Raw genomic sequence first — 115,343 nt, 5'->3', positions numbered from 1 at the left:
TTGTATAACGCAGCACTTCTTCACCATTTACATAATGTACTATTAAAGAATCTTTTAAAACCAAAGCTTCAACACGTACCCATTGGTCTCCGCGGTATGTTTTAGATGTAGATTTTGCACAATGTTCTTGTATTATCTCATCATTAAACACATACTGTGTACCAGGTGTGCAAATATTAGCAGTAGGGCGGTCATTTTTTCCGTTGCCTCCTAAAAGTTGTACTTCTATAGAGTTAGGAAAATCTTGCTCTACCGTCATTGTATTAGGAGACTGTCCGTGAATCATAATACCACTATTTCTAGTAGCCCAACCTTCACCACCTTTGGCTTGCTCTCCTACAAACCTGTACTCTACACCAATTAAGTATGCGCTGTAAGGCTTTTTGTAAAATAGGTGTCCGTATTGCTGATTAAAATCTCCGTAGTTGTTATAACGCACTTGTATGTTGCCATCTTTTACGCTAAAAGTATTGGCGTAATTATCATTTAACGGATGGTTTCTTATTTTTACTTGCCAACCTTTAAGGTCTTTACCATTAAAAAGTTGTTTCCATTTTGGTTTGTTATTGTTGCAGCTCATTATAAAAAGTGAGCATATAAGAATAACAATTACATTATAGGTTTTGGTTTTCATATTTTTGGTAGATTATTTAGGATCTGCTAAAATATAAATTTAAGGGAGAGTTGTAATGTATATGATGTTAAATCTGTAGAAAAAACTTACAGCTTTGTTTGTTTTTAAATTAGCACGTTTAAATTTTACATTGCAGAAATGTAATTGTAAAATAAAAAAAATACTTACCAGTTTATGTTTTTATCAATAAAAGCAATAAGACTTTTGGCCATTTCTTTTTGCTCATTTATACTTGGGTGTCCAGGAGTGTTTTTATAGGGCATAAAATGTGTGTAAACATTTTTATCTGCTATTTTAGCTGCTGCTTTGCTAATAAAATTCATCCATTTAGAGTTTTCTTTTGTGGCATCCATAGCTCCAAGAGCGCATATAATTTTAGCTTTAGGGTATTCTTTTCTTAAGCTAGTAATAAAGTTTTGATAAGCAGTAATAAAAAAGTCATCTTCTGGTTTTTTGTTCCCAAACCGGTGTTTAAACTCTTCATTTTTTGGCATATTCACTATCCAAGAATCATTCTGAAATAAATGTACAACTACTACATCTGGTTGGTATAAAGAAAAGTCCCATACACTGTTTTCGTTATTGGGGTCTAGTCTATTGTAAAGCTCTGGCATTATTATAGGAAACCAACTTACTGTAACTCCAATTCCGCTTTTACAAATAGCTCTGTATTCTGCATTAAAATGTCTGGCAGTTAGGGCAGCATAACTTAGGTAATTGTTTGTGTATGTACTATCTGGTCTGTCTTTTCCGGTAAAATCTTCTACAGCATAACCAGCAGTAATGGAGTTTCCGTAAAATTCAATTTTTCTAGCTTTAGGGGAGTCTTTTGGTAATATTTTACCTTGCTTATTCAGTTTAAAACCAAAAAAGCTTGTTTTTCCTTTATCCCATTCTGTTCTTTTGAATAGCTCTACAGTATGCTTTCCTTTTTTTAAATTGCTGGCAAGCGTATAATAGCGTTTTGTAGTATCTAATCGTAATAATTTAGCGCTGTCATTATCAACAAGAACATTATAATAGTTTTCTCCTTTTTCATCTTGTAATAATGCTTGTATGCTAGTGCCTTCAAAATTTAATTTTATAGATGTACCAGACCAGTGTAAGTCTGTGCTATCTGTAGTGTTACTATTTACTCTTCCCCAATATGTAATGTCTTTATTTGTATTGGTTATTATGGTTTTTGTAGTGCTTTTACAAGAAGTAAGCACTACAATTGATAAGATGAGAACGTAAAAAGAAAATTTCATTTTATATAAAATAATACATTGTTGGTTTAGTGTTAATAAGTAGTTTTAAGGGCTCTTTCAATTTCTGTTATAACTACAGTAATATCTTTTTTATTGGTACGCCAATTTACAAAAGAAGCCCTAACCCCTTTAGTGTTTCTATATACTGTTGGTGTCATATACACTTTACCTTCTTTGTTTAGTTCGGTTATAAAAAGAGGTATTTTATCTTGTTTATTTTTATCCTTTAAAGAAAAACAAACATTGTTTAAACGTGTAGGGGTTAGTAGTATTAGCTCGTTATTTTGAGTAATATACTCATCTAACATTTGTGCCATTTTAACTGAGTTTTCTACAATATCTTTGTAACCATCTATACCATAGGCAACAAGAGAAAACCAAGCAGGTAAAGCTCTTAGTCTTCTAGAGTTTTCTGGTAAAAAGTTTAGATAATTAAAGTTTTCTAAAGGGTCTCCTAAATATGGAGCATTAGAATTTTGAAATGTTTGAAGCTGTAGTAAGTTGTGCTTTTCTTTAATAAAAAAAACGGCACTATCATATGGTACATTCAGCCATTTGTGGCAATCTATAGTTATGCTATCTGCATTTTCCCAGCCTTTAACTAAATGTTTGTATTTTGGAGAGCATCCTGCAAACGCACCAAACGCACCATCTATATGCCACCAAAAATTATATTTTTTATGTAATGTGTTTATAGCTTCAAAATTATCAAAATCTGCAGAGTTTACGGTTCCTGCACTAGAGATAAGTATAAATGGTTGGTTGTCTAAAGCTTTAATTTTTTGCTCTAAATCATTAATATCTATAGACTCTCTGTTGCCTTCTTCAACTTTTATTTTACTAACGTTAGTACTGCCTATACCAAGCATAGATAAAGATTTTATAGCAGAAGAATGAGGTACAGCAGATAGTATATTTATTGGTATAGAAATACCATTTTTTGCAAAATCTTTTCCTTTTTGTTTCCCAAACCATTGCCTGGCTACTGCCAAGCAAGTAAAATTAGACATTGTAGCACCAGAAACAAACCCGCCTAAAAAGTTATGTGGTAAAGCAAACAAATCTAACAATAACTTTATAGTTTCTTGTTCTATTTGCACAGATACATCTCCTTGGGCAGAGGTTGTTTGCGGATTTTGATCATAAATAGTTGTGAGCCAATCACCAATAACAGCAGCAGGTGTAGACCCGCCAACTACGTAGCCCAAATATCTAGGGCCAGAAGAAGCAACAATAGTGTCTTTAAATTTTTTATTAAATAACTTAAGTGTATTTAATCCTCCAATACCCTCTTTATTTAAGCCTTCATAAATAGTATTTAACACAGGTAAAGTAGTTTTTTCTGTATCAATATTTTTAAAATATGTAGTGCCTTGTTTAGCTACTTTTTGTAATAATTGGTCAAAATTATTAAAATCTTCTTCAAGCAGTTTATTCATAATTTAATAAAGCTTTATGGTGTAAAATAGGATGCCTAATTGGTTTACAAGTTAAATAAACAAAGTAACCTAAATGTTATTTTTACTGTTTTTTAAAAGTTAACCTATGCTATTTTAGTTTTAATATGAGTTATTTTTTTGCAATAGAATCTCATATTTAATATACAAAAGGCAGAAGAGTTTACGCGTAGTTTAGTTATTTCCATTTTGGTATACTCTATTAGAAAAATGGCACAGTAGAAAGCAAATTAGTATTGCAATTTTGCAATATGAAAAAAATAACAAACTTAGGAATATTTACACTGTTATTGGTAAGTAGCTTAACAATAATGGTAGGTACAGTTATTGCGCCATCTTTAACAGGAATTGTAGAAAATTTAAATTTTAGTTTTTCTCCAGGTTGGTTAATTACACTACCATCTTTGGGAGTAGTAGTATTTGCACCAATAGTGGGTAAACTTTTACATAAAACAGGTTCTTATACTATGTTGTGTTTGGGGTTGGTGCCATATGCACTTTTAGGAGTTGCTGGGGCGTATATTACAAACGACTATATTTTAATGCTAGACCGGTTTTTATTAGGAGCAGCTACAGTTGCAGTGCAAGTGTCAGTAACTTCTTTTATTGCAGATTTTTTTACGGGTGAAAAAAGAATGAAACTTATTGCTTGGCAAGGTATGTCTATAGAATTAGGTGGTGTAATTTTTCTTTCTATTGGTGGTATACTTGGGCAGTGGCATTGGCAGTATCCGTTTTTTATATATTTATTAGCAATTGTGTGTTGGTTGTTGGTTATAAAAACATTGTTTAAAACAATTAAAAGTGATGAAGTTGTGGTTAAACAAGAGAAAAAAGAAAGTAAGCTAGCTATAAAAACTATTTTTTATGCTTCATTACTGTCTATGGTATTGTTCTTTGTTAGTTTTGTAACCTTACCCATTTATTTGCCAAAATCTATTGGTTTTACAGAGTCTTACACTGGTTATTTTATGGCATTTATATCTGTAATTGCTATTATTACAGCAAGTCAAATGCCTAGGGCAGTTAAAAAAATAGGAGATGGTAAAGTGGTAGCTTTGGGCTTTTTATTTTTTATGCTAGGGTATGTTACACTAGCTTTTTTTAATAGTATACCTCTATTGATTTTAAGTGCTGTATTTATTGGCACAGGTTTTGGCTTTACAATACCACTTTTAAACCATATGATGATAGAGGTTAGTGCGCCTAAAAATTTGGGAAAAAACTTAGGCTTGTATTCAATGGGAGTTTTTGGCGGCCAATTTTTATCAACTTTTATAGAATATATATCTACAAATTATGCTATTGTGTATACTGTAGCTGCTTTATTAGCTCTGGTTATAGGTATTGTACTTTATTATGCATTTAAAAAAATAGAAGAGCATAACCAATAAATATAGTATGCCTATATTTAAATTAAATTTTAAATATAGATGCCTGTAGCCAATTTAAAACATAAAATAAAGATAGAGAAAAGCTTAACTAAAAAGACAACTATGCTTTCTGGTAATTCTTTTGGAATTTATTTTTGCTTAACTGCGGATTATAATGCTGTTGTATATTTTAAACCTTTAAACGATTTTTTTCCGGATACAGCGTTTGAAGTTAAAAAAGGAATTTTATTAAATTTTGAAAGAGATTTAATTGAAGAAGATGATATAGAGTATGCCTTAGATGTAATGACGCTCTTTAATAAACAACCTCAATTAGTTTTAAAAACCCCTAAGCAAGTTGCAAAGGTGAAAAACGCTATTAATTTAGTGGTAGAAGAGTACAACACAGCAGCATCATACATAATGATGAAAACACTTTTAAAGGTGTTATTACTAAGTTTAATACGTATTGGTAATGAAAATTTTATAGCACAAGACCTTAAGCAAAAAAGAGTGTTTGATTTTTTAGAGTTGATGGAAACCTCTTTTTTAAAAGAAACTAAAGCTAATTATTATGCAAAAGAGTTGGGTATAACTGAAAAAAGATTAAATCAGATTTTAACTGAAAAATTAAACTTAACAGCAAAACAAATTATACAGCAGCGCCAAATTACAGAAGCAAAAAGGCAACTTGTTAAAAGTGAAATTACAATTAAAGAACTTGCGTTTGAGTTGGGATTTGAGTCTTTAAGTAGTTTTTCTAGATTTTTTAAAAAGCATACAGGGGTTAGTCCTTCTAAATTTTCTATAGATTTTAAATAGCTAATTATTATAAGCCATATTGTAATTTTTGTTTGGTTTTAAGTATATAAACGTTCTGTTTGTGTTAATGTAAAAATCAAACCTCCTTAGAAAATCAGTGCCTAAAATACTCATACTTTGCCTAGCAATTGCGCCTTTAAAAAAGCCAATAGGTACATTTTTAAATGTAGTTTTACCAACTTTAAATTTAGGTAAAATTGCCTTTTGTGTTTTTAGCACATTACCATAAGAATCTTTAAGCGTTTTAGTATCAGTTATTTTTAAAAGCGAATCTAATTTATTAGTTTTAGCAAAATTGTCATCAAATAATAGGAAACCAGTGTAGCCAGAATGAATTAAAAATGAATTCTCATATTTTTTTGATGCTATACTACTTACACCGCCTAAAAACATAAAGCCGTCTTTAGAGTATAAAGGTACTTTTGTATAGCCTTTTATTTTTGTAGGTATTGTTTTGTATACCGTAATTTTATGGTTTGTAAAGCTAATATGTAGGGCTTTGCCTTTAAATAAACTAGGTCCAAATTTGCCATCTGTTCCTGGGCCTGAGTTTTTATTTTCCCAAATAGGTAAATTACTCCAATTAAAACCTCCTATTTGTAACGTGTTACTGTTGCTATGTCTAGATGTGCTTTTTCCGCCCCAACTTTCTACAGTTTCTTCTGTGTTCCATAGTACACTAGTAGCTTTGGTAGTGCTTTTTTCAATTAAAGTGATAGATTCTGCAGCTGTGTGTAGCATTAGGCTAACAGTATCTTTTTTATTTAAAATGGCCTCTACGGCAATGTTATTTTTAGGAGTAAAAGTAAACGGAAAGCTACCTAATAAATTTGCATTGTTTTTGGTTTGAGATATGCCACCAAAAGTAACTAGTGTAAAACATAAATAAGTAAACAACTTTTTAAACATAGTTATTATTGGTTTAAGAGTACGTAGTGCAGTAAAGCTAATTTACATAAAGTTGGAGTAGGTGCGGTGTTAGTGTTGTTAATTTTTACTTACGTTCTAAATCTGTAATAAGCAAAGGGTTGTTTTGTTTTAGTTTGTCTAGTAGTTCTTTAGTTTTTGAGGTACTAGGATTTTGTTTTAGTTCCTCATATTCTGTGTTGGTTAAGCCAACCATTTGTAAAAACTGAACCTCACCGTGTGGAGTGTTTAATATACCTAATTCTTTGTCTATAACAAAGGCCAGAGCAGTAATATCTGTATTGTAATTACTTCTTATTGGTCCGTTTGCAGGTATAAGATGGTATTCCTCAAACCATTTTTCTTTGCTAAAAACGTACTTTCCTAAATTCTGAATTAAATTACACGCCCAATTAACATTATCTTCATCACTATATTTTTTTAGTCTAAAAGTAAGTTCAAAACCAAGTTTGCTATATTCTTCTCCTACAGATTCTTCATTGTAATACAGCTCAGAAAATCCATAAGAAATGTAATGCAAGTGGGGTTCTTGCAAGTTACTGTTGTACACGCTAATGCCATCTATAGGCTCTGTGCCACCCAATGCATAAGGTAATTGTGGGGCATAATGCTGCGGATTTTGCTCTGGGTATATTTTTTCTACCACAGTATCTATACAGTCCCAACCAACAGCATCTTCTTCTGTATATTTCTTTTTGTATTCTTCTAGGGTCATAGGGTTATTTATGGAGTATTAAGTAAAGTAGTTACTTTTCTAGGTTTTAGTTTTTTTAATCACCTCTAAAGCCAATTCTTGTGTTTCTTCAGCTATTTCTGCCTTAGTAGGTTGTGTAGCAATTCGTTTAAATTCAGCCAGTAATTTTGGATCTATTGGTGCTGTGGCATTTGTGCCAAAAACTAACACAAGCCAGTATTTCCAAACTTCATCTTGGCCCCTTAAAATGGCAATAATATCATCTGTAATATGTTTTGCTATAGACTGTAAATATAGCGCTATTGGACCTGCAACGGGCCAGTTTAAATCTTGTAACCAAGTTAATAACTCTGGCACTATTGGTTTTACTTGCTCATAACTATAGTTTTTTAAGTCTGCTATAGCTTCTAGGTCTCCTTTGTGTTTTGGTAGTTGTGGTTGCAATGGTTATTTTTCTTTTTTAAACCCTTTATTGGTTAGTTTCCATTGGGTATGTGTTTGTTCTTTTCCGTAAAAACCAGTTTCCTCATCTTCTGGGTAACTAAAATAAGACAATATTTTTTTTTGTTCATCGTATTTTATTTTAATGTCTTGCCCACGGTTTGCTTCTGTAAAAATAGAGGTTTCTCCTATAAAAGCAGTGTCGCTTTTTTGCAATTCACCATCTTCTATTTTGTATACTTTGGCTGTACTGTAATGTTTGCCACCACAACAGGTTCCCCAGCCTAATAACAAGTAGTGCGGTTTGTTATTAATTTTTATATGGTGTACACCAAGTATAAAAACATCTTGATCTCCATCATCTTTATCTTTTAAATTTATATATTTAATAGATCCACTACTGTTTTTGTATTGTGCATAAATTACAGAGCTGTGGCAACATCCGGAGTCTCTTTGGCTCCAGGTATATGTTTTTACTACACTATCTAGACTGTATTGTATGCTTATATGTTTAGATAAACTATCATATGGGTTAGCAAAACTAGTAGTATCTTTTAAGTGTTCTACAAAACGTTGCTTTACAAAAGGAAACATACTGTTTGCCATATCAAAATCTACGGCTTGGTAGGCTTTAAATGTGGTTGCAAGTAGCTCGTCAGAATAATTATAATCTTCTTGAGCTAATGTACTATTGCATATTACAAATGCAAAAAATAGAATTTTAAGTCGTTTTGTTATTTTCATACAATATATTGTTAGGTGTAATCTTTGTAAGGGATGGCTAATTTTTTAAACTGTTTTACAATATTTTTTTCTCTTTTTTGACTTATAAAATCTATGGTAACTTTAAATTTTTTATGATACACGGTGTGTATAGTTATAAATGTTCTTTTGTTTCTGCCACCGCCCACTGTTTCTTTAGTTGTGTGGGTTATATCATTTGTAGGTATTATTTTTTTTACAAACGGATTTATTAAGTTTTTTATAATGATGTAATTTTTAGAACTTTCTATATAACCCATTTGTGTTGTAAAAAGTAACAAAAAAAGAAATGTACCTGTACTAAATATAAAATATCCTGGATCTAGGTAGTTGGTAATAAACAGGTCTAGCAATAATATAATAGAGGAAGTTAGTGCTATTAATATAATTATTTTTACTAGTGTAATATAAAATGGTATTGATGTGGTTTTGTTAGTAATAGCAATAGTACTATTAGTAACAGGTTTACTTATTTTTATCTGTTTATTGCCAAAGGTGTTGTCTAAGTGTAAACGTAGTTTCCAAAAGTTAGTGTAGTAAGCCTCTTTTAGGTATATTTTTTTATTGTTTTTTAGGTGTATGGTAAGTCCTTTTTCATAAATGGTAAAAAACATGAATTTAGAAGGTACAGAACTATGTAACTCAATACTCTTTACTTCATTATAAGTATATGTTTTAAATATGCCAATTTTAATGTTTTTAGAGTCTACTCTATAAAAAATGAGGCTCTTTACAATCATATAAATACCATAGAGCACAAAAGCCATAAAGGCTATTAAAAACAGTATAATCTCTTCTTTGCTAATTATAAGTACATAAAGAAAAAACAATATGACAATAAAAAAAAATAGCAAGAATAGGTACAGAAAATTAAATCTGCTGGTTATGGTTGTATTTTTTATGTTATTACGCATCATTTTTGTACTTCAATTAAAAAGTACAAATTAAAGTATATATAGGGTGTTGTAATGCGTTAATGTTTATTTGTAGTAATTAGGTGTATTACCGTTACTAAATAATTTATTTTTTAGCTTCTTTACGGTAAGCATTAAAAATAAGTACAGCCATAAATGCCCAAATTAACCTATATACCCATATGTTTATATCCTTGCCAAAAAATAGCACAGTTTCTGCGTCTCTCATAAAACTGTATACAACATTTACAAGGGCAAGTGCTACACCAATAATTAATATTGTTTTTCTCATAGCTGTTAAAACTAGTGTTTTATTTCTTTTTTTTAAGTTCTGTATTAATTTTCTTTTCCAATTTCTTAATCTCGGCAAAAGGTAAATTTAGAGCTAAAAAATAATTTCCGTTTCTAATTTTACTATTTACGTAAAAGCCATTAATAATTTTGTTATCTATAAACAAGCCTATGCTTTTACGCTCTTCAAAAGCTATGTCTGTAGCAATTTGCATTTTAATATCTCCGTTAGGTGTAAAGGTTAGGTTTAAACCAAACTGTTTTTCTCCAGTATTTCCAAATGTAGCACCTATACCAACAGTAGAACACTTTTTAATTGCTGTAATAGGAATTAATGTTTTTGTGTTAACGTATTGTGTTTTATTAAAACTTGGAACAAAAACTTTTACGCCAACAGAATCATTTAAAATATAAAAGCCCGATTTTAAATGGCTTGTTGTGTCTGTTTCTTGTGACTGCTGACAAATGCCAGTTGCACTCACAAGAAATAAAAGAAAGAGTAGGGCGTAGGTTTTTATAGTCACAATATATTTTTATAAGCCTTCTAGACCTGTTGTGGTAGCATCAAAAAACAATAATCCTGCAATAAGGAAAACGTAAAAAATAATCCAGATTAAAGAAATAACTACACCGGCAATGGCAAGTCCGCGTGGACGATTAAAAAGTCCAATTATAGATAATATAAGTCCTAAAATCCATATTAAGTGTCCCACAATAGGAATACAATATAATAGGTATGCAAGTATAGAGATTATAAAGCCGGCTATACCAATTGGATTGGAGTTGCTATTATTATTTTGGTTAATAATAATAGGTTGCGCTTGATGAGTTTCTTGTTGTTGCTGGTTTTGGTTGTCTTCTTGGTTGTGTGGTGTAATGTCACTCATAAAAATTGGCTATATTTTATGGCAATATAAAAATAAGTAGGTAAAATAGTACCTTATTTTATAAGTTATGCGAATTAAAATTTTTAGAGTAAATTAAAATAGGTGAAAACCAAAAAGGTATAAAAAGCAAAAACCCTTGAAAATCGTGAGATTAACAAGGGCTTTGTACTCGAGATGGGACTTGAACCCATACGGACTAATGTCCATTGGATTTTAAGTCCAACGTGTCTACCAATTCCACCACTCGAGCAAATTAGCTGTTATTACTAACAGGCAATTGGTATAATTTTTTCTGAGCGAAAAAAGGGATTCGAACCCTCGACCTCCACCTTGGCAAGGTGATGCTCTACCCCTGAGCTACTTTCGCAATTTTTATGAGCGTACATCTTTATCAGATGCGGGTGCAAATTTAAGACATTTTTCTAAACCACAAAGCTATTTTGAAAAAAAATATTGATATTTTTTATCTAATTTTAAATTTCATTTTCAAATAACATAAAATGAGCGTTTTACACTTCATCTTTTTTTTTGTGCAGAAAGCAATCTTTTTATCTCATTTAACTTCATTAGTGCTTCAACCGGTGTTAGCGTGTTAATATCTAAGTCTATTATTTCTTCTTTTAACTCTAAGAGCAGAGGGTCATCCATATTAAAAAAGCTTAGTTGCATTTCATTTTGTGCATCTGTTAGCTTTGTTGTGAGCTCTTCACTAGAGTGAGATTTTTCTAATTTTTTAAGTATTTTATTTGCTTTAGAAATTACTTGCTGTGGCATACCAGCCATTTTTGCTACGTGTATACCAAAACTATGTTCACTACCACCAGGAGTAAGTTTGCGTAAAAACAAGACATTGTCTTTTAATTCTTTTACAGATACGTTGTAATTTTTTATTCTGCTAAACGTAGCTGTCATTTCATTTAACTCATGGTAGTGTGTGGCAAACAATGTTTTTGCTTGTGTTGGGTGTTGGTGTAGGTATTCTGATATTGCCCAGGCAATAGAAATACCATCATATGTACTTGTACCACGGCCAATTTCATCTAACAATACCAAACTACGTTCAGACAAGTTGTTAAGGATAGATGCAGTCTCGTTCATCTCTACCATAAACGTAGATTCTCCCATAGAGATATTGTCACTGGCGCCAACTCTGGTAAATATTTTGTCTACGTAACCAATTTTAGCAGCTTCTGCTGGTACAAAACTTCCCATTTGCGCTAATAATACAATTAAGGCTGTTTGGCGTAATATGGCAGACTTACCACTCATATTTGGCCCTGTAATCATTATTATTTGTTGTTCTTCTCTATTTAAAGTAACATCATTGGCAATATAAGTTTCGCCAACTGGTAATTGTTTTTCTATAACAGGGTGTCTACCATTTACAATTTCTAAGTCTGTAGAGTTGTTTATTACAGGAGCGGTGTATTTATTGTCTGTAGCCAATTGTGTAAAACCACAAAGGCAATCTAGTTGCGCAATTAACTGTGCATTGTGTTGTACAGGTGCAATGTACTCTTGCATCCAAACAACAAGTTTAGAAAATAGCTCTTGCTCTAAAACTTGTATACGTTCTTCTGCGCCTAATATTTTACTCTCGTATTCTTTTAATTCTTCAGTAATGTAGCGTTCTGCATTTACTAAGGTTTGCTTGCGTATCCATTCTTCTGGTACTTTGTCTTTGTGGGTATTACGTACTTCTATATAATAACCAAATACATTATTGCTAGCTATTTTTAAAGAGGTGATACCGGTACGCTCGGTTTCTCTTTCTAGCATCTTATTTAAATAATCTTTACCAGAAAATGCCAATCCGCGTAGCTCATCTAACTCTGCTGAATATCCATTAGCAATAGTTTCACCTTTAAGCATATTAACAGGTGCATCTTCACTAATCATTTCTTTAATTTTAGCGCGTAGCATATCACAACCGTGTAACTGGTCGCCTATAAGTTTTACAGCGTCATTTTTGCTGCTACTAGTAAGTTGCTTAACTGGTAGTATTGCTTCTAAAGAATTTTTTAGTTGTACTACTTCTTTGGGTGATATTTTAGCCGTTGCTACCTTAGAAATTAAACGCTCTAAGTCTCCCATTTGCTTTATAGACTGTTGTAGTTTATGCAAAATGGTATCATTGGCTTGTAGGTACTCTATAACTTGATGCCTTCTTTTTATCTTTTCTACATTTTTTAGAGGCAACGCCAACCAGCGTTTTAGCATACGCCCACCCATAGGTGATATGGTTTTGTCTATAACATCTAAAAGGGTAACAGCATTTGGGTTGTAGGAGTGATATAGCTCTAGGTTTTTAATAGTAAACCTATCCATCCAAATGTATTCTTCCTCGGCAATACGTTGTAACGTATTTATGTGCTGTAGTTTGTGGTGTTGCGTTTCAGATAAATAATGTAAAACAGCACCAGATGCCATAATACCTTGCTCTAAATGTGCCACGCCAAAACCTTTTAAAGTTGCAGTGTTAAAATGCTTGGTTAGTGTTTCTTGTGCATAATCTTCCTGAAAAATCCAATCTTCTATAAAAAAGGTATGAAACTCGGTACCAAAAGCTTTTAAAAAATCCTTTTTATGTGTTTTAGAAACTAAGACCTCATTTGGTGCAAAGTTTTGTAACAGTTTATCAATTTGTTCTTCTGTACCTTCTGATGTTAAAAATTCTCCTGTAGAAATATCTAAAAATGCTACACCTATTTTTTTTCTTCCAAAATGTACTGCACATAAAAAGTTGTTGGTTTTGGCAGATAAAATATCATCATTTAAAGCCACCCCAGGAGTTACCAATTCTGTAACGCCTCTTTTTACAATTTTTTTAGTTTGTTTAGGATCTTCTAACTGGTCACAAATGGCAACACGTTGGCCAGCTTTTACCAATTTAGGCAAATAGGTGTTTAAGGAGTGATGCGGAAAACCAGCCAATTCTGTTTTTTCGCCACCATTGTTACGGTGTGTACAAATAATACCTAATATTTTTGATGCTTTAACGGCATCATCACCAAAGGTTTCATAAAAATCTCCAACACGAAAAAGCAACATAGCATCTGGATACTTTGTTTTTATAGCGTTGTATTGCTGCATTAAAGGTGTTACCTTTTTCTTTTTTGGTGTACTTGTTTTAGGCAAATTGAAAAATCTTATTGATTAACTTAAAAATTACAAAACGAATTTAAGTTTTTCTCTTTGGTTACAAAACCTTTGTTGATATTTGTGGATAAGTTTACTAGATATAAATAGAATGAGAAAGTTAAAAAATAACGAATTAGAGCGATTAAATATTGAAGAGTTTAAACAAGCAGAAAAAACGCCTATTGTTATTGTTTTAGATAATATTAGAAGTTTAAACAACATTGGTTCTGTTTTTAGAACAGCTGATGCTTTTTTAATTGAAAAAATATACTTGTGCGGTATTACTGCTAAACCGCCACATAAAGACATACAAAAAACAGCATTAGGTGCTACAGATAGTGTAGCTTGGGAGTATGTAAATGAAACTTTGCCTTTAATAGAGCAGTTAAAAAGCAATAGCTATGAAACACTTGCTGTAGAACAAGCAGAAAATGCTACTTTTTTAAATGATTTTAAAATAACTCAAAACCAAAAGTATGCACTAATTTTTGGTAATGAGGTTAAGGGCGTGGCACAAGATGTAGTTACAGCTAGTGATGTGGTTTTAGAAATTCCGCAATACGGTACAAAACACTCTTTAAATATTTCTGTAAGTGCAGGTGTTGTGGTTTGGGATTTGTGGTCTAAACTACAAGACAAATAAAACATTTTTTAGTTTTAAGGTATAAAAAAAGACCCAACTAAGTTGGGTCCATTATGTAGTTTGAGTTAGTTAGTTCCTCTGTTAAGAGATATGCAATTAAAGAAAACGTTTTGAATATTGCAAATAAATTGTGAAATAACTGTTAATTTAATACTCGGCTTTTTTTAAAGATTACGTAAAATGTAACCTTGTATTTCGTGTAAAATGTGCTCGTAATCAGCGTCATTAGCTACAAAGTCAAGGTCGCTAACATCTATAATAAAGGTATTTTGCTGCGGATAACTTTTTATGAAATCTAAATAACCTTTGTTAATTTTTTCTAGATAATCTGTCTGTATATCCTGTTCATATTCACGACCACGTTTTTTAATGTTGGCAATTAAGCGCTCTGTGTTTTGGTATAAGTATACAAAAACATCGGGCTTTTTTACATCTTTATACATTAAATCAAACAACTTACGGTATAGCTTAAATTCGTCTTGGTGTAAGGTTACTTTTGCAAATATGAGCGATTTAAAAATGTCATAATCACTAACCATAAAAGACCTAAATAAGTCTAGCTGAGATGTATCGTCTGAATATTGCTGGTAACGGTCTGCTAAAAAAGACATTTCTAACGGAAAAGCATACCTTGTTTGGTCTTCATAAAACTTGGGTAAAAATGGGTTATCTGCAAAGCGCTCTACAATTAATTTAGCATTGTAATCTTCAGAAATTTTATTAGCTAATGTTGTTTTACCAGCGCCAATGTTACCTTCTATGGCTAAAAACTGTGCTTTTGCTAGTAAACTTTCTCTGTTAGGGTATAATCTTCTTTCTGTGCGCTCTATAGCTCCTTTATCTTTACATTCCTGAAAAAGGTTTCTAGAATCTTTGTTTAATATTGGGTGGTAAAATTGCGGACCAATATCTGCAAGTGGGCGTAGTACAAAACTTCTAAATTGCAAGTTTGGGTGTGGTACCACTAATTTATCTGTGTTAATTACCTCTTTGCCGTAGTATATAATGTCTATATCTATGGTTCTGGCTTGGTATCCGGCTTCATCTGTACGTTGCCTACCTAGGTCATTTTCTATCTTTAAAATAATATCTAAAAGCTCAAACGCATCTTTAGTTGTTTTTATAGACACGCAGGCGTTTAAAAAGTCCGCAGACTCAAAACCCCATGATTGGCATTTGTATACTTTAGATATGCCTACTATTTCACCAGCTTTTTCCTTTAATAGAAAAATGGAATCTTGTAGGTTAACTATCTTATCACCTAAATTACTACCTATAGATAGGTATGCAGTTGTAACGTTCTTCTTCATTTAAAAACAAAGTAAATAAAATAGTTTTTAAGGCGCTATCTTAAAATTAAATATCTTTTTTGTAAAGGTATTAAAAGCTTAACTTAAGTATCTTTACAAATTAGTTGTAAATTAGAAAAGCAGATACTTTTTATGAATAAAACAGATAAAAAATTAGCCTTTAAAATATATTTATACTTAGGAGCACTTTTTATAACTTCCTTAGTGGTTTCTAATCTTATTTTTCAAAAATTTTTTATTTGGCAACCTTTTGGTGATGTTACTATTTTTGGAGCAACCTTGTTTGAGATTTCTGTGGGAGTACTTCCTTATCCGGTTACTTTTTTGTTAACCGATTTAATTTCTGAAATCTACGGTAAAAAAAGTGCCAACCAAATTGTTGTTGCTGGTATTTTTGCCTCGTTTTTTTCATTATTAATTGTGTATTTAGCATCTGCCTCAGAAGCTACTAGTTGGTCTCCTGTTAGCAATACTATGTTTAAGGATGTTTTTGGTAATACAATTTTGGCAGTTACAGCATCTATGTTGGCGTATTTATTTGCGCAATTTATAGATATACAGGTGTATCATTTCTGGAAAAAAATAACAAAAGGAAAGCATTTGTGGTTGCGTAACAATTTTTCTACTTTTTTCTCTCAGTTTGTAGATACCTGTACTGTTTTGCTGCTTTTGTGTTCTTTTGGAGAAATTAGTTGGGATAAATTTACAGGTTTGTTAATTAGCGGGTTTATTTTTAAGATAATTATAGCATTTGTAGACACCCCTTTCTTGTATTTATTCGTATATATAATGAGAAAAAGATTTAATTTAAAAATAAACCAAGAATTAACATTGGAGTCATAATAAAACAAGCTTAAAGTTGTTTTAATTGTAAGATTTATATCACAGCTTTAAAAAGGATAATGTATTTGCTTGGTTCAGCTAAATTTTAAAAAAGAAAAAATAGTTCTGTATGAAAAAGAAAATATTAAAAATTATAGGTGTTGTAGTATTGTTAATAGTAGTTTTATTAATTGCTGCACCTTTCTTTTTACAAGGCAAAATAGAAAAAATTATAAAGGATAAAGTAAACAATAATATAGAAGCTACATTAGACTTTGCTAGTGCAGACTTAAGTTTGTTTTCTAGTTTTCCTAATGCAAAGGTTACCATTAATGAGTTGGTGTTAACTAATAATGCACCTTTTAAAGGAGATACGCTTTTTGCATCTAAAGAAATTGCTTTAGATATGGCAATAACAGAACTTTTTAAAGATTCTTCTGAGGCTATTGGTATAAAAAGTTTAGCGGTAGATGGTGCTGCTTTAAATATTATTGTAAATAAAGATAGCATTGCTAATTATGATATTGCAAAAAAAGATACAGCAGAGCCTGTAGTTTCAGAAACAGAAGAAGAGGGTAGTAGCTTTACTTTGGCAATGGAGTCTTATAAAATTACCAACTCTAAAATTGTATATGTAGACCAAACTTCTGGTATGGCTTTAGCTTTAACAGATTTGCAGCACTCCGGTACAGGAGATTTATCCTTGGAGAAGTCTGAGTTAGATACCAAAACAAATGCATTGGTGTCTTTTGGTATGGGCGGAACAAATTACTTAAACAGAAATAAAGTTGGTTTAGATGCATTAATAGGAATAGATTTAAAAGAAAGTAAATTTTCTTTTTTAAAAAATGAGGCACTAGTAAACCAGTTGCCTTTGGTTTTTGATGGTTTTGTTAAAATTAATGAAGATAACCAAGAGGTAAATATTAATTTTAAAACGCTATCTAGTGAGTTTAAAAACTTTTTGGCATTAGTGCCAGAAGAGTATACTAAAAGTATTGAAAACGTAAAAACTACCGGGAAATTTACCGTTGAAGGTAAGTTAGATGGTATTGTAGACGAAACACATATTCCTAAATTTTCTGTAAAGCTAAATTCTGATAATGCGTCATTTAAATATCCAGACTTACCAAAGGCTGTAACTAATATATTTATAAATGCAGCTATAGATAATACAACTGGTTTGGTAGAAGACACTTCTGTTGATATTAAAAAATTAGCTTTTGCAATAGATCAAGATAGGTTTAACCTTAATTCTCAGATTACAGATTTAATGGGTAATACTAAGGTAAAAGCGCATTTAGATGGTAATATGAACTTGGCTAACATATCACAAGCTTACCCTGTGCCTGCAGATTTAAATTTAAAAGGAATACTTAAAGCAGATGTTTCTACAGCTTTTGATATGGCTTCTATAGAAAAGGAACAATATCAAAACACAACTACAAGTGGTACTTTAGACTTAAAAGATTTTGAGTACAACTCTAACGAACTTAAAAACCCGGTAGAGATTACAACTACATCTTTAACTTTTAACCCAGAAACTGTTTCTTTAAATGATTTTCAGGGGAAAACAGGTAAGACCGATTTTTCAGCCAAGGGTACAATTACAAACTTATTAGGTTTTATGTTTAAGGATGAAAAGGTAAAAGGAGATTTTGCTTTAAATTCTAATACATTTGCTTTAAATGATTTTATGGTTGATGAGGTTGAGGAAACAGAAAAATCAACTGAAAAAACAGAAGAGAAGCAAACTGTAGCTGATGAAAAATTAAAAATACCATCGTTTTTAGATGCTACAATTACTGCCAATGCAAATACAGTTTTGTATGATAATTTAACACTTAAAGATGTAAAAGGTACATTAAGAGTAAAAGATGAAACTGCCACGTTATCTAATATGACTACGTCTTTATTTGGCGGAAAAATGGCATTTAATGGAGAGGTTTCTACCAAAAATGATGCAGCAACTTTTGCGATGAATTTAGGAATGAATCAGTTTAACATAAGTCAGGCTCTAAAAGGTTTAGAAATGTTAGAGGTTTTAGCTCCTGTTGCAAAAATTATTAGAGGTAATTTAAATTCAGACATTTCTATAGCTGGTAATTTAAAAGATGATTTTACTCCAGATTTAGCTACAATTTCTGGTAAGGTGTTGGCAGAGTTAATGCAGACAGAGTTAGGCGGTAAACAAGAAAAATTTGTAACTGCTTTAAGTGATAAATTAAGCTTTTTAAAACCTGAAAAATTAAACTTAAACGGACTAAAAACGGCTTTGACTTTTGATAATGGAAAGGTGGCAGTAAAGCCATTTAAGCTTAATTACGGAGATATTGTAATGAATGTTGCAGGTAGTCATACATTTGATAGTAAATTGGCATACAACGCAACTGTAGAGGTGCCTGCTAAATATTTAGGTAGTGATGTAACCAAGTTAATTGCAAAAATTGATGATAAAAAATTAGAAGACTTAACTATACCGGTTACAGCTAATATTGGTGGTGATTTTACAAGTCCTGAGGTGAAAACAGACTTAACTAGTGGTGTTAAAAACTTAACAAGTCAGTTAATAGAAATAGAAAAACAAAAATTAATTGCCAAAGGAAAAGATAAAGCAACTAGTGTTATTAGTGATTTGTTAAACAAAAATAAATCTAAAACAGACTCTTTAACTCAAGATGATGCTAAAACGTCGGTAGTAAAAGATGTTGTAGGTGGTTTATTAGGTAAAAAAGATACTACTGCAGTAAAAAAGGATACAGCAACTAGTACCAAACAAGAAACCCAAAAAGAAGCTGTAAAAGAAATTTTAGGCGGCTTGTTTGGTAAAAAGAAAAAGGAAACAGAAAAGGATACTACTAAGCAATAGTTAAGCTTACGTAGTAACCTTCGTTACTTCTAATATTAAAAACGGTATTGTCTTCAAAAATTAGGTACTGGCCTTTAATGCCTTTTAATGTGCCTTTGTATACAGGTGTTTTATCCAGATTAAGACTTTTTACTTTTTCTGGATATTGCATTACCGGAAATTCTAGATGAGTTTCCTGGTTGTCCTCTATAAAATACTGTGTAGCTTCTTTTGGTATATATTGTTTTAATTTGTTACGCCATTCAATTAAATTTTCGTCATCTACAGTATTGGTAAGCATTTTACGCCAATTGGTTTTGTCTGCAACGTGTTCTTTTAGTGCAACTTCGGTTATGCCTGCTAAATAACGGTTTGGTACTTCTACAATTTCTATAGCTTCATGAGCTCCTTGGTCTATCCACCTTGTTGGTACTTGGGCTTTACGTGTAACACCTACTTTTACATTGCTAGAGTTTGCTAAATAAACAATATGCGGTTGTAGTTGAACTTTTTTTTCATAAGCTAAATCACGATCTTCTTGGTCTAAATGAGCTTTGCTTAACTCGGGTCTCATAATCCAATCTCCAGCCGTTGGGATCTCAAAAAAGCACGATTTGCAAAAGCCTTGTCTGTATATGGGCTTGTCTAACTTACAGTTAAGACATTGGTGTTTTATAAAAGAAATTTCTACAGATTTGTTTAAAATCTGATTTACATTTAAAAAGTCATTCTCAAAAACTAAATAATATTGTATAGGGTTTCCGTTCTCGGTTTGCATTTTTTGTAAAACACCTTGGTACTGCATAAAATGTATTTGAATATTAAAGTTGTATAGGCTATTTTTATCAAAATAACCACTGAAATTTTTCAGGATAAAGATACCTAAAAATGTCAATACCTTTTGTTAATTCTATTGCTTCTTGGTTGCTTAAAAAGCGGTATCATCAAATAGAACTCTTTTTAAAATACCCAGCTGAAGTTCAGGAAGAAGTAATGTTTAAACTGCTTAGTATTGCTAAAGATACCGAAGTTGGTAGGCAATATAATTTTGCTTCTATTACCAATTACAAAGAATTTGCAGAGCGTTTGCCAATAGTTTCTTATGAAGAAGTAGAGCCTTTTATAGAGCGAACTAGAAAAGGAGAACAAAATATTTTTTGGCCTACAAGTATAAAATGGTTTGCTAAAAGTAGTGGTACTACCAATGCTAAAAGTAAGTTTATACCTGTAAGTTCAGAGGCTTTGGAAGATTGTCATTACAAGTCTGGTAAAGATTTGTTGTGTTTATACCTTAATAATAATGAAAACTCCCAATTATTTACAGGAAAAAGTTTGCGCTTGGGTGGTAGTAAAGAGTTGTATGAAGATAACGGTAGTTTTTTTGGAGATTTATCTGCTATTTTAATTGATAATATGCCTTTTTGGGCAGAGTTGAGTAGTACGCCAAGTAACAAGGTGTCTTTAATGAGTGAGTGGGAGACTAAGTTAAATGCAATTATTAATGAAAGTAAGTTAGAAAACGTTACCAGTTTGGCTGGTGTGCCTTCTTGGATGTTGGTGTTGTTAAATAATATGTTAGAGCAAACAGGTAAAAATCATTTGTTTGAGATTTGGGAAAACCTAGAAGTGTATTTTCATGGAGGAGTAAGTTTTAGTCCGTATAAAGACCAGTATAAAGCACTGTTGCCTCGTAAGCAATTTAATTACTACGAAATATACAATGCATCTGAAGGCTTTTTTGCAATACAAGACAGAAACAATGCGGATGATTTATTGCTTATGCTTGACTATGGCATTTTTTATGAATTTATACCAATGGATTCTTATGGCTTAGAAGACCAGAAAGTGGTAGCGTTGTGGGATGTTGAGTTGCATAAAAACTATGCAATTATAATTACAACTAATGCTGGTTTATGGCGTTACAAAATAGGAGATACGGTAAGGTTTACTTCTGTTAGTCCGTATAGAATTAAAATTACTGGTCGTACCAAGCACCATATAAATGTTTTTGGAGAGGAGTTAATTATAGAAAATGCTGAAGAATCTCTAAAAAAGGTGTGTAAAAAAACAGGAGCACAGATAAAAGATTATACAGTTGCTCCAATATTTATGGTAGGTAAAGAAAAAGGAGCTCACGAGTGGATTATAGAATTTAGAAAGGAGCCTAAAGATGTTAATCATTTTACAGAATTGTTAGATAATGCTTTAAAATCTTTAAATTCTGATTATGAAGCCAAGCGTTATAATAATATTACGCTAACAATGCCTAAAGTACACAGTGCCAGACAGAATCTTTTTTATGACTGGTTAAAAGATAGAAACAAATTAGGAGGACAACATAAAATACCTAGATTGTCTAATAAAAGGGTCTATATCGATGAATTGCTTCTAATGAACAAATAAATTGGCTTATTTACGGGTTAATTATCATATTGCAATATATAAACCTAACCAGTATATAAAACTATAAATTATGAATTCAGAAAGACTAGTTGTTTTGTCAGATATGTGGGGTCCAAAAAAAGGAATGTGGATAACATCTTACCTGGCATACTTGCAACAGTATTATGATATTGAGTATTATGATATTCAGCAATTGGCAAATGTAAATTTGCTAAAACAAACAGAGAAAAATATACACAGCGCTTTTGTAGAAGGAGGTATTGATACAGCTGTATCTCATTTGTTAAAAAAAGAAACTAAACCAGCTCACTACCTTGCTTTTAGTATGGGGGGTTCTATTGCTTGGAAGGCAAACTTAAAAGGTTTGCCTATGAAATCTTTATATGCAGTGTCTGCAACAAGAATACGCAAAGAAGTGGAGCGTGTAGATGTAGATGTAAAAATGCTTTTTGGTAGTAAAGATTTGTACAGGCCTTCTGCAAAATGGTCTGAAACTATTGGAGTAGATTTAGAAGTTGTAGATAATTATGGTCATGAAATGTACTCTGACTCAGAAATTATTAAAAAAGTAAGCTTAGATCTTTTAAAAAAAGTAATGGTAAAACCAGAACAAGTTAAGAAAGAGGCTAAGGTTAAAGTATTAGCAAAAAAAATATCCTAAAGCATACTTTAGGATATTTATAATATAGTTTTTAAAAGCCGTTTTGTTATGAAACGGCTTTTAGTTTTTTTACTGTCTCGTAAGATAGTTTTTGCTCTGCGTACTCTTGTGTTACTTTAAACTCTTTGTCTTGGCTACTTGGTAGCTCAAACATAGCATCTGTAAAAATTGCTTCACATAAAGAACGTAAACCTCTTGCTCCTAATTTGTACTCTATAGCTTTAGAAACAACAAAATCTAAGGCTTTGTCTGTTATAGAGAACTTAATGTCGTCCATAGCAAAAAGCTTTTCATATTGCTTTATAATAGCGTTTTTAGGTTCTGTAAGTATTGCGCGTAACGTTTTCTCGTCTAACGGGTTCATATGCGTTAAAACTGGTAAACGGCCAATAATTTCAGGAATTAAACCAAACTCTTTTAAGTCTTTTGGAATAATGTATTGTAAAATGTTAGTGTTGTCTACATTGTCATCTAATTTAGATGCGCTGTAACCTACTGCTTGCATATTTAAACGCTTTGTTATAATACGTTCTATACCGTCAAAAGCACCACCAGCAATAAATAATATGTTTTCTGTGTTAACTTCAATAAATTTTTGATCAGGGTGTTTACGTCCTCCTTTAGGCGGAACATTAACAACAGTACCTTCTAAAAGTTTTAATAAACCTTGTTGTACGCCTTCGCCAGATACATCTCTAGTAATAGAAGGGTTATCGCTTTTACGAGCAATTTTATCAATCTCATCTATAAAAACAATACCACGTTCTGCTTTTTCTAAATTGTAATCTGCAGCTTGTAAAAGACGTGTAAGTAAACTTTCTACATCTTCACCAACATAACCGGCTTCTGTTAATACGGTAGCATCTACAATAGCTAAAGGTACATTAAGCATTTTGGCAATTGTTTTGGCCATTAATGTTTTACCAGTACCAGTTTGCCCAGCCATTACAATGTTACTTTTTTGTATTTCTACATCGTCATCTGCACTAGAAGGCTGTAATAATCTTTTGTAGTGGTTGTATACTGCTACAGACATTACTTTTTTTGTACGTTCTTGTCCTATAATAAAAGTATCTAAAAACGCTTTTATTTCCATAGGTTTTTTTAGAACCAATTCTGCAGATAAACTGTCTGTTTTAGACTGTTTAGTATCTTCTATAACAATACCATATGCTTGCTCTATGCAACGGTCACAAATATGTGCACCTTCACCTGCAATTAATATGTTTGTTTCTGCTTTGGTTCTTTTACAAAAAGAACATTCTAAATTTTCCTTTGCCATAAGTCTACTTCTTCTCTTTTAGAGTAAGGTGTTTATTAGTCGGTTTTAGTTCTTTTCCCTTACTAATATTTCGTCTATCATACCGTATTTCTTGGCTTCATCAGCCTTCATCCAGTAATCTCTATCACTGTCATTGCTAACCTTGTCAAAAGTTTGGCCAGAGTGCGTTGCTATAATATTGTACAACTCATCTTTTAACTTTAGTATTTCTCTTGCTGTAATTTCTATATCGCTAGCTTGCCCTTGTGCGCCACCTAATGGTTGGTGAATCATAACACGAGAGTGAGTTAAACCACTACGTTTTCCTTTTTCACCTGCGCAAAGTAAAACGGCACCCATAGATGCTGCCATACCAGTACAAATTGTTGCAACGTCTGGTTTAATAAATTGCATAGTGTCATAAATACCTAATCCAGCGTAAACACTACCTCCTGGAGAGTTAATGTATATTTGTATGTCTTTAGATGCATCTGCACTTTCTAAAAACAATAATTGTGCTTGTACTATGTTAGCAACTTGGTCATTAATACCGGTTCCTAAAAATATAATTCTATCCATCATTAATCTAGAGAAAACATCCATTGCAATAGCATTTAGTTGTCTTTCTTCAATAATGTTAGGCGTCATATTGCTTGGGTACATTGTACTTAATATTTTATCATAGTACATGCTGTTTATCCCTTGGTCCTTTATGGCGTAGTTCTTAAATTCTTTTCCGTAGTCCATATGTAGTATTTGGTATTTTTAAATAAAAAAGGTGCCGAAAATTTATACTTTCGGCACCGTAAATATACTTATTTTTTTTAGTGACGACCTATAGTGTAATTTGCTTTTAAAGCTATTTGCTATAGTTTGATACTAAATTTAACGGAATTTTTTGTTTTACCATATATGTGCTAGTGTTTTTTTAACAATGCACAGGGTAAAATTTATTCTTTTCCGTAAACTTCTTTAATAAAATCGTCATAAGAAAGCTCCTTAACTTTAAGGTTTGCTTTTTCTTTGTAAAGCGTTAATAATTTTTGACTCATTAACTGCTCAGACAATCTTTTAACTTCATCTTGGTTAGACATAATTCTTCCGGCTATATTGTCTAATTCTTCTTCAGCAGGATTTAATTGTCCGTATTGTGCCATTTGAGATTTAATAAAGCCTTTAGCAAATTCTTTAAGCTCATCAAACTCAACTTGAAGATTGTTTTCTTGTATTATTTTACCTTCAATTAATTGGTAACGTAAACCTTTTTCAGATTTTTCAAATTCAGCAGCAGCTTCTTCTTCTGTTAATGGCTTTTCACCTGTCATTTGAATCCATTTTTTTAAGAATTCAGTAGGTAAATCAAACTTTACATTTTCAATAAAGTTTTCAGTAATGTCATTTAACAATTTTTGATCTGCTTGTTGCTCAAATTGCTTTTCTGTATCTTCTTTTATTTTTTCTCTAAGTTCTTTTTCAGAAGTAATTTTTTCTTCTCCAAATAACTTGTCAAACAACTCTTGGTTCATTTCTGCAGGCTCACGTTCGTTAATTTCTTCAATTGTAAACGTAACCTCTGTATTTAAATCAGCAGTTTTATCAGCAGCTAAACCTAAAGCACTAGAAAGTTGGTAATCTTCTTTAAAAAGGCCTTTAGTTTTTAATGTAACAACATCACCAACTTTTTTGCCAACTAAAGCATCTAAAGCTTTTTTAGCTTTAACATTACTTAGTTCTATAGTTGTTTTATTGTTAATTTCTTCTTCTTCGTTAGCAAAAACTCCAGTTACTTCATCTTTTTTAGATACTTCAGTTTTAGAGATAAGTTTTCCGTATTGCTTACCAATACGTTCTACTTGCTCATCTATCATTTTTTTATCTGCAACTATTTTATATTGAGTAATTGCTTTTTTGGTCTTAATTGGAGCTTCAAATTCTGGAGCTAAACCTAATTCAAATTCAAAATCTAGATTTTCTGCATCCCAGTTAAAATCATCTTGTTGCTTAGGTAATGGGTTACCAAGAACATCTAACTTTTCTTCAGTTAAGTATTTGTTTAGGTTGTCTTGTATAAGTTTGTTTACTTCGTCTACTAAAACAGCCTTACCGTATTGTTTTTTAATAAGGCCCATTGGTACATGTCCTTTTCTAAAACCTGGTATGTTTGCTTGCTTTCTATAATCATTAAGAATTGCTTGTACCTTATCTTGGTAATCCTCTTTAGTGATAGCAACTTTCACAACTGCATTTAATGCATCAATCTGCTCTTTTGTAATATTCATTTCTTGAATCTGATTTTACTTAAATAAAATGGGCTGCAAAAATAGTACTTTTTAATTACGTCTACAACTTTTTAAATTGTTGTAATACAAAAGACTATGTTATTTTTCTTTATCGGTTTTTAAGATAGAAAATAATATGGATTGTAATAATGATAATAATAAGCTAAATACAATAGCCCATAGCCAACTATCTACCGTAAATCCTGACACAAAATAGCCTGCTAATTTTATAATACATGCGTTTATAACTAGTAAAAATAAACCTAGTGTTACAATTGTTACTGGTAAAGTTAATATTACAAGTAATGGTTTAATAAAAAAGTTTAGTAGACTTAATACCACTGCAACAATTATTGCGGTAGTGTAGCTGTCTACACCAATGCCTGGTAAAACTTTAGATAGTACAACAACAGCAATGGCGCTTAATAGTATGCGTAGTATAGTTTTCATAGCTTATAATTTTTTAAATTAACTTTTTATAAAGGTAAGCGATTTTTCTAAGAATTCTTTAGGGTTTTCTGCGTGTAACCAATGCCCGGCATTGGTTATAGTTTGTATGTCTGCATTTGGAAAATGTGTTTTTATAACATCTGTATCTAACGGAGATATATACTCAGATTTATCGCCTCTTAAAAACAATGTTGGTTTGTTGTATGTGGCAGAAGCATCTATGTTTTCTCCAATTTGTTCCATACGTTCTGCTAAAACGTCTAAGTTAAACCTAAAGCCTAATTTTCCTTTTTCTACCCAATATAAATTTTTTAATAAAAATTGACGTACACCTGCATTAGATATGTGTTTAGCTAACTCATTACTAGCTTCTGTTCTAGAGCTAGTGGTGTTAAGATCTAATGCTTTTAAACCATTAATTATTTCATGATGGTGTGGTGGGTAAAACTTTGGTGCTATGTCTGCAATTAGTAATTTGTTAACCAATTCTGGATAGCTACAGGCCAATTGCATAGCTGTTTTACCACCCATAGAATGGCCAAGAACAATACAGTTTTGTAAATTATGCTCTGTAATGTATTGTTTAATGTCGTTTGCAAGAATGTCATAATTAAACTCGGTAGAGTGAAAACTTTTACCGTGGTTGCGCTGGTCTATTAAATGTACTTGTAAGCCTTCCTCTGCATATTTATTGCCTAGGGTTTTCCAATTGTTAGACATTCCTAAAAATCCGTGTAAAATTAGCAAAGGTTGTCCTTCTCCAAGTATTTTAGAATGTAGTGTTGGCATTATTTTAGTTTGTTTAAGTACATATTTACAACATTTTCTAGCCCAAGGTAAAGCGATTCGCTAATTAATGCGTGGCCAATAGAAACTTCTAATAAATGCGGTACTTTTTCTTTAAAAAACGCAATGTTGTCTAAACTTAAATCATGACCAGCATTTATGCCTAAGTTTAATTTGTGAGCTAAAATTGCAGCATCTGTAAATGGTTGTACGCCATTTTTATTGCCTTCAGCGTAAGCATCAGCATAGCTTTCTGTGTATAGCTCAATACGGTCTGTGCCTGTTTCAGCAGCACCTTCAACCATTTTTAAATCTGCATTTACAAAAATAGATGTTCTAATATTATGGGCTTTAAAAGTTGCAATAACATCTTTTAAAAAATCTTTATGCTTTATTGTGTCCCAGCCAGCGTTACTTGTAATAGCATCTACAGCGTCTGGCACCAAAGTTACTTGTGTAGGTTGTGTTTCTAACACTAAATCTACAAACTTTTTAATAGGGTTGCCTTCTATATTAAATTCTGTGGTAACAATCTTTTTTAAATCTCGCGCATCTTGGTATCTAATATGCCTTTCATCTGGTCTTGGATGTATAGTTATGCCTTCTGCTCCAAAAGACTCTATATCTGTTGCTACTTTACATAAATTAGGTACATTGCCTCCTCTAGAGTTTCTTAAAGTGGCAATTTTATTTACGTTTACGCTTAATTTTGTCATTTTTATTTTATTTAGCTAGTGCAAAAATACAAATAAGGAATAGCTTTTGTTATTACTTTGTTAAGGTTTTTTATTTTTATTAAATGCCTTGGTATTTATAACCTTGGTCGAAAAAATTATTATTAATTTGCAGTAATATTTTAAGCTATGCAGATACAGTCTAACATATTAACAACAATTCCTACATTCTCTATAAATGACAGTATGGAAGAGGTAATTCGTTTTTTTAAAACAACTACTTTTTCACATGTTGCAGTTGTAGATGATAATAGATTGATAGGTATGATTGCCGAAAATGATTTTAAATCTTTTGAAAAAGGCAAAAAAATTGAAGATTACAAATATCAATTAGAAAATTTTACAGTAAACTCAGATACATCATGGTTAGATGTTTTAGAAGTTTTTTCTAAAAATGATGCTAATATTTTACCTGTTTTAGATAAAAACGAAGCCTTTGTTGGTTATTATGATTTAACAGATATTGTAGCTTTGTTTATTGGAACACCTTTTTTTACAGAACCAGGTGGTATTTTGGTTGTAGCAAAAGGAATGTCTGATTATTCTTTTAGCGAAGTAGCGCAAATTGTAGAAAGTAACAATGCAAAATTGTACGGTGCTTTTATTACTGAAATAGAAAATGATGTTGTGCAAATTACATTAAAAATTACTTCTGCCAATTTAAATGAAATTACACAATCTTTTAGGCGTTACAACTATAGTATTTTATTTGGTAATGATGATGATCTTTTTCTGCAAGATTTAAAAGAGCGTTCTAATTATTTAGACAAATACCTAAACGTATAAGTGTATGAAAGTTGCCATTTACGGACAAACTTATAATGATGATACTGTAGATTATGTATGTGAACTTTTAAGCGAGTTAAAACTACATAATGCCAATATTAGTTTTGAAAAAGATTTTTACAATTTTGTAACAGCCTCAAAAGAAATTGAAGATTTTTCAATTTTTACAGAAAATAGTGGTTTAGACGCTTCTTTTGATATGTTTGTGAGTTTTGGAGGAGACGGTACAATATTGCGTGCCATTACCTTTGTAAAAGATTTAGGCATACCAATTGTAGGAGTAAACACAGGGCGACTAGGGTTTTTGTCAACCTTTAAAAAAGAAGATGTAAAAAAAGTAGTGCAAGAGTTTGTTGCTAAAGATTATACTATTGTAGACAGGAGTTTGGTGGCGGTAACATCTAATGTAAATATACCAGAATTTAATGCTATTAATTTTGCTCTTAATGAGGTTACTGTAAGTAGAAAAGATACCACATCTATGATTACTGTAGAGACCTCTTTAAATAACGAGTATTTAAACTCGTACTGGGCAGATGGTTTAATAGTTTCTACACCAACCGGTTCTACAGGATACTCTTTAAGTTGTGGAGGCCCTGTAATTACACCTACTGCAAAATCTTTAGTAATAACACCTATAGCACCTCATAATTTAAATGCAAGACCACTGGTTATTTCAGATAATACTGTGGTGAAATTAAAAGTGTCTGGCAGAGAAAAAAACCATTTACTTTCTTTAGATTCTAGAATAGTAACATTAGAGAACGGAACAGAGATTACTGTAAAAAAAGCAGACTTTACTGTTAAGTTAATTGAGTACACATCAGAAAGCTTTTTAAAAACCCTACGCAATAAACTTTTGTGGGGAGAAGATAAGCGTAATTAATTGTCTGTTAAACAATAAATGTGCTATAAAACTGTTATTCAATGAAGAGAACAGAGGTGTAATAATTAGGATTCTACTAAAATCTAATATTATTATATTTGCAAACTTTTAGGATTTATGAGAATATTTATTGCTATTCTATTATTTTTTATTTTAGGCAACGCCAGCGCGCAAACTTATGAAGTTGGTGTGCTAACAGGTGGTTTAAATAATATTGGCGACGTTGGTAGAACCAATTATATAAGTCCAAGCGGATTTGCTTACGGTGGTATTTTTAAATGGAATAAAAGTAAACGTTATGCTTGGCGTGCTAGTATACTTCATGGTAAGTTTGTTGCAGATGATTTAAAGTCCGACTTAGCTTACAGACAAAAAAGACAATTAAAAATGGAGAACACTATTACAGAGTTCTCTGCAGGTTTAGAAGTTAATTTTGTAGAGTACAATTTACATAAATTAGGTCCGGCTTTTACTCCTTATTTATACACAGGTGTTACCTATTTTAGGTATGATTATAATTACTTTGAAGTTGGTTTTCTGCAAGATTTAGATCAGCGTGAAGGAGATTTTGCTATTCCAATGACAGTTGGTTTAAAGTATAGATTAAATCAATTTTTTATCTTAGGCGCCGAAATAGGTGCTAGATACACGTTTACAGACAATTTAGACGCTAGTAATCCAGAAAAAGCAAACGTTGCAACCCTTATAGATCCTAAATTTGGAAATATTTTTAGTGATGATTGGTATGTTTTTTCAGGTTTTACACTAACTTACACCTTTGGTAGAAAACCGTGCTCAGATTGTTTTGAGTAAATTATACTTATGGATACTATAGAAGATTTAAATAAAGAAAATATACCAGATCATTTAGCCATTATTATGGATGGTAATGGCAGATGGGCAAAGCAAAAAGGTAAACTACGTATTTTTGGCCATGAAAATGGAGTGAAAACTGTACGTAAAGTGGTAGAAAATTGTGCTAAATTGGGCGTGGGCTACTTAACATTGTATACTTTTTCTACAGAAAATTGGAATAGACCTAAGTTAGAAGTAGATACGCTTATGCGTATTTTGGTGTCTTCATTAAAGAAAGAAGTTAAAACTCTTAACAAAAATAACATAAAACTTAATGCAATAGGCAACTTAAGTTTATTGCCAGCAAAAGCAGGTGAAGAGCTAAAGAATGTTATGTCAAAAACCTCGGCAAACACTGGTATGACACTAACATTGGCACTAAGCTATGGTTCTAGGGATGAGATTAGAACAGCTGTTCAGGAAATTAGTATCAAAGTTAAAAATAATATAATTTCTCCCGAAAATATTGATGAAATCATTATTAATAACCATCTTTACACGCAAAATTTACCAGACGTAGATTTACTTATAAGAACTAGCGGTGAACACCGTATAAGTAATTTTTTACTTTGGCAAATAGCGTATGCAGAGCTGTACTTTACAGATGTTCTTTGGCCAGACTTTAAAGAACATCATTTAGTAGACGCAATTAAAAATTATCAGAACAGAGAACGAAGATTTGGAAAAACTAGCGAACAACTCAACTAACACAACCAAAAGAACCATTACTTTTGGTTCTATTATTACCATCCTTTTTCTTTTTACTAACCTTATTGCTTATGGGCAAGAAACATCTTATGAAGATGGTAAAAAGTATATTTTAGGTGGCTTAGAAATTACAGGCGTAAAAAGCTATAATGAGCAAACTGTAATAACGTTTACCGGTCTTAGGGTTGGACAACCAATTACACTTCCAGGAGAAGAAATTAGTGCTGTAATTAATAAGCTATGGGCTTTAGAGCTTTTTAGTGATATTAATTTTTATATCACAGACATTAAAGGAGAAGAAGTTTTTTTAGAACTTAATATAGTAGAGCGTCCTACGCTTACAGATGTTACTGTTTACGGAGTTAAAAAACGTAAAGTAGCAGATATAATAAATGACACAGACCTTAAGAAAGGCAAGAAAATAACACAAAGTCTTATTAATAACACAGAGAATTACTTAAAAAATAAGTACAAAAAACAAGGGTACTTAAACACTAAAGTAAACATTGCTACTGCTGTAGATACATCAGAAACCAATGCTCAAAAAATGGTTATTAATATTAAAAAAGGTGAAAAAGTAAAAATTAGTGACATTACTTTTGATGGTAATGAAGAAATGTCTGCAAAAAAATTACGTAAAGCACTTAAAAAGACCAAGAAAAAGAAATTTTATCGTTTTTGGAAAAAATCTAAATACATAGAGGAAGACTATAAAAATGATTTAACAACATTAATAGAAAAGTATGCAGAAAGTGGTTACAGAGATGCAAGAGTAATTTCTGATACTATTACTAATGTTAACGAAAATAATATTAAAATTAATATTAAGGTAGAAGAAGGTAATAAGTACTACTTTGGAGATATAGATTTTGTTGGTAACACCGTTTATCCAGATGCTATTTTAAGTAGAGCTTTAGGTATTAAAAAAGGAGATACTTATAATGGTGTTTTACTTAAGGAGAGAATTTCTGATAATACAAAACCAGATCCAAATGACCTAAGTAGCCTGTATCAAAACAATGGATATATGTTTTCTACAATTAACCCAGTAGAGGTTTCTGCAGAAAATGATACTATTAATTTTGAAATAAGAATTATAGAAGGGAAAGAAACGTTTTTAGATCATGTAACAGTTACAGGAAACGATAAAACTAATGACCACGTAATTTTTAGAGAATTAAGAACAAGACCTGGTCAAAAATATAACAAAGCAGATATAATTAGAAGTATTAGAGAGTTAGGGGCTCTTGGTTATTTTGATGCAGAAAGTATTAAGCCAGATGTTCTTAACCCTAACCCAGATGCTGGTACTGTAGATATTAACTATAGTGTTTTAGAAGCTGGCTCTAGTCAAATAGAATTACAAGGTGGCTACGGTGGCGGTGGTTTTATTGGTACGTTAGGGTTGTCATTTAGTAACTTTTCATTAAAAAATATTTTTAATAAAGATGCTTATGTTCCTGTGCCAATGGGAGACGGACAAACATTTTCTATAAGATTGCAAGCAAGTAGAACTTACAGAGTATATAGTTTTAATTTCTCTGAACCTTGGTTGGGAGGTAAAAAACCTGTACAATTTAATATGTCTTTATCTAGAACCCAACAATTTGCTTATGACTACCAGGAAAATGAAGTAGATAAAAAGAGACAGTTTTCAATATCTAGTATTTCTGTAGGTTTAGCAAAAAGATTAAAGTGGCCAGATGACTTTTTTGTTGCATCGCACTCTTTAGCATATCAATTGTATGACTTTAAAGATTACAATATAGGTTTGTTTAATTTTGGTAACGGTTCTGCAAATGCATTTTCTTACACATTTGGTTTGTCTAGAGAATCTTTAGCAGGTGGTAAAATATTTCCACGTGGTGGATCTAGTTTCCAGTTTAAATTTAAAGCAACACCACCTTATTCATTATTTTCAGATAAAGATTACAAAGGGTTAAAAGAGGAAAGTGATGAGTTGCAAGAGGCGCGTACTACAAGAAATTTAACAGCTTATGAGCAAACTCGTTTAGAAGAAATTGAGGAAGACAGATTTAAGTGGTTAGAATTTTATAAAGCTAGTTTTAAAGGAGATTGGTATACAACTTTAACAGGAGATTTAGTTTTACGTTCTAATGCAGAGTTTGGTTTCTTGGGTAATTATAATAATGATATAGGTAATGTTCCTTTTGAGCGTTATTTTGTTGGAGGTGATGGTTTAGGTAACTTTACTTTAGACGGAAGAGAAACAATACAATTAAGAGGATATGAAAACCAATCTTTAACGCCGGTAATTGAAAGTACTAACGAACAAGAAGGTGGTGTGGTTTACAATAAATTCTCTATGGAACTTAGATATCCTATAACATTAAAGCCTTCTGCATCTATTTATGCATTAGGATTTTTAGAAGGAGGTAACTCTTTCAGCAATTTTACTGAATTTAATCCGTTTGAAATAAAACGATCGGCCGGAGTAGGGTTGCGCATATTTATGCCAGCTTTTGGTCTATTGGGAATTGACTTTGGTTATGGGTTTGACAAGGATAACTTGCCAACCTCTACTGAACCAAGTGGATGGCAAACACACTTCATCATTGGTCAGCAGTTTTAATTACAAAGAATATTTCTAATTTACCATATGTTAATAAGCTTGTTTTTAGGTAATTAATATTTTTGGCACGATATTTTCTATGTATTAAAACGATAAACAAAATGAAAACAAAAGTTCTTTTAATTTTAACTACGTTGCTATTGTCAACTAGTATTTTTGCCCAAAGGGGAGTTAGGGTAGCCTATGTAGATATGGAATACATTTTAGAAAATGTAGAAGAATACAGAGAGGCTACAGAGCAACTTGCTAGTAAAGTTGAAAAATGGAAACTAGAAATAGAAGGTGAGAAAAAGCAGATTTATGATATGAGGCAAACCTTACTTGCTGAAAAAGTTTTATTAACTAATGAGTTAATTGAAGAGCGAGAAGAGGAAATTTCTTTGTTAGAAAAAGAAATGCTACAATACCAACAAGACAGGTTTGGTCCTCAAGGAGATTTGGTAATGCAAAAATTAAGATTGGTGCAGCCAATACAAGACCAAGTTTTTAGTGAGGTGCAAAAAATAGGAAAGAATAAAAATTACGATTTTATTTTTGATAAATCTGCAGATGTTGTAATGTTGTATGCAGAGAAAAGAAATGACATTAGTGAGTTGGTGCTTAGAGCAATTTCTAGAACCAGAAAAATTAGTGCCCCTAAAAAAAGTGCTAGAAGTAGGTTTGAAGATGAAGAGGAAGAGAAGCCAATTACAGAAGCTTTAAGAATTAGACAAGAGCAAGCTAAAGAAGCAGATGCGGCAAGAGCAAAAAGTGCAGAAGAAAAGAGGGCAGAACAATTAAAATTAAGAGAAGAACGTAAAAAGGCTTACGAGGCTAGAAGAAAAAAGTTATTAGAAGAAAAAGCAGCTAAACAGAAGAAAACCAAAGAAGAAAAAGACGATAATTAATAAAAGTCTATACACTAAAATTAACTAAATACTTAAATTAACATTCAATTACTATTATGAAACATTTAAAGAAAATAGCAGTAGCATTTGTATTATTTGTAGCTACAACAGCATTTGTAAACGCACAGTCTAAAGTTGCGCATATTAATGTACAACAGTTGTTACAAGAGATGCCTGCAATGAAGCAAGCTGATGCAGAATTAAAAAAATTAAATGAAACTCTAGGTGCAGATATACAAGCAAGTATGACAGAAGCTAGAAATAAGGCTACACAGTACCAAAATGAAGCGGCTTCTAAAACTGCAGAAGAGAATGCTAAAAGAGAGCAAGAAATAATGACTTACCAAAAAACAATTCAAACTGCACAACAAGCTGCACAACAAGAATTGCAAAAAAAGCAACAAGAGTTGTTAGCTCCAATACAGGAGTCTGCAATGAAAGCTATAGAAAAAGTAGCAGCTGCTCAAGGTTATGATTACGTTATTGATGCTAGCCCTGGTGCTGGTGTTCTTGTAGCAAAAGGTAAAGATCTTTTAGCTGACGTTAAAAAAGAATTAAACTTCTAATAAACCATATTAGTTTATTATAAAGGCTGTGCTATTTGCACAGCCTTTTTTGTTTCTTTGTGGTATATTTAGTTTTTAAAAAATTATAGTTTGTAATGCAAAACAATCCTATTGGTGTTTTTGACTCAGGAGTTGGTGGTACTTCTATTTGGAAAGAAATTCATAAATTACTTCCTTTAGAAAATACAATTTATTTAGCTGATAGTGCTAATGCACCCTACGGGAAAAAGTCACCAGAAGACATTTTAAGGCTTAGTATAAAAAACACTGAGCTTTTACTACAACACAACTGTAAAATAATTGTGGTTGCTTGTAATACTGCTACAACTAATGCAATTACGTATTTAAGAGAAACTTACACTAATGTTTCGTTCATAGGCATAGAGCCAGCTATAAAACCTGCTGTATTGCAGTCTAATTCTAAAACTGTAGGTGTTTTGGCTACAAAAGGAACATTGTCTAGTAGTTTGTTTCATAGTACTGTTAAAAACCACGCAGAAGGCATTAAAATAATAGAGAAAGAAGGAGAGGGGTTGGTTCCTTTAATAGAATCTGGAAAGGCTACTTCTGTAGAGGCAAAAGATTTATTAAAAACATTTTTGGAGCCTATGCTAGAGCAGAATATAGATTACCTTGTTTTGGGTTGTACTCATTACCCTTATTTAATACCTGTGTTAAAAGAATTATTGCCTGCACATGTTAATATTATTGATTCTGGAGAGGCTGTTGCGAGGCAAACAAAAGCTATTCTAGAAAGAAAAAATTTGTTAAATAGGGATAATGTAGCCTCTTCACATAAATTTTACACAAATGCAGATGTGTCTATTCTAAGATCTTTTTTAAAGGGTGCTAAAGCTACTGTAAATGTTGCGTATTTAGATTTTTAAAATCTATTTAGCATTTGCGTACATATGTTAAATATGTAAAATCTAATTTGTGTTTTTCATCTTTTGGGTGGTATTCTTCAAAAACCACTTCCCAATTTTCTTTATTTAGTTCAGGAAAAAATGTGTCGGCGTCAAAAGTCGCGTGTACCCTTGTAAGTTCTATTTTTTGCGTGTACTCTAAAGCTAGCTTGTAAATTTCTCCGCCGCCAATTATAAACACTGTTTCTTCTTGTTGGGTGGCCTTTAACGCGTCCTCTAAAGAGTGTACAACCACACAATTGCTATAATTAATAGTGTAGTTTTTGTCTCTTGTAATAACTATATGCTTTCTGTTAGGAAGGGGTTTGGGGAAGCTCTCAAAAGTTTTTCTGCCCATAACAATTGGGTTGCCTGTAGTGATTTTTTTAAAACGTTTAAAGTCATCTGGCAAGTGCCAAAGCAAATCATTGTCTTTTCCTAAGGCATTGTTTTCTGCCGCAGCAGCAATAGCAATTATTTTTTGCACAACTTGTAATTTAGATAATTATATAGCTACCTTTCCTTTAATGTGTGGGTGTGGATCATAACCTTCTAATGTAAAATCATCAAAAGTAAAATCAAAAATATTTTTCACATCAGGATTAATAATCATTTTAGGTAAAGCCCTTGGTTCTCTACTTAATTGTAATTCTACTTGCTCTAAATGATTGTTGTATATGTGTGCGTCTCCAAACGTATGAATAAAGTCTCCTGCTTCATAACCGCAAACTTGTGCCATCATCATTGTAAATAAGGCATAAGAAGCAATATTAAAAGGGACTCCTAAAAAAATATCTGCACTTCTTTGGTATAACTGACATGATAATTTACCATCTGCCACATAAAATTGAAAAAATGCGTGACAAGGAGGTAGTGCTGCTTTACCATTTGCTACATTTTCAGAGAAAGAAACAGAGGTGTCTGGTAAAACACTAGGATTCCAAGCTGTAACTAGCATTCTTCTGCTGTTAGGATTGTTTTTTAGTGTTTCAATTACCTCTTTAATTTGATCAATATCTTCACTATTCCAATTACGCCATTGGTGCCCGTAAACAGGACCCAAATCTCCGTTTTCATCTGCCCATTCATTCCAAATACGAACTCCGTTTTCTTGTAGGTAAGCAATATTTGTATCGCCCTTTAAAAACCATAGTAATTCGTGAATGATAGATTTTAAATGCAGTTTTTTTGTGGTAACCATAGGAAAGCCTTTGCTAAGGTCAAATCGCATTTGGTATCCAAAAACACTTATTGTTCCGGTGCCTGTACGGTCTCCTTTTTGGTTGCCTGTTTCTTGTACGTGTTTAAGTAAGTCGTGATATTGTTTCATTTTAAAGCAGCATCTTTCTTCTGTTTAGTGCAAACAGAAATTGTTTAGTCTTATGTAAAAATAAGTAATAGCCTAATAAGTTTTGAATAATGATTTAATCATATATCCAAAACTTATTAACTAGTTTGTAAATTTGTTATGTTTTGGTGTTAGCCTAATATCATTCCTGCAATAGTAGCAGAAAGTAATGAAGCTATAGAACCGCCTAGTACAGCTTTAAGTCCAAGTTCTGATAATGTTTTTCTTTGGTTAGGAGCTAAAGATCCAATACCACCTATTTGTATACCAATTGAAGCAAAGTTGGCAAAGCCACAAAGCATATAGGTAGCCATTAAAATAGACTTATTGTAAGTAAAATGTGGATTAGAGGCAATGTTTTTTAGTTCTGCTAATTGTTTGTATCCAATAAATTCGCTTGCAGCCAATTTAACACCTAGCAATTGTCCCATAAGCATAATGTCTTCTTTGGCAACACCAATTAACCACATTAATGGAGCAAAAATGTAACCTAAAATAAATTCTAACGATAAACCTTTATATTGAGTATTGTTGCTAATTATGCTATTTAGTGATGTAAAATGCCAAGATATGTCTAAGGATTTTATTGTAATACCATCAAAGCTTGCAGCAAAACTTAAAACTCCATTAACCATTGCGATAAGGGCAACAAATACTAAAAGCATTGCGCCAACATTTACAGCTAATTTTAGACCTTCAGTTGTTCCGTTTGCAATAGCATCTAAAATATTAGCACCTATTTTGTCTTGTGAAACGTGTACATTTGTGTCAACTTTTTCAGTCTGTGGGTATAAGATTTTAGAAATTACAATAGCGCCAGGAGCAGCCATTACAGAAGCAGCTAATAAGTGCTTGGCAAATTCTAATCTAAGTACAGGATCATTTCCTCCTAAAAAACCAATATAAGCAGCTAAAACAGCACCAGCTACAGTTGCCATACCGCCAACCATAACTAATAAAATTTCAGACTTATTCATTTTTTCTAAATAAGCTTTTATTAATAGTGGAGCTTCAGTCTGGCCTAAAAATATGTTACCAGCTACAGATAAACTTTCTGCGCCAGATATACCTAGTGTCTTTGTTAGTAGCTTGGCTAATGCTTTTACAACACGTTGAATTATTCCTAAGTAAAACAATACAGAAGTTAAGGCAGAGAAAAAGATGATAGTAGGTAACACTTGAAAGGCAAATATGAAACCAAATTTATCCATATCTGTTACTAATCCTTCAAATAAAAATTTACTCCCTTTAGTTGTAAAATCAAGTATGCTAACAAAAACTTTACCTATGCTATCAAAAACAACAGCAATAAATTCAATTTTTAGTACGCCAACAGCAATTATAAGTTGTAAACCTAAACCAATACCAACCGTCTTCCAATTAATAGCTTTACGGTTTGAACTAAATAAAAAGGCTATTAGTATTAAAACAGCCATACCTAAAAGTCCTCTTAATAAACTGCTAACGGAAAATCCTGCATTGTCTATAATGGGCTTTATGGTGGTGTTACTGTCTATTGTGGTTTGTATGGTTTCTACAGCTGCTTGTGCAGGTATAGAGTCTTGTGCTATAGATGGAAATATAACAAAAAAAGCAAATAGGAAAATCCAGTAACTTTTTTTCATAATAAATTTTGTGTAAGTGTTATTTTCTTTTTGAGATTTCATCTCGTAGTTTAGCAGCCTTTTCATAATCTTCATTGGCTACTGCTTTGTTAAGTTCTTCATGTAGCTCACTTAAATTTAATTCTCTGTAAGCATCAGAAGGGTTAGATTCTATTTCTACAGTTTCACCTTCTTGTAGAATTTCATCAACCATTATACTATCATCTTTGTCTTTGTCTTCATCCTCTTCTTTAGATGAAAATTTCAAGAAAATACCAGCTTTATCCAGAATGGTTTTGTAGGTAAATATAGGTGCATCAAAACGAAGTGCTAATGCAATAGCATCACTAGTTCTGGCGTCAATAATTTCTTCTACCATATCTCTTTCACAAATAATACTAGAATAAAATACGCCGTCTACTAACTTGTGTATAATTACTTGTTTAATAACAATGGCAAATCTATCTGCAAAATTTTTAAAAAGATCGTGGGTTAGTGGTCTTGGTGGCTTAATTTCTTTTTCTAGTGCAATAGCAATAGATTGTGCTTCAAAAGCACCAATAACAATAGGTAGTTTTCTGTCGCCCTCTACTTCATTAAGTATAAGTGCGTAGGCGCCATTTTGCGTTTGGCTATAAGAAATTCCTTTTATTTTTAATCGTACTAAACTCATATAAACTTTTAAAATTACTAAGGGCTGTTTAAATAAAAGGGTTTACCTTGTATTTAAACAGCCCTTTAGTATGGGCACAATTTATAAAAAATTAAGCGTTTTGGGCTTTAAATTCTTTTAATTTTTCGATTAAGGTAGGAACCACCTCAAAAGCATCGCCAACAATACCGTAATCTGCTGCCTTAAAGAAAGGTGCTTCTGGGTCTGTATTTATAACTACTTTTACTTTAGAAGCGCTAATACCTGCTAAGTGTTGTATTGCCCCAGAAATACCAATGGCAATGTATAAATTACTAGCAACTGGTTTACCTGTTTGGCCTACGTGTTCACTGTGAGGTCTCCATCCTAAATCTGATACTGGTTTAGAACAAGCTGTTGCAGCGCCAAGAACGTCTGCTAACTCTTCAATCATTCCCCAGTTTTCTGGACCTTTTAATCCTCTACCGCCAGATACTACCACATCTGCATCTGCAATTGTAGCTTTACCAACAACTTTGTCTATTTCTATAGATTTTGTAGAAAAGTCTGCATCTGTAATTGCAGGAGAAAAATCTTCTACACTTGCAGAAATCGTATTTTCTTTAGCTCCAAAAGCATTATTAGATACACCTATAACTTTAACATCTGTGTCTATAGTTGTGTGTGCAAAACCTTTGTTGCTAAATACTGTTCTTTTTACTTTTAAAGGAGAAGTACTTTCTGGTGCTTCTACCACATTTGGTGCGTAGCCAGCTTTTAATTTAGCAGCTACAATAGGAGCTAAAAATTTGCTATCTGTACTAGATCCAATAATAATAACCTTAGCTGTTTCTTTCTCTGCTGCTTCTGTTAATGCGTGTGCATATGCTTTTGCATTAAAAGTTTTTAGAGAGTCATTACTAACATTTAACACTTTAGTAACGCCATAGTTACCTAGGGTTTCATTGTTATCTGCGTTAAAAGACACAGCGGTAACAGTTGTACCTAATTGTTGTGCTACTGCGTAAGCGTAAGAAGCTACTTCAAAAGCACTCTTTTTAAATTTTCCGTTTTCTGATTCTGTATATACTAAAACTGACATAATTAGATTGCTTTTGCTTCGTTATGTAATAGGTTAATTAACTCGTCTATATTATCTGCATCAACTAATTTAACAGCACCTTTAGCTGCAGGCTTATCAAAACTTACATCATTTGTAGCGCTAGTTGCATCAGTTGGTTCTACTACTGTTAAAGCTTTTTTACGAGCCATCATTATACCTCTCATATTAGGTATTCTTAAATCGCTTTCTTCAACTAAACCTTTTTGGCCTCCGATAACTAAAGGTAATGAAGTGCTTATTTTTTCTTTACCACCATCTATTTCTCTAGTTGCGGTAACAGTATCACCATCAATCTCTAAACCAGTACAAGTATTTACAAAGTTCATATCTAATAAGGTAGCAATCATACCTGGTACCATACCACCGTTGTAGTCAATAGACTCACGACCAGCAATTACTAGGTCGTAACTTCCGTTTTTAATTACTTCGGCTAATTGTTGTGCTACAAAAAAACCATCAGTAGGTTCTGCGTTAACACGTATTGCTTCATCAGCACCTATTGCTAATGCTTTTCTTATTGTAGGTTCTGTTGTTGCGGTACCAACGTTCACAACATGTACAGTTGCTCCTTGTTTTTCTTTAAACCACATTGCTCTTGTAAGACCAAATTCATCATTTGGATTAATTACAAATTGTACACCGTTTGTATCAAACTTAGTATCTCCTTCTGTAAAGTTAATTTTAGAAGTAGTGTCTGGTACGTTACTTATGCAGACTAATATTTTCATCTTTTATCAATTTTATAATAACTTGGCTAAGATACCAATAAAATTTGTAATTTACTATGCATGCATAATAAATTTTATCGTTTTTTTGCCAGTATGTTAACTGTAATTGAAAGATTATTTCCTATTTTTGCTAGCGTTTTTATCGATTATAATAATTTATTCCACATAAATGAAAACATTACAGTTTAGAGAGGCTATTGCTGAGGCTATGTCTGAAGAGATGCGAAAAGATGAATCTATCTATTTGATGGGTGAAGAAGTAGCTGAGTATAATGGTGCTTACAAAGCATCTAAAGGTATGTTAGATGAATTTGGTGCTAAAAGAGTAATAGATACTCCAATTTCTGAATTAGGCTTTGCTGGTATTGCTATTGGTTCTGCAATGAACGGAAATAGACCTATAGTTGAGTTTATGACATTTAACTTTTCTTTGGTTGGTATAGACCAGATTATTAATAATGCTGCAAAAATTAGACAAATGTCTGGTGGGCAATTTAATTGTCCTATTGTTTTTCGTGGTCCTACTGCTTCTGCAGGTCAGTTAGCAGCAACACACTCACAAGCTTTTGAGAGCTGGTTTGCAAACTGTCCTGGTTTAAAAGTTGTTGTGCCATCTAATCCTATGGATGCAAAAGGCTTATTAAAAGCTGCTATACAAGATGATGATCCTGTAATTTTTATGGAGTCAGAACAAATGTATGGAGATAAAGGAGAAGTGCCAGAAGGAGAATACACATTGCCTTTAGGTGTTGCAGATATTAAAAGAGAAGGTACAGATGTTACTATAGTATCTTTTGGTAAAATTATAAAAGAAGCTTACACTGCTGCAGATGAGTTGGCAAAAGAAGGTATAAGCTGTGAAATTATAGATTTAAGAACTGTAAAACCTTTAGATTACGATGCAGTTTTAAAATCAGTTAAAAAAACAAATAGATTAGTAGTGTTAGAAGAGGCTTGGCCTTTTGGTAATGTTGCTACAGAGATTACATATCACATACAGTCTAATGCGTTTGATTATTTAGATGCTCCTGTAGAAAGAATTAATACCGCAGATACACCTGCACCTTACTCTCCTGTTTTATTAGAAGAGTGGTTGCCTAATCACCAAGATGTTGTTAAGGCAGTAAAAAAGGTATTGTATAAATAAAATTTTAGTTTTGCTAAAGAACTAAAGCTTTGTCTATTATGGCAAGGCTTTTTTCTTTTTTTAAAACTATAGATAGTATAGGTTGCTTTTAAGAATTAGTTATGATAAAAAAATTCTTTTTTGTTCTATTTTGTTTTGTTAGTGTTTTAAATTTTGCACAGACAAAAGTAAGTGGTGTTGTTTTAGATGAATTTGGGGAACCAGTTGCATTTGCCAATGTATTGTTTAAAAACTCTACAGAAGGAACCATTACTAATGATGATGGTCGCTTTTATATGGAGTCAGACAATAACCATTCGGTTTTACAAATATCGTTTGTAGGTTATGAAACTTTAGATATACCGCTTACAGCAAAAGTTACCTATAAAATAGAAGCTGTTTTAAAAGAGTCTGGAGAGCAGTTAGATGAAGTAGTTATTTTTTCGGGAAAACTTTCTAAAAAAAATAATCCTGCCATAGATATTCTTAAAAAAATATGGGCTAAAAAAAGGGAAAATGGCTTGCGTAAATACAAGCAGTATGAGTATGATAAGTATGAAAAAGTAGAGTTTGACCTTAATACCATAGACAGTGCGCTAATTAAAAGTAAAATGTTTAGGGGGTTAGAGTTTGTTTTTGATGATTTAGATACCTCTAGAGTAACTGGTAAAACATATTTACCTATTTTTTTAAATGAAACTTTTCATAAAGTTAATGGCGATAATGTTTTAGGAGTAAAAAAAGAAAAATTACAAGGGAGTAAAAACTCTGGTTTTTCTAACAACCAAGCTATAACAGCTTTTGTAGAAGATTTATATTCAGACTATGATATTTACAACAACTATTTAAAGTTTTTTGATAAAAGTTTTACTAGTCCGCTTTCTAAAACAGGTGTAGATGTATATAATTATGCCTTGGCAGACAGCGCTTTTATAGACAACAAATGGTGCTACAATATTATCTATTACCCTAGAAGAAAAAACGAACTTACCTTTAAAGGGGATTTTTGGGTAAACGATTCTACCTACGCTATTAAAAAAATTAATCTAGAGGTTACAAAAAGTGCCAATATTAACTGGGTTAAAGAAATTTACATAGAGCAGGAGTTTGATGTGGTTAACGATTCTGTTTTTCTATTAAAGAGAGATTATATGTTAAGTGATTTTAGTCTTAACAAAAAAGAAAGCTCTAAAGGTATTTATGGTAAACGTACTACCATTTACAATAATTATAAATTTGATATTCCTAAGGACAAAAAATTCTATAAACAAAGCGTAGATGAATACAGTCCGGAAGCGTTTAGTAGAGATGATACTTTTTGGACAAAAAATAGACTAGAGCGTTTAAATAAAGATGAAAAAGGGGTTTATGAGCTTTTAGATACTTTAAAAACTGTACCTAAGTTTAAAAGTTACTACAATATTGTAAGTATTTTAGGTTCTGGTTATGTAGAAATAGATAAGTGGAATTTAGATATAGGAGACGTGTACAGTGTTTTTGGTTATAATGATGCAGAAGGCGTTCGTGTAAGAGCAGGCGCACGTACTTATTTTGGACAAAATGATCCTTGGCGTGTAGAAGGTTATTTGGCCTATGGTTTTGATGATGATAAAGTAAAACACGGTATTTCTGCTAAGTGGTTGGTAGATAAAAAAAGTAGACTAATAATTTCTGGAGGACACAGGCAAGATATAGAACAACTAGGGCTTAGTTTAACAGCTACCAATGATGTGTTGGGTAGAAGTATTGCCTCCTCATCTGTATTTACTGTAGGTTCTAATGATAGATTAACAAATATAGATTTATCTGCCTTTAGTATAGAGGTAGAACCCGTTAATAATTTAAGACTACGCGTTGGTAACTCATACAGGAAGCTAAGTTCTGCTTTGCCAAATGCGTTTAGTTTAGATTATGTAGATGCGGAGTCTCCAACAGGGATCTCGTCACAAATTAAGCAGTTAGACTTTACTACAACATTAATTTATACGCCAGGTAAACGTACAATTGGTTACGGAGTAGAACGTAAAAACATAAATGACGAGTATAGTACCCTGCTATTTAATTATTCTAAAGGATTTAAAGGTCCAATGGATAGTGATTTTGATTATGATAAGGTTCAGTTTTCTTACGGCCAACCATGGCAAATTGGTGGTTTTGGTAGGTTGTATAGTACTGTAGAAATTGGCAAAACATTTGGTGAGGTACCTTTAGGTTTGCTTAATGTAATACCAGGTAACCAAACATTATTTTCTATCTACAACACATTTCCTAACCTAGATTTTTATGAATTTGTAACAGATACGTACGCATCTGTGCATTTAGAACATAATTTTAATGGTAGGCTGTTTTCTCGTATACCATTTATGAGAAAGCTTAATTTAAGAGAAATTGTAGGTTTAAGAGGTGTTTGGGGAGAACTTTCATCAGAAAATATAGCTTTAAATGCACCAACCAATATTCCATTAATGGCACCGTCAGACCAGATGTACTGGGAATATTCTTTTGGAATAGGCAATATTTTTAAAATATTACGCGTTGACTTTAACTTTAGAGGAAACTATTTTGATAATCCAAATGCAAGACCTTTTAGTGTAACAGGTTCTTTTGGGTTTAATTTTTAATATAATGCTATCATTAATTTAAACTAAAAAATACTTTCTGTTACTATAGATTACACTATTTTTGTACAATAATTAATAATAAGAATGACTAAACACGGAAAAACATCTTTTGATGTATTAATAGAGATTCCAAAAGGAAGTAGAAATAAGTACGAATACGATTTTGATTTAAAAAAGATACGTTTTGATAGAATGTTATTTTCTTCAATGATGTATCCTGCAGATTACGGTTTTATACCAGAAACTTTAGCATTAGATGGTGATCCATTAGATGTATTAGTTTTAGGAGGGGAGCCAACTTTTCCAATGTGTGTTGTAGAAGTAAAACCAATAGGGGTTTTTCATATGGCAGATGAAAAAGGTCCAGATGAAAAAATTATCTGTGTACCTGTATCAGATCCAATTTGGAACATATTAAATGATTTATCAGATATGAACCCTCACCAAATAAAAGAAATAGAACATTTCTTTCAGGTGTATAAAGATTTAGAGAAGAAAAAAGTAGACGTAGGTGGTTGGGGAGATGCCAAAGAAGCTTACGATATTTTAAATAAATGTATAGAGAGATATGATGAAAGTGAATTTAAATCTAAAAATGCTTTTAAGATTTAAAATGTAAAATCATCAGTAAATTACCTAAAAACCCTTTTATATGATAAATATGAAAGGGTTTTTTTGTTAAGTTTCATTTTCTTACATTTACTAGGCTAATAATTAAACAATTATAAAAATATGGAGTCAATGATTATTTATGCGCCTATTATAATGGCGATATTAGGACTGGTTTATATGGTTATAAAACAGTCTTGGGTAATGAAACAAGATGCTGGTGATGGTAAAATGAAAGAAATTTCAGATCACATCTACGAAGGTGCATTGGCATTTTTAAATGCTGAGTACAAGCTTTTGTCTGTTTTTGTGGTTATTGTAAGTGTATTACTCGCAATAGTATCTGTTGTAGTACCCACAACTCATTGGTTAATTGTAGTTGCTTTTATTTTTGGAGCTATATTCTCTGCCTTTGCTGGTAATATAGGTATGAAAATAGCAACCAAAACAAATGTTAGAACCACACAAGCAGCACGTACTAGCTTGCCTAATGCTTTAAAAATATCTTTTGGTGGCGGAACTGTAATGGGACTTGGTGTTGCAGGTTTAGCAGTTTTAGGGTTGACCGCTTTTTTTATAATTTTTTATCAATACGTTTTTATGCCTAACGGATGGACAAATGTTGGCGATATGACAATTGTATTAGAAACACTTGCAGGCTTCTCTTTAGGAGCAGAGTCTATTGCTTTGTTTGCTAGAGTAGGAGGCGGAATTTATACAAAAGCTGCAGATGTGGGAGCAGATTTGGTAGGTAAGGTAGAAGCAGGTATTCCTGAAGATGATCCCAGAAACCCAGCTACAATTGCAGATAATGTAGGTGATAATGTAGGTGATGTAGCAGGTATGGGAGCAGATTTGTTTGGTTCTTATGTAGCTACCGTTTTAGCAGCTATGGTTTTGGGTAATTATGTTATAAAAGATATGGGAGGCTCTATACAAGATGCCTTTGGAGGTATTGGGCCAATTTTACTGCCAATGGCTATTGCTGGCGCTGGTATTATAATTTCTATTATAGGTACAATACTGGTTAAAATAAAGAATAATGATGCTAAAGAGGCACAGGTTATGGGTGCTTTAAATTTAGGAAATTGGGTTTCTATAGGTTTAGTTGCAGCTTCTTGTTTTGCATTAGTTACTTGGATGCTACCAGAAACAATGCAAATGGAATTTTTTGGAGAAGGAAAGGTAGCTATTTCCTCTATGCGAGTTTTTTATGCAACCCTAGTTGGTTTGGTAGTTGGTGCTGTAATTTCATCAGTAACAGAATACTATACAGGTCTGGGTAAAAAACCTATTTTAAAAATTGTACAACAATCTAGTACAGGTGCAGGTACTAACATTATTGCAGGTTTGGCAACTGGTATGATTTCTACATTCCCGTCAGTCTTATTATTTGCAGGTGCTATTTGGGCCTCTTATGCTTTTGCAGGTTTTTATGGTGTAGCCTTGGCTGCCTCTGCAATGATGGCAACTACGGCTATGCAATTGGCTATAGATGCGTTTGGACCAATATCTGACAATGCAGGTGGTATTGCAGAAATGAGTGAGCAAGAGCCAATTGTACGTGAACGTACAGATATTTTAGACTCGGTTGGTAATACAACAGCTGCTACGGGTAAAGGCTTTGCTATTGCTTCTGCGGCATTAACATCTTTAGCGTTGTTTGCTGCTTATGTAACTTTTACAGGTATAGATGGTATTAACATTTTTAAAGCACCAGTATTAGCAATGTTGTTTGTTGGCGGAATGGTACCTGTAGTGTTCTCTGCCTTAGCTATGAATGCTGTAGGTAAAGCTGCAATGGAGATGGTTCAGGAAGTACGTAGACAGTTTAAAGATATTCCTGGTATTATGGAAGGAACAGGAAAACCAGAGTATGATAAGTGTGTAGCAATTTCTACTAAAGCATCTTTAAAAGAGATGATGTTACCTGGTTTGTTAACCATAGGTTTTCCGTTAGTAATTGCATTTGTTCCTATGTTATTTGGTATGAATAATATGGCCATTGCAGAAATGCTTGGTGGTTATATGGCAGGCGTTACAGTAAGTGGTGTGCTTTGGGCAATTTTTCAGAACAACGCTGGTGGAGCTTGGGATAATGCTAAAAAATCTTTTGAAGCAGGAGTAGAGATTAACGGAGAAATGACTTTTAAAGGTTCTGATGCACACAAAGCTGCGGTTACAGGGGATACAGTTGGTGATCCTTTTAAAGATACTTCTGGCCCATCAATGAATATATTAATAAAATTAACGTGTTTAATTGGCTTGGTTATAGCTCCTATTTTAGGCGGACATATAGAGGATGGAACTGCATCTGAAGAACATCAAACCAAAAAAGAATTTAATGTAAAAGTTGATGCTACTAATAACGATTTGGCTGTAGCAACTATTACAACAATAACTACAAAAGACGGAGAAGTAAATAAAAATGTACAAGTTGTAAATGGTACTGTAGAAGAAATTACAGAAAAAGTAAAAGCTGCTAAAGAAAAAGAAGGTATAGAGGTTAATGTATCTAAAGACAATAACTCTAATACTATTGAAGTAGAACTAGATTATAAAAAATGATATAAGACATTATTAAGTCAATAAAAAAAACCACACTTTTTAGTGTGGTTTTTATTTTTTAAGGCTGAAATAATCCGTTTATTTCGGCATCTATTTTATTAATAACAAATCCTAAATCTTCAGGATCATCAACAAAGTTTAAATTATCTACGTCAATAATTAATAAGTTTCCTTTGTCATAACCGTGTATCCAAGCTTCATAGCGTTCATTTAACCTGCTTAAATAGTCAATAGAAATGGTGTTTTCATATTCTCTTCCTCTTTTATGTATTTGGTTTACCAAATTAGGAATAGAACTTCTTAAATAAATAAGCAAATCTGGTGGTTGTACTAAGCTTTCCATTAACTCAAAAAGACTTGTGTAGTTTTCAAAATCTCTGTTTGTTAATAAGCCCATTGCGTGTAAGTTAGGAGCAAAAATAAAGGCATCTTCATAAATTGTTCTGTCCTGTATTATATCTTTACCGCTTTCTCTAATTTGTAAAATTTGTCTAAATCTGCTATTTAAAAAGTATATCTGCAAATTAAAACTCCAACGCTCCATTTGGTTGTAAAAATCATCTAAGTAAGGATTGTCTACTACATCTTCAAAATTTGGTTGCCAATTAAAATGCTTGGCTAGTAATCTAGTTAAAGTTGTTTTCCCTGCACCTATGTTTCCTGCTACTGCAATATGCATATTCTGTATGTGTTTTAATTTTTTTATTAGACCGATATAGGGGTCGCACAATATACAAGATAAGACTAGTATCTAAAAATGTTTACAGTAATAAACTCAAAACTTTTTAAAAACAGTAGCAAACCATTGTATTTATGCAAAGTTACAACGATAAAATAAGTCATATACGTATGTGTAAAATGATTTTTTCAAAAAAAAGGTGGTTAGCAATTAAACTAAATTAAAAGTTAACAGTCTAAGTAGTTGAAAGCTAACTATCCCACAAGGATATAAACCACAGATAAAATGAGAAATATTTTTTTAATAGCAATAACATTAATAAGTACAGTGTTTACTGCAACGGCTCAAGAATTTCAAGGTAAAGCCATTTATGAAACAAAGCTTACTAAAGCGCCAGATTTTGGAGGTAGAGATATGCCAGAGGCTCGTAAAAAAGAAATTATGGAGCGTATGAAAAGCGCTATGGAAAAAACATATATTTTAACGTTTAACAGAACCGAGTCTTACTACGTAGAAGATGAAAAATTAGAGGCTCCTGGAGGTAGCGGACCAGGTTGGATGCGTTTTATGGGTAGTGGTTCTACTGGTAAATATTACAAAAATATTAAAGAGCAAAACTATACCAACCAAGTAGAAATGTATAGTAAAAACTTTTTAATTAAGGATGAGCTAAAAAAACCTGAGTGGAAAATGGGCTCAGAAACTAAAAAAATAGGAAACTATACAGTTTATAAGGCAACACTTACAACTCCAATAGATACTACAGGTGTAGGTTCTATGACCAGAATGTTTAGACGTGGTAGACAAGGAGAACAGCCTGAACGTGAAATACCTACAGAAAAAACAGTTGTGGCTTGGTATACATTAGATATTCCTATTAGTCAAGGTCCTGCAGAATACTGGGGATTACCTGGTTTAATTTTAGAGGTAGAACAAGAAGGATCTACTTTGGTTTGTAGTAAAATTGTTATGAACGCAGATGATGTTGTAGAGGTAAAAGCACCAACCAAAGGAAAAGATATTAATCAAAAAGACTTTGATGAGCTTATGATAAAAAAGCGTCAGGAAATGATGGAGAACTTTCGTAGAGGAGGTAATAGAGGAGGAAGAGGTCGTTAATTTTTATCAAAAAATAATACAAATTTATAATGAGCAAATTCATAAAGTTTTTTATGGTTATGGTATGTATTACTATAACTGGAACTGTACAGGCACAAAAAATAACAATTACTGGTGTTGTTAAGGATAGCCTTAATAACCCTTTAGAGATGGCTAATGTAGTAGCTATTAATGCAGAAACTAAAGCGTTAGATGGTTTTGGAATTACCAATGAAAAAGGTATTTACAAAATGAATGTAAATGAAAACTCTAAGTACAACATTAAAGTAAGTTACTTGGGATTTAAAACAAGAGAAATTGTTTTAGAAACTAAGGAGGTAGATGTAAAAAGAGATTTTACATTGTTAGATGAAGCAGAAAGTTTAGACGGTGTAGAAATTACGTATGAGATGCCTGTAAACGTAAAAGGTGATACTATAGAGTATAACGCAGATTCTTTTGCTACTGGTACAGAAAAAAAGCTTGAAGATGTTCTTAAAAATTTACCAGGTGTAGAGGTTAATGATGATGGGGAAATTGAAGTAGAAGGGCAGTCTGTAGGTAAAGTAATGGTAGAAGGTAAAGACTTTTTTGATGGCGATAGTAAATTGGCATCTAAAAATATACCTGCAAATGCATTAGATAAAATTCAGGTTTTAAAAAACTATAACGAGGTTGGACAATTAAAAGGTGTAACAGATAATCAAGACAATTACGCAATTAACATAAAACTAAAAGAAGGTAAAAAGAATTTTTGGTTTGGAGAAATTACAGCAGGCGTTGGTAATGAGGAACGTTATATTGCGCACCCTAAATTATTTTATTACAACCCTAATTATAGTATAAACTTAATTACCAATTTTAACAATATTGGCGAGGTGCCATTTACACGTAGAGACTATTTTAGATTTACGGGTGGTTTTGGTAATGGCGGTAGTGCTAACACTGGTACAAGCTTTAATGTAGGTTCTAGTGATATGGGTTTTTTAACATTACAAAACAATAGAGCTCAAGAAATTAGTTCTAAGTTTGGTGCAGCTAACTTTAGTTATTCGCCAAAAAAAACGTGGGATTTAAGTGGTTTTGCAATTTATTCTGGTAATGTTACAGATATGCAACAAAATACATTTAGACAATATAAGGCTAATGCAGATGGTAGCCAACCATCTCCAGATGAACTTACAGAGAGTGTTACAAACCAAAGGAGTGATTTGGCTCTTATTAAATTAAGTTCTAGTTACAAACCAAATGCAGATAACCATTTTGATTATGATATTTTTGGAAGAATATCTAGTCAAAAAGAAGTGCAAGATTTATTCTCTAATTTAACGGGTAATATAGATGAGGTTCAAAAGCAAGATCCTTACAGCATTAATCAAAACGCTAATTACTATTACACATTAAATGCTAAAAATATTTTTGCAGTAGAGGCACAGTATTTAATTCAAGAAGAAGATCCTTTTTATAATGCTGCTTTAGCACAGAGTGATCAATTTAGGTTAGATGAGGTTTTAGGTATGGACCAAGCCCAAGATGGTTATGATGTTGTGCAAGACAAAATGGTAAAAACCAATAAGCTAGATGCAAAAATAGATTACTGGTATATTACAGGAGATAAGAGTAATGTAAAGTTTACACTTGGCTCTCTATTAAGTACACAAAAATTTAATTCAGAAATTTTTCAGATACTAGATAGTGGAGCAAAATATAGCTTAGATGATGCAGTGAGCTCTGTAGAGAATGATGTTAAGTATAACTTTAGTGATATTTATATGGCCTTTGAGTATAGAGTAAAAGCTGGTGCATTTACCTTTACACCAGGTGTATCTGTACACAATTACACTACAAAAAATGAACAATTAGGATCTACTGTTACAGATGATTTTGTACGTTTATTACCAAGTTTTAATACAAGATTACAAATTAAAAAGAGTGAAGATATTAACTTTAATTACAGAATGATGACAAGTTTTTCTGATGTTAACCAGTTTGCATCTTCTTTTGTAATGAACAATTACAATTCTCTTTTTCAGGGTAACAGAGATTTAGAAAGTGCATTGTCTCATAACTTAACATTGCGTTATAACAATTTTAATATGTTTAATTTTAGCAATATTAGAGCATCATTATCATATAACAAAAGGGTAGACCAAGTACGTAACATCTCAGACTTCTTAAATTACCCTAATCTAGATTATCCTGCAACATCAGATGAAGAGTTTATACAAACATCTAACAGAATATCGTCTCCATTTAACTCTAACTTTGCAGACGAGACCTTTTCTGCAAACGGATCTTTTGAGCGAACTTTTGGTAAAATAAAAGCTGGTTTAGGAGCAACTATGAATTATTCTAAGTTTAACCAAATAGTAGATAATGAACAGGCAATTAACGAGTCTTTTACAACTACTTACAGAGGTAGCTTAGGAACACGTTTTTTAAATGCGCCAAATATAGAGTTTGGATACAACCTAGCAGTAAACAATTATGAGCAGCCAAATGGCTCTAGTATAAAATATTATACACATCAACCAAGCGTAAAGCTAGATGCTACTTTTTTAAGAGATTTTATTTTTAATGCAGACTACTCTTATTACAATTACAAAAACGAGATAGAAAGTTTAAATACATATTCTTTTATGGATGCTACCTTAGGTTATCAAAAAAAGGATAGTAAATGGGAGTATATTTTAGGAGTAACTAACTTATTTAATACAGAATCTTTAAATCAGGATAGTGATAATACTTTGTATGTTAGCACAAGTGAGTATTTTATACAACCTAGATATGTAACCTTAAAAGTAAGGTACAACCTGTAATACAGCATTGTTTGTTTATATAGAGGCTATGGATTGCAAATTAATTTGTAACTGTAGCCTCTTATTTTTTCGTTAAAACTATTTTAGAACCAATCTAATTTTATACTTTTGCAATCTAATTTAAGAGGAAGGATTTGACTGATTGCAACCTCGTATACTGATTCTCAGTACTACAAAAAATGCTAAAACAGATTTAGTTAATTTTTTTTGACGCCTTTTCCTGTTTTTTTGCAATCTAACTTACCATTCCTCTACTAACAATAGAAGCACAATATTATGGCATATTTATTCACATCAGAATCTGTAAGTGAAGGACATCCAGATAAAATTGCAGATCAAATTAGTGATGCATTATTAGACAATTTTTTAGCTTTTGATCCAGAAAGTAAAGTAGCTTGTGAAACCCTAGTTACAACTGGGCAAGTAGTACTTGCAGGTGAGGTAAAAAGCAATACCTATGTAGACTTGCAAAACATAGCACGTGAGGTAATTAATAACATTGGTTACACAAAAGGAGCTTACCAGTTTAGTGGAGATTCTTGTGGTGTTATCTCATTAATTCATGAACAGTCACAAGACATTAACCAAGGTGTAGACCGTGGCTCTAAAGAAGAGCAAGGAGCAGGGGACCAAGGTATGATGTTTGGTTACGCTAGCAAAGAAACAGAAAACTATATGCCACTGGCATTAGATATTTCGCATAAAATATTACAAGAACTTGCCGCATTGCGTAGAGAGGGTAAACAAATCTCTTATTTACGCCCAGATGCTAAGGCGCAAGTAACTATAGAATATTCAGACGATAACGTGCCACAGCGTATAGATACTATTGTTGTATCTACACAGCATGACGATTTTGATGCTAATGATGAAAAAATGTTAGCGCAAATAAAATCAGATATTATCTCTATTTTAATGCCTAAAGTAATAGCGCAATTTCCAGAGAAGGTACAAGCATTATTTACAAGCAAAATACAGTACCACATTAACCCAACAGGTAAATTTGTAATTGGTGGTCCACACGGAGACACAGGTTTAACAGGACGTAAAATTATAGTAGATACCTACGGTGGTAAAGGCGCCCATGGTGGTGGTGCATTTAGTGGTAAAGATCCAAGTAAAGTAGACCGTAGTGCAGCATATGCAGCAAGGCACGCAGCTAAAAATTTAGTAGCAGCAGGTATTGCAGATGAGATTTTGGTACAAGTAAGTTACGCCATTGGTGTGGTAGAGCCAACTTCTATTTATGTAGACACATACGGTACTGCAAAAGTAAATTTAACAGACGGAGAAATTGCCAAAATAGTAGCGCAAATTTTTGATATGCGCCCGTTTGCCATAGAAGACCGTTTAAAGCTAAGAAACCCTATTTATTTAGAAACCGCAGCTTATGGTCATATGGGGAAAGAACCAAAAACAATCACAAAAGTTTTTGAGTCTCCATATAATGGTAAGGTAGAGAAAGAAGTAGAACTTTTTACTTGGGAAAAACTAGATATGGTAAGCGCAGTAAAAACCGCTTTTAACCTTTAAAATAAAGTTTTTAATAATATATATAAGTGCTTTGCTGTAACGGTAAAGCACTTTTTTTTGTGTTTAATATTTTACTATTTATTTGGGTGTTACCACAAGGGTCGGGCTTTTTGTTGCAATCTTTTTTAAGAAAAATAAAAAAGGATTTTCACTACAATCCCTAACACAATTGCTTTATAAAGTTTATCGATTTTATTTTTACGCGCGATTAAATGTGATTTTTTCACTAAATTTACATAAAAAACAAACAGAATTATGCTAATAAGGTTTGCAGTTGAGAATTTTCTATCATTTAAAGATCGAGAAGTATTTTCTCTTATTCCAGGAAGAGGAACTTTAAAATCACATCATAAATCCAAATCAATAAAAGGAACTTCCGCTCTTAAAACAGCTGTAGTTTATGGTGCTAATGCATCTGGGAAATCCAATTTAATCAAAGCTATTGAATTCGGAAAAGAACTTATTCTTAAAGGAAATAAAGCAGAACAACCTATAAAATATAGTAGCTTCAAACTAGACAAAAAGCTATTAAATCAAAACTCTAGAATTGAGTACGAGATTCAACACAAGAACAAAAATTACGCTTATGGATTTGTTTTTAATTCTAAGGAAATAATAGAAGAATGGCTTTATGAAATATCTAAAAAATCTGAAAAAGAAATTTTTACAAGAGATAAAAATAGACCAAAGGAATTTGACTTAGACGCAATTCTTAGCAAAAACAAAAAAACAGAAGAAAAACAATTTTTAGAATTCACCGCAAAAGGAACTCAAAAAAATCAACTTTTTTTGTCTGAAATAAGAACACGAAAAGTTAAGGAAAATGTTTCAAATATTGACGATCTTATCAATGTTATAGATTGGTTTCAAAATGCATTAACAGTTATTTATCCGAATTCTAAAAATGTAGGTAAAAAGTTTGAACTGCTAGAAGACACAGACTTAAATAAAGTGTTTACCGAAATGCTTGGATATTTTGACACAGGTATTGATGGAATAGAATTTAAAGAGGTAGATATTGAGAAAATTGATATTCCAAGTGAAATCTTAAAAGATATAGAGAATGATTTATTGGGAGATAAATCAGAAAAAACTAATGCATTTATTTCTAATGTCCAAGATGACAAATACTATGTTATTTCTATACTTAAAGACAGAACATTGAGGGCTCAGCTTTTGAAAACAAAACATAAAATTACAGGTGGTGGTTACGAATTATTTGATTTAAGAGATGAATCAGATGGTACAAGAAGAATAATGGATTTAATACCACTAATAATTGATTTTTTCAAAGGAGATAACGTCTTCGTAATTGACGAAATGGAAAGAAGTTTACATCCCAATTTGATATACGACTTATTTGATTTCTTTCTATCCAAGTGCAAAAATGTCAACAGTCAGTTTATTGTTGCCAGCCACGAATCAACACTTTTGACTCAAAAATTGCTTCGAAAAGATGAAATTTGGTTTGTTGTAAAAGACAAAATGGGAGCAAGTCGATTACATTCATTGGAAGATTACAGTATTAGATTTGATAAAGAAGTTAGACGAGATTATCTATTAGGAAGATACAAAGGTGTTCCTAAGTTTGGAAACAGAGAGAATTTAACGGTTATACCTCAATTTAATTAAATATGCCAAGAGAACCAATACCATTAATTAGAAAAGGAGGTTTCTTGGATGCTGAAAAGTTATTCGTTTTATCTTATGAAGGTACAGTAAGTGAAAAGAAATATTTTAACGACTTTCGAGAGTCTGTATTTTTCAATGATTCAGGTTTAATTGAAATTGTCCCGTTAAAAAAAGAAGAAAACTCTGGAACAGATCCCTTGAGTGTTAAAAAATTACTCAAAAAAGCTAAATTAGATTATCAATTTAAAAAAACAGATGAATTTTGGCTAATTATAGATAGAGACCATTGGGAAACTATACATAAAATTGATTTTGACAAATTAGTAGCTGATTGCAAGAAAGAAAATAACTTCTTTTTAGCTATGAGTAATCCTTGCTTTGAAATATGGTTAATATTGCATCTAAAAGACATTACAGAATACAATGAAAGCGAGGTAAATAAACTTTTAGAAAACGCATCTGAAAGTAGAAAGAAAAACCATATTGATGTTGTTCTAGGTGATTTACAAGGAAGAGGATATAATAAAAAGCCAAATCCTGAAATATTCTTACCTTTAACTAAAATAGCAATTGACAGAGCTAAAAATTTAGATAATAAAAATGAACCATATCCAAAAAAATTAGGTTCTCATATATACAAATTGATTGAAAAACTGCTAAAAACCTAGAATTTTACAAAATGTTTCTGCTTTAATGATTTAATAAATCGTTACAAAAACAAACAAATATTGTGTTTCTGTTATTTAAGCTTGTTAAAAAGGTTAAAATCAATATTTTTTCAAAAAAGATTAGGATATTAAATTTTTCTGAACATATATTTGTAGCTCAAAGTTCAAAACACTTATTGAATAGTTATCAAGAAAGGCGGAGGGATTAGACCCAATGAAGCCTTAGCAACCCTTTGCTCATACAAAGAAGGTGCTAAATTCTACCAAGTACATCGGTACTATAGGCAGATAACGAAACAAGCTTTTTATTTACACAAAGCAAATTTCCAATTTCTTTTTAACTCATTTAATTTTAAACCATCTTGCAAAGTCGGCAAGACGCGGTTTTGGCTTTTTTATTTTTTCAATTTAAACTATAAAAAACAAAATTATGAGTACTCAAAAATTAGCAACAAACGCATTACACGCAGGTCACACTCCATCAGAAACAGCAGGTACAAGAGCAGTGCCTATTTATCAAACGTCGTCTTATGTTTTTAAAGACACAGACCACGCAGCAAACTTATTTTCTTTATCAGAATTAGGATTTATTTACACGCGTTTAAACAATCCAACAAATCAAATATTACAAGACAGACTAGCAGCAGCAGAGGGTGGTGTAGGAGCAGTAGTATTTGCATCTGGTACAGCAGCAATTTCTACAGGTTTATTAACGCTTTTAAGAGCAGGAGACCACATTGTAGCATCTAGCAGTTTGTACGGTGGTACATTTAATTTGTTAAATGTAACCTTACCAAGATTAGGTATTACAACTACTTTTGTAGATGCATCTAATCCAGAGAGTTTTGGTAAAGCAGTGCAAGAAAATACAAGAGCATTTTTTGTAGAGTCATTAGGAAATCCTAAGCTAGATGTTTTAGACTTAAAAGCAATTTCTAAAGAAGCAAAAGCAGCACAAGTGCCATTTATTGTAGACAATACAGTAGCATCACCAGCATTATTAAACCCAATAGAGCACGGTGCAAACTTGGTAATACACTCGCTAACAAAATACATAGGCGGACAAGGAACTTCTTTAGGAGGTGCAATTGTAGACGCAGGTACTTTTGACTGGACAAATGGAAAGTTCCCAGAGTTTACAGAACCATCTGCCGGGTACCACGGTTTGGTGTATAGTGAGGCTCTTGGTAATGCTGCATTTACGTATAAATTAATTTTAGAAGGTTTAAGAGATTTCGGAGGAGCTTTAAGTCCGTTTAATGCATTCCAAATTATACAAGGTTTAGAAACTTTACCAGTGCGTATAAAACAACATAGTGCAAACGCATTAGAATTGGCTACTTGGTTAGAGGGTAGAGATGAGGTTGCTTGGGTAAACTATCCAGGGTTAAAAAGCAATAAATACTATGACTTAGCTAAGGAGTACTTACCAAAAGGTCAAAGTGGCTTAGTTACATTTGGTGTAAAAGGTGGCTTTGAAGCTGCTAAAAAACTAACAGATGCCACTAAAATATTCTCTCTTTTAGCAAACATAGGAGATACAAAATCTTTAATAATTCACCCAGCAAGTACAACGCATCAACAATTAACAGCAGAGCAGCAAGAGGCTGCAGGTGTTGGTCAAGATTTAATTCGTTTATCTGTTGGTTTAGAGGATATAGAAGATTTAAAGTTAGACTTAGAAGAGGCTTTTAAAGCTATATCTACAGTTACAGCTTAATAAACTTACGTTCTCAAAATAAATTACAAATAACCTAATAATTATTTAGGTTAAAACAGCTTACTATGTTGCATCATATCAAACTAAAAAAATATACAACGCTAAGTGGTAGCACACAAGATATAGACTTGTCATATCAGGTATTTGGAGCAGAATTGCACACCGCGCCAATTGTACTTGTAAATCACGCTTTAACAGGTAACTCTAATGTTTCTGGTGAAGATGGCTGGTGGTCTACACTAATAGGAGAAGGTAAATGTATAGACACCACAAAATACACGGTATTGTCTTTTAATATTCCTGGTAATGGTTTTGATGGCTTTATTATAGAAAACTATAAAGATTTTGTAGCTAAAGATATTGCTCATTTGTTTTTATTAGGATTAAAAGAACTAAATATCAATTCGCTTTTTGCAATAATAGGAGGTTCTTTAGGAGGTGGTATTGCCTGGGAGATGGCTGCACTAAATCCAAAGTTAACTCAGCATTTAATTCCGGTTGCATCAGATTGGAAATCCACAGACTGGCTTATTGCAAACTGTCAAATTCAAGAACAGTTTTTGGTAAACTCTAAGCAACCTGTACATGATGCCCGTATGCACGCAATGTTATGCTACCGTACACCAGAATCTTTTAAGGCTCGTTTTAACCGAAGCACAAATGAAGAACAACAGTTATTTAATGTGGAAAGTTGGCTAACCCACCACGGTAAAAAATTGCAAGAGCGTTTTCAATTATCTGCATATAAGTTAATGAACCAGTTGTTAAAAACCATAGATATTACTAGAGATGGTAATGAGGCTTTTATTAACCTGCAAAATAGCAACACATCTATACATATTGTAGGTGTAGATTCTGATTTGTTTTTTACAGCCAAAGAAAATAAAGATACCTTTAAACAACTGGCACAAGCTAATAGTAATGTTACCTATGGTGAAATACACTCACTACATGGTCATGATGCGTTTTTAATAGAGTTTGATCAGTTAGAGCAATTGCTAAATGGTATTTTTAATGATCATAAAAAACGAGAAGAACTTAAGGTAATTAAGTTTGGAGGTAAGTCTTTAGCTAACGGAGAAGGTGTATCTAACGTAGTTACTAAAATAGCTTCTAAAGTTGCTAATTCTGAAAATATAGCGGTTGTGGTTTCTGCTCGCGGAGAATCTACAAATGTATTAGAACAATTGTTGAATTTAGCAGCAAGGGGAGAAGAGTATACTCTAGCTTTTAATGAGTTTAAAGCATATCAGCAAAATGGTTTAGCGTTAAATTTTTCTGAGGTATACACAGAAATTTTGCAAATTTTAGAAGGTGTTGCCTTGTTGGGTGATTATAGCTTAAAAATTAAAGATCAAGTTTTGGCATACGGAGAGTTGCTTTCTGCACAATATGTTGTAAAAGCACTTGCTAAAGAAGGTGTAAAAGCTGAGTTTATAGATTCTAGAAAAATAGTAAAAACTGATGCCAATTTTGGAAATGCAAACGTGTTAGAGGAGGTGTCTAAAGCTAAAACACAAAAATTAATTTCTAGTTTAGCTAGTAATGTTGTACCTGTTATTACAGGTTTTATTGGGTCTACAGAAGATGGTAAAACAACAACTTTAGGCAGAAACGGTAGTAACTATTCTGCCTCTTTATTTGCTAACTTTTTAAATGCTGTAGAGTTACAGAGTTATACACACGTAGATGGTATTTTTACCGCTAATCCAGATTATGTTTCTGATGCAAAACGTATAGAACAATTAAGCTATTCAGAGGCTAATGAACTGGCAAATTTTGGAGCAACTATTTTACACGCAAAAACCATAATTCCTTTATTAGAAAAAAATATTCCGTTACGTATTTTAAATACATTTAATGGTGATAATGAGGGAACATTAATTAGCGCAAAAACAACCAAAGAGGGTATAAAATCACTTTCTGTGATAAAAAATGTTGCTCTTGTAAACTTAGAAGGCCGTGGTTTGTTAGGTAAGGCTGGTATAGATGCACGTATATTTAAATCACTTGGCGATGAAAAAATTAGTGTTAGTATTATTTCCCAAGGTTCATCAGAACGTGGTATTGGTTTGGTGGTAGATGCTGTAAGTGCAGATAAGGCAAAACAGGTTTTAGAGCGCGAGTTTGCATCAGATTTTTATTCTAAAGATATCAATCTAATTACAGTGCAAAAAGATGTTTCTGTAATATCTATAGTTGGTCAGGATTTAAGTACGTTTCATAAACCATACAATGCATTAATAAAAAACCAAATTGTACCATTATTGTTTAATAATACGGTGTCTGGTAAAAACGTGAGTTTAGTGGTTAAAAAAGCTAGTTTGCACAAGGCTTTAAATGTAATGCACGGACAAATATTTGGTGTTGCTAAAAAAGTAAACATAGCTATTTTTGGTCACGGTACTGTTGGTGGTACATTAATAGAACAGTTATTAAAATCTGCTAAAGCCATAGAAGAACGTAAAGGAATTAACCTTAATGTTTTTGCCGTTGCTAACTCTAAAAAAGTACTACTAAGTAAAAAAGGAATTGGAAAAGATTGGCCTACTACGTTAAATGAAAAAGGAAAATCCTATGAGCTTACAGATATTTTTGAGTATGCAGAAAAACATCATTTAGAAAATTTAATAGCAATAGATAATACTGCAAATGAGGATTTTGTGGCTAATTATGTTGATTTGGTAGAAAATGGATTTGATCTAGTATCGTCTAACAAAATAGCAAATACTTTAGGTTTTGATTATTATAAAAACCTTAGAGACATATTAGCTAAAAATCAGAAACAATATTTGTATGAGACTAATGTTGGTGCAGGTTTACCTTTAATAGATACTATTAAGTTATTGCACTTGTCGGGTGAAAATATTACTAGAATTAAAGGGGTGTTCTCCGGATCCTTAAGCTATATTTTTAATACGTATTCTGAAGTAGATGTACCTTTTTCTACAGTTTTAAAAGAGGCTATGGAAAATGGATACACTGAGCCAGACCCGCGTGAAGATTTATGTGGTAATGATGTTGGTAGAAAACTATTGATTTTAGCACGTGAGTTAGAGTTAAGTAATGAATTTGCAGATATTAATATTCAAAATTTAATTCCGGAAGCATTAAGAGAAGGAAGCAAAACAGAATTTTTAAGTCAGTCTGATGCTTTAGATACGGCATTTTCTAAAATTAAGGCAGACCAAAAACCAAATCACGTTCTGCGTTATGTTGGTGATTTGCACGGTAATCTTCAAGAAGAAAAAGGAATTTTAGATGTAAAATTAGTGTCTGTTCCTAAAGAAAGTGCATTAGGACAAGTAAAAGGATCAGATTCTATTATCGAAATTTATACCGAGTCTTATGGTGAAAATCCATTAGTAATACAAGGTGCAGGAGCAGGAGCCGCCGTAACCGCAAGAGGTGTTTTTGGAGATATTTTAAGAATAGCCGAGAAAGGATAGACTTTGTATAGAAACTGGAGATAAGAGAGAAGGGGTAAGAAAATAGAACATAGAGAATAGAGTAAAGAAAAAAGAATATAGCGCTAATGGCTAATAGCAGATAGTCAAGAATAAAAGAAATACTATGGATAATAAATTTGAAACTAACGCAATACGTACACAAATAGAGCGCTCTCAGTTTTTAGAGCATTCGGCACCTTTATACTTAACATCTAGTTACGTTTTTGAGGATGCAGAAGATATGCGTGCATCTTTTGCAGAGGAAAAAGATAGAAATATTTACTCTAGATATTCTAATCCTAATACGTCAGAATTTATAGAAAAAATATGCAAAATGGAAGGAGCCGAGGCTGGCTTTGCTTTTGCTTCTGGTATGGCTGCTGTGTTTTCAACTTTTGCTGCGTTAGTAGAGAGCGGAGATCATATTATATCATCTAAAAGTATATTTGGCTCTACACATAGTTTATTTGTTAACTTTTTCCCCAAATGGAACGTGACCACAAGTTATTTTGACGCTCATAATTTAGAAGGTATTGAGGCTTTAATCACTCCAAAAACTAAAATTTTATATGCCGAGTCACCTACTAATCCGGCTGTAGATATTTTAGATTTAGAAGTACTAGGTGTTATTGCAAAAAAACACAATCTTATTTTAATTATTGATAACTGTTTTGCATCGCCCTATTTACAACAACCTATAAAGTTTGGTGCAGATTTGGTGATACATTCTGGGACAAAATTAATAGATGGTCAAGGTCGTGTTTTAGCAGGTATAACGGTTGGTAGTGCAGATTTAATAGATAAGGTTTATCGTTTTTCTAGAATATCAGGGCCTGCATTGTCTCCTTTTAACGCGTGGGTATTGTCTAAAAGCTTAGAAACGTTAGCAATAAGAGTAGACAGGCATTCTGAAAATGCATTGAAGTTAGCCGAATATCTAGAGGCACACCCAAAAGTAAACTGGGTAAAATACCCTTTTTTAAAGTCGCACCCACAATACAAAGTAGCTATAAAACAAATGAAAGCTGGCGGTTGCATTGTTGCTTTTGAAGTAAAAGGAGGTTTGCAAGCAGGTCAAGAATTTTTTAATGCAATTAAGTTGTTATCGCTTTCTGCAAACCTAGGTGATTCTAGAAGTATTGTAACTCACCCAGCATCTACAACGCATAGTAAACTTGCGGCAGAAGATAGAGTAGCTGTGGGCATTACAGATGGTACGGTTAGAGTTTCTGTAGGTTTAGAACATATAGATGATATTATTGCAGATATAAAGCAAGCATTGGGGTAAGTTGTAGTAATAAAGTATATATTTAGGCTTTTATAATAAGGGTTTAATTTAAAAATAGTTAGCTTAAAATCAGCACTTTTTTAAATCCCAATTTTGCCTATCTTTGTACTATGCTATCCAAAAAAACCAAATACGGGCTTAAGGCCTTAACTTATTTAGCTCAAAAAGAAGATAGGAATCCGGTTCCTATTGGAGAAATTGCGCAACAAAATAACATATCTCAAAAATTTTTAGAGAGTATTTTATTAATGCTTCGTAGAACAGGAGTTTTGTCTTCTAAAAAAGGCAAAGGTGGTGGTTATTACTTAATTAAAGAGCCATCAGAAATTTTAATGACAGATGTTATTAGAGTGTTAGAAGGGCCTATTGCAATGGTACCTTGTGTAAGTTTAAATTTTTATGAAAAGTGTGACGACTGCCCAGATGAGGGTACTTGTTCTGTTCACAAGCTAATGCTAAAAGTAAGAGACAGTGCTTTAGAAATCTATAAAAACACCACTCTTAGTAACCTTATTTAAAAGTCTACATTCTTTTTTTGTTTTTAACTGTATAACAGCGCAATTATTCTATTGTGTTCTGTTACAGATACTTCATATTCATCAAAAAAACTTCTTATTTTTTATTAATCTACTAAAACCATAGGATTTATGCGTTTTTTAACAGTTACTATCATTAAAAGTTTTACATTTGTAATTCCTACTAATTAAATAGGGTATTAAAAATTAAATAAATGATTGCTGATCAATTGATTTTAAATAAAGAAACTTCTAAAGGAAGTTACAAGTCAGACAAACAGTCAGAGAGTCCTAAAAGGAGCATAGTAAAGTCTATTAGCTGGAGAGTAGTGGGTACAATAGACACTGTTTTAATTTCTTGGTTTGTTACAGGAACTTTAAAATTAGCATTCTCTATAGGTTTAATAGAATTAGTTACAAAAATGGTATTGTATTTTTTTCACGAACGTGTTTGGAATTCAATTAAGTGGGGTAAATAACATATAAGTATAGTAAAGATGAGTTTTACAGAAGATATCATAAAAAATTTAAATGCTCAGTTTAGAGGTATTCCGCCAGAAGAAATAATTTCTTGGGCTGTAGAATATGCAAAAAATGCTGTAATAACCACCAATTTTAGACCTTATGAGGTTGCTATATTAAATGCAGTAACAGCAATTAAAAAAGATATTCCTGTTATTTGGTGTGACACTGGTTATAATACACCAAATACATATAAACATGCAGAAGAGTTAATTTCTACACTAGATTTAAACGTAAAGCTATATGTGCCTTTACAAACAAGTGCACACAGAGATGCTGTAATGGGAATACCATCTATAGAAGATCCAAAACATAAAGAGTTTACAGAGCAAGTTAAGTTAGAGCCTTTTAAAAGAGCTATGGCAGAACACAAACCAGATGTATGGTTTACTAACTTAAGAAAAGGCCAAACGGCACTTAGAGATTCACTAGGAATTTTAAGCTTAAGCAAAGACGGAATTTTAAAAGTAAGTCCGTTTTACCACTGGTCAGATGTGCAGTTAGATGCATATTTAGCAGAACGTAATTTACCAAACGAACATAAATATTTTGATCCTACTAAGGTATTAGAAAATAGAGAGTGTGGTTTGCACACTTAGAATAAAGAGGATTAAAAAAGATATAAAACAAAACACCAATATTTTGGAAACATTGATAAAAGATACAAAATCACAAACAACAACCAATGCCTCTTTAGAAGGATTGGGTAATGCTTTGGAGAACGAAGCTATTTACATTTTTAGAGAAGTAGTAGCGCAGTTTGAAAAACCTGTTTTGTTGTTTTCTGGCGGAAAAGATAGTATTACTCTAGTACGTTTGGCACAAAAAGCATTTTGGCCGGCTAAAATACCTTTTCCTTTAATGCATATAGATACAGGTCATAATTTCCCTGAAACTATAGAATTTAGAGATAAATTGGTTAAAGAATTGGGTGTGGAGCTTATTGTAAGAAATGTACAAGATTCTATAGATCAAGGTAAAGTAGTAGAAGAAACTGGTAAGTATGCAAGTAGAAATATGCTGCAAACTACAACCTTATTAGATGCTATAGAAGAGTTTAAGTTTGATGCCTGTATTGGTGGTGCTCGTAGAGATGAAGAAAAAGCAAGAGCTAAAGAACGTATTTTTTCTGTTCGTGATGATTTTGGACAATGGGATGAAAAAAACCAGAGACCAGAATTGTTTGATATGTTAAACGGTACTATAGAAATAGGTCAAAATGTACGTGTTTTTCCTATTAGCAACTGGACAGAGTTAGATGTGTGGAGCTATATTCAGAAAGAACAAATTGAAATTCCATCAATCTATTTTGCACACAAAAGAAATATCTTTTTAAGAGATGGCTTAATCTGGTCTGCAGAAGATGATGTTGTTTTTAGAGCAGAAGATGAGGTTGTAGAAGAACGTTGGGTGAGGTTTAGAACTGTTGGTGATATGTCTTGTACGGCAGCAGTGTTATCTAAAGCAGATTCTATAGATAAAGTAGTAGAGGAAATTAGAGATTCTAAAATATCTGAACGTGGTGCACGTATAGATGATAAACGTTCTGAAGCTGCAATGGAAAAAAGAAAACAACAAGGGTACTTTTAAAAAGTACAGACTACTTAGTCTAAAGTATATAAGTTAAAAAAGAAGTTTAAAACATAAAAGTAAGAGTAGCAAAGTATTTGTACTTGCAACTTTATACTTAATACACATAAAATGAACGTACTAAAAATAGCAACAGCAGGTAGTGTAGATGATGGTAAAAGTACCTTAATTGGTAGGTTACTTTACGATACAAAATCACTAACTGAAGATAAACTAGAAGCCATTAAAAAGAGTAGTGAACAACGTGGGTATGATTACCTAGATTTTTCATTAGCTACAGATGGTTTAGTTGCAGAACGTGAACAAGGTATTACTATAGATGTGGCTCATATCTATTTTTCAACACCAACTAAAAGTTACATTATTGCAGATACACCTGGTCACGTAGAGTATACCAGAAATATGGTTACGGGTGCATCAACTTCTCAAGTAGCTATTATTTTAATAGATGCTAGAAAAGGTGTTATAGAACAAACATACCGTCATTTTTTTATCAACAATTTATTGCGTGTTAAAAACGTAATAGTTGCTGTTAATAAAATGGATTTGGTAGACTATTCTGAAGAGGTATTTAATAATATTAAAAAAGACTTTGAAGCTTTAAATGCAAAAAGTACTTATGCAGAACAAATAGTTAGTTATATTCCGGTTAGTGCCTTAAAAGGTGACAATATTGTAGACAAAACAGATGCAATGTCTTGGTATAATGGCGATACAATTTTAGGTCATTTAGAGGAGTTAGAAGCACAAGATTTATATGATGCTGGTAAGGTTCGTTTTCCTGTACAAACAGTAATTAGACCAAAAACAGATGAGTTTCACGATTTTAGAGGGTATGCTGGAAAAATTTCTGGAGGTAGCTTAAAAGTTGGTGATGCTGTAACTGTTTTACCATCTCTAACGCAATCAAAAATAAAAGAGATATTCTTTTTTGATAAAACGTATGCAGAGGCACCAGCAGGCAGTTCTGTTAATATTACCTTAGAAGATGATATTAACATTACTAGGGGAGATATGCTTGTTAAAACAGATGAACTTCCAAAAATTGAAAAACAAGTTACTGCTACAGTTTGTTGGATGGATAGTAAAAACCTAGTACCAGGAACTAAGTATATTGTGCAACATAATACAAACCGTGTGCTATCTAAAATTGATAGTATAAATAGTGTTATAGCAACAGATTATACGGGAGAACAAGAAAACAATAATAAATTATCCTTAAATGAAATAGGAGAAGTTAGTATTAAACTTAGTAAGCCTATTTATTTTGATAGTTATAACGACAATAAATCTAACGGAGCTTTTATTTTAATTGATGCCCAAACCAATACAACGGCTGGTGCAGGATTTATAAGTTAAGCTAAAAGTCCATACAAAGAAGTGTTTTTACAGGCACTTTTTTATTTAAAATCCTATTAAATCTATAGGATAATAGTAATTATAAAAGCCATAATCATAAGCAAATGCAAAGTTTTAGAACAGAAATAGAAAACCCAGTAGTAGCTAAAGATATTATAGATTTAGAAGCAAAAATTAAACAGTTTAATGACGGTAAGTTAGACGAGGAAAAGTTTAGAAGCTTGCGTTTGGCTCGTGGTATTTATGGTCAGCGTCAGCCAGGCGTACAAATGATTCGTATTAAATTGCCATATGGTAAAGTAACATCTACACAGCTTAAGCGTATTTGTGATGTATCTGAAGAATACTCTACAGGACGCTTGCACATTACTACACGTCAAGACATACAAATACATTACGTAGATATAGAGCGTACACCAGAACTTTGGGCGCAATTGGCAAAGGATGATATTACTATTAGAGAAGCTTGTGGTAATGCAGTACGTAACATAACAGCTAGTGAAACCGCTGGTATAGATGTAGATGAGCCTTTTGATGTATCTCCGTACGCACACGCAATGTTTCAATACTTTTTAAGAAATCCTATTAGTCAAGAAATGGGAAGAAAATTTAAGGTTTCTTTTTCTTCTAGTGATGCAGATACAGGACTTTCTTATATGCATGATCTTGGTTTTATTGCAAAAATAGAAAACGGAGTTAGAGGTTTTAAAGTTCTTTTAGCAGGTGGTTTAGGCTCGCAGCCACGCCACGCAGAAGAGTTGTATACTTTTTTAGAGGCCGATAAAATTATTCCGTTAATGGATGGTGTTATTCGTGTTTTTGACAGGTACGGAGAACGTAAAAGTAGAGCAAAAGCCAGAATGAAATTTTTGCTTAAGGATATTGGTTTAGATGGTTTTAGAGCATTGCTAGAAGAAGAGCAAAATGCAATTCCACAAGATTCTTTTCCTGTAGATGTAGATGCGTATCCAAAGGTAAAAGTAGCAAATGCTAAAGTACCAGAAGTAGCAATTAAAAATACAGAAGCTTTTGAGCAATGGAAAAGCACAAACCTTGTGCCTCAAAAACAACAGGGCTATGTAGCTATTGGTATAAAAGTAAAGTTAGGAGATTTTTATATTGAAGAAGCTCGTCAATTAGCAGATTTAGTAGATGCGTATGCAGCCGGAGAATTTCGTTTGTCATTGCGTCAAAACATCCTAATACCTTATGTAAAAGAGGAATTGGTTCCTTTCTTTTATACAGAGCTAGAAAAACTTGGTTTTGTAGAGGCTGGTTATAACAAAGCATCAGATATAACTGCTTGTCCTGGTACAGATACTTGTAATTTAGGTATTGCTAGTAGTACTGGTATTGCAGCAGAGCTAGAAAGAGTAATTACAGAAGAATATCCACAATACATAAACAATAAAGATGTTGTTATAAAAATTAGTGGATGTATGAATGCCTGTGGTCAGCACAATATGGCAAACATAGGTTTTCAAGGGATGTCTGTACGTACAAAAGATAAGTTGGTAGCACCTGCTTTACAAGTATTGTTAGGTGGTGGTAATTTAGGAGATGGTAATGGCGTTTTTGCAGATAAAGTTGTAAAAGTACCAAGTAAAAGAGGTCCAGAGGCATTGCGTTTAATTTTAAACGATTTTGACGCTAATGCAAACGGACAATCATTTACTGAGTATTACAAAGAAAAAGGGGAGCATTATTTTTATGACTTTCTAAAACACCTTACAGCTATAGATAATTTAACTCCAGAAGATTTTATAGACTGGGGAAATACAGAACGCTATGAAAAAGCTATTGGAGTAGGCGAGTGTGCTGGTGTTGTTATAGATTTAATTGCAACTTTATTGTTTGAGAGCGAAGAAAAAATTGAAAACGCTGCTGCTGCATTGGAAGATAAAAAATGGTCTGCTAGTATTTTTCATTCCTATTCTGCAATGGTAAACTCTGCTAAAGCATTGCTTACAGCACAGAACACAAAAACAAATACACATATTAGCATTATTAAAGATTTTGATACTCATTTTGTGTCAAACGGCTTAATAGAATTAAAAACTTCTTTTGAGGAGTTGGCGTTGCAAATAAAAAGCAACAAACCAACGCAAGAATTTGCAGAAGCATACCTTAGAGATTCTAAAGTGTTTTTAGAAGTTGTACAAAAGTTTAGAGAAAAAGAATTAGCAGAAGCTTAAAATTATGGCAAACAAACAAAACACAAACGGACTACTTACAGTAGTTGGTGCAGGCCCAGGAGATGCAGAACTTATTACGCTAAAAGCTATTAAAGCATTGCAAAATGCAGATGTTGTTTTGTTTGATGCTTTGGTAAATAAAGAGTTGCTAACCTATGCAGCAAATGCAGAGCATATTTTTGTAGGTAAAAGAAAAGGGTGTTACGCGTACCAACAAGAACAAATTAACGAGCTTATTGTAAGCAGAGCAAAAAGTCACGGTAATGTAGTGCGCTTAAAAGGTGGCGACCCATTTATTTTTGGTCGTGGCTCAGAAGAAATGGAATATGCCGCTAGTCACGGTATAACAGTAGCTATGGTTCCGGGGATTTCTTCTTCAATAGCAGTACCAGCTTTTCAAAATATACCGGTTACAAAAAGGGGAGCTTCAGAGAGTTTTTGGGTAATAACAGGTACAACTAAAAATCATAAATTATCTACAGATGTGCACTTGGCAGCAAAGTCTAGCGCAACAGTAGTAATTTTAATGGGTATGGGTAAATTATCAGAAATTGTACAGTTATTTCAGCAACAAGGTAAAGCAGAAACACCTGTGGCAATTATTCAAAACGGAACTACCGTTAATGAAAAAGTTGGCGTTGGTACCATATCAACCATAGAAAAAGTAGTGCAAGAAAAGGAGTTGTCTAATCCTGCAATTATTGTAATTGGAGAAGTTGTAAAGCATAGAGCGCAATTACATAAAGTACAACAACAGATAAAAACAAAAGAAGTAGTAGTAAATTAAGTGGTACAGTTATTTGGTTATTTTTGATAAGGTAAACAAAACAGTAACACTAAAAATAAAGTAATGGAACGTAACAATTTATATCCAGTTTTTTTAAAAACGTCTCAACTACACGTGCTAATAGTAGGTGGTGGTAATGTGGCAGAGGAAAAACTACGCTTTTTAACTAAGTCTAGTCCAGATGCTGTGGTAACAATGGTGTCTCCTTGGTATGCAGAAAAAACGTTACAACTGGCAAATAAATTTAATGTTACTACCATTACAGATGTCTACAATATTAGTTATTTAGATGCCAAACATATGGTAGTTGCAACTACAGATAATGTAGAGGTTAATGTGCAAGTGTATAAAGATTGTAGAGCGCAATTTAAATTGGTAAACGTAGCAGATAACCCTCCGTATTGCGATTTTTATATGGGCGGAATTGTAACCAAAGGCAATGTAAAAATTGGTATTTCTACCAATGGTAAGTCGCCAACAACAGCAAAACGTTTGCGCCAGTTTTTTGAAGACGTAATACCTGAAGATATTAATAAAATGGTTCAAAACTTAAACGACTACAGAAAAACTATAAAAGGAGATTTTGAAGAAAAAGTAGATAAAATGAACCAGATTACAAGTTCCTTAGTAGATAAAAAAGATAATAATTAAAACATTTAAATGAGAGTAGATACTCATTAGTAAGTACAAAATTAAAATTATGATTAAGACAGATATATTAATTATTGGCGCAGGACCAACAGGATTGTTTACCGTTTTTGAGGCAGGTTTGTTAAAACTAAAATGCCATTTAATAGATGCATTGCCACAACCAGGCGGACAATGTGCAGAGATATATCCTAAAAAACCAATTTATGATATTCCTGCTTTTCCAGAAATTTTAGCAGGTGATTTGGTTACCAATCTAATGGAACAAATAAAATCTTTTGAGCCTGGTTTTACACTAGCAGAAAGAGCAGATACTTTAGATAAGTTAGACGATGGTACTTTTGTGGTAACCACAAACAAAGGCACAAAGCACAATGCGCCAGTTGTTGTAATTGCAGGTGGTTTAGGATCTTTTGAGCCTAGAAAACCGCAAATAGAAAACATTCTTAATTTTGAGGATAAAGGTGTTGCTTATATGATTAAAGACCCAGAAGTATACAGAGACAAAAAAGTTGTTATTGCTGGTGGTGGAGATTCTGCATTAGACTGGGCAATATTTTTAGCAGACGTAGCAGCAGAAGTATCTTTAGTACACCGTAGAAACGAGTTTAGAGGTGCTTTAGACTCTGTAGAAAAAGCATCAGAACTTGCAAAAGCAGGTAAAATAAAATTGTTTACAGAGGCACAAGTAACCAAACTATACGGAGATGATCATTTAGAGGCTGTAGTTGTAAAATACAACGACGAGGAAAAAGGAGAAAGCTATGTAGAAGTAGATAATTTTATTCCGTTATTTGGACTATCACCTAAATTAGGACCAATAGGAGATTGGGGATTAGAAATAGAGAAAAATGCTATAAAAGTAGACAACTCTTATGATTACCAAACCAACATTCCTGGTGTATATGCCATTGGTGATGTTAACACCTATAAAGGAAAACTAAAACTAATTTTATCTGGTTTTCATGAAGCAGCCGTAATGTGCCAAAGCGCATACCAACGCATAAACCCAGGCAAACGCTATGTAATGAAATACACAACCGTAGGTGGTGTAGAAGGTTTTGATGGTTCAAAAAAAGAAGCCAAAAAAGAAGTTGTACAAAGCATTTCGTAAAAATATTACAATTTTAAGCCTATATGTGTAAAAAACACGTGTAGGCTTAAAAATTACCAGCAATATTTGGTTATAAAAAAGTTGTGCTGTTACTTTGTGGCATAATTAGTTCATTAATACACTGAAAACGTTATCAAGAAAGGTGGAGGGATTAGACCCTATGAAACCTTAGCAACCCTTTATTCTTATTTAAAGAAGGTGCTACATTCTACTACGTTGTTACATACAACACGGCAGATAACTCACAAATTAGTAAAGACATTCACAGTCTTCTCTCATTTACCTTACTTGATATTTTATTTATAGCGTTCCATTTGTTTGCAAGCACAAATGGCCAGGCTTTCTGCTGTATTTTTTGGTTTTAGCAAACAGGTTTTACAAACCGTTGCAACCAAAAAGATGCCGCATCAATCCTTAACGCACAACACAATATTATACGGTACAATGAAAAGGATACAAGACATATTAAAAGAAAGAATTTTAGTGCTAGACGGTGCAATGGGTACAATGTTACAGCGCTACAAATTCACCGAAGAAGATTTTAGAGGCAAACGTTTTGCAGACTGGGAACACCCATTACAAGGCAATAACGATTTACTCTCTCTAACTCAACCAGAAGCTATAGCAGAAGTACACCGTAAATATTTTGCAGCTGGGGCAGACATTGTAGAAACCAACACCTTTTCTGGTACAACTATAGCAATGGCAGACTATTTTATGGAAGATTTAGTGTACGAGCTAAATTATGAGTCGGCACGTATTGCAAAACAAGTTGCAGATGAGTTTACAGCAAAAGAACCACACAAACCAAGGTTTGTAGCAGGTAGTATTGGACCCACCAATAAAACCGCAAGTATGTCTCCAGACGTTAACGACCCAGGTTTTAGAGGTGTTACTTTTGATGAACTTAGAATAGCTTACAAACAACAAGTAGAAGCATTGTTAGATGGTGGCTCAGATATCTTACTAGTAGAAACCATTTTTGATACCCTAAATGCAAAAGCAGCACTTTTTGCCATAGAAGAAGTGAAAGAAGAGCGTAATATAGATGTTCCTATAATGGTAAGTGGTACAATTACAGATGCCTCTGGCAGAACCTTATCAGGGCAAACAGCAGAAGCTTTTTTAATATCAATAAGTCATATTCCTATTTTATCTGTTGGTTTTAATTGTGCTCTAGGAGCAAGTCAATTGGTACCGCATTTAGAGGTATTGGCAGCAAAAACAGGTTTTGGAGTATCTGCACATCCAAATGCAGGTTTGCCAAATGCATTTGGTGAGTATGATGAGACTGCAGAGCAAATGGCAGCACAAATAAAAGAATACTTAGATAAAAGCTTGGTAAATATTGTTGGTGGTTGTTGTGGTACAACACCAGAACACATTAATGCAATTGCTAATTTGGTAAAAGATTACAAACCCAGAAATATTGCTTTAGAAACTGTCTAATATGAAAAATTTAAAACCTAAATATTTAAAACTTTCAGGATTAGAACCATTGGTTGTTACACCAGATACTAACTTTATTAATGTAGGTGAACGTACTAATGTAGCTGGTTCTAAAAAGTTTTTAAGGCTAATAAAAGAAGAAAAGTTTGATGAAGCTCTAGATATTGCACGCCACCAAGTAGAAGGTGGGGCGCAAATTATAGACATTAATATGGATGACGGACTTATAGATGGCAAAGAAGCTATGGTTAAGTTCTTAAACCTAGTTATTGCAGAACCAGATATTGCTAGAGTTCCTATAATGATAGACAGCTCTAAATGGGAAATTATAGAAGCTGGTTTACAAGTGGTTCAAGGTAAATGTGTGGTAAACTCTATAAGTCTTAAAGAAGGAGAAGAAGAATTTATACACCACGCCAAACTTATTAAGCGTTACGGTGCAGCCGTAATTGTAATGGCTTTTGATGAGGTAGGACAGGCAGATAATTATGAACGTAGAATAGAAATAGCTAAACGTTCTTATGATATTTTGGTAAACAAGGTAAACTTTGCACCAGAAGACATCATTTTTGATCTTAATATTTTTCCTGTTGCTACCGGTATGGATGAGCATAAACGCAACGCCATAGATTTTATAGAAGCTACAGCTTGGGTAAAGGAAAATTTACCACATTGTAGTGTAAGTGGAGGTGTTAGTAATGTGTCGTTTTCTTTTAGAGGAAACAACCCTGTGCGTGAGGCTATGCATTCAGTTTTTTTATACCACGCCATACAGGCAGGTATGAATATGGGAATTGTAAATCCTACTATGCTAGAGGTTTATGATGATATTCCTAAAGATTTATTAGAGCGTGTAGAGGATGTAATGTTAGACCGTAGGGATGATGCTACAGAACGTTTGTTAGATTTTGCAGAAACGGTAGTTGGTAAGGCAAAAGAGAGCACGGTAGATTTATCATGGAGAGAAGAACCTATACAAACCCGTATTACTAGAGCATTGGTAAAAGGTATAGACCAGTATATTGTAGAAGACGTAGAAGCAGCTAGGCAAAGTGTAGACAAACCTATTGAGGTTATAGAAGGTCATTTAATGACTGGGATGAATGTTGTTGGTGATTTGTTTGGTAGCGGAAAAATGTTTTTACCGCAGGTTGTAAAGTCGGCACGAGTAATGAAAAAAGCGGTTGCTTACTTATTGCCATATATAGAAGAGGAAAAACTTAAGAATCCGCAAGAGGCAGAGTCTTCTTCTGCAGGTAAAATTTTAATGGCTACTGTTAAAGGAGATGTGCATGATATTGGTAAAAATATTGTGGGCGTGGTTTTAGCATGTAACAATTATGAGATTGTAGATTTAGGGGTAATGGTGCCACCAGAAAAAATTATACAAGCTGCTAAAGATGAAAATGTAGATGTTATTGGTTTAAGCGGATTAATAACACCGTCTTTAGATGAAATGGTTTTTTTAGCTAAGGAAATGGAGCGCCAAAACTTTACTGTGCCTTTGCTTATTGGTGGTGCAACTACTAGCAAAGCACATACTGCAGTAAAAATAGATCCGCAGTATAAAAATGCTGTAGTGTATGTAAACGATGCTTCTAGAGCGGTTACTGTTGTTGGAGATTTATTGCAAAAAGAAACCAAAGATGCTTTTAAAAAGACAATTAAATTAGACTATGAAGAGTTTAGAAAACAATTTTTAAAACGTACCAAACATAAGGAGTATTTACCTATTGCAGATGCGCGTAAAAATAAATATAAAATAGATTGGAAAACATCAGAAATTGTAAAACCAAATGCACTTGGAATACAAGTTATAGAGGAATATGATTTAAATAAGTTGGTTGAGTTTATAGACTGGACTCCTTTTTTTAGAAGCTGGGAGTTGCATGGTAAATTTCCAGATATTTTAACTGATGAAATTGTAGGTACACAGGCTACAGATTTGTTTGCAGAGGCGCAACAAATGCTTACAAAGCTTATTGATGAAAAACTACTAACCGCAAAAGCAGTTTTTGGTTTGTTTAAAGCCAATACAATTAATGATGATGATATTGAGCTAGAAACACCTAACGGAAAACATACCTTTAGAACCTTACGTCAGCAATTAAAGAAGTATGCAGGTAAGCCAAATTTTGCATTGTCTGACTTTATTGCGCCTAAAGAAACAGGTAAAGAAGATTATATAGGTTGTTTTTGCGTAAGTACTGGTTTTGGAGCAGAAGAAATAGCCGAAAATTACCGTAAAAACTTAGACGATTACAATTCTATTATGGTAAAAGCTTTAGCAGATAGGCTAGCAGAAGCTTTTGCAGAATGCTTGCATAAAGATATTAGAACTACACATTGGGGTTATGCTAGTAATGAAACTTTAGATAATGAAGCTTTAATTAAAGAGGAATACAAAGGTATAAGACCTGCGCCAGGATATCCTGCTTGTCCAGACCACCTAGAGAAACCTACTATCTGGGATATTTTAAAAGTAAAAGAAACAATAGGTGTAGAACTTACAGATAGTTTGGCAATGTGGCCAGCTGCATCTGTATCTGGTTATTATTTTGCAAATCCAGAGGCTCGCTATTTTGGAGTTGGAAAAATTAAAGAAGACCAAGTTGAAGATTTTGCAGCTCGTAAAAATATAGCATTAGAAACGGCTTTAAAATGGCTTGCGCCAAATATAGCAGATGATTAATAGTATGTTGTTGCGTTAGGGATTAAGGTATTGTTGAAGCTCTTTTATGGTTTTTCTCCATAAAAAGCGACTACCGAAAGCCCGACCGTAGGAACGCCAAAAAATATAAAAATGAAAGTAACCGACCATATTAAAAACGCAAACGGAAAAACATTGTTTTCTTTTGAAATTATACCGCCTGTAAAGGGGAGAAATATTCAGGAATTATACGGAAACATAGATCCGTTAATGGAGTTTAAACCGCCTTTTATTGATGTTACCACGTCTAGAGAAGAGTATATTTATATAGACCGTGATGGATTGTTAGATAAAAAACTTACGCGTATGCGCCCAGGAACGGTTGGTATTTGTGCGTCTATAAAACATAAATATGATGTAGATACTGTGCCGCATGTTTTGTGTGGTGGTTTTACTAGAGAAGAAACAGAATATTTATTGGTAGATTGTCATTACCTTGGTATAGATAATGTTATGGCACTGCGTGGTGATGCTATGCGAGAGCAAAAGTATTTTGAGCCTACAAAAGGAGGGCACAAATATGCAGTGAGCTTGGTAGAACAAATACAAAAACTTAATTGTGGTACTTATTTGCATGAGGTTATAGAAACGGATAATTGCTCTGATTTTTGCATTGGTGTTGCCGGTTACCCAGAAAAACATATGGAAGCACCATCTTTATTAACTGACTTAAAACGCTTAAAACAAAAAGTAGATGCTGGTGCAGATTATGTGGTTACACAAATGTTTTTTGATAATAGTAAGTATTTTGAGTTTGTAAAGGCTGCTAAAGATTTTGGAATTCATGTGCCAATTATTCCGGGAATAAAACCAATTGCTGTTAAAAAACACCTACAGTTACTACCACAAGTTTTTAAAATTGATGTACCACAAGACTTAGTAGATGCTGTTGAGGATTGTAAGGATAATAAAGCAGTGCGCCAAGTTGGGGTAGATTGGGCTATACAACAATCTAAGGAGTTAAAAGCTGCTGGTGTACCTGTGTTGCATTACTACTCTATGGGTAAGTCTGACAATATTAAGGCTATAGCAAAAGAACTTTTTTAATTTTTGTAAGTATTAGCCTATAAAGATTTGCTGTAGGTGTAAAATTGCTATTTTTGCACGCAATGAATATAAGAATCCTTTTTATTGCCTTGTTTTCTGTAGGGTGTTTTGCTCAGCAGAAAAGTAAAATAGTAATAGATGCAAATCAGTTTTACGGCTCTATTGCATTACATAATAATAGTATTGCGCATTTAATTAGTGCGCACCCAGCGGGTTTTATTTTAAGTTATAATAAAAAAACTTTTGGTGATGAGGCTTGGGAACAACTTTATAATTATCCAGATTTAGGATACTCGTTTATTTACCAAGATATGAATAATAGTACGCTTGGTAAAAACTATGGTGCGTATGCACATTACAATTTTTATTTTTTTAAAAGAAATGTACAGCTTAGAGTAGGGCAAGGTATTGCATATACTACAAACCCTTATGATAAAGTAACTAACTTTAGAAACAATGCATATGGGTCTGATATTTTAAGTAGTACCTATGCAATGGTTAATTACCATAAAGAGAATATTTATAAGGGCTTGGGTTTTAAAGCCGGACTAACATTAATTCATTATTCTAACGCAAACTTTAAAGCGCCAAATACATCTACAAACACCATTGCATTAAATGCAGGTTTAACGTATGACCTAGACGGAGGAAAAAAAATACCATACAAGACCATTACAGATACTACAAATTACAACCAACCTATACACTTAAATGTAGCTTTTAGAGGTGGTGTTAATGAAAGTGATGTTATTGGTTTGGGACAATCTCCTTTTTATATTTTATCTGCTTATGCAGATAAAAGAATTGGTAGAAAAAGTGGATTTCAGTTAGGCGCAGATGTTTTCTTTTCTAAATTTTTAAAGGAATTAATTACATACAATTCTATTGCTTTTCCTAAGAAGGAAGTAGATGCTAATGACGATTATAAACGTGTTGGTGTTTTTGTTGGACACGAGTTGTACATAAACAAAATGTCTGTAGTAACACAACTAGGCTATTATGTATATTACCCGTTTGATTTTGAAGGTAGAATGTATAATAGAATGGGACTTAAGCGTTACTTTGGAGATAAAATGTTTGCTGCAGTTACTTTAAAATCTCACGCTGCTAAAGCAGAGGCCGTAGAGTTTGGAGTTGGAATCCGTTTTTAAAAATATGAAGATGATTACAAGAAAACAGATTAAAAATATAGGATTACAAATTACGGGTAAATCAATTTTGTTATACACTTTAACACTTGCTTTAGTGTATGGTTGTAATAGTGAAAATGTATCTGATTGTTTACAGAACGCAGGAGATATAATTACAGAAGAAATAGTAGTAGAACCGTTTACTACTATTACTATTTTTGAAAACTCTGCTTTAGTAATAAAAGAAGGTCCTGTGCAAAAAGTTGAGGTAGAAACAGGAGAATATTTGCGTAGTGATATAGATGCAAAAGTTGTAGATGGTAAGTTGCTCTTAACTAATACTAACGGTTGTAATTTTACTAGAGACTATGGTTTAACTACTTTTTATGTTACTGCACCAAATATAACATCTATACGTAGTAGTACAGGTTTTGATATTAGTAGTGATGGGATTTTAAGTTACCCAAATTTGAGCCTTTTATCTGAAGATTTTGGTGACTCAGAAGCAGATTTTACAACTGGGTCTTTTGATTTAGAATTATCTGGTACAAGAGTTTCTTTGGTTTCTAACGGAGCTGCTTATTTTAAATTAAAAGGAACAGCAGAAAGTTTAAATGTTGTTTTTGCAGCTGGAGACTCTAGATTAAATGCCGAAAATTTATTAGCTAAAAATGTAAGTGTAAACCACAGAAGTTCTAATGATATGCTGGTAAATCCGGAAGAGAGTATATCTGGTACAATTAGAGGTGTTGGTGATGTTATTAGTTTTAACAAACCAAATGTTGTAAATGTAGAGGAGCTTTATAAAGGAAAGCTTATATTTAAAGAGTAATAATTAAAGTTGCTTAATATTGAGTTTTAAAAGATTCTTCTCTTATTTTTCTAATAGAATTGGTAGAAATAAACCAAAAAAAACAACAAATAGTATTAGCTATAGTAAGGCTGATGAACTACTGCAATCTTTAATAAGTAATGCAAAAGTTCCAGGTATTGCTATTAAAGTAACACAACACAATAAAACTATTTTTGATAAAGGATATGGCTTTTCTAATCTAGAAAAGAAAACGCAAATAAACACTGCAACATCTGTATTTAGAATAGCAAGCGTTTCTAAGCCCATTGCTGCAACTGCATTAGCTATAATGGTGCAAGATGGTGTAATAGATTTGGAAGAGTCTTTTTATACTTATGTTCCTTATTATCCTAAAAAAAAGTACGACTTTACAATTAAACAATTGGCTACTCATACCGCAGGTATACGTGGTTACAGAGGAAAAGAATATGGTTTAAATATTCCATATACTATTAAAGATAGTATTGTTATTTTTAAGGATGATGATTTGCTTTTTAAGCCAGGAACAAATTACCATTACAATAGTTATGATTGGGTTTTATTGTCACTAGCAATGCAAGAGGCAAGTGGTGTACCTTTTGAAGAGTATGTGCAAAAAAAAGTTTTAGATCCTTTACAAATGAAGCACACATTTGCTGAAGTAAAAAGGAGCTTTATAAAAGGTATTACTCAGTTTTACTCTCAAAAAAAACTTGGTTTTAGAAAAGCATTGGAAGTAAACAATTATTACAAGCTTGCTGGTGGCGGGTTTTTATCTACAACTACAGATATTGTAAAACTAGGAAACGCATATTTAAAAGGTGATTTTTTACAAGAAGTTATACAGCAACAATTTTTAACAGCGCAAGAAGTAAAAGGTGAGTCTACCTACTATGGTTTAGGTTGGCAAGTAAGTACAGATAAAAAAGGCAATGCGTATTACGGCCATATTGGTAATGGCGTAGGCGGCTACTCAAACTTTTTTGTGTATCCAAAGCAACAATTGGTACTTAGTATATTAACCAATTGTACCAACCCTAATATACAAGATGTGTTGGATGAGGTGGTGCTAGGGTTTGTAGAAAAAGCAAAAGAGTTTACCCTGTAATCTCTGTAAATAAACTTTCTAAGTTTTTGTTTTTTCTGCTTAATTGCAATGTTTTTAGCTGGTTGTCGTGAGCAAAGTCAAACACAGCAGGGCGCATATCTACATCAGTATCAAAAGTAATTTCATAAACAAAACCAGCAGTATTTTTAACAGCAACCACATTTGGTAGTCTGTTTAGTAGTTGCTCTTCAACTCTATAATCAAACTCTACTTCTATAATTTGTTCTTTAGCGTCTCTTAGGTCGGTTAACTTTTTATCTGCAACAACTACACCTTTATTAATAATTACAACACGGTCACAAACAGCTTCTACTTCTTTCATAATATGTGTAGATAGTAAAATGGTTTTTTCTTTACCAATGTCTTTAATTAGTTTACGTATTTCTAAAAGTTGGTTAGGATCTAAACCAGTTGTAGGTTCATCTAGTATTAAAACTTCAGGGTTATGTAATAATGCAGCAGCTAAACCAACGCGTTGTCTGTATCCTTTAGATAGTTGGTCTATTTTTTTATGTGCTTCTGGTGTTAAACCAGTTTGTTCTATAACTTCTTCAATTCTAGTTTTAGATACTTTGTAAACATTAGCATTAAATGTTAAGTATTCTTTTACATACATATCTAAGTACAAAGGGTTGTGTTCTGGTAAGTAGCCAATACTTTTTTGTACATTAATTTTATCAGCAACGCTAAACTCATTTACAGCAGCATCTCCACTATCAGCTAAAATATAAGTAGTAAGTATTTTCATAAGTGTAGACTTACCAGCTCCATTAGGACCTAAAAAGCCAACAATTTCACCTTTGTTTATAGTAAAGGAAACATTATCTAGAGCTTTTTGACTGCCAAAAGTTTTACTGATGTTTTGTACCGAAATAGACATACTTATATTTTTTATCAAAAATAACGTAAATAAGTGAATTTTGTTTTTAAATCAGATAAGAAAAAAAGGCGATTTTTAACGTTTCACAACAATATTCATTAACATAATATTAACATTTTTAAAAATACAACTCTTAATAAAATGTTAAAAAAATAACAGAGGTATTAAATAATGTTAGATGAGTGAAAAAAAATAATAATAAAATTTGTTTTTTAAATTTAATAATTACCTTAGCCACATATTACAAGAACAATGAACACAAGATATTTCTGGAACGGTTTTTATTTTTACTTCTTTTTTAAGAGAGGTACGGGACTGTTGTAGTATATTTAAAATATAGATATAAATTAAAGTCCCGTGTATAACGGGACTTTTTTTATACAAAAAATTGACGTTTAAGTAGATAAAAAGAAATGGCATTAAAAATTGCAATACAAGGTATAAAGGGTTCTAACCACCACCAAGTAGCTAATGAGTTTTTTGGTGAAGATGTAGAATTGGTAGAGTGTCTTTCTTTTGATGAGCTAATTCATCAACTAATGACGGGTTACGCAGATAAAGCAGTTATGGCTATAGAAAACTCAATTGCAGGTTCTATAATACCAAATTATGCGCTTGTTTATAATAACGATTTACATATAATTGGAGAGCATTATCTAAATATTCATCATCATTTAATGGCTTTAGAAGGTCAAAAAATTGAAGATATACAAGAGGTACATTCTCACCCAATGGCACTATTACAATGTAAAGATTTTTTAAAAGCATACTCACATATAAAATTGGTAGAATCTGTAGATACAGCAGAAACAGCACAGCGTATAGAAAAAGATAACTTAAAAGGTATTGCGGCTATTGCGCCAAAAGTAGCATCAGAATTATACAATTTAGAAGTTGTAGCATCAGAAATACAAACCATTTCTAATAATGCAACCCGTTTTATTATTCTTAAAAAGGAAAATAAAGAGTTGCCAGAAGAAGAAATAAACAAGGCATCATTACGCTTTGTTTTAGACCATAAACGTGGCAGTTTAGCGGCAGTTTTAAATGTAATGAGCGATTGTAACCTAAACTTAACAAAAATACAATCACTACCAGTAATAGAACAACCTTGGAAATACTCTTTCTTTGTAGATGTAACTTTTTTAAAGTACAAAGATTATAAAAAAGCCAAAGCCTTATTGCAAATTATGGCAGAAGAATTTAAAGTTTTAGGAGAATACAAAAATGCAAGAGGATGATAACTGCAGATAGATTAGAACATATACAGGAATACTATTTTTCTAAAAAACTTAGAGAAGTACGTGGGTTAATGGCCAATGGTAAGCCTATTATTAATATGGGAATTGGTAGTCCAGATTTGGCACCATCTGAAATAGTTGTAGATGCTATAAAAAATGCAGTAGAAGATACAGGTGCACACCAATACCAAAGCTACCAAGGGTTACCAGAATTAAGAGAAAGTATAGCTGCTTTTTATAAAAATAATTTTAGTGTTACTGCAGATCCAGTTAATGAAATTTTACCATTAATGGGATCCAAAGAAGGTATTTTACATATTAGCATGGCTTTTTTAAATGTTGGTGATGCGGCTTTAATTCCAAACCCAGGATACCCAACATATACATCTGTAACTAATTTAGTAGGAGCAGAACCTATGTGTTATGACCTTGTATCAGATAATAATTGGTTTCCTGATTTAGATGCTTTAGAAAAGCAAGATTTATCTAAGGTAAAAATAATGTGGGTATGTTACCCGCATATGCCAACAGGAGCTGTGGCAACTAAAGAACAATTACAAAAGTTAGTTGCATTTGCCTTAAAAAACAATATTTTATTGGTGAATGATAACCCTTATAGTTTTGTTTTAAATACTGCGCCAACAAGCATTTTAAGTATAGAAGGAGCTAAAGGTTGTGCCTTAGAATTAAACTCGCTTAGCAAAACTTTTAATATGGCCGGCTGGCGTGTAGGTATGGTTTTGGGAAGCGCAGAACATATAAATGCTGTATTAAAAGTAAAAAGTAATATGGACTCTGGTATGTTTTATGGTATACAAAAAGGAGCTATAGCAGCATTAAAAAGTAGCAAAGATTGGTTTACAGAATTAAATAAGGTGTATGCTACACGTAGAGATTTAATTTTTCAATTAGCAGACAAGTTAAATTGTACTTATGATAAAAATGCTGTAGGAATGTTTGTTTGGGCAAAGCTGCCTATAGGTAGTATTTCATCAGAAGAATTTATAGATGAAGTATTGTACAGTAAAGATGTGTTTATAACACCAGGAACAATTTTTGGAAGTAACGGAGAAGGGTATATACGTTTTTCATTATGTGTAACCCAAGAGAAAATTAAAGAAGCAATAAGTAGATTTTAAAAAGGAGTAGCGGTATTAAAGTTTAGTAATAAGTAAGTTTTACGACCAACATCTTTACTATTATATAAAATAAGGAATGAACGTATTTGTAATTGGCATAGGATTAATAGGTGGCTCAATGGCCAAGGATATTAAAAGAATAAATGCTAGTGCTAAAATTTATGGTGTAGATATTAATGATGCACATATAGAAGAGGCATTGTCTTTAGGCGTAATAGACCAAAAGGCAAGTTATCATGATTTGCAGTTGGCAGATGTAGTAATTGTTAGTATTCCTGTAGATGTAATGGTAGTAGAGTTGCCAAAAATATTAGATGCTATTAATGATGATGCTATTGTATTGGATGCGGGTTCTACAAAAGGCTTAATTTGTAAACAGGTAGAAAACCACCCTAAAAGGAGGAATTTTATAGCCTGTCATCCTATAGCTGGTACAGAGTTTAGTGGTCCGTCTGCAGCTATAGAAAATTTGTTTAAAGGCAAAACAAATATTATTTGCGAAGTAGAAAAAACAGCATTTAAGTTGCAGGAAAAAGCATTAGATCTTTTTAGAGATATGGGTATGCGTATACGTTATATGAATGTAGATGCTCATGACAAACACATAGCTTACGTGTCTCATTTATCTCATATTAGTTCTTTTATGTTAGGAAAAACGGTTATTGAAAAAGAAAAGAATGAACGCGATATATTTGATATGGCAGGCAGTGGATTTGAGAGTACTGTGCGTTTAGCAAAAAGTTCACCAGCAATGTGGACGCCAATTTTTAAGCAGAATAAAACAAATGTTTTAGAAACATTAGAAGAGTACATTCAGAATTTAAAAGCCTTTAAAGAAATGATTGAAGAAGACAATTATACAGGCATTTATAATGAAATGGAAAGTACAAACAAGATAAAAGAAATATTAAAAGGAATACCCCAGAATAAAAATTAAGTAAAGATGGAAAACTCAAAAGAAATGAGAACATGGTTGGATGACATGAAGCTAGATCATCCACTAGTAATAGCAGGGCCGTGTAGTGCTGAAACTGAAGAGCAAGTTTTAAAAATTGCTCATCAATTAAAAGATACAGATGTAAATTATTACAGAGCTGGTATCTGGAAGCCAAGAACCCGTCCTGGGAATTTTGAAGGCGTAGGTATTTTAGGTCTTAAGTGGCTGCAAAAAGTAAAAGCAGAAACAGGTTTAAAAACAGCTACAGAAGTTGCAAACAGAGCACACGTAGAACTTGCGTTAGAACATGATATAGATTTATTATGGATTGGTGCGCGTACATCTGTAAGTCCGTTTATTATGCAAGAAATTGCAGATGCATTGGCAGGTACAGATAAAATTGTATTGGTAAAAAACCCAATTAACCCAGATTTATCTTTGTGGTTAGGTGGTATAGAGCGTTTACACACCGCTGGTATTAAAAACTTAGGTGCAATACACAGAGGTTTTTCTACCTATGAAAAAACAAAGTACAGAAATATACCAGAGTGGCAATTGGCAATTGAGTTTCAAAACAGATTTCCAGATTTACCATTAATTAATGATCCGTCTCATATTACAGGTAAAAGAGATATGATTTTTGATGTATCGCAAACAGCGCTAGATCTTAATTTTGATGGGTTAATGATTGAAACTCATTTTGATCCGGATAATGCGTGGAGTGATGCTGCACAACAAGTAACACCAGACAAATTAGTGCAAATTATGCGCGATTTAAAAATTAGAAAAGAATCTGATCCAGAAGCAGAGTACAACAAAGACCTAAGTAATTTACGTGCACAAATAGATGTTATTGACGCACAGTTAATTGAAACATTAGGAAAAAGAATGAAAATTTCTGATCAAATTGGAGCTCTTAAAAAAGAGAAAAACGTAGCCGTTTTACAATCTACAAGATGGAATGAGATTTTAGGAGCAATGATTTTAGAAGGAGAATCTAAAGGCTTAAGTGAAGAGTTTGTTTTAAAAATGTTTAAAGCAATACACCAAGAGTCAATTAACCATCAGGAAAAAATTATTAAAGGATAATTTAGAGTATAAAAAAAATCCCGATGTAAAATTGCATCGGGATTTTTATAAAAAAGGTTTAAGAAATTATTTTTTCTTAAAAATGTATCTGGTAATAAAAATACCTTTACCATCACCTTTACCAGCTTCACTTTCAACAGCACTAGTTACAAAGGCAAGTTCCCAGCCTTCTTTAACCATTGCATTAATTTTAGAAGTAATAATGGCATCATTGGCAGCTATGTTTTGAAATCTAATTCCGCCAATATTGTAAAAGTTAAGTAATTTAGTTTCATCAAAGCCTTTAACTCTAATGTCTCCTCTTTTAGATTTATTTCTTGTGTTATCTTCTTCAGTTTGTGTAGAAGTGTACTCTTTGTAATCTTTCTCCTCGTTAGCAGAAATTATTCTAGATCTACCTAATCCGTTAGGAACAATAGACTCAACACTAGTAATAACTTTAAATTGTTGAGCAGATAAATCTACTGTAGATAAGCAAAGGATAAATGCAAAAAATAATAATTTTTTCATAATTGTTAATTTGTTTGTTGTTTATATAATATTTTAAACGAGAAAAAAAAAGCTGTAGTATAGCGCATATATTGTTTCTTTGTAAAAAGAAAGTAAAATAAAGAATACAAAATGATAGGAACTGTTTATAAATCTACTGGAAGTTGGTACACTGTAAAAACAGATGATGGTGTATTTTATGACTGTAGAATAAAGGGTAAGTTCCGTTTAAAAGGCATAAAAAGCACTAATCCAATTGCAGTAGGCGATAGGGTGTCTTTTGATCTTGAAAAAAGTGGAGATGAGACCAACGCTACCATTACAGAAATTAAAGACCGTAAAAATTACATTGTACGTAAATCTGTAAACTTATCTAAGCAAACACATATAATTGCAGCAAATTTAGACCAGGTTTTTTTAATGATAACGTTAAATAATCCGCAAACATTTACCAGTTTTATAGATCGTTTTTTAGTGACAGCGGAAGCCTATGGTATACCTGCCGTTTTATTATTTAACAAGATAGATTCTTATGATGAAGATGAACTTTTAGATGTTAAGTATTTAGCAGCATTATACCGTAGCATTGGGTATACTTGCGTTGGTATTTCTGCAAAAACAGGTAAAAACGTAGATAAGGTAAAAGAAATGATGACAGGTAAAATAAGTATGTTTTCTGGTCATTCTGGTGTAGGTAAATCTACCTTAGTAAATACCATAGATAAAGAGTTAAATATAAAAACTAAAGAAATATCTGAACAGCACATGCAAGGGCAACATACCACAACTTTTGCAGAAATGTACGATTTAGATTTTGGAGCCCAAATTATAGACACACCAGGTATACGTGGCTTTGGAATTGTAGATATGGAAAAAGAAGAAATAGGTGACTATTTTCCTGAATTTTTTGCACTAAAGAGTGAGTGTAAATTTAATAATTGTTTGCATATTGATGAGCCTAAATGCGCTGTTAAAGATGCTTTAGAGAATGATGAGGTGGCTTGGAGTAGGTATAAAAGCTACGTGCAAATGATAACAGGAGAGGAAGAAAACTACAGACAAGATATTTACGGAGACAAAAAATGAGAGCAGTAATATAAAGGGTAACAAAAGCTAGTGTTACCGTTGATGATAAACTTATTTCTAAAATAAATTTAGGCCTTTTAATTTTGTTGGGTGTTGAAACTAATGATACAAAGGAAGATATAGATTGGTTGACTCGTAAAATTGCAAATCTTAGAATTTTTAATGATGATAAAGGAGTAATGAATAACTCCCTTTTAGATTGTAAAGGAGATGCAATTGTTGTAAGTCAATTTACGCTGTATGCTGCTACTAAAAAAGGAAATAGACCTTCTTACATAAAAGCAGCAAAACCAGATGTTGCAATACCATTGTATACTACTTTTGTTTCTCAATTAGAAAACACTTTAGGTAAACCTGTTGGTACTGGTGTTTTTGGTGCAGATATGAAAGTAGATTTACGTAATGATGGTCCGGTTACAATAATAATAGATACAAAAAATAAGGAATAATCGTATATTTTTTTGTAGGTTTTTTAAGAGTTTTTATTAATTTAGGCTCAACCAAAACCAACCAATGCGCTTATTTTTCAGCTTTATATTGCTTCTTTTTGTTCAACTATCTGAAGCACAAGATTTTAATTATCAATCTTTATTAATTAATTCCAATTTAACCAAAAATGCAAATGCAGTTGTACGGTTAGATGAAATGAACATTCATATTAGTTCTAAGACTAAAATGAATATTAAGCATAAAAGAATTGTAACTGTTTTAAATAAATTTGGTGATGTTGCAACACATACCTATAGAGGATATGATTTAGACAGTAAATTAATATCTGTGCAAGCCTTAGTTTATAATCAACTAGGAAAACAAATAGGAAAGTTTAAAGAAAAAGACTTTAAAGATGTTAGTGCAGTAGATGGTAGTACATTATACTCAGACTCCAGAATAAAATATTTAGATTATACCCCAGTAACTTACCCTTACACTATGGAGTTTACCTATGAGTATACCAACTCTAATACAGGTGAATTAATACCAGCTTGGTATTTTTTAGACTCTTTTTATTTAAGTACAGAAGAAAGTAGTATTTCAATTACCTATGATGACGAAAGTTTTAAGCCAGAAATTAGGGAGGCAAACTTAGAAGGTTTAGATGTTGAAAAAATAATAAAAAGCGGTAGTACTTCATATACAGTAAAAAATATACCTGCATTAAAAAAAGAAAGTTTAAGTCCGGCTTTTTATAAAATATCACCAAAGTTGCAAATAAGGCCAATAAACTTTACTTATGGTGGTTATGATGCTTCAATAAAAACTTGGCAAGATTTGGGTAAGTGGATGTACACTAACTTACTTAAAGGTAGGGGTGAGTTGCCAGAATCTACAATAAATACGGTGAAATCTTTAACAAAAGAAGCTAAGTCAGACATTGAAAAAGCAAAAATTATATACAAGTATGTACAAGATAATACAAGGTATATAAGTGTACAAGTAGGTATTGGAGGTATGCAACCAATATCTGCTTTAGATGTAGATAGGGTAAAGTATGGAGATTGCAAAGGATTATCTAATTACACAATGGCCTTGTTACATGCTGTTGGTGTAAAAGCATTTTATACACACGTAGAAGCGGGTAATTATAAAGAAAGTTTTAATAAAGGTTTTGCATCATTGGCAGAGGGTAACCACGTTATTTTAGCAATAGAGAGTAATGATAAGTACTACTGGATAGATTGTACGTCTCAAATACATCCATTTGGGTTTTTAGGAGATTTTACAGACGGAAGAACAGTACATGTTATAAAACCAGATGGAGGTGAGTTGGTACAGACAGATAGTTATGTAAATAAGGATAATTATCAAAAGACAGAAGCTCATATTTCACTTTCAAACACCGGAGTAATTGCTGCAGATGTAGTAATTACAACTAAAGGTGTACAATATGATGATAGGTTTAGCATAGAAAGAAAAACATCTGATGATATTAAAAAGCATTATACATCTTATTGGAGTTATATAAATAACCTTAAAATTAATAATTATACCCTTTTAAATAATAGAGATAGTATTGTTTTTACAGAAAAAATTAGTTTAGAGGCAACAAATTATGCTTCTGTTAGTGGCAATAGGTTGCTATTTATGGTAAATGCACTAAACAGAAATAATGCAGTACCAGATAGGTACAGAAATAGAAAATTACCATTAGAAATACAAAGAGGATATTTTGATGAAGATGAATTTGAAATTCTACTTCCTTTAGGTTTTGAAGTTGAAGCAATGCCTAATAACACTTTAGTAGAAAATGAATTTGGACTGTATAGTGTGTCATATAAGTTATCAGAAGACTTAAAAAATGTAGTGTACAAAAGAAAATTACTTATTAAAGAAGGATATTACCCAAAGGAGAAATATAAAGACTATCGTGACTTTAGAAAAAAAGTATCGTTAACAGACAATGCAAAAATTGTTTTAGTAAAAAAATAAACCAAAAGTTAACCAGAACCCCACAACCAAATAACCCAATTTATTATGATTAAAAAATACAGTTTAGTAGTACTATTCAGTTTAGCTATTAACCTAATCTCTGCTCAAGATTTCGATTTTGGAAAAGTATCTACCAAGGAACTAAATGAAAAGGTACATCCTTTAGATTCATCTGCAAGTGCAGCTTACCTATATAAACATAAGAAGTGTTATTTTAGATATTTAGATAATAGTGGCTTTGAATTAGTAACCGAAGTTTATGAGCGAATAAAAATTTACAACAAAGAAGGATATGATTTTGCAACTAAAGCAATACCACTTTATAAAGCATCACAAGGAAATAGAGAAAAAATAATAGGGCTAAAGGCTGTTACTTATAACCTAGTTGGTAATAAAATTGAGGAAACAAAGTTGAAGAAGGATGGTATTTTTGAGTCTGAGATGTCTGAATTTTATGATCAAACAAAGTTTACAATGCCAAATATTAAAGATGGTAGCGTAATAGAATTTAAATACAAAATTAATTCTCCTTTTATTTTTAATGTAGATGAGTTTGTGTTTCAGCATAGTATACCTGTAAATAAATTAGAATCTAGTTTTTCTTCTCCTGAGTACTATAATTATAAATTAAACTCTAGAGGATATTTAAATATTTATCCAAAAATAACTAGAGTTAACTCTAGTTTAAATATTAAAAGCAAAACTAGGTCTAGTATGTCATCAAATGTAGTAAGTACTACTTTTAGTAATGACAAAATAAATTTTTTTGAAAACAAGCATATATATAGCGTAACAGATATTCCTGCCTTAAAAGAAGAACCATATATAAATAATATAGATAATTATAGAGCAGCTGCAAAATATGAACTCTCTTATGTTCAATACCCTAATAGTGTTCCTAAATACTATTCATCAACTTGGAAGGATGTAGTAAAGACAATTTACGATAGCCCTAGCTTTGGAACCGAGTTAAATAAAACGGGTTATTATAATCAAGATATAGATCCTTTAGTATCTTCATTATCAGACCCTATGCAAAAAGCAGCTGCAATTTATAATTATGTAAAAAGTAAGGTGAAATGGAATGGTATTTATGGTAAGTACACCTATAATGGCGTACGTAAAGCTTATAAGGAAAATGTAGGTAATGTGGCAGATATTAATCTAATGCTAACATCTATGCTAAGGTACGCAGGTTTAAATGCAAATCCTGTTTTAGTGAGTACAAGAGGAAACGGGGTTCCTATTTTCCCTACAAGAGAAGGTTATAATTATGTGATTTCTGCAATAGATACTGGTGAAGGTATTATACTTTTAGATGCTACAAGTATGTATAGTATGCCTAATGTGTTACCAACAAGAGTGCTTAATTGGGAGGGCAGGATTATTGCTAAAGACGGAGCGTCATCTACAATAGGTTTGTACCCTAATGAACAGTCTACAAAGACAATAATGATGACAACCAATTTAACTGCAAACGGAGATTTATCTGGCTCATATAGAAAGGTAGTAAAACTTCATAATGCCAGAATATACCGAAATAATTATAATGAGGCAGATGAAGATGGTTATATAGAAAAAATTGAAAAGTCCTTAGATTTAGAAATATCAGATTTTGAAGTAAAAAATAGCCTAGATATAGGTAAACCAATCTTGGAAAGTTATAAATTTGTAAAAGAGAGTCAGGCAGATGTAATTGGTGATAAAATATATTTTTCTCCAATGTTTTTTTACAAATCTAAAAGCAACCCTTTTAAATTAGAAAAAAGAAGTTACCCTATAGATTTTAGTTATCCATCAGAAACAACCTATAGAATTATTGTAGATATTCCTGAAGGATACAAAGTAGAAACGTTGCCAGAAATTAAAAGTATAGCTCTTCCGGAGCAGTTAGGATCTTTTAAATATAATGTTACTCAAAAAAATAATCAGATTCATTTATTAGTCGTAGAATCAATAAACAAAGCAATTATAACACCAAAGTATTACGAGGCTGTTAAAACGTATTATAAAATTTTAATAGAGAAGGAAAACGAGAAGGTTGTTTTAACAAAAATATAATGAACATACAAAACGCACAAGAAGCCGTAGATAACTGGATAAAAGAACACGGAGTTCGCTATTTTAACGAGCTTACAAATATGGCACAGCTTACAGAAGAGGTAGGTGAGGTTGCACGTATTATTGCGCGTAGGTACGGAGAGCAAAGTGAAAAAGAATCTGATAAAAATAAAGATTTAGGTGAAGAACTAGCAGATGTTATGTTTGTTGTGCTTTGCCTTGCAAACCAAACAGGTATAAATTTGCAAGATGCCTTTGATAAAAAATTAGATCTTAAAACCAAAAGAGATCATGATCGTCATCACAACAATCAAAAATTAAAATAAGTTCTTATTTTTAATCACTTAAAGTCTTTTACATTGAAATTATATTTATCAGCCCCAGAAAATAAAACATTAAATTCTGCTATTAAAATAACAGGAAGCAAAAGCGAGTCTAACCGCCTATTGTTACTACAAGCATTATATCCGAATATAAAAATAGAAAATCTTTCTAATTCTGATGATGCAATTGTAATGCAAAAAGGAATTAAGGTATTTAAAGGAGAAGTAGATATTCATCACGCAGGTACAGCAATGCGTTTTTTAACCACTTATTTTTCTTGCCAAGATGGTAAAGAAGTTGTGCTTACAGGGTCTAAACGTATGACAGAGCGCCCAATAGGAGTATTGGTAGATGCATTAAAATCTTTAGGAGCAGATATTACCTATTTAGAAAATAGTGGTTATCCTCCGCTACATATTAAAGGAAAAAAAATAACAGCAAACAAAGTAAGTTTACCTGCTAATATTAGTAGTCAGTACATTTCTTCATTAGTATTAACTGCACCAAGTTTAGATAATGGTTTAGAGTTAGAGTTGGTTGGTAAAATTACCTCTGTGCCTTATATAAAAATGACGCTAGCTTTACTTACGCAAATAGGAGTAGAAAACTCTTTTGAAGGTAATACTATTAAGGTGGCGCCAAAAAAATCTGTTAGTAATACTACACTGGTTGTAGAGTCAGACTGGAGTTCTGCTTCTTATTTTTACAGTATTGTAGCAATGTCTGCTGTTGGTACAGAAATTACCTTATCAGCCTATAAAAAAGATAGCTTACAGGGAGATAGTGTTTTGGCTGATATTTATACAGATTTTGGTGTAGAAACTACATTTTTAGATGCTAAAGTAGTTTTAAAAAAGATCACAGATAAAGAAACACAAGAAATTACAAAAGACCTTAGTAATGCTCCAGATATAGCACAAACCATTGCAGTTACGGTTTTTGGTTTGGGACTAGGTTGCCATTTAACAGGTTTACACACGCTTAAAATTAAAGAAACAGATAGGTTAGAGGCTTTAAAAACAGAGCTTACAAAATTAGGAGCGTCTATTACGGTTACAGACAAGACACTTACTATAAAACCAACAACAAAAATTAACAAAGACATTGCAATAGATACCTATAATGACCATAGAATGGGAATGGCTTTTGCTCCTTTGGCGCTAAAAACAAACTTGTTTATTAATGATGCAGGTGTGGTGTCTAAGTCTTACCCAGATTTCTGGACCGACCTTAAACTGCTTAAATTTGGTGTAAAAGAAGCATAATTGTGGTTAAATTGTTATTTAATTGGTGTTTTACTTGACAACGCCTATTGTAGCATAGTATATTTGCAATCGCATAAAAAGAAAATTAAAAAAATATGCACTAAACCGTAAAACGTTGAGTGCTTTTTTATTGGCATAAAATAATATCGTTTTTAATTTTCAGAGGTTATGTATAACCGTTAACATCATAAAAAATATTAAATGAAATTATCTAGCTTTAATTTTGAACTTCCAGACAATTTGTTAGCCGAGTATCCTTCTGAACATAGGGATGAAGCTAAATTGATGGTAATACATAGAGAAACCGGAAAAATTGAACACAAAATGTTTAAAGACCTTATTAATTATTTTGATGAGGGAGATGTAATGGTTTTAAACAACACTAAAGTTTTTCCTGCTCGTTTATATGGTAATAAAGAAAAAACAGGGGCAAGAATTGAAGTGTTTTTATTACGTGAATTAAATGCAGAACAGCGTTTATGGGATGTTTTAGTAGATCCTGCACGTAAAATAAGAATAGGAAATAAATTGTATTTTGGTGACGATGAAACTTTAGTTGCAGAAGTTATAGATAATACAACATCTAGAGGTAGAACTTTACGTTTTTTATACGATGGTTCTTATACAGACTTTAGACAAAAATTAAAAGATTTAGGAGAAACACCATTACCTAAATACATAAAAAGAGAAGTAGAGGAATCTGATGAAGACAGGTACCAAACAATATACGCTAAGCACGAAGGTGCTGTAGCTGCACCAACGGCAGGTTTACACTTTTCTAAACACTTATTAAAAAGATTAGAAATTAAAGGAGTAGATTTTGCAGAATTAACTTTACACGTTGGTTTAGGAACTTTTAACCCAGTAGAGGTAGAAGATTTATCTAAACATAAAATGGATAGTGAAGAGTTAGTTATTGATGAAAAAGCTACAGAGGTTGTAAACGCTGCTATAGATAATAAACGTAGAATTTGTGCTATTGGTACAACGGCTATGCGTGGTTTAGAAAGTGCAGTTTCTAGTAACGGACACTTAAATACGTATGAAGGATGGACAAATAAATTTATTTTTCCTCCTTATGATTTTAGTATTGCTAACTCTATGGTTACAAACTTTCACTTACCAAAGTCTACTTTGTTAATGATGGTTTCTGCTTTTATTGGCCATGACCTTATGAAAAAAGCATACAAAGAGGCTATCTTAGAAAGCTATAAATTTTACTCTTACGGAGATGCAATGCTAATTATATAATTGGCATTTTAATACATAAAATATAAATCCCGTCAGTTTTCTATTTTTAATAGAAATTGGCGGGATTAACTTTTATCTACTACCTTTAGTACTGTGGAAAAAAATAAGAAAAAAGACATAAGAGCCTTAACTAAGGAACAAATTAGAGCGTTTTTTGTAGCTCAAGGAGATAAAGCCTTTAGAGGTAACCAGGTATACGAGTGGTTATGGCAAAAAGGGGCACACTCTTTTGAGGCAATGACAAATGTATCTAAAGAAACAAGGCAATTGTTGGATGATAACTTTGTTATAAACCACATAAAAGTAGATCAAATGCAGCGTAGTAGTGATGGTACTATTAAAAACGCTGTGCAATTACATGATGGTTTAATTGTAGAGTCGGTTCTAATACCAACAAAAACAAGAACCACAGCCTGTGTCTCTAGTCAAGTAGGTTGTAGTTTAGATTGTAGGTTTTGCGCAACATCTAGGTTAAAGCGTATGCGTAACTTAAATCCAGATGAGATTTATGATCAAGTAGTTGCTATAGATAATGAAAGTAGATTGTATTTTGACCGTAAACTAAGTAACATTGTGTTTATGGGTATGGGCGAACCTTTAATGAACTACAATAACGTTTTAAAGGCTATAGATAAAATAACCTCTACAGAGGGCTTAGCTATGTCTCCAAAAAGAATTACGGTTTCTACATCTGGTGTTCCAAAGATGATAAAGAAAATGGCAGATGATGAGGTAAAGTTTAAATTGGCAGTGTCCTTGCATTCTGCTGTGGATGAAATTAGAACCTCTATAATGCCTTTTAATGCTACTTTTCCTTTAAAAGATTTAAGAGAGGCGTTACAGTATTGGTACGCTAAAACAAAAAGCAGAATTACATATGAATATGTAGTTTGGGATGGTATTAATGATACACAGAATGATGCTAATGCACTTGTAGATTTCTGTAGGTTTGCGCCATCAAAAGTAAACTTAATAGAGTATAATCCTATAGATGATGGTGAGTTTCAGCAGGCTAGTAATAAAGCTATAGATATGTATGTGGCAACATTAGAGCGTAACGGTATAACAGTTACGGTAAGGCGCTCTAGAGGTAAAGATATAGATGCAGCTTGTGGGCAGCTAGCAAATAAAAGCTAAAAAAGGCAGGCGAAAACCAATCACCTGCCTTTAACTAAAAAAACACATTAACCACAATGTTTTTTTTATTTCATTTGAGCTTTTAACTCATCAATAGTTTTAGCCATTACAACTCCTGGTATTTTAATAGGAGCAGCAACTTCTGCTAAAAATGTACCTTTTACTTCTCCTCTTTTGTATGTAGTAAAACCTACTCTGTACAAGCCAGCAGTTAATGCTTTTGTAGGGTTGCTTACCTCACTCTTGTAACGTAATAAAGAGTTGTAGCTACTTCCGCTAGGTTGCTTAGGTAACTCAGATGTATCATCATTAGAAGCTAAAGTAACCCAGTTAGCACTTTTAGCTCCTTCTGTAGTAACTTTATCAGCAGAAACAATATCAGATCTTTCTAAAGTAATGTATGTGTCAAAAAAGTCTTTTGTAGAAGCGTGCTCATCAAAATCTGCAGATTTTACCGCATTTTTAATTTTATCACCATTTGCAGGTGAAACCATTCTTACACCTAATTCAGGAGCAGCCAATGGTACCCAAACGTATATGTAATAAAACTTTTTATTGTCTTTTACTTCATCTTCATTACCAGGGCTAGCGTAACCTAAGTAGCTAATGTTGTCTGTGTAAGGAACCTTAATAGTTTTTGGTCCTATTTTTTTTTCAACAGAACTTCCAAATTTTTTCAATTTTTGAGCGTTTACAATTGCGCTACAGCTAAAAAGTAACATTGCTGCTACAAATAGATTTTTTTTCATCTTAAGTGTGATTTATTAATTGTTTTTGTTTTAATAACACAGCAAAGATGACGCTATTAAACAAAACAAATAGACCTATTTGTAGGGAAAATTTTACCCCTGTTTTCAGGGGTAGGCTATAATATTACTAAAACGTAAATCATTGCCTTGAAATCTAATAATTTAATTACTTTTACCTTTCCAAATTTAACGAATTGCTTTTTTGAAAATTGTAGCACAAATTAAGGACCCTGTAAATAAAGAAATGGAGCTTTTTGAAAAAAAGTTTCACGCCTCTATGTCTTCTAAGGTGGCCTTATTAAACAGAATTACTTACTATATAGTAAATAGAAAAGGAAAACAAATGCGACCAATGTTTGTTTTTTTAACAGCAAAATTGGTATCTGGTGGCAAGGTTAATGAGCGTACTTATAGAGGTGCATCTGTTATAGAATTAATACATACTGCCACTTTAGTTCATGACGATGTTGTAGATGATAGTAACAAGCGTCGTGGCTTTTTCTCAGTAAATGCACTTTGGAAAAATAAAATAGCTGTACTTGTAGGTGATTTTTTATTATCTAAAGGGTTGTTGTTGTCTATTGATAATGGTGATTTTGATCTTCTAAAAATTATTTCGGTTGCAGTACGTGAAATGAGTGAAGGTGAGCTGTTACAAATTGAAAAAGCACGTAAATTAGATATTACAGAAGATGTCTATTATGAAATAATAAGACAAAAAACAGCCACGCTAATAGCAGCTTGCTGTAGTTTAGGGGCTTGTTCTGTAAATCCAGATTCTGATGATGTAGAAACTTTTAGAAAATTTGGAGAACTCATAGGTATGGCTTTTCAAATAAAAGATGATTTGTTTGACTATGGGGATGAGGCAATTGGTAAGCCAACAGGTATAGATATTAAAGAACAAAAAATGACGCTTCCTTTAATATATACACTTAATAACTGCACAAAAAAAGAAAAGAGTTGGTTAATAAACTCTGTTAAAAAGCACAATAAAGACAAAAAGCGAGTTAAAGAGGTAATTAACTTTGTTAAAGACAGTGGTGGTTTGGCGTATGCCGAAGAGAAAATGATGTCTTTTAAAAAGGAAGCTCTTGCTTTATTAAGTAAATATCCAGAGTCCGATTATAAAAGTTCGCTAGAACTAATGGTAAATTACGTGGTAGATAGAAAAAAATAATAACTTTATCACTTTAAAAATCAGAGCGTTGTAATTTATTTTAAAATAAATTTATTTTCTGGGCAACGTTACAGTAATGTTTGTTGTCTATACTTATAGAACACCATTACTGTGAAAATTATTAAACTTTACAAAAACGAGAATACCCTTATAAAAAAAGCCGCTGCTGCAGACAGGGATGCTCAAGAGCGCTTGTATAATAAATATGCTCCAAAAATGTTAAGCGTTTGCAGGCAATATATAAAAGACCTGCAATTTGCAGAGGATGTTATGGTATGTGCTTTTTTAAAAGTATTTAAGTATTTAGACACTTTTAAGTTTGAGGGTAGTTTTGAAGGATGGGTTCGTAAAATTATGGTTAGGGAGTGTATAACTTACTTGCGTAAAAAACAGCATATAGTTTTTGATGATGAAGTATATGAGCGTTCTGCACCTAAACACATAACTAGTACGCCAGATTTAGATGTAGAGCAAGTACAGTTATTAATAGATGCTTTACCAGAAGGTTATAAAATAGTATTTGTAATGTATGCTATTGAGGGATACAAACATTTTGAAATTGCAGAGCAATTGGGTATTTCAGAAAATACATCAAGATCTCAGTTGTTTAAAGCTAGAAAAATGTTGCAAGAAAAATTAGAAAAAATAAAGACAACAGATTCAGTTACAATAGAATCTTAAAAAAAATAGTACAATGGCACCTTTAAAATTTGAAGAACATTTAAAAGATAAGCTAAAAGATAGGGAAATTACCCCATCTAGCAATGCGTGGTCCAAAGTTGCTGCGGGTTTGGAGAGTCAACCAATTAATAAAAAAAATAAAAAGCCAGCATATTTTGCTATTGCTGCTTGTTTAGTTGGTTTGTTAATAGCATCGGTTTGGTTTTTTAACACTGCAGAACCAAGTAATAATTCTCCTCAAGTTGTAGACACAGATAAAGTAGATGATAGTAAAAAATCAATTTTAAAAACAAATACAATTTTTAAAGAAGAAAATACTACTGTTGTAGCATCTAAAGAAGTAACTATAAAAGAAGAGAAAAACACTGTAATTAAACAGGAAGCAAAAATTAATACTCCAGAAAATCAATTTAAAAGACCAGAGCAGACAAAAATTGCTGCATATGAAAAAACGAATAAACAATTAAAAATTAACCAGCCAGAGAAAACAATTATAGATGCTAAACTAAATGTTGTAATGGAGAAACTAGCCTTGCTAGAGGAAAATAATATTGCAGTTACAGATGCAGAAGTAGACTCTTTACTACGTAATGCACAACAAGAAATTTTAGCAGAAAAAGCAATTAAAGCAGGTATGTCTGTAGACGCTATGGCCTTATTAATAGAAGCAGAAAGTGAATTAGATGTAAGTTTTAGAGATAAAATTTTTGACAATCTAAAAAGGCGTTACCTCAAATTAAAAACTGCAGTAGCTGCACGTACTAACTAACAAATAAACATTCATCAATCAGAGTTTTATATTTTCTTCTGGCGTATTGTATCTGCAATATGCTAGGGGAATAATAAAACACATCTAAAATTTAATTATTATGAAAAAAACTACACACTACATTTTATTAATTATAACGGTTTTTTGTGTGCAACTAACATTTGCTCAAGAACAAATTAAATCTAAAATTGATCTTTTATTAAAAGAAAAAGAACAAATTAGATTGTATGAAAAAGAGGCGCTAAAAACAGAAATAGAGGCTATAACTAAGCGTTTAGAGAAGAATGAAATAACAGCACAACAAGCGCAAAATTTAAAAACTGAGGCAGCAAAAAATAGAGCTTTAAACATAGAGAATAGGGTTGCTATTATTGATAATAAAATATCATTATTAGAGCGTAATGGTACAGATAAGCTTGCTAGGTTAGATTCTTTGCCAGGTAAAGTAGAGGTAGATGTTTTTGACATAAAATTTAACGACAAATCTATTTTTTATAGTGAAACAAAAAAACAAGAAGTTAAATACGATATTAGAACCGTGTCTGAACTTGTTTTGGCTGTTGGGTTAAATAATGCAATTATAGACGGACAATCTTTAGATGATTCTCCTTATAAAATAGGAGGTAGTCGTTTTTTTGAAATGGGAATTAATTGGAGAACTAGATTGTTTAAAAACTCTAATGCAGTGCGTCTAAATTATGGTTTTTCGTTTCAATTTAATGGTCTTAAAGTAGATGATAACTTATACTTTGTAGAAAACGGAAACCAAACGGAGTTACAGGACTTTGAGTATGATTTAGACAAAGCAAAACTTAGAATGGATAACCTAGTATTTCCTGTGCATTTTGAGTTTGGACCATCTAGAAAAGAAGAAACGGAAGAAAAAATGCGTTATTATATAGATAACAAGTTTAGAATAGGTATAGGTGCCTATGGAGGATTTAATATTGGTACTCGTCAAAAGTTAAAATACAAAGAGAATGGTAAAAAAGTTAAAGATAAGTTTAAAAGAGACTACAATACATCAGACCTTATATACGGTTTAAGTGCATATGCAGGTTTTGGAGATACAACATTATATGTTAAGTATGATCTTAATCCTATTTTTAAAGATGCCTTAGTAGATCAGCATAATATTTCAGTAGGCTTACGTTTTGATTTATAATAGCGTATTAGAAAAATATAAAAATCCTAAGCAATTTAGCTTAGGATTTTTTTTGTTTTTGAATTTTTAAATGAAGAATCCTGAGCTAGTAAAAACTACGGAGACAATTTAAACTAGTCAAGATTCTTGCCCTTATCAACCAAATAAGTATTGTGTGTTTTTTATTAGGATACTACAAATAAAAATGAAGATACAATCATCCAAGCGCCAAGTATAAGGCCAATTAAACCTAATTTCCCTTGCTTAGGAGCAATTTTAGCTCTCATCTCTTCGGCTTTAGCCTTTGCTGCTTCATTTTTAGATAATACATACTTGTTAATTAGTCCGTACCCTAACATAAAGCCCAAAGCAGCAGTAACAATGTTACCTACTAAATATGTTATCCATAAGATAGGCCAAGTGCTTAACCATCCAATAGTTAAAATAGCACTAACAATTCCCCAAATCCCCCAAAAACAAAATACCATTCCTATCCAACCTTGGTAAGGTTCAATTTTTTCTAGTAGCTCTTTGGCATTTGGTTTTTTAGATAATAATAAAGACGGTACAGCTAAAATGCTTAATAATATTAAAGAAATTCCCCAGCTCATAATTTTTAATTTTTTTTTAGATTAATATTGGTTTATTTAATTTTGATGTTACAAAGGTGCGGCCATTATAGAGTTTAAATTACCCTTAGACTAGCTAAAATGCTTACCCTGAAAACAGGGGTAGTTGTTATAGCACTTATTTTAGATTAGTTTATTTTTTTGATATTTAGTTCATTATATTTACCCTCTTATTTAAAAATTACTAAAATTTGATTTCTAAATCTACTATAGACCAAGTTTATGAAACTGCTCGTTTAGAGGAGGTTATTGGCGATTTTGTTCAGTTAAAAAAATCTGGAACCAACTTTAAAGGTTTAAGTCCGTTTACAGATGAGCGTTCACCAAGTTTTATGGTGTCTCCTGTTAAACAAATCTGGAAAGATTTTAGTAGTGGTAAAGGAGGTAATGTAGTTGCTTTTTTAATGGAGCATGAACACTTTACTTATCCAGAGGCTATAAAATACTTGGCTAAAAAGTATAATATAGAAATAGAAGAAACCGAACGTACAGACGAACAAAAAGAGCAAGCTAATGAAAAAGAGAGTATGTACTTGGTGTCTGAGTATGCTCAAAAATATTTTTCTGAAGTATTGTGGGAACGTGAGTTGGGTAAGGCTATTGGTTTAAGTTACTTTAAAGAACGGGGCTTTACAGATGAAACAATTAAAAAATTTAGCCTTGGTTATTGTTTAGATCAATGGGACTCTTTTACAAACACTGCCTTAGATAAAGGGTATAAGTTAGAGTATCTAGAAAAAACAGGTTTAACAATAGTTAAGAAACAAGAAGGACAAGAGGCTAGAAAATTTGATAGATTTAAAGGTCGTGTAATGTTTCCTATACAATCTATGAGTGGTAGAGTGTTAGGTTTTGGTGGTCGTATTTTAACTAATGATAAAAAAGCAGCTAAATACTTAAATTCTCCAGAGAGTGATATTTACCATAAAAGTAAAGTGCTTTATGGTATTTACCACGCTAAACAGGCTATAGCTAAAGAAGATAACTGTTATTTGGTAGAAGGGTATACAGATGTTATACAGTTTCATCAAAGAGGTATACACAATGTTGTTGCTTCTAGTGGTACCGCACTTACACCAGACCAAATTAGACTTGTAAATAGGTTAACTAAAAACATAACTGTTTTGTTTGATGGTGATGCAGCTGGTTTGCGTGCCTCATTACGTGGTATAGATTTAATTTTAGAACAAGGTATGAATGTTAGGGTTTGTACTTTTCCTGAAGGTGAAGACCCAGACAGTTTTTCTAAAAACAATTCTTTAGAAGAAGTTAATCAATATTTAGAAAGTAATTCTAAAGATTTTATACAGTTTAAAGCTTCTTTATTAATAAAAGAAACTGCCAATGACCCAATAAAAAAAGCAGAAACAGTACGCGATATTGTAAATAGTATTTCTAAGATACCAGACCGTATTAAAAAGGAAATTTACATACAAGAGTGTGCGCAGTTAATGAATATTTCAGAATCTGTACTTTTTAACACGCTTGCGCAGATAGGTAAAAAGGAGATTGCAGACGAGGTTAAAAAACAAAAAGAAGAGCAAAAACCTTTTCAGGTTGTAAAAAATAAAGTTGTACAAGAGAAGTTAGATGTTCAATATGTTTTAGAAAAAAAGATAATAGAATTGCTTTTGCTTTACGGAGACACTACTCAGCAGTTTGATGATTTGTTGCTTAAAGAAGATGATAAGGGAGACCTTATTTTAGAAAAAGAAACTGTAGAGGCGCGTGTTTTTGAAAAAATTTATCTGGATTTACAAGAGGATGAAATAGAACTTACCAATGCAAATTTTAGAGATATATATTACAAACTTATAGAAGACTTAAATGAAAAAGAACATTTTGAGGCAAATAAGTTTATTGGTGGTTTAGATCAAGATTTAGTCTCCGAAATTTCTTCAATTTTAATGGAAGAAGAAAAATACATTTTACATGATTGGGAACGTAAAGAAATATATCCAAAAGAAAAGTCTGTAAGTATAGGTCAGTTGGTAAGTGAAACCATACTAACGTTACGTTGCTATTTAATAAAAAAGAGAATAGGGGAGTTACAAGAAAAAACTCAGGATCCAAGTCTAGATAATTCAGAAATTTTGCAAGAAATAATGAATTATCTAAACTTAAACTCTTTATTGGGTAAAAAATTAGCTAGGGTGCTCTCTTAAATAATGAGTTAACCCTTAGTTGTATTTAATAGTTCTCCCACCAATTTGTGGTATTATTGGTCGTGTCTTTTACAATAATTTCATCTCCAATTTCGGGTGTAATTACATCTAGGTTTAGTTCTTTTGCCCTTGCTTTTACACGTACAATTGGATCTGTCCAGCTATGTAAAGCTAATTTAAAGCCAGCCCAGTGTATCGGAACAATTTTTTTGGCTTGCACATCTAAGCCAGCTTGTGCGGTTTCTTCGGGCATCATATGTATATCTGCCCACATTTGGTTATATTGTCCGCATTCCATTAAGGCAATATCAAAAGGGCCGTATTTATCTCCTATTTCTTTAAAGTGCGGGGAGTAGCCACTATCTCCACTAAAGTAAATGTTATCTTGTTTAGATTGTATTACCCAAGAGCTCCAAAGTGTGCTTTGGCTGTTGTTAAGTTTACGTCCAGAGAAATGTTGTGCTGGGGTACAAACAAAAGTTAAGTTGTCTAGTTTTGTATTTTGCCACCAATCTAATTCTGTAATTTTATCTTTTGCTACGCCCCAAGCTTCTAAATGTACACCTACACCTAACGGTACATAAAAGCGTTTGGCTTTGTCTTTAATTTTTAAAATGGTTTCATAATCTAAATGATCATAATGATCATGTGAAAACAATACAGCATCAATTTTATTAAGCTGTTCTAATGCTATAGGGAATTTAGTATTAAATCTATTTGCACCCATTAATGGATGTGGAGCAGCAACTTTACCTAACATTGGGTCTAAAAGAATGTTTTTACCTTCAATTTGTAATAGAAAAGAAGAGTGGCCATACCAAAAAAGTCGAGATTCTTTGTTGTAATTTGCAACATCAGCAGAGTCTACTGTTTTTACATTTAAGTCTTTTTTAGGTCTAGCATTAGGTACTTTAGTTGTAAAAAACTTGTAGGCTAATGATAGTGTTTCTGTAAAACTTAAATCTTTGGGTACAGGTAAAGTGTTGTTAAACTTGTTGTTTTTGTATTGAGGAGATTCTTTATAAATTTCTTTACGCTCTTTGGTAATATCACCACCAAATGTTGGGTAAAAATTAGTAAATAAAAAATAAGATATTACTAATGTTATAAGTATAGTTACTATTGCAATCATTATTCTTTTAAATAATCTTTTTAGCATATTGCTAGATGTAAATTTAGTAAGCTGTAAAATTAAACAACTAATTGTATTATAGTCTGTTTGCTTTATTTTTTAGCTTAATATTAATAGTTTTAAACAAAAAAAAGTCAGCAATGAGCTGACTTTTTTTGATAAAACATATGTTATTTCTTAGAAAATATCTAATGCTTTAGCTTGTTGTAATAAGTCTACCATATTATCTACGTTTAATTTTTTCATTAAACGAGCCTTGTAAGTACTAATGGTTTTTTCGTTTAAACCAAGACCTAATGCAACATCTTTGTTTCTTTTACCGCTAGCAAGCATTTTTAAAACTTCTATTTCTCTTGTAGATAGTTTTCTAAATAATCTTCTAGGTTTTTGTGTGCCTTCATCAAAAGCTAGTCTTTGCGCTAGTTCATTAGTGATAAACATTTTACCATCACTAATTTTTTCTAGAGCCGCTACTATGTAATCTAAATCTGCGTTTTTAGATAAATAACCTTGCGCACCAGCTCTAATAGAGCTAATAGCGTAAACATCTTCAGACTGTCCGCTGTACATAAGTACTTTAACATCTGGATGATTCTTCTTCATTTTTCTTAAACAAGCAATCCCGTTAATCTCAGGAAAATCCATCTCTAACATTAAAATATCTGGAGTTTCATTTTCCAGTTTTTCAAAAAGTTCTGATGAAGTTCTAGCAGTGCCAATAACTTTAAAGCCCGTCTCAATACTCAACATCTGCGTAATGCCCACTTGCACAACAGGGTGACTATCTGCAATAAATACTGTTTTCATTTTTTTTGGTTTTAATTAAATTTAAGCATAATCTGTCTTCCACAACATTAATTCTGACAGAGAATGTAAGGTTAAATTGTATGTTTGTTCAACAAAAATGATACTTTTTTGTTAGAATTTACTATTATTTAACTTTTTTTCGTTTTACAATACGTTATCTGCGATGACTGGCTATTTTAAGCCATTTGGAATGTCGCATACAGGTATTGGTTTCATTTTGTGCTGGTTAGCATTGTTTAGTTTTTTATATAATATAAAGACCTCTTGTTGTCTTCCTTTAAAATCATTTTTTGTTTTACCCTTGTCGTCTTCTAGCATTGCCCACTCTAGCTCTGGATATGATGCTCCTATTTGGTCTTCATCTGTTCTGTCATCTCCCCACAAACCATCTGTAGGCGCAGCATTAATAATGTCAGAATTAATACCTGTAAATTTAGCAATTTCGTATACTTCACTTTTCATTAAATCTGCAATAGGGCTAAGGTCTACTCCGCCATCTCCATACTTAGTGTAAAATCCTACGCCAAAATCTTCAACCTTGTTGCCAGTACCAGCTACCAAATAACCGTGTAATCCTGCAAAATAATACAAAGTTGTCATTCTTAGTCTTGCTCTTGCGTTAGCTAAAGATAAAAACCTCTCTTCTTCATTAGTTACACTTGGTAGTGTGTCTATAAAGCTATCAAAAACAGGAGTTAAGTTTACTTGTTGTCTTTTTACGTTTTTAAAATTGCTTTGCAACCAATCTATATGCTTGCTGGCTCTTGTTACCTGACTCTCTGCTTGGTGTATTGGCATTTCTAAACAAAGTAACTCTAAACCTGTTTTTGCACACAGGGTAGATGTTACAGCAGAATCAATTCCGCCAGATATACCTATTACAAATCCTTTTATGTTTGCTTTTGTAGCATAATCCTTTAGCCAATTAACAATATGGTTTGTTACTTTTTCTGTTTGCATAGAATTCCTTTATTACGTTGAAAACTGTTAACTTTGTATCCTGTAAAAATAAACGCTAACATTTTAATATTAAAATGTTACTGTAATTACTTTTAAATGAAACAACCATTTTATATCATTTTACTTGTTTTTATCCTTTTTTTGGGTTGTAAACAAGAGTCTAAAGAGGCAAAACAGATAGCCAAAGTAAATGTATCATTAGATGTTGCTAGGTTTGATAGGGAAATTGCTGATGCTAAACCAACAGATATTCCTGTGTTAAAAGAAAAGTATCCTTACTTATTTCCTGTACAATATCCAGATAGCTTATGGGTCGCAAAATTAAGAGATACATTACAAATATCTTTGTTAAAAGAAGTTAATATAGCCTTTGGAGACTTTAAAAAGCAAAAAAATGAGCTTGAGTTATTTTACAAACACGTAAAATATTACTTTCCTAAAGAGACAGAGCCTAAAGTGGTTACTGTTATTTCTGATGTAAATTATAATAATCCTGTTATACTTACAGAAGAACTTTTATTAATTGGATTAGATAACTACCTGGGAAAGGATCACAAATTTTACAAAGGATTACAAAATTATATTGCAGAGGGATTAGATAAAAAATACCTTTTAACAGATGTAGCTAATACATTTGCAAAAAAAGTTGTGCCTTATCCTGCAAACGACAGAACTTTTTTAGCGCAGTTGGTATATTATGGAAAAGAGTTATATGTAAAAGATAAGCTAATACCTTTTGTAGATGATGCAGTAAAAATAAAGTATACTCAGCAAGATTTGGATTGGGCTTTTGCTAATGAAGAACCAATTTGGCGTAATTTTATTGAAAACCAATATTTATATAGTACAGATAAAAATTTAAATAAGCGTTTTTTAGATCATGCACCATTTTCTAAGTTTCAGTTGGAGTTAGATAGTGAGTCGCCAGGACGATTAGGACGTTTTTTAGGATGGCAAATTGTGCGTTCTTTTATGGATAATAATAACGTAACTTTGCAACAAATGCTACAGCTGCCTGCTGAGGAAATATTTAAAAAATCTAATTATAAACCAAAAAGATAAATGTCAAAATTACATACATCAGAAATTAAGTTAACTGTTGGTCTGGATGAAAACAGAGTACCAGAGGCTTTAAATTGGTCTGCAGAAGACGGAGGGATAGAGAATGAAGAGGCAAAAGCAATGCTTTTATCTGTATGGGATAGTAAAAACCAAGAGTCTTTAAAAATAGATTTATGGACAAAAGATATGCCTGTAGATGAAATGAAAGTATTTTTTCATCAAACATTAGTGTCTTTGTCTGATACTTTTTATAAAGCTACACAAGATGAAAAAATGACAGCAACAATGAAAGATTTTTGCGAGTATTTTGCAGATAAGCTAGAGCTTAAAAAAGGCTAGCATTATTTAAATTATTACAATTAAAAAACTCCCAAAGAAATTTGGGAGTTTTTAGTTTTTAAATCTTAAGAGTAAATTACTCTACTGTAATAGAAAAAGTTTGCTCAACATCTGTTGCTCCGCCGGCATCTGCAGTAGTACCATCGTTTGGTTTTTTAGGCTCGTGTCTTAAAGTTACGCCTAATGTTGCTGCACCAGCATCTCCTGTAGAAAGGGTAAATGTAATACCTACAGGGTTGCCATCTTCATCCATATCTGTGTATTCTGTACCGCTAATAGCGCCAGAGACAGTATAAAAGAATTGGTGTTCATCATCTTCTTCTTCAACTTCTAAAGTAATATCTTCAGCAGGGCTTTCAGTTTCATTAAGTAATGTAATGGTGCCGTTGTAGGTTGTGTTAGCTGCTAAGTTTTCAACTGTAACTACTGGAGCGTTTGGACCATCAGTACCATCATCGTCTTTAGACGTTAGAGTAACTGCTGTTCCTCCTGCTTGTGGTGTAAGTTCTATTATTACTGTAGTTATTACTTCTTCATCGTTAATTGCTTCTGGAGCATCGTCATCATCAGAACATGAAATTAAAGCAATACTAGACAATGCAATTAAACTTGCTTTTTTAATGTTTTTCAAAATTGTGTTTTCTGTTTTCATTTTAATAGGAATTTGTATTAGTAATTATATTTTAATCTAAGTGTAAAAGACCTTCCTAAATCGTCTGTAAAATAACGTTGTCTGTTAAGGTAGTCTCTATATTCTGTGTTCAATAAATTAGTTATGCCTAAACCAACAGTTAATGCTTTGCTATTTTTTAAGTTAAATTTCATTTCTGAATCTAATTTTAATAAATGGTAAGCACTTGGAGGTGTGTTTATATCTAGTTCTACTTCCTGGTCTTGTTGTGGTGAGTATACCATAATATTATCTATGTATTCATTTTGTTTAAATACATATTCACTTTGTAGGCTAATATTAAAGTTGTTCCATTCTTGTTTAGTAAACGTTATTTGGTTTTGTAAACGAGCAGAAGGAATATTAATTAAAGCTTCGTTTTTAGTTCTGTCTTTTCCTTTAACTATAGAAAATTTATGATCTGTTCTCCAGTTGTTTGTCCAGTTATTATAGATAGATGCGTCTACACCAAGTAAACGAGCATCTGTTTGTCTGTATTCCCAAACAGGAAATGCACCTCGTAAAGAGAATTCTACACCAGTTGGTTCTAAAAGAATAAAGTCTGATATAAGGTTATAATAAGGTGAAACCTCGTAGCCCCAAGTGTAAGTGTTTTTTCCTAAACTTAATGATATTCTGTGTGACGTTTCGCTCTTTATGCGTAAATCGCCTAATTCTATACGGGCAGCAGAATGATGCAGTCCATCACTAAATAATTCAGACGGATTTGGAGCGCGTTGCGCTAAAGTGTAATTAAATCTAAATAAATTTTCAGAATTAAAGCGGTGTTTTAGCCCTGCAGACGCTGAAAAATTATGATAGCTTAGCTCAGGATTTGTTAAAAGTTGTGTGCCTAGGTCATCAATAATTATATCATTAAAATCTTCGTTGTACCCGCGTTCTTCCCATCTAGATGTTATGTAAAACTTTTGGGCATCAATTTTACTATAATCAAATCTAATACCAGCATCTAAAGTGGTAGCATCAGAAAGTTTATATTCTGTAGTTGCAAAAACTCCAAAATCTACTTTATCATAATCAGGAATTAAACGTCTTACACCTGTATCTGGATTGGCAAAATTATCTTGATATCGGCCTAGAATTCCAAAAGAAAATTTTTGCTTTTCAAAAGCATCAATAGTAATATCTGCAGCAAGTGTTTGTGTTGTAAGCTTAAGGTCTAAAGAAGCTTTTTCTTTGTCGTCACCAACACGTATATCATACTCAAACCTATGGTTTTGTTGTATGTCATATTGAAGATTTAATTTCCCTAAGCCTTCAAAACGCTTATAGTATCTAAGTTTTCCTAAATGATGTTTAACATGTTGTCTAGGCTTATTAATGTCATAAGTAAAACTTGTTGTTTCACTTGGTTCATCACTATTAATAGCAGTAATTAAATCGTCTACATTACCTATATGAGACGCACTTAAAATACCAATATTTGTGTCAAAGTACGAGTAGTAGGCATTCCAGCCACTCTCAAAACCAAGTTTTCCAAAATCTATACTAGCGCCAAATTGAGAAACTCCTGTATTTGATAATACATAATTTGGAGCTTCTGCATCTCCTAATTTCTTGTAAGATGCTTGTCCTTTTACATAAAAACCATTTTCATATGCTTTGGTAAGTTCTGTGGTTATGTTTCCGCCTCTGCCATTAGACACTCCGTTTACAAGTGTTTTGCCGTAAATAGTATCTTTTTTGGGTATTCTATTTTGGTCTAGTAAAATAATACCTCCAATAGCATCACCACCATATTTTAATGCAGCAGCACCTTTTACAATTGTAACTTTGTTGGCAGAATTAATATCTATGTTTGGTGCGTGTTCTGCACCCCATTCCATATCTTGCATACGAGTACCATTATTAAGTATAAGTACTCTACTGCCTCCTAAACCTTGTATTATAGGTTTTACAATATTTGAACCTGTGTTTAAGCTAGATACTCCGTTTATTTGTTTAAGCGCATCACCCAAATTGTTGCTGCCAAAGCGTTCTAGCTGCTCTGTTTTTATCGTTTTTTCTTGTGCAGAATTGGTTTCTTTAATGGTAGAGCCCGTAACCTTAACTTCATTTAACTCTTCTAAATGATGCTCTAAGGTTATTTTTTTATGGGTGTTGCCATAAATTTCTACTGTTACAAATCTTGTACTGCATTCTGGGTGAGATATTTCTAACTCTATAATGCCGTTGCATAAATTTTTTAGAGTAAACTTTCCAAACTCATCAGAATATACTTGCTTCTTGTTTCCTCTTACTTGTATAATAGCGTCTGCTAATGGTTGTTTGTCATGAAAGTCTATTACTTCTCCTAAAAGAATATTAGAACAATCTTGGCTAAATACAAAAGACTGACACACTATAATACATAGTATTGTTAGCGTATAGCGCATAATAATATTTTTGTGTAAATAATTAGGTGCTTTTTTGTTGTATAAAAAAAAGCAGTGTTTAGTGTAGGGTTAAACAGCTGGTGGAGGCTTGTTTAAATGCTTAGATGTAACTGTATTTTTAACCTTAGGCTTTTTGTAATTAGTTACGGTTTTAGCTTTAGTTTCGGTAAAAATATATGGTGTTACAATAGTTGTAAAACTATAGTTTGTAAAAGAAGTATGGTTGTTAGTAAAAATAAAATCACACTGCTCACAATGTACAATGGCAGTGCCATCGTCATCAGAGTGGTAGCTTAGCGTGTGTATGTTTTGAGATCCAAGTAAAAGAAACCCAATCATTACTACGCTAAAAACCGATAATGTAATTTCTTTCAGCTTCATACGTTCTGCGAAAATACTTTTTTTAAAATGCAATAAAAATTGTATCTGGTAAAATTAACAAAATATTAATTGTTTTAATGATAAGTAATGCATTTAAGTTTAGACTAACCTTTAAAAAAAAAGCAATGATTCAAAAAATTATATTTGTTTATAATGCTAATTCTGGTGTAGGTAATGCAATGTTAGATAGTGCACATAAAATATTTAGCCCGTCTACCTATAATTGTAATTTGTGTAGTATTACTTTTGGTGTTTTTACAGAGGATAAAGCTTGGAAAAAATTTAGAAGTACTACTAATTTAGAACTTCAGTTTTTACATAAAGATGAATTTGAAAAGAAATTTGTTGGCAGTAAATTTGTAAACACTACGTTACCAGTTATATTTAAAGAGAGTGGAGGTGAGCTTAAGGAATTTATAACTACTAATGAGTTGAATGAGTTAAAAAGCTCAGACCAATTAATATCCGCTATAAAAACTAAGAATCTAAAGTAAAATTATTTAGATGCGGTAGCTTTATAAAAGTCATCATTAATGCCATCTATAAATTCTAAAACATCTTCTCTGCCTAAATTGTTTGCAGATGATGTTATAAAATATTGTGGTGCGTCTTCCCAAATACCTTCTAGTAATGCGTTAATGTAGTTGTCTGCTTGTTTTTGTATTACTTGGGGTTTTAATTTATCGGCCTTTGTAAAGATTAGGGCAAACGGAATTTGATTTTCTCCCATCCACTCTAAAAATTCTAAATCTACTTTTTGTGGTTCATGGCGTATATCAACTAAAACAAAAGCGCATACAAGCTGTATTCTTTCTTTAAAATAATCTGTAATGTATTTCTGAAATGTTTTTTTCTCTTTTTTAGAAACACGAGCATAACCATAACCTGGTAAATCTACTAAAAACCAATTTTCATTTACTTTAAAATGATTTATAAGTTGAGTTTTACCTGGTCTTCCAGATGTTTTTGCTAAGCTTTTGCGCTGCATTAGCATATTTATTAAAGAAGATTTACCTACGTTAGATCTGCCAATAAAGGCATACTCAGGCAAAGGCTCGCTAGGGCAAGACTTTACGTTAGAGTTACTTATTACAAAGCTGGCAGATTTTATTTTCAAGATAAATAATTTTTAAATTAAGCTTACAAATTACGTTTTTGTAGCCAGTTTTCTAGTATTGTATTAAACTCATCAGGGTGTTCCATCATAGGAGCGTGGCCACATTTTTTAATCCAATACAAATTAGAATCCGGTAATAACTTGTTAAAGTCATTAGCAACTTCTGGTGGTGTTACTGTGTCTTCTTCTCCCCAAATTATACAAGTTGGCGTTTGCATATTAGGTAAGTCATTTGCCATATTGTGTCTAATAGCGCTTTTAGCAATAGCAAGTGTTTTAACTAGTTTAATACGGTCGTTAACTGTAGCAAAAACTTCATCTACAATTTCCTTAGTTGCTACTTTAGGATCATAAAAAACATCTTGTGCTTTTTTCTTTATAAACTCGTAATCACCTCTTCTTGGGTAGCCATCTCCCATTGCGCTTTCATATAAACCAGAGCTGCCTGTAATAACTAATGCCTTTACAGTCTCTGGGTATAATTTTGTGTGTAATAAGCCAATATGTCCACCTAAAGAGTTTCCTAACAAAATAACGTCTGTTAGCCCTTTGTGGGTAATAAATTCTTGTACAAATTTTGCAAAACTTTTTACAGTAGTTTTTAGTAGAGGTTTGTCATATATAGGTAATTCTGGTACTAAAACTTTGTATCCTTTTGCGGGAAAATGTTCCATAACACCTTGAAAATTACTCAATCCACCCATTAATCCGTGTAAAATAATTAGTGGTGTTCCTTCCCCAATCTCTATATATCTGTATTTGCCTTCTGTAATAATCTTTTCTTCCATTAATAGGATAGCTCTTATGCTATTAAGTAGCAAATATAGGCATTTCCGCAAAAAGAATCGTCATTCTTTTTTGTAGATAAATTTAGATTTCTACCACCACATTACATCCTGTTTTTTAGGTTGTTAGTCTAAAAGTGATGTTCTGGGTGGGGAAACTTATTAACAATGTGGTATTTAGTGGTAAATTGTGGTATTATTTTTTATCTTTGATATCAGTTTTAAAATTCAGCTGATTTTAAATGGTAAACTTCATAGGAACATACGAGTGCAAGGCAGACGTTAAGGGCAGGGTAATGGTACCCTCAGCTCTTAAGAGTCAGATGGCCAGTGTTCTAAACAAAGGTTTTGTTATAAAACGTTCTGTTTTTCAACCTTGTTTAGAGTTGTATCCTATGGAAGAATGGAATCTTCTAATGGAGAAGATGAACAAGAAAAACCGCTTTAAAAAGAAGAACAACGACTTTATTAGACGTTTTTCTGCAGGGGTTAAAATTGTAGAGTTAGATGCTACAGGGCGTCTGTTAATTCCAAAAAATTTAGTAGAAATAGCAAATATTACCAAAGATGTGGTTTTAAGTTCTGCTATAAATATTATTGAAATTTGGGATAAAGATAGTTATGAAAAAGTAATTGAGGAAGACGCAGAGAATTTTGCGGATTTGGCAGAAGAAGTAATGGGAGGTGAAGAAGATGAGTTATCATAATCCAGTTTTGTTAAAGGAGTCTGTAGATGGACTAAGTATTAAGGAAGACGGAGTGTATGTTGATGTTACTTTTGGTGGCGGAGGACACTCTAGAGAAATTTTGAGTAGGCTTGGAGAAAAAGGTAGGCTTATTGGTTTTGATCAAGATGAAGATGCGCTTGCTAATGCTTTAGATGATGATAGGTTTTTATTAATTAATGAAAATTTTAGGTATATAAAGCAGTTTTTAAAATTTCATGGTATACGTAAGGTAGACGGAATTTTAGGTGATTTTGGGGTTTCTTCACATCAGTTTGATAAGGCAGAAAGAGGTTTTTCTACTCGTTTTGATGCTGACTTAGATATGAGGATGAGTCAAAAAAATACAGTCTCTGCTTTTGATGTGGTTAATAATTATGAGTACGATGATTTAAGAAGGGTATTGTTTCAGTATGGCGATTTAAGAAGTGCTAATGCTATGGCAAATACAATTATAGATTATAGGCAAGAGGGTGAGATTAAAACTACAGATCAGTTAAAACAGGTGTTGAAAAAGTTTTTGCCTGCTTTTAAAGAGCATAAAATTTTAGCTCAAATTTATCAGGCTATACGTATAGAGGTAAATCAAGAAATACAGGTTATTAAAGAGTTTTTAGAGCAAACTAATGATTTGTTGGTTGAGGGCGGAAGATTAAGCTTAATAAGTTACCATTCATTAGAAGATAGATTGGTGAAAAGGTATATAAGAGCTGGTAAGTTTGAGGGTGAGCCAGAAAAAGATTTTTACGGAAATATAGATGTTCCGTTTAAAAAAGTAGGTGGGTTAATAGTGCCATCTAAAGAAGAAATTGCTGTAAATAACAGAGCAAGAAGTGCAAAATTAAGAATTGCAGAGCGTAAATAATGAGAAAAGGATTGTTAGACATATTAAAAGGTAAGTTTTTGGTGAGTGGTGATGCTCCTAAAAATTGGATGTTTATCCTTTTTTCATCTTTTTTGGCTGCATTAATGATTGCTAGCGCGCATAGTGCAGATGCTAAAGTGCATAAAATTGCAGCCTTAAGTGAAGAGGTAAAAGAGTTGCGTAGTCAGTTTTTAGACGGGCGCTCTAATTTACAAGAGCTTAAGCTAGAGTCTTCAATAGTAGAAGAAGTTAAAAAAAGGGATTTGTATCCGTCAGAGACACCACCAAAAAAAATAAGAGTAATACCAGTTAAGTAGTGGCTACATCAGAAAAAAACATATTAACTCGTTTGTATATAGTTGCAGGCTTTCTGTTTCTGTTTGCTATTGCTGTGGCTGTAAAGCTAATAAGTATTCAGGTAGTAGATGGTGATAAGTACCGCAAACTGGCTATGGATCGTACAGAGCGTGTTTTTGTTATAGAGCCTAACAGAGGAAACTTAATTTCTGATGATGGTAGCTTGTTGGCTACATCTGTAAATAAGTATACAATAAGGTTTGATGCTGTAACGGTTCGTAACTCAGATTTTAATGAAAATATAAAACCTTTGTCAGATGCATTGGGTAAAATGTTTCAGAAACCATCATCTTATTACCAGCAACTATTAAGAAAAGCAAGGTCTAATAAAAATAGGTATAAGCTTATTGCTCGTAATTTAGATTATTCGGACTATATAAAAATTAAAAAATTTCCTCTTTTTGAAAAAGGGCCAAATAGAGGCGGACTTATAGTTGAGCAAAAAACAGTTCGTGAGCATCCTTTAGGAAAAATAGCAGAGCGTAGTGTTGGTTATGAGCGTGTAGATGAAGAAGGTCATTACACTAGAGTTGGGCTAGAAGGTGCTTTTGGACAGTATTTACGTGGTGAAGAGGGTAGGCGTTTAAAGCAGAAAATAGCAAAAGGACAGTGGAAACCAATTGGTCCAGATAATGATGTGGAGCCAAAAGATGGTTATGATGTTGTTTCTACAATAGATATTAATATACAAGATATAGCACACCACGCTTTGTTGGGGCAATTAGAAAAATATAATGCAGATCATGGTTGTGTAATTGTTATGGAGGTGGCTACAGGTGAGGTAAAGGCAATATCTAACTTGGGGCGTACTAAAAACAATACTTATTATGAGCGTCTTAACTATGCTGTAGGAGAATCTTCTGAGCCTGGGTCAACGT

The 115,343-nt window shown here is 32.4% G+C and carries 104 protein-coding genes, 2 tRNA genes, 1 pseudogene and 2 riboswitches (2 of these 109 only partly in view); of the genes and pseudogenes, 66 read left to right on the top strand and 41 right to left on the bottom strand.

What is annotated here, in order from left to right; translation table 11 throughout:
* The 3 genes from KLA_RS01615 to KLA_RS01605 form a co-directional block, all read right to left on the bottom strand.
* On the bottom strand, positions 1 to 634 hold the 5' portion of the coding sequence (locus tag KLA_RS01615; RefSeq protein ID WP_034643127.1) for a DUF1080 domain-containing protein. It extends 185 nt beyond the left edge of the window; 634 of the gene's 819 nt are visible here — the first part of the coding sequence; it begins with the start codon at positions 632 to 634; its stop codon lies beyond the left edge, outside the window.
* Between the two features lie 164 nt (positions 635 to 798).
* Complete coding sequence (locus tag KLA_RS01610; RefSeq protein ID WP_034643125.1) at positions 799 to 1,884, bottom strand: SGNH/GDSL hydrolase family protein; 1,086 nt, start codon at positions 1,882 to 1,884, stop codon at positions 799 to 801.
* Between the two features lie 32 nt (positions 1,885 to 1,916).
* The gene (locus tag KLA_RS01605) at positions 1,917 to 3,323 is read right to left on the bottom strand and encodes a pyridoxal phosphate-dependent decarboxylase family protein (RefSeq protein ID WP_034643124.1); all 1,407 of its coding nucleotides are present in this window, start codon (positions 3,321 to 3,323) and stop codon (positions 1,917 to 1,919) included.
* Between the two features lie 269 nt (positions 3,324 to 3,592).
* On the opposite strand from KLA_RS01605, the gene KLA_RS01600 reads away from it, so the two are divergent.
* Positions 3,593 to 4,735, top strand: coding sequence for an MFS transporter (locus KLA_RS01600; protein ID WP_034643121.1), 1,143 nt, complete (start codon positions 3,593 to 3,595; stop codon positions 4,733 to 4,735).
* A 102-nt stretch (positions 4,736 to 4,837) separates the two neighbouring features.
* A complete protein-coding gene (locus tag KLA_RS01595) occupies positions 4,838 to 5,536 on the top strand; it encodes a helix-turn-helix domain-containing protein (RefSeq protein WP_235183509.1) in 699 nt (232 codons plus the stop codon).
* Here the strand turns inward: KLA_RS01595 and KLA_RS01590 are convergent, their stop codons facing one another.
* The 11 genes from KLA_RS01590 to mutS all read right to left on the bottom strand — a co-directional run bounded on the left by KLA_RS01590 (position 5,537) and on the right by mutS (position 13,545).
* Positions 5,537 to 6,445, bottom strand: a complete 909-nt coding sequence (locus tag KLA_RS01590) for an aspartyl protease family protein (protein WP_034643114.1) — start codon at positions 6,443 to 6,445, stop codon at positions 5,537 to 5,539. It lies immediately after the preceding gene.
* Between the two features lie 85 nt (positions 6,446 to 6,530).
* A complete protein-coding gene (locus KLA_RS01585) occupies positions 6,531 to 7,178 on the bottom strand; it encodes a suppressor of fused domain protein (RefSeq protein ID WP_034643111.1) in 648 nt (215 codons plus the stop codon).
* A 39-nt stretch (positions 7,179 to 7,217) separates the two neighbouring features.
* Positions 7,218 to 7,601, bottom strand: a complete 384-nt coding sequence (locus KLA_RS01580; protein WP_013621490.1) for a DUF5071 domain-containing protein — start codon at positions 7,599 to 7,601, stop codon at positions 7,218 to 7,220.
* Between the two features lie 3 nt (positions 7,602 to 7,604).
* The gene (locus KLA_RS01575) at positions 7,605 to 8,342 is read right to left on the bottom strand and encodes a hypothetical protein (RefSeq protein WP_013621491.1); all 738 of its coding nucleotides are present in this window, start codon (positions 8,340 to 8,342) and stop codon (positions 7,605 to 7,607) included.
* 11 nt (positions 8,343 to 8,353) lie between these two features.
* Positions 8,354 to 9,127: a hypothetical protein gene (locus tag KLA_RS01570; RefSeq protein ID WP_013621492.1), complete on the bottom strand. Its 774-nt coding sequence runs from the start codon at positions 9,125 to 9,127 to the stop codon at positions 8,354 to 8,356.
* 253 nt (positions 9,128 to 9,380) lie between these two features.
* Entirely contained in the window at positions 9,381 to 9,566 is a 186-nt protein-coding gene (locus KLA_RS01565) for a hypothetical protein (protein WP_013621493.1), read from the bottom strand.
* Positions 9,567 to 9,585: 19 nt separating this feature from the next.
* Complete coding sequence (locus tag KLA_RS01560; protein WP_013621494.1) at positions 9,586 to 10,089, bottom strand: hypothetical protein; 504 nt, start codon at positions 10,087 to 10,089, stop codon at positions 9,586 to 9,588.
* 9 nt (positions 10,090 to 10,098) lie between these two features.
* The gene (locus KLA_RS01555; RefSeq protein ID WP_013621495.1) at positions 10,099 to 10,452 is read right to left on the bottom strand and encodes a hypothetical protein; all 354 of its coding nucleotides are present in this window, start codon (positions 10,450 to 10,452) and stop codon (positions 10,099 to 10,101) included.
* A gap of 166 nt (positions 10,453 to 10,618) precedes the next feature.
* Positions 10,619 to 10,702, bottom strand: a tRNA-Leu gene (locus tag KLA_RS01550).
* Positions 10,703 to 10,747: 45 nt separating this feature from the next.
* Positions 10,748 to 10,819: transfer RNA gene (locus KLA_RS01545), tRNA-Gly, on the bottom strand.
* Positions 10,820 to 10,968: 149 nt separating this feature from the next.
* Complete coding sequence (gene mutS, locus KLA_RS01540; protein ID WP_034643352.1) at positions 10,969 to 13,545, bottom strand: DNA mismatch repair protein MutS; 2,577 nt, start codon at positions 13,543 to 13,545, stop codon at positions 10,969 to 10,971.
* A gap of 157 nt (positions 13,546 to 13,702) precedes the next feature.
* Between mutS and KLA_RS01535 the strand changes: the two genes are divergently transcribed.
* Entirely contained in the window at positions 13,703 to 14,236 is a 534-nt protein-coding gene (locus KLA_RS01535; protein WP_013621497.1) for an RNA methyltransferase, read from the top strand.
* 164 nt (positions 14,237 to 14,400) lie between these two features.
* On the opposite strand, the gene folK is transcribed toward KLA_RS01535, so the two are convergent.
* Positions 14,401 to 15,546 (bottom strand): 2-amino-4-hydroxy-6-hydroxymethyldihydropteridine diphosphokinase, encoded by a 1,146-nt coding sequence (gene folK / locus KLA_RS01530; RefSeq protein WP_034643102.1) that lies wholly within the window; start codon positions 15,544 to 15,546, stop codon positions 14,401 to 14,403.
* Between the two features lie 132 nt (positions 15,547 to 15,678).
* Between folK and KLA_RS01525 the strand changes: the two genes are divergently transcribed.
* Together KLA_RS01525 and KLA_RS01520 are read left to right on the top strand one after the other, a co-directional pair.
* Positions 15,679 to 16,389, top strand: coding sequence for a queuosine precursor transporter (locus KLA_RS01525; RefSeq protein WP_013621499.1), 711 nt, complete (start codon positions 15,679 to 15,681; stop codon positions 16,387 to 16,389).
* Positions 16,390 to 16,498: 109 nt separating this feature from the next.
* Positions 16,499 to 19,237 carry an AsmA-like C-terminal region-containing protein gene (locus KLA_RS01520; RefSeq protein WP_034643099.1) on the top strand — a complete coding sequence of 913 codons (2,739 nt, stop codon included), beginning with the start codon at positions 16,499 to 16,501 and terminating at the stop codon, positions 19,235 to 19,237.
* Here KLA_RS01520 and KLA_RS01515 read toward each other — a convergent pair.
* Positions 19,227 to 20,021 carry a DUF2797 domain-containing protein gene (locus KLA_RS01515; protein WP_013621501.1) on the bottom strand — a complete coding sequence of 265 codons (795 nt, stop codon included), beginning with the start codon at positions 20,019 to 20,021 and terminating at the stop codon, positions 19,227 to 19,229. The two genes, KLA_RS01520 and KLA_RS01515, sit on opposite strands and share 11 nt — an antisense overlap.
* An 83-nt stretch (positions 20,022 to 20,104) precedes the next feature.
* On the opposite strand from KLA_RS01515, the gene KLA_RS01510 reads away from it, so the two are divergent.
* Positions 20,105 to 21,619 carry a GH3 auxin-responsive promoter family protein gene (locus KLA_RS01510; RefSeq protein WP_034643095.1) on the top strand — a complete coding sequence of 505 codons (1,515 nt, stop codon included), beginning with the start codon at positions 20,105 to 20,107 and terminating at the stop codon, positions 21,617 to 21,619.
* 70 nt (positions 21,620 to 21,689) lie between these two features.
* Positions 21,690 to 22,280: a hypothetical protein gene (locus KLA_RS01505; RefSeq protein WP_013621503.1), complete on the top strand. Its 591-nt coding sequence runs from the start codon at positions 21,690 to 21,692 to the stop codon at positions 22,278 to 22,280.
* Positions 22,281 to 22,326: 46 nt separating this feature from the next.
* Here KLA_RS01505 and clpX read toward each other — a convergent pair whose 3' ends face one another.
* From clpX to KLA_RS01475, 6 genes are all read right to left on the bottom strand, one after another.
* Positions 22,327 to 23,562, bottom strand: a complete 1,236-nt coding sequence (gene clpX / locus KLA_RS01500) for an ATP-dependent Clp protease ATP-binding subunit ClpX (protein ID WP_013621504.1) — start codon at positions 23,560 to 23,562, stop codon at positions 22,327 to 22,329.
* A gap of 45 nt (positions 23,563 to 23,607) precedes the next feature.
* The gene (gene clpP, locus KLA_RS01495; protein ID WP_013621505.1) at positions 23,608 to 24,288 is read right to left on the bottom strand and encodes an ATP-dependent Clp endopeptidase proteolytic subunit ClpP; all 681 of its coding nucleotides are present in this window, start codon (positions 24,286 to 24,288) and stop codon (positions 23,608 to 23,610) included.
* Between the two features lie 203 nt (positions 24,289 to 24,491).
* Positions 24,492 to 25,820: a trigger factor gene (gene tig / locus KLA_RS01490; RefSeq protein ID WP_034643092.1), complete on the bottom strand. Its 1,329-nt coding sequence runs from the start codon at positions 25,818 to 25,820 to the stop codon at positions 24,492 to 24,494.
* A gap of 99 nt (positions 25,821 to 25,919) precedes the next feature.
* Positions 25,920 to 26,270 carry a phage holin family protein gene (locus KLA_RS01485; protein ID WP_013621506.1) on the bottom strand — a complete coding sequence of 117 codons (351 nt, stop codon included), beginning with the start codon at positions 26,268 to 26,270 and terminating at the stop codon, positions 25,920 to 25,922.
* Positions 26,271 to 26,288: 18 nt separating this feature from the next.
* Positions 26,289 to 27,059, bottom strand: a complete 771-nt coding sequence (locus tag KLA_RS01480; RefSeq protein ID WP_034643090.1) for an alpha/beta fold hydrolase — start codon at positions 27,057 to 27,059, stop codon at positions 26,289 to 26,291.
* The gene (locus tag KLA_RS01475) at positions 27,059 to 27,772 is read right to left on the bottom strand and encodes a pyridoxine 5'-phosphate synthase (RefSeq protein ID WP_013621508.1); all 714 of its coding nucleotides are present in this window, start codon (positions 27,770 to 27,772) and stop codon (positions 27,059 to 27,061) included. Before KLA_RS01475 ends, KLA_RS01480 begins: the two co-directional genes overlap by 1 nt.
* Positions 27,773 to 27,919: 147 nt before the next feature.
* On the opposite strand from KLA_RS01475, the gene KLA_RS01470 reads away from it, so the two are divergent.
* The 8 genes from KLA_RS01470 (at position 27,920) to murI (ending at position 35,958) form a co-directional block, all read left to right on the top strand.
* Positions 27,920 to 28,576: a CBS domain-containing protein gene (locus KLA_RS01470; RefSeq protein ID WP_013621509.1), complete on the top strand. Its 657-nt coding sequence runs from the start codon at positions 27,920 to 27,922 to the stop codon at positions 28,574 to 28,576.
* A 4-nt stretch (positions 28,577 to 28,580) separates the two neighbouring features.
* Positions 28,581 to 29,462: an NAD kinase gene (locus KLA_RS01465; RefSeq protein ID WP_013621510.1), complete on the top strand. Its 882-nt coding sequence runs from the start codon at positions 28,581 to 28,583 to the stop codon at positions 29,460 to 29,462.
* A 117-nt stretch (positions 29,463 to 29,579) separates the two neighbouring features.
* On the top strand, positions 29,580 to 30,275 hold the full coding sequence (locus KLA_RS01460; RefSeq protein WP_013621511.1) for a DUF6089 family protein: 696 nt from the start codon (positions 29,580 to 29,582) through the stop codon (positions 30,273 to 30,275).
* Positions 30,276 to 30,284: 9 nt separating this feature from the next.
* Positions 30,285 to 31,025 carry an isoprenyl transferase gene (locus KLA_RS01455; protein ID WP_013621512.1) on the top strand — a complete coding sequence of 247 codons (741 nt, stop codon included), beginning with the start codon at positions 30,285 to 30,287 and terminating at the stop codon, positions 31,023 to 31,025.
* The gene (locus tag KLA_RS01450; protein ID WP_034643087.1) at positions 30,997 to 33,618 is read left to right on the top strand and encodes an outer membrane protein assembly factor; all 2,622 of its coding nucleotides are present in this window, start codon (positions 30,997 to 30,999) and stop codon (positions 33,616 to 33,618) included. The genes KLA_RS01455 and KLA_RS01450 overlap by 29 nt, the downstream gene beginning before the upstream one ends.
* Before the next feature lie 101 nt (positions 33,619 to 33,719).
* Positions 33,720 to 34,505, top strand: a complete 786-nt coding sequence (locus tag KLA_RS01445) for an OmpH family outer membrane protein (RefSeq protein ID WP_034643085.1) — start codon at positions 33,720 to 33,722, stop codon at positions 34,503 to 34,505.
* Between the two features lie 56 nt (positions 34,506 to 34,561).
* Entirely contained in the window at positions 34,562 to 35,071 is a 510-nt protein-coding gene (locus tag KLA_RS01440; RefSeq protein ID WP_013621515.1) for an OmpH family outer membrane protein, read from the top strand.
* 95 nt (positions 35,072 to 35,166) lie between these two features.
* Positions 35,167 to 35,958: a glutamate racemase gene (gene murI / locus KLA_RS01435; protein WP_034643083.1), complete on the top strand. Its 792-nt coding sequence runs from the start codon at positions 35,167 to 35,169 to the stop codon at positions 35,956 to 35,958.
* A 7-nt stretch (positions 35,959 to 35,965) separates the two neighbouring features.
* Here murI and KLA_RS01430 read toward each other — a convergent pair whose 3' ends face one another.
* From KLA_RS01430 to KLA_RS01405, 6 genes are all read right to left on the bottom strand, one after another.
* Positions 35,966 to 36,463 carry a dihydrofolate reductase gene (locus KLA_RS01430; protein ID WP_013621517.1) on the bottom strand — a complete coding sequence of 166 codons (498 nt, stop codon included), beginning with the start codon at positions 36,461 to 36,463 and terminating at the stop codon, positions 35,966 to 35,968.
* Positions 36,464 to 36,481: 18 nt separating this feature from the next.
* On the bottom strand, positions 36,482 to 37,306 hold the full coding sequence (locus tag KLA_RS01425) for a thymidylate synthase (RefSeq protein ID WP_013621518.1): 825 nt from the start codon (positions 37,304 to 37,306) through the stop codon (positions 36,482 to 36,484).
* 149 nt (positions 37,307 to 37,455) lie between these two features.
* Entirely contained in the window at positions 37,456 to 39,024 is a 1,569-nt protein-coding gene (locus tag KLA_RS01420) for a NupC/NupG family nucleoside CNT transporter (RefSeq protein WP_235183508.1), read from the bottom strand.
* Complete coding sequence (locus KLA_RS01415) at positions 38,969 to 39,601, bottom strand: bifunctional nuclease family protein (RefSeq protein WP_013621520.1); 633 nt, start codon at positions 39,599 to 39,601, stop codon at positions 38,969 to 38,971. The genes KLA_RS01420 and KLA_RS01415 overlap by 56 nt, the downstream gene beginning before the upstream one ends.
* 91 nt (positions 39,602 to 39,692) lie before the next feature.
* Positions 39,693 to 40,661 (bottom strand): electron transfer flavoprotein subunit alpha/FixB family protein, encoded by a 969-nt coding sequence (locus KLA_RS01410; protein ID WP_034643080.1) that lies wholly within the window; start codon positions 40,659 to 40,661, stop codon positions 39,693 to 39,695.
* 2 nt (positions 40,662 to 40,663) lie between these two features.
* On the bottom strand, positions 40,664 to 41,410 hold the full coding sequence (locus KLA_RS01405; RefSeq protein WP_013621522.1) for an electron transfer flavoprotein subunit beta/FixA family protein: 747 nt from the start codon (positions 41,408 to 41,410) through the stop codon (positions 40,664 to 40,666).
* A 169-nt stretch (positions 41,411 to 41,579) separates the two neighbouring features.
* Between KLA_RS01405 and KLA_RS01400 the strand changes: the two genes are divergently transcribed.
* The 4 genes from KLA_RS01400 to KLA_RS01385 all read left to right on the top strand — a co-directional run bounded on the left by KLA_RS01400 (position 41,580) and on the right by KLA_RS01385 (position 48,334).
* A complete protein-coding gene (locus tag KLA_RS01400) occupies positions 41,580 to 42,557 on the top strand; it encodes a pyruvate dehydrogenase complex E1 component subunit beta (protein ID WP_034643077.1) in 978 nt (325 codons plus the stop codon).
* A 101-nt stretch (positions 42,558 to 42,658) separates the two neighbouring features.
* On the top strand, positions 42,659 to 45,157 hold the full coding sequence (locus KLA_RS01395) for a DUF5686 family protein (protein ID WP_034643074.1): 2,499 nt from the start codon (positions 42,659 to 42,661) through the stop codon (positions 45,155 to 45,157).
* Between the two features lie 84 nt (positions 45,158 to 45,241).
* On the top strand, positions 45,242 to 45,769 hold the full coding sequence (locus KLA_RS01390; RefSeq protein WP_013621525.1) for an inorganic diphosphatase: 528 nt from the start codon (positions 45,242 to 45,244) through the stop codon (positions 45,767 to 45,769).
* Positions 45,770 to 45,889: 120 nt separating this feature from the next.
* Positions 45,890 to 48,334, top strand: coding sequence for a sodium-translocating pyrophosphatase (locus tag KLA_RS01385; RefSeq protein WP_034643071.1), 2,445 nt, complete (start codon positions 45,890 to 45,892; stop codon positions 48,332 to 48,334).
* Positions 48,335 to 48,392: 58 nt separating this feature from the next.
* On the opposite strand, the gene KLA_RS01380 is transcribed toward KLA_RS01385, so the two are convergent.
* Positions 48,393 to 49,013: a deoxynucleoside kinase gene (locus KLA_RS01380; RefSeq protein WP_013621527.1), complete on the bottom strand. Its 621-nt coding sequence runs from the start codon at positions 49,011 to 49,013 to the stop codon at positions 48,393 to 48,395.
* Between the two features lie 285 nt (positions 49,014 to 49,298).
* Between KLA_RS01380 and KLA_RS01375 the strand changes: the two genes are divergently transcribed.
* The 23 genes from KLA_RS01375 (at position 49,299) to KLA_RS01265 (ending at position 80,226) form a co-directional block, all read left to right on the top strand.
* On the top strand, positions 49,299 to 50,132 hold the full coding sequence (locus KLA_RS01375) for a GLPGLI family protein (RefSeq protein ID WP_013621528.1): 834 nt from the start codon (positions 49,299 to 49,301) through the stop codon (positions 50,130 to 50,132).
* A 29-nt stretch (positions 50,133 to 50,161) separates the two neighbouring features.
* Entirely contained in the window at positions 50,162 to 52,930 is a 2,769-nt protein-coding gene (locus tag KLA_RS01370; protein WP_034643069.1) for a carboxypeptidase-like regulatory domain-containing protein, read from the top strand.
* A 276-nt stretch (positions 52,931 to 53,206) separates the two neighbouring features.
* Complete coding sequence (gene metK / locus KLA_RS01365) at positions 53,207 to 54,463, top strand: methionine adenosyltransferase (RefSeq protein ID WP_013621530.1); 1,257 nt, start codon at positions 53,207 to 53,209, stop codon at positions 54,461 to 54,463.
* A gap of 255 nt (positions 54,464 to 54,718) precedes the next feature.
* Positions 54,719 to 56,095 (top strand): AAA family ATPase, encoded by a 1,377-nt coding sequence (locus KLA_RS01360; RefSeq protein ID WP_034643067.1) that lies wholly within the window; start codon positions 54,719 to 54,721, stop codon positions 56,093 to 56,095.
* A gap of 2 nt (positions 56,096 to 56,097) precedes the next feature.
* Positions 56,098 to 56,763 (top strand): RloB family protein, encoded by a 666-nt coding sequence (locus KLA_RS01355; protein ID WP_034643064.1) that lies wholly within the window; start codon positions 56,098 to 56,100, stop codon positions 56,761 to 56,763.
* Positions 56,764 to 56,944: 181 nt separating this feature from the next.
* Positions 56,945 to 57,058, top strand: a riboswitch (SAM riboswitch).
* 135 nt (positions 57,059 to 57,193) lie between these two features.
* Positions 57,194 to 58,483 (top strand): O-acetylhomoserine aminocarboxypropyltransferase/cysteine synthase family protein, encoded by a 1,290-nt coding sequence (locus KLA_RS01350; RefSeq protein ID WP_034643061.1) that lies wholly within the window; start codon positions 57,194 to 57,196, stop codon positions 58,481 to 58,483.
* Positions 58,484 to 58,548: 65 nt separating this feature from the next.
* Positions 58,549 to 61,932, top strand: a complete 3,384-nt coding sequence (gene thrA / locus KLA_RS01345) for a bifunctional aspartate kinase/homoserine dehydrogenase I (protein WP_034643057.1) — start codon at positions 58,549 to 58,551, stop codon at positions 61,930 to 61,932.
* 124 nt (positions 61,933 to 62,056) lie between these two features.
* Positions 62,057 to 63,220, top strand: a complete 1,164-nt coding sequence (locus KLA_RS01340) for a trans-sulfuration enzyme family protein (RefSeq protein ID WP_034643055.1) — start codon at positions 62,057 to 62,059, stop codon at positions 63,218 to 63,220.
* 110 nt (positions 63,221 to 63,330) lie between these two features.
* Positions 63,331 to 63,738, top strand: coding sequence for an RrF2 family transcriptional regulator (locus KLA_RS01335; protein WP_013621534.1), 408 nt, complete (start codon positions 63,331 to 63,333; stop codon positions 63,736 to 63,738).
* Positions 63,739 to 63,950: 212 nt separating this feature from the next.
* Entirely contained in the window at positions 63,951 to 64,214 is a 264-nt protein-coding gene (locus KLA_RS01330; RefSeq protein ID WP_013621535.1) for a DUF2061 domain-containing protein, read from the top strand.
* A gap of 18 nt (positions 64,215 to 64,232) precedes the next feature.
* Positions 64,233 to 64,856: a phosphoadenosine phosphosulfate reductase family protein gene (locus KLA_RS01325; protein ID WP_013621536.1), complete on the top strand. Its 624-nt coding sequence runs from the start codon at positions 64,233 to 64,235 to the stop codon at positions 64,854 to 64,856.
* A 52-nt stretch (positions 64,857 to 64,908) separates the two neighbouring features.
* Complete coding sequence (cysD, locus tag KLA_RS01320; protein WP_370511832.1) at positions 64,909 to 65,847, top strand: sulfate adenylyltransferase subunit CysD; 939 nt, start codon at positions 64,909 to 64,911, stop codon at positions 65,845 to 65,847.
* A 111-nt stretch (positions 65,848 to 65,958) separates the two neighbouring features.
* Positions 65,959 to 67,206: a sulfate adenylyltransferase subunit 1 gene (locus KLA_RS01315; RefSeq protein ID WP_013621538.1), complete on the top strand. Its 1,248-nt coding sequence runs from the start codon at positions 65,959 to 65,961 to the stop codon at positions 67,204 to 67,206.
* Positions 67,207 to 67,310: 104 nt separating this feature from the next.
* Entirely contained in the window at positions 67,311 to 69,401 is a 2,091-nt protein-coding gene (locus KLA_RS01310) for a HEPN domain-containing protein (RefSeq protein WP_034643051.1), read from the top strand.
* A gap of 4 nt (positions 69,402 to 69,405) precedes the next feature.
* A complete protein-coding gene (gene cobA / locus KLA_RS01305) occupies positions 69,406 to 70,188 on the top strand; it encodes a uroporphyrinogen-III C-methyltransferase (RefSeq protein ID WP_034643048.1) in 783 nt (260 codons plus the stop codon).
* A 63-nt stretch (positions 70,189 to 70,251) separates the two neighbouring features.
* On the top strand, positions 70,252 to 70,839 hold the full coding sequence (locus KLA_RS01300) for a bifunctional precorrin-2 dehydrogenase/sirohydrochlorin ferrochelatase (RefSeq protein ID WP_013621541.1): 588 nt from the start codon (positions 70,252 to 70,254) through the stop codon (positions 70,837 to 70,839).
* 49 nt (positions 70,840 to 70,888) lie between these two features.
* On the top strand, positions 70,889 to 71,950 hold the full coding sequence (locus KLA_RS01295) for an NAD(P)/FAD-dependent oxidoreductase (RefSeq protein WP_013621542.1): 1,062 nt from the start codon (positions 70,889 to 70,891) through the stop codon (positions 71,948 to 71,950).
* A gap of 127 nt (positions 71,951 to 72,077) precedes the next feature.
* Positions 72,078 to 72,194, top strand: a riboswitch (SAM riboswitch).
* A 200-nt stretch (positions 72,195 to 72,394) separates the two neighbouring features.
* The gene (locus KLA_RS01290) at positions 72,395 to 73,399 is read left to right on the top strand and encodes a homocysteine S-methyltransferase family protein (RefSeq protein ID WP_034643341.1); all 1,005 of its coding nucleotides are present in this window, start codon (positions 72,395 to 72,397) and stop codon (positions 73,397 to 73,399) included.
* 1 nt (position 73,400) lies between these two features.
* Positions 73,401 to 76,091 (top strand): methionine synthase, encoded by a 2,691-nt coding sequence (gene metH / locus KLA_RS01285; RefSeq protein WP_034643045.1) that lies wholly within the window; start codon positions 73,401 to 73,403, stop codon positions 76,089 to 76,091.
* A 111-nt stretch (positions 76,092 to 76,202) separates the two neighbouring features.
* Entirely contained in the window at positions 76,203 to 77,156 is a 954-nt protein-coding gene (gene metF, locus KLA_RS01280) for a methylenetetrahydrofolate reductase [NAD(P)H] (protein ID WP_013621545.1), read from the top strand.
* A gap of 62 nt (positions 77,157 to 77,218) precedes the next feature.
* Entirely contained in the window at positions 77,219 to 78,307 is a 1,089-nt protein-coding gene (locus tag KLA_RS01275; protein WP_034643042.1) for an acyloxyacyl hydrolase, read from the top strand.
* 4 nt (positions 78,308 to 78,311) lie between these two features.
* The gene (locus tag KLA_RS01270) at positions 78,312 to 79,118 is read left to right on the top strand and encodes a head GIN domain-containing protein (RefSeq protein ID WP_148228898.1); all 807 of its coding nucleotides are present in this window, start codon (positions 78,312 to 78,314) and stop codon (positions 79,116 to 79,118) included.
* 19 nt (positions 79,119 to 79,137) lie between these two features.
* On the top strand, positions 79,138 to 80,226 hold the full coding sequence (locus KLA_RS01265) for a serine hydrolase domain-containing protein (RefSeq protein ID WP_034643039.1): 1,089 nt from the start codon (positions 79,138 to 79,140) through the stop codon (positions 80,224 to 80,226).
* Here the strand turns inward: KLA_RS01265 and gldA are convergent.
* Positions 80,216 to 81,106: a gliding motility-associated ABC transporter ATP-binding subunit GldA gene (gene gldA / locus KLA_RS01260; protein ID WP_034643037.1), complete on the bottom strand. Its 891-nt coding sequence runs from the start codon at positions 81,104 to 81,106 to the stop codon at positions 80,216 to 80,218. The genes KLA_RS01265 and gldA overlap by 11 nt on opposite strands.
* Before the next feature lie 413 nt (positions 81,107 to 81,519).
* On the opposite strand from gldA, the gene KLA_RS01255 reads away from it, so the two are divergent.
* From KLA_RS01255 to KLA_RS01240, 4 genes are all read left to right on the top strand, one after another.
* Positions 81,520 to 82,347 carry a prephenate dehydratase gene (locus tag KLA_RS01255; protein WP_013621550.1) on the top strand — a complete coding sequence of 276 codons (828 nt, stop codon included), beginning with the start codon at positions 81,520 to 81,522 and terminating at the stop codon, positions 82,345 to 82,347.
* Complete coding sequence (locus KLA_RS01250) at positions 82,344 to 83,486, top strand: pyridoxal phosphate-dependent aminotransferase (RefSeq protein ID WP_034643035.1); 1,143 nt, start codon at positions 82,344 to 82,346, stop codon at positions 83,484 to 83,486. The genes KLA_RS01255 and KLA_RS01250 overlap by 4 nt, the downstream gene beginning before the upstream one ends.
* A 76-nt stretch (positions 83,487 to 83,562) precedes the next feature.
* Positions 83,563 to 84,423 (top strand): prephenate dehydrogenase, encoded by an 861-nt coding sequence (locus KLA_RS01245; RefSeq protein WP_013621552.1) that lies wholly within the window; start codon positions 83,563 to 83,565, stop codon positions 84,421 to 84,423.
* A 6-nt stretch (positions 84,424 to 84,429) separates the two neighbouring features.
* A complete protein-coding gene (locus tag KLA_RS01240) occupies positions 84,430 to 85,512 on the top strand; it encodes a bifunctional 3-deoxy-7-phosphoheptulonate synthase/chorismate mutase type II (RefSeq protein WP_013621553.1) in 1,083 nt (360 codons plus the stop codon).
* 66 nt (positions 85,513 to 85,578) lie between these two features.
* Here the strand turns inward: KLA_RS01240 and KLA_RS01235 are convergent, their stop codons facing one another.
* Positions 85,579 to 86,022, bottom strand: a complete 444-nt coding sequence (locus tag KLA_RS01235) for a hypothetical protein (RefSeq protein WP_013621554.1) — start codon at positions 86,020 to 86,022, stop codon at positions 85,579 to 85,581.
* A gap of 111 nt (positions 86,023 to 86,133) precedes the next feature.
* On the opposite strand from KLA_RS01235, the gene rsgA reads away from it, so the two are divergent.
* From rsgA to rlmN, 8 genes and pseudogenes are all read left to right on the top strand, one after another.
* Entirely contained in the window at positions 86,134 to 87,087 is a 954-nt protein-coding gene (gene rsgA / locus KLA_RS01230; RefSeq protein WP_034643033.1) for a ribosome small subunit-dependent GTPase A, read from the top strand.
* Positions 87,084 to 87,536, top strand: a pseudogene (gene dtd, locus KLA_RS01225) (D-aminoacyl-tRNA deacylase). The gene rsgA and the pseudogene dtd overlap by 4 nt, the downstream one beginning before the upstream one ends.
* 64 nt (positions 87,537 to 87,600) lie before the next feature.
* Positions 87,601 to 89,514, top strand: a complete 1,914-nt coding sequence (locus KLA_RS01220; protein ID WP_034643030.1) for a DUF3857 domain-containing protein — start codon at positions 87,601 to 87,603, stop codon at positions 89,512 to 89,514.
* Between the two features lie 45 nt (positions 89,515 to 89,559).
* Positions 89,560 to 91,575, top strand: coding sequence for a transglutaminase domain-containing protein (locus tag KLA_RS01215; protein WP_034643027.1), 2,016 nt, complete (start codon positions 89,560 to 89,562; stop codon positions 91,573 to 91,575).
* Entirely contained in the window at positions 91,575 to 91,901 is a 327-nt protein-coding gene (locus KLA_RS01210; RefSeq protein WP_034643024.1) for a nucleotide pyrophosphohydrolase, read from the top strand. Before KLA_RS01215 ends, KLA_RS01210 begins: the two co-directional genes overlap by 1 nt.
* Positions 91,902 to 91,934: 33 nt before the next feature.
* Complete coding sequence (locus KLA_RS01205; protein WP_034643021.1) at positions 91,935 to 93,164, top strand: 3-phosphoshikimate 1-carboxyvinyltransferase; 1,230 nt, start codon at positions 91,935 to 91,937, stop codon at positions 93,162 to 93,164.
* 201 nt (positions 93,165 to 93,365) lie between these two features.
* The gene (queA, locus tag KLA_RS01200) at positions 93,366 to 94,415 is read left to right on the top strand and encodes a tRNA preQ1(34) S-adenosylmethionine ribosyltransferase-isomerase QueA (protein ID WP_013621561.1); all 1,050 of its coding nucleotides are present in this window, start codon (positions 93,366 to 93,368) and stop codon (positions 94,413 to 94,415) included.
* A 93-nt stretch (positions 94,416 to 94,508) separates the two neighbouring features.
* Positions 94,509 to 95,552, top strand: coding sequence for a 23S rRNA (adenine(2503)-C(2))-methyltransferase RlmN (rlmN, locus tag KLA_RS01195; RefSeq protein ID WP_034643018.1), 1,044 nt, complete (start codon positions 94,509 to 94,511; stop codon positions 95,550 to 95,552).
* Positions 95,553 to 95,617: 65 nt separating this feature from the next.
* Here the strand turns inward: rlmN and KLA_RS01190 are convergent, their stop codons facing one another.
* Positions 95,618 to 96,301 (bottom strand): Lipl32 family lipoprotein, encoded by a 684-nt coding sequence (locus KLA_RS01190; protein ID WP_013621563.1) that lies wholly within the window; start codon positions 96,299 to 96,301, stop codon positions 95,618 to 95,620.
* Positions 96,302 to 96,503: 202 nt separating this feature from the next.
* Here KLA_RS01190 and KLA_RS01185 point away from each other — a divergent pair, with 202 nt between their 5' ends.
* The 4 genes from KLA_RS01185 (at position 96,504) to KLA_RS01170 (ending at position 100,096) form a co-directional block, all read left to right on the top strand.
* On the top strand, positions 96,504 to 97,481 hold the full coding sequence (locus KLA_RS01185; RefSeq protein ID WP_013621564.1) for a polyprenyl synthetase family protein: 978 nt from the start codon (positions 96,504 to 96,506) through the stop codon (positions 97,479 to 97,481).
* A gap of 111 nt (positions 97,482 to 97,592) precedes the next feature.
* Entirely contained in the window at positions 97,593 to 98,162 is a 570-nt protein-coding gene (locus tag KLA_RS01180; protein WP_013621565.1) for an RNA polymerase sigma factor, read from the top strand.
* 13 nt (positions 98,163 to 98,175) lie between these two features.
* Positions 98,176 to 98,931 carry a hypothetical protein gene (locus tag KLA_RS01175; RefSeq protein WP_034643015.1) on the top strand — a complete coding sequence of 252 codons (756 nt, stop codon included), beginning with the start codon at positions 98,176 to 98,178 and terminating at the stop codon, positions 98,929 to 98,931.
* A gap of 100 nt (positions 98,932 to 99,031) precedes the next feature.
* Positions 99,032 to 100,096 carry a hypothetical protein gene (locus tag KLA_RS01170; protein WP_034643011.1) on the top strand — a complete coding sequence of 355 codons (1,065 nt, stop codon included), beginning with the start codon at positions 99,032 to 99,034 and terminating at the stop codon, positions 100,094 to 100,096.
* Positions 100,097 to 100,260: 164 nt separating this feature from the next.
* Here the strand turns inward: KLA_RS01170 and KLA_RS01165 are convergent, their stop codons facing one another.
* A complete protein-coding gene (locus tag KLA_RS01165) occupies positions 100,261 to 100,686 on the bottom strand; it encodes a hypothetical protein (protein ID WP_013621568.1) in 426 nt (141 codons plus the stop codon).
* A gap of 209 nt (positions 100,687 to 100,895) precedes the next feature.
* Here KLA_RS01165 and dnaG point away from each other — a divergent pair, with 209 nt between their 5' ends.
* The gene (gene dnaG, locus KLA_RS01160; RefSeq protein WP_034643008.1) at positions 100,896 to 102,869 is read left to right on the top strand and encodes a DNA primase; all 1,974 of its coding nucleotides are present in this window, start codon (positions 100,896 to 100,898) and stop codon (positions 102,867 to 102,869) included.
* A 25-nt stretch (positions 102,870 to 102,894) separates the two neighbouring features.
* Here dnaG and KLA_RS01155 read toward each other — a convergent pair whose 3' ends face one another.
* From KLA_RS01155 to nadE, 3 genes are all read right to left on the bottom strand, one after another.
* Positions 102,895 to 104,028, bottom strand: a complete 1,134-nt coding sequence (locus KLA_RS01155; RefSeq protein ID WP_141103760.1) for an MBL fold metallo-hydrolase — start codon at positions 104,026 to 104,028, stop codon at positions 102,895 to 102,897.
* Positions 104,029 to 104,178: 150 nt separating this feature from the next.
* A complete protein-coding gene (locus tag KLA_RS01150) occupies positions 104,179 to 104,808 on the bottom strand; it encodes a response regulator transcription factor (protein WP_013621571.1) in 630 nt (209 codons plus the stop codon).
* A 171-nt stretch (positions 104,809 to 104,979) separates the two neighbouring features.
* A complete protein-coding gene (gene nadE, locus KLA_RS01145; RefSeq protein WP_013621572.1) occupies positions 104,980 to 105,768 on the bottom strand; it encodes an NAD(+) synthase in 789 nt (262 codons plus the stop codon).
* Positions 105,769 to 105,864: 96 nt separating this feature from the next.
* Here nadE and gldB point away from each other — a divergent pair, with 96 nt between their 5' ends.
* Positions 105,865 to 106,830 carry a gliding motility lipoprotein GldB gene (gene gldB / locus KLA_RS01140; protein WP_034643005.1) on the top strand — a complete coding sequence of 322 codons (966 nt, stop codon included), beginning with the start codon at positions 105,865 to 105,867 and terminating at the stop codon, positions 106,828 to 106,830.
* Positions 106,831 to 107,169, top strand: a complete 339-nt coding sequence (gene gldC / locus KLA_RS01135) for a gliding motility protein GldC (protein ID WP_013621574.1) — start codon at positions 106,831 to 106,833, stop codon at positions 107,167 to 107,169.
* A gap of 76 nt (positions 107,170 to 107,245) precedes the next feature.
* Here the strand turns inward: gldC and KLA_RS01130 are convergent, their stop codons facing one another.
* From KLA_RS01130 to KLA_RS01120, 3 genes are all read right to left on the bottom strand, one after another.
* Complete coding sequence (locus tag KLA_RS01130) at positions 107,246 to 107,821, bottom strand: type 1 periplasmic binding fold superfamily protein (protein WP_084470663.1); 576 nt, start codon at positions 107,819 to 107,821, stop codon at positions 107,246 to 107,248.
* A 17-nt stretch (positions 107,822 to 107,838) separates the two neighbouring features.
* Positions 107,839 to 110,235, bottom strand: a complete 2,397-nt coding sequence (locus KLA_RS01125; RefSeq protein ID WP_013621576.1) for a TonB-dependent receptor — start codon at positions 110,233 to 110,235, stop codon at positions 107,839 to 107,841.
* A gap of 69 nt (positions 110,236 to 110,304) precedes the next feature.
* On the bottom strand, positions 110,305 to 110,616 hold the full coding sequence (locus tag KLA_RS01120) for a hypothetical protein (protein ID WP_034643002.1): 312 nt from the start codon (positions 110,614 to 110,616) through the stop codon (positions 110,305 to 110,307).
* A 125-nt stretch (positions 110,617 to 110,741) separates the two neighbouring features.
* On the opposite strand from KLA_RS01120, the gene KLA_RS01115 reads away from it, so the two are divergent.
* On the top strand, positions 110,742 to 111,110 hold the full coding sequence (locus KLA_RS01115; RefSeq protein ID WP_034643333.1) for a hypothetical protein: 369 nt from the start codon (positions 110,742 to 110,744) through the stop codon (positions 111,108 to 111,110).
* Between the two features lie 2 nt (positions 111,111 to 111,112).
* On the opposite strand, the gene yihA is transcribed toward KLA_RS01115, so the two are convergent.
* Both yihA and KLA_RS01105 read right to left on the bottom strand, forming a co-directional pair.
* Complete coding sequence (gene yihA, locus KLA_RS01110) at positions 111,113 to 111,733, bottom strand: ribosome biogenesis GTP-binding protein YihA/YsxC (protein ID WP_013621579.1); 621 nt, start codon at positions 111,731 to 111,733, stop codon at positions 111,113 to 111,115.
* 23 nt (positions 111,734 to 111,756) lie between these two features.
* Positions 111,757 to 112,521 carry an alpha/beta fold hydrolase gene (locus KLA_RS01105; protein ID WP_034642999.1) on the bottom strand — a complete coding sequence of 255 codons (765 nt, stop codon included), beginning with the start codon at positions 112,519 to 112,521 and terminating at the stop codon, positions 111,757 to 111,759.
* A gap of 239 nt (positions 112,522 to 112,760) precedes the next feature.
* Here KLA_RS01105 and mraZ point away from each other — a divergent pair, with 239 nt between their 5' ends.
* The 4 genes in view from mraZ to KLA_RS01085 are tightly spaced (each overlapping or abutting the next) and all read left to right on the top strand, a layout consistent with a single transcriptional unit that may run on beyond the window.
* On the top strand, positions 112,761 to 113,225 hold the full coding sequence (mraZ, locus tag KLA_RS01100) for a division/cell wall cluster transcriptional repressor MraZ (protein ID WP_013621581.1): 465 nt from the start codon (positions 112,761 to 112,763) through the stop codon (positions 113,223 to 113,225).
* Positions 113,212 to 114,108 (top strand): 16S rRNA (cytosine(1402)-N(4))-methyltransferase RsmH, encoded by an 897-nt coding sequence (gene rsmH, locus KLA_RS01095; protein ID WP_034642994.1) that lies wholly within the window; start codon positions 113,212 to 113,214, stop codon positions 114,106 to 114,108. The genes mraZ and rsmH overlap by 14 nt, the downstream gene beginning before the upstream one ends.
* Positions 114,108 to 114,425, top strand: a complete 318-nt coding sequence (locus KLA_RS01090; protein WP_034642992.1) for an FtsL-like putative cell division protein — start codon at positions 114,108 to 114,110, stop codon at positions 114,423 to 114,425. The genes rsmH and KLA_RS01090 overlap by 1 nt, the downstream gene beginning before the upstream one ends.
* Positions 114,425 to 115,343: the 5' end (the start) of a penicillin-binding protein gene (locus tag KLA_RS01085; protein ID WP_013621584.1), read on the top strand. It continues 1,088 nt past the right edge of the window; the window shows 919 of its 2,007 coding nt (coding positions 1-919); its start codon is at positions 114,425 to 114,427; the stop codon falls past the right edge of the window. Before KLA_RS01090 ends, KLA_RS01085 begins: the two co-directional genes overlap by 1 nt.

It is taken from the genome of Cellulophaga geojensis KL-A, assembly GCF_000568425.1.
In the GTDB taxonomy this organism is placed as follows: domain Bacteria; phylum Bacteroidota; class Bacteroidia; order Flavobacteriales; family Flavobacteriaceae; genus Cellulophaga; species Cellulophaga lytica.
This window is presented reverse-complemented; position numbering and strand designations above follow the sequence as displayed.

Bases quoted from the DNA above. Each gene is read 5' to 3' on its own strand.
- KLA_RS01610 (WP_034643125.1), bottom strand. From the start codon at position 1,884: ATGAAATTTTCTTTTTACGTTCTCATCTTATCAATTGTAGTGCTTACT.
- KLA_RS01605 (WP_034643124.1), bottom strand. From the start codon at position 3,323: ATGAATAAACTGCTTGAAGAAGATTTTAATAATTTTGACCAATTATTA.
- KLA_RS01600 (WP_034643121.1), top strand. From the start codon at position 3,593: ATGAAAAAAATAACAAACTTAGGAATATTTACACTGTTATTGGTAAGT.
- KLA_RS01595 (WP_235183509.1), top strand. From the start codon at position 4,838: ATGCTTTCTGGTAATTCTTTTGGAATTTATTTTTGCTTAACTGCGGAT.
- KLA_RS01590 (WP_034643114.1), bottom strand. From the start codon at position 6,445: ATGTTTAAAAAGTTGTTTACTTATTTATGTTTTACACTAGTTACTTTT.
- KLA_RS01585 (WP_034643111.1), bottom strand. From the start codon at position 7,178: ATGACCCTAGAAGAATACAAAAAGAAATATACAGAAGAAGATGCTGTT.
- KLA_RS01575 (WP_013621491.1), bottom strand. From the start codon at position 8,342: ATGAAAATAACAAAACGACTTAAAATTCTATTTTTTGCATTTGTAATA.
- KLA_RS01570 (WP_013621492.1), bottom strand. From the start codon at position 9,127: ATGGCTTTTGTGCTCTATGGTATTTATATGATTGTAAAGAGCCTCATT.
- KLA_RS01565 (WP_013621493.1), bottom strand. From the start codon at position 9,566: ATGAGAAAAACAATATTAATTATTGGTGTAGCACTTGCCCTTGTAAAT.
- KLA_RS01555 (WP_013621495.1), bottom strand. From the start codon at position 10,452: ATGAGTGACATTACACCACACAACCAAGAAGACAACCAAAACCAGCAA.
- mutS (WP_034643352.1), bottom strand. From the start codon at position 13,545: ATGCAGCAATACAACGCTATAAAAACAAAGTATCCAGATGCTATGTTG.
- KLA_RS01535 (WP_013621497.1), top strand. From the start codon at position 13,703: ATGAGAAAGTTAAAAAATAACGAATTAGAGCGATTAAATATTGAAGAG.
- folK (WP_034643102.1), bottom strand. From the start codon at position 15,546: ATGAAGAAGAACGTTACAACTGCATACCTATCTATAGGTAGTAATTTA.
- KLA_RS01525 (WP_013621499.1), top strand. From the start codon at position 15,679: ATGAATAAAACAGATAAAAAATTAGCCTTTAAAATATATTTATACTTA.
- KLA_RS01520 (WP_034643099.1), top strand. From the start codon at position 16,499: ATGAAAAAGAAAATATTAAAAATTATAGGTGTTGTAGTATTGTTAATA.
- KLA_RS01515 (WP_013621501.1), bottom strand. From the start codon at position 20,021: ATGCAGTACCAAGGTGTTTTACAAAAAATGCAAACCGAGAACGGAAAC.
- KLA_RS01510 (WP_034643095.1), top strand. From the start codon at position 20,105: ATGTCAATACCTTTTGTTAATTCTATTGCTTCTTGGTTGCTTAAAAAG.
- KLA_RS01505 (WP_013621503.1), top strand. From the start codon at position 21,690: ATGAATTCAGAAAGACTAGTTGTTTTGTCAGATATGTGGGGTCCAAAA.
- clpX (WP_013621504.1), bottom strand. From the start codon at position 23,562: ATGGCAAAGGAAAATTTAGAATGTTCTTTTTGTAAAAGAACCAAAGCA.
- clpP (WP_013621505.1), bottom strand. From the start codon at position 24,288: ATGGACTACGGAAAAGAATTTAAGAACTACGCCATAAAGGACCAAGGG.
- tig (WP_034643092.1), bottom strand. From the start codon at position 25,820: ATGAATATTACAAAAGAGCAGATTGATGCATTAAATGCAGTTGTGAAA.
- KLA_RS01485 (WP_013621506.1), bottom strand. From the start codon at position 26,270: ATGAAAACTATACTACGCATACTATTAAGCGCCATTGCTGTTGTTGTA.
- KLA_RS01480 (WP_034643090.1), bottom strand. From the start codon at position 27,059: ATGCCAACACTACATTCTAAAATACTTGGAGAAGGACAACCTTTGCTA.
- KLA_RS01475 (WP_013621508.1), bottom strand. From the start codon at position 27,772: ATGACAAAATTAAGCGTAAACGTAAATAAAATTGCCACTTTAAGAAAC.
- KLA_RS01470 (WP_013621509.1), top strand. From the start codon at position 27,920: ATGCAGATACAGTCTAACATATTAACAACAATTCCTACATTCTCTATA.
- KLA_RS01465 (WP_013621510.1), top strand. From the start codon at position 28,581: ATGAAAGTTGCCATTTACGGACAAACTTATAATGATGATACTGTAGAT.
- KLA_RS01460 (WP_013621511.1), top strand. From the start codon at position 29,580: ATGAGAATATTTATTGCTATTCTATTATTTTTTATTTTAGGCAACGCC.
- KLA_RS01455 (WP_013621512.1), top strand. From the start codon at position 30,285: ATGGATACTATAGAAGATTTAAATAAAGAAAATATACCAGATCATTTA.
- KLA_RS01445 (WP_034643085.1), top strand. From the start codon at position 33,720: ATGAAAACAAAAGTTCTTTTAATTTTAACTACGTTGCTATTGTCAACT.
- KLA_RS01440 (WP_013621515.1), top strand. From the start codon at position 34,562: ATGAAACATTTAAAGAAAATAGCAGTAGCATTTGTATTATTTGTAGCT.
- murI (WP_034643083.1), top strand. From the start codon at position 35,167: ATGCAAAACAATCCTATTGGTGTTTTTGACTCAGGAGTTGGTGGTACT.
- KLA_RS01425 (WP_013621518.1), bottom strand. From the start codon at position 37,306: ATGAAACAATATCACGACTTACTTAAACACGTACAAGAAACAGGCAAC.
- KLA_RS01420 (WP_235183508.1), bottom strand. From the start codon at position 39,024: ATGAAGATTATGAAAAGGCTGCTAAACTACGAGATGAAATCTCAAAAA.
- KLA_RS01415 (WP_013621520.1), bottom strand. From the start codon at position 39,601: ATGAGTTTAGTACGATTAAAAATAAAAGGAATTTCTTATAGCCAAACG.
- KLA_RS01410 (WP_034643080.1), bottom strand. From the start codon at position 40,661: ATGTCAGTTTTAGTATATACAGAATCAGAAAACGGAAAATTTAAAAAG.
- KLA_RS01405 (WP_013621522.1), bottom strand. From the start codon at position 41,410: ATGAAAATATTAGTCTGCATAAGTAACGTACCAGACACTACTTCTAAA.
- KLA_RS01400 (WP_034643077.1), top strand. From the start codon at position 41,580: ATGAAAACATTACAGTTTAGAGAGGCTATTGCTGAGGCTATGTCTGAA.
- KLA_RS01395 (WP_034643074.1), top strand. From the start codon at position 42,659: ATGATAAAAAAATTCTTTTTTGTTCTATTTTGTTTTGTTAGTGTTTTA.
- KLA_RS01390 (WP_013621525.1), top strand. From the start codon at position 45,242: ATGACTAAACACGGAAAAACATCTTTTGATGTATTAATAGAGATTCCA.
- KLA_RS01385 (WP_034643071.1), top strand. From the start codon at position 45,890: ATGGAGTCAATGATTATTTATGCGCCTATTATAATGGCGATATTAGGA.
- KLA_RS01380 (WP_013621527.1), bottom strand. From the start codon at position 49,013: ATGCATATTGCAGTAGCAGGAAACATAGGTGCAGGGAAAACAACTTTA.
- KLA_RS01375 (WP_013621528.1), top strand. From the start codon at position 49,299: ATGAGAAATATTTTTTTAATAGCAATAACATTAATAAGTACAGTGTTT.
- KLA_RS01370 (WP_034643069.1), top strand. From the start codon at position 50,162: ATGAGCAAATTCATAAAGTTTTTTATGGTTATGGTATGTATTACTATA.
- metK (WP_013621530.1), top strand. From the start codon at position 53,207: ATGGCATATTTATTCACATCAGAATCTGTAAGTGAAGGACATCCAGAT.
- KLA_RS01360 (WP_034643067.1), top strand. From the start codon at position 54,719: ATGCTAATAAGGTTTGCAGTTGAGAATTTTCTATCATTTAAAGATCGA.
- KLA_RS01355 (WP_034643064.1), top strand. From the start codon at position 56,098: ATGCCAAGAGAACCAATACCATTAATTAGAAAAGGAGGTTTCTTGGAT.
- KLA_RS01350 (WP_034643061.1), top strand. From the start codon at position 57,194: ATGAGTACTCAAAAATTAGCAACAAACGCATTACACGCAGGTCACACT.
- thrA (WP_034643057.1), top strand. From the start codon at position 58,549: ATGTTGCATCATATCAAACTAAAAAAATATACAACGCTAAGTGGTAGC.
- KLA_RS01340 (WP_034643055.1), top strand. From the start codon at position 62,057: ATGGATAATAAATTTGAAACTAACGCAATACGTACACAAATAGAGCGC.
- KLA_RS01335 (WP_013621534.1), top strand. From the start codon at position 63,331: ATGCTATCCAAAAAAACCAAATACGGGCTTAAGGCCTTAACTTATTTA.
- KLA_RS01330 (WP_013621535.1), top strand. From the start codon at position 63,951: ATGATTGCTGATCAATTGATTTTAAATAAAGAAACTTCTAAAGGAAGT.
- KLA_RS01325 (WP_013621536.1), top strand. From the start codon at position 64,233: ATGAGTTTTACAGAAGATATCATAAAAAATTTAAATGCTCAGTTTAGA.
- KLA_RS01315 (WP_013621538.1), top strand. From the start codon at position 65,959: ATGAACGTACTAAAAATAGCAACAGCAGGTAGTGTAGATGATGGTAAA.
- KLA_RS01310 (WP_034643051.1), top strand. From the start codon at position 67,311: ATGCAAAGTTTTAGAACAGAAATAGAAAACCCAGTAGTAGCTAAAGAT.
- cobA (WP_034643048.1), top strand. From the start codon at position 69,406: ATGGCAAACAAACAAAACACAAACGGACTACTTACAGTAGTTGGTGCA.
- KLA_RS01300 (WP_013621541.1), top strand. From the start codon at position 70,252: ATGGAACGTAACAATTTATATCCAGTTTTTTTAAAAACGTCTCAACTA.
- KLA_RS01295 (WP_013621542.1), top strand. From the start codon at position 70,889: ATGATTAAGACAGATATATTAATTATTGGCGCAGGACCAACAGGATTG.
- KLA_RS01290 (WP_034643341.1), top strand. From the start codon at position 72,395: ATGAAAAGGATACAAGACATATTAAAAGAAAGAATTTTAGTGCTAGAC.
- metH (WP_034643045.1), top strand. From the start codon at position 73,401: ATGAAAAATTTAAAACCTAAATATTTAAAACTTTCAGGATTAGAACCA.
- metF (WP_013621545.1), top strand. From the start codon at position 76,203: ATGAAAGTAACCGACCATATTAAAAACGCAAACGGAAAAACATTGTTT.
- KLA_RS01275 (WP_034643042.1), top strand. From the start codon at position 77,219: ATGAATATAAGAATCCTTTTTATTGCCTTGTTTTCTGTAGGGTGTTTT.
- KLA_RS01270 (WP_148228898.1), top strand. From the start codon at position 78,312: ATGAAGATGATTACAAGAAAACAGATTAAAAATATAGGATTACAAATT.
- gldA (WP_034643037.1), bottom strand. From the start codon at position 81,106: ATGTCTATTTCGGTACAAAACATCAGTAAAACTTTTGGCAGTCAAAAA.
- KLA_RS01255 (WP_013621550.1), top strand. From the start codon at position 81,520: ATGGCATTAAAAATTGCAATACAAGGTATAAAGGGTTCTAACCACCAC.
- KLA_RS01250 (WP_034643035.1), top strand. From the start codon at position 82,344: ATGATAACTGCAGATAGATTAGAACATATACAGGAATACTATTTTTCT.
- KLA_RS01245 (WP_013621552.1), top strand. From the start codon at position 83,563: ATGAACGTATTTGTAATTGGCATAGGATTAATAGGTGGCTCAATGGCC.
- KLA_RS01240 (WP_013621553.1), top strand. From the start codon at position 84,430: ATGGAAAACTCAAAAGAAATGAGAACATGGTTGGATGACATGAAGCTA.
- KLA_RS01235 (WP_013621554.1), bottom strand. From the start codon at position 86,022: ATGAAAAAATTATTATTTTTTGCATTTATCCTTTGCTTATCTACAGTA.
- rsgA (WP_034643033.1), top strand. From the start codon at position 86,134: ATGATAGGAACTGTTTATAAATCTACTGGAAGTTGGTACACTGTAAAA.
- KLA_RS01220 (WP_034643030.1), top strand. From the start codon at position 87,601: ATGCGCTTATTTTTCAGCTTTATATTGCTTCTTTTTGTTCAACTATCT.
- KLA_RS01215 (WP_034643027.1), top strand. From the start codon at position 89,560: ATGATTAAAAAATACAGTTTAGTAGTACTATTCAGTTTAGCTATTAAC.
- KLA_RS01210 (WP_034643024.1), top strand. From the start codon at position 91,575: ATGAACATACAAAACGCACAAGAAGCCGTAGATAACTGGATAAAAGAA.
- queA (WP_013621561.1), top strand. From the start codon at position 93,366: ATGAAATTATCTAGCTTTAATTTTGAACTTCCAGACAATTTGTTAGCC.
- KLA_RS01190 (WP_013621563.1), bottom strand. From the start codon at position 96,301: ATGAAAAAAAATCTATTTGTAGCAGCAATGTTACTTTTTAGCTGTAGC.
- KLA_RS01175 (WP_034643015.1), top strand. From the start codon at position 98,176: ATGGCACCTTTAAAATTTGAAGAACATTTAAAAGATAAGCTAAAAGAT.
- KLA_RS01170 (WP_034643011.1), top strand. From the start codon at position 99,032: ATGAAAAAAACTACACACTACATTTTATTAATTATAACGGTTTTTTGT.
- KLA_RS01165 (WP_013621568.1), bottom strand. From the start codon at position 100,686: ATGAGCTGGGGAATTTCTTTAATATTATTAAGCATTTTAGCTGTACCG.
- KLA_RS01155 (WP_141103760.1), bottom strand. From the start codon at position 104,028: ATGCTAAAAAGATTATTTAAAAGAATAATGATTGCAATAGTAACTATA.
- KLA_RS01150 (WP_013621571.1), bottom strand. From the start codon at position 104,808: ATGAAAACAGTATTTATTGCAGATAGTCACCCTGTTGTGCAAGTGGGC.
- nadE (WP_013621572.1), bottom strand. From the start codon at position 105,768: ATGCAAACAGAAAAAGTAACAAACCATATTGTTAATTGGCTAAAGGAT.
- gldB (WP_034643005.1), top strand. From the start codon at position 105,865: ATGAAACAACCATTTTATATCATTTTACTTGTTTTTATCCTTTTTTTG.
- gldC (WP_013621574.1), top strand. From the start codon at position 106,831: ATGTCAAAATTACATACATCAGAAATTAAGTTAACTGTTGGTCTGGAT.
- KLA_RS01130 (WP_084470663.1), bottom strand. From the start codon at position 107,821: ATGAAAACAGAAAACACAATTTTGAAAAACATTAAAAAAGCAAGTTTA.
- KLA_RS01125 (WP_013621576.1), bottom strand. From the start codon at position 110,235: ATGCGCTATACGCTAACAATACTATGTATTATAGTGTGTCAGTCTTTT.
- KLA_RS01120 (WP_034643002.1), bottom strand. From the start codon at position 110,616: ATGAAGCTGAAAGAAATTACATTATCGGTTTTTAGCGTAGTAATGATT.
- KLA_RS01115 (WP_034643333.1), top strand. From the start codon at position 110,742: ATGATTCAAAAAATTATATTTGTTTATAATGCTAATTCTGGTGTAGGT.
- KLA_RS01105 (WP_034642999.1), bottom strand. From the start codon at position 112,521: ATGGAAGAAAAGATTATTACAGAAGGCAAATACAGATATATAGAGATT.
- mraZ (WP_013621581.1), top strand. From the start codon at position 112,761: ATGGTAAACTTCATAGGAACATACGAGTGCAAGGCAGACGTTAAGGGC.
- rsmH (WP_034642994.1), top strand. From the start codon at position 113,212: ATGAGTTATCATAATCCAGTTTTGTTAAAGGAGTCTGTAGATGGACTA.
- KLA_RS01090 (WP_034642992.1), top strand. From the start codon at position 114,108: ATGAGAAAAGGATTGTTAGACATATTAAAAGGTAAGTTTTTGGTGAGT.